Annotated in this window: 82 protein-coding genes and 1 other RNA gene; 34 read left to right on the top strand and 49 right to left on the bottom strand. The window is 67.5% G+C overall.

What is annotated here, in order from left to right:
* The first annotated feature begins 111 nt into the window (after positions 1-111).
* Positions 112-1182, top strand: coding sequence for a hypothetical protein (locus Aple_RS29925; RefSeq protein WP_155348057.1), 1071 nt, complete (start codon positions 112-114; stop codon positions 1180-1182).
* A 246-nt stretch (positions 1183-1428) separates the two neighbouring features.
* Here Aple_RS29925 and Aple_RS29920 read toward each other — a convergent pair whose 3' ends face one another.
* The 5 genes from Aple_RS29920 to Aple_RS29900 all read right to left on the bottom strand — a co-directional run bounded on the left by Aple_RS29920 (position 1429) and on the right by Aple_RS29900 (position 10905).
* A complete protein-coding gene (locus tag Aple_RS29920) occupies positions 1429-5742 on the bottom strand; it encodes a CHAT domain-containing protein (RefSeq protein WP_170321732.1) in 4314 nt (1437 codons plus the stop codon).
* A 349-nt stretch (positions 5743-6091) separates the two neighbouring features.
* Complete coding sequence (locus Aple_RS56395) at positions 6092-6244, bottom strand: type II toxin-antitoxin system PemK/MazF family toxin (RefSeq protein ID WP_155348055.1); 153 nt, start codon at positions 6242-6244, stop codon at positions 6092-6094.
* Entirely contained in the window at positions 6231-6374 is a 144-nt protein-coding gene (locus Aple_RS29910) for a hypothetical protein (RefSeq protein WP_155348054.1), read from the bottom strand. Before Aple_RS29910 ends, Aple_RS56395 begins: the two co-directional genes overlap by 14 nt.
* Before the next feature lie 9 nt (positions 6375-6383).
* Positions 6384-10157 (bottom strand): DUF4153 domain-containing protein, encoded by a 3774-nt coding sequence (locus Aple_RS29905; protein ID WP_155348053.1) that lies wholly within the window; start codon positions 10155-10157, stop codon positions 6384-6386.
* 58 nt (positions 10158-10215) lie between these two features.
* Positions 10216-10905, bottom strand: a complete 690-nt coding sequence (locus Aple_RS29900; RefSeq protein ID WP_155348052.1) for a response regulator transcription factor — start codon at positions 10903-10905, stop codon at positions 10216-10218.
* Positions 10906-11070: 165 nt separating this feature from the next.
* Here Aple_RS29900 and Aple_RS29895 point away from each other — a divergent pair, with 165 nt between their 5' ends.
* Positions 11071-11916: an arylamine N-acetyltransferase family protein gene (locus Aple_RS29895; RefSeq protein WP_218038561.1), complete on the top strand. Its 846-nt coding sequence runs from the start codon at positions 11071-11073 to the stop codon at positions 11914-11916.
* Positions 11917-12036: 120 nt separating this feature from the next.
* Here the strand turns inward: Aple_RS29895 and Aple_RS29890 are convergent, their stop codons facing one another.
* Positions 12037-12768, bottom strand: a complete 732-nt coding sequence (locus Aple_RS29890) for a neutral zinc metallopeptidase (protein WP_155348050.1) — start codon at positions 12766-12768, stop codon at positions 12037-12039.
* 119 nt (positions 12769-12887) lie between these two features.
* Complete coding sequence (locus Aple_RS29885) at positions 12888-14273, bottom strand: helix-turn-helix domain-containing protein (RefSeq protein ID WP_170321730.1); 1386 nt, start codon at positions 14271-14273, stop codon at positions 12888-12890.
* A 206-nt stretch (positions 14274-14479) separates the two neighbouring features.
* Between Aple_RS29885 and Aple_RS29880 the strand changes: the two genes are divergently transcribed.
* From Aple_RS29880 to Aple_RS29870, 3 genes are all read left to right on the top strand, one after another.
* Entirely contained in the window at positions 14480-15076 is a 597-nt protein-coding gene (locus tag Aple_RS29880; RefSeq protein ID WP_155348048.1) for a MazG C-terminal domain-containing protein, read from the top strand.
* A gap of 146 nt (positions 15077-15222) precedes the next feature.
* The gene (locus tag Aple_RS29875) at positions 15223-16275 is read left to right on the top strand and encodes a nucleotide kinase domain-containing protein (RefSeq protein ID WP_218038560.1); all 1053 of its coding nucleotides are present in this window, start codon (positions 15223-15225) and stop codon (positions 16273-16275) included.
* A 60-nt stretch (positions 16276-16335) separates the two neighbouring features.
* Positions 16336-16548, top strand: coding sequence for a hypothetical protein (locus Aple_RS29870; protein WP_155348047.1), 213 nt, complete (start codon positions 16336-16338; stop codon positions 16546-16548).
* A gap of 11 nt (positions 16549-16559) precedes the next feature.
* Here Aple_RS29870 and Aple_RS29865 read toward each other — a convergent pair whose 3' ends face one another.
* The 4 genes from Aple_RS29865 to Aple_RS29850 are packed head-to-tail and all read right to left on the bottom strand — an operon-like array spanning position 16560 to position 18901.
* Positions 16560-17342, bottom strand: a complete 783-nt coding sequence (locus Aple_RS29865; RefSeq protein WP_155348046.1) for a thymidylate synthase family protein — start codon at positions 17340-17342, stop codon at positions 16560-16562.
* Between the two features lie 25 nt (positions 17343-17367).
* Positions 17368-18258 (bottom strand): ImmA/IrrE family metallo-endopeptidase, encoded by an 891-nt coding sequence (locus Aple_RS29860; RefSeq protein WP_155348045.1) that lies wholly within the window; start codon positions 18256-18258, stop codon positions 17368-17370.
* Positions 18255-18617: a helix-turn-helix domain-containing protein gene (locus tag Aple_RS29855; RefSeq protein ID WP_155348044.1), complete on the bottom strand. Its 363-nt coding sequence runs from the start codon at positions 18615-18617 to the stop codon at positions 18255-18257. The genes Aple_RS29860 and Aple_RS29855 overlap by 4 nt, the downstream gene beginning before the upstream one ends.
* Positions 18614-18901, bottom strand: a complete 288-nt coding sequence (locus Aple_RS29850) for an acyl carrier protein (RefSeq protein WP_170321728.1) — start codon at positions 18899-18901, stop codon at positions 18614-18616. Before Aple_RS29850 ends, Aple_RS29855 begins: the two co-directional genes overlap by 4 nt.
* A 122-nt stretch (positions 18902-19023) precedes the next feature.
* Between Aple_RS29850 and Aple_RS29845 the strand changes: the two genes are divergently transcribed.
* A complete protein-coding gene (locus Aple_RS29845; protein WP_155348042.1) occupies positions 19024-19899 on the top strand; it encodes a nucleoside triphosphate pyrophosphohydrolase family protein in 876 nt (291 codons plus the stop codon).
* Positions 19900-19993: 94 nt separating this feature from the next.
* Here Aple_RS29845 and Aple_RS29840 read toward each other — a convergent pair whose 3' ends face one another.
* A complete protein-coding gene (locus tag Aple_RS29840) occupies positions 19994-23767 on the bottom strand; it encodes a CHAT domain-containing tetratricopeptide repeat protein (RefSeq protein WP_155348041.1) in 3774 nt (1257 codons plus the stop codon).
* A gap of 56 nt (positions 23768-23823) precedes the next feature.
* Between Aple_RS29840 and Aple_RS29835 the strand changes: the two genes are divergently transcribed.
* Positions 23824-24729, top strand: coding sequence for a hypothetical protein (locus Aple_RS29835; protein ID WP_155348040.1), 906 nt, complete (start codon positions 23824-23826; stop codon positions 24727-24729).
* On the opposite strand, the gene Aple_RS29830 is transcribed toward Aple_RS29835, so the two are convergent.
* The 7 genes from Aple_RS29830 to Aple_RS29800 are packed head-to-tail and all read right to left on the bottom strand — an operon-like array spanning position 24711 to position 32706.
* Positions 24711-25766 carry an arginase family protein gene (locus Aple_RS29830; RefSeq protein ID WP_170321727.1) on the bottom strand — a complete coding sequence of 352 codons (1056 nt, stop codon included), beginning with the start codon at positions 25764-25766 and terminating at the stop codon, positions 24711-24713. The two genes, Aple_RS29835 and Aple_RS29830, sit on opposite strands and share 19 nt — an antisense overlap.
* Before the next feature lie 12 nt (positions 25767-25778).
* The gene (locus Aple_RS29825; protein ID WP_155348038.1) at positions 25779-27059 is read right to left on the bottom strand and encodes a M20/M25/M40 family metallo-hydrolase; all 1281 of its coding nucleotides are present in this window, start codon (positions 27057-27059) and stop codon (positions 25779-25781) included.
* On the bottom strand, positions 27056-28003 hold the full coding sequence (locus Aple_RS29820) for an ABC transporter ATP-binding protein (RefSeq protein ID WP_155348060.1): 948 nt from the start codon (positions 28001-28003) through the stop codon (positions 27056-27058). Before Aple_RS29820 ends, Aple_RS29825 begins: the two co-directional genes overlap by 4 nt.
* A gap of 20 nt (positions 28004-28023) precedes the next feature.
* Entirely contained in the window at positions 28024-29022 is a 999-nt protein-coding gene (locus Aple_RS29815) for an ABC transporter ATP-binding protein (protein ID WP_155348037.1), read from the bottom strand.
* A complete protein-coding gene (locus tag Aple_RS29810; protein WP_155348036.1) occupies positions 29019-29909 on the bottom strand; it encodes an ABC transporter permease in 891 nt (296 codons plus the stop codon). The genes Aple_RS29815 and Aple_RS29810 overlap by 4 nt, the downstream gene beginning before the upstream one ends.
* A complete protein-coding gene (locus Aple_RS29805) occupies positions 29906-30859 on the bottom strand; it encodes an ABC transporter permease (protein WP_155348035.1) in 954 nt (317 codons plus the stop codon). Before Aple_RS29805 ends, Aple_RS29810 begins: the two co-directional genes overlap by 4 nt.
* The gene (locus tag Aple_RS29800) at positions 30856-32706 is read right to left on the bottom strand and encodes an ABC transporter substrate-binding protein (protein ID WP_155348034.1); all 1851 of its coding nucleotides are present in this window, start codon (positions 32704-32706) and stop codon (positions 30856-30858) included. The genes Aple_RS29805 and Aple_RS29800 overlap by 4 nt, the downstream gene beginning before the upstream one ends.
* 71 nt (positions 32707-32777) lie before the next feature.
* Here Aple_RS29800 and Aple_RS29795 point away from each other — a divergent pair, with 71 nt between their 5' ends.
* On the top strand, positions 32778-34733 hold the full coding sequence (locus Aple_RS29795) for a S9 family peptidase (protein ID WP_155348033.1): 1956 nt from the start codon (positions 32778-32780) through the stop codon (positions 34731-34733).
* Here the strand turns inward: Aple_RS29795 and Aple_RS29790 are convergent.
* Positions 34722-36350 carry a class I adenylate-forming enzyme family protein gene (locus Aple_RS29790; RefSeq protein ID WP_155348032.1) on the bottom strand — a complete coding sequence of 543 codons (1629 nt, stop codon included), beginning with the start codon at positions 36348-36350 and terminating at the stop codon, positions 34722-34724. The genes Aple_RS29795 and Aple_RS29790 overlap by 12 nt on opposite strands.
* A gap of 81 nt (positions 36351-36431) precedes the next feature.
* Complete coding sequence (locus Aple_RS29785; protein WP_170321726.1) at positions 36432-37352, bottom strand: winged helix-turn-helix transcriptional regulator; 921 nt, start codon at positions 37350-37352, stop codon at positions 36432-36434.
* 90 nt (positions 37353-37442) lie between these two features.
* On the opposite strand from Aple_RS29785, the gene Aple_RS29780 reads away from it, so the two are divergent.
* From Aple_RS29780 to Aple_RS29770, 3 genes are all read left to right on the top strand, one after another.
* Positions 37443-39056 carry a carotenoid oxygenase family protein gene (locus Aple_RS29780; protein ID WP_155348030.1) on the top strand — a complete coding sequence of 538 codons (1614 nt, stop codon included), beginning with the start codon at positions 37443-37445 and terminating at the stop codon, positions 39054-39056.
* Positions 39053-39997, top strand: a complete 945-nt coding sequence (locus Aple_RS29775) for an LLM class F420-dependent oxidoreductase (RefSeq protein ID WP_155348029.1) — start codon at positions 39053-39055, stop codon at positions 39995-39997. The genes Aple_RS29780 and Aple_RS29775 overlap by 4 nt, the downstream gene beginning before the upstream one ends.
* Positions 39998-40238: 241 nt before the next feature.
* Complete coding sequence (locus tag Aple_RS29770) at positions 40239-40430, top strand: tail-anchor membrane protein (protein WP_155348028.1); 192 nt, start codon at positions 40239-40241, stop codon at positions 40428-40430.
* Between the two features lie 224 nt (positions 40431-40654).
* On the opposite strand, the gene Aple_RS29765 is transcribed toward Aple_RS29770, so the two are convergent.
* Positions 40655-40969, bottom strand: a complete 315-nt coding sequence (locus tag Aple_RS29765) for a DUF3817 domain-containing protein (protein ID WP_155348027.1) — start codon at positions 40967-40969, stop codon at positions 40655-40657.
* 5 nt (positions 40970-40974) lie between these two features.
* Positions 40975-41814: an SURF1 family protein gene (locus Aple_RS29760; RefSeq protein WP_155348026.1), complete on the bottom strand. Its 840-nt coding sequence runs from the start codon at positions 41812-41814 to the stop codon at positions 40975-40977.
* A 180-nt stretch (positions 41815-41994) separates the two neighbouring features.
* Between Aple_RS29760 and Aple_RS52290 the strand changes: the two genes are divergently transcribed.
* Positions 41995-42168, top strand: coding sequence for a hypothetical protein (locus Aple_RS52290; RefSeq protein ID WP_170321725.1), 174 nt, complete (start codon positions 41995-41997; stop codon positions 42166-42168).
* Positions 42169-42493: 325 nt separating this feature from the next.
* Complete coding sequence (locus tag Aple_RS29755) at positions 42494-43942, top strand: flavin-containing monooxygenase (protein WP_281361623.1); 1449 nt, start codon at positions 42494-42496, stop codon at positions 43940-43942.
* Between the two features lie 202 nt (positions 43943-44144).
* On the opposite strand, the gene ggt is transcribed toward Aple_RS29755, so the two are convergent.
* Entirely contained in the window at positions 44145-45929 is a 1785-nt protein-coding gene (gene ggt, locus Aple_RS29750) for a gamma-glutamyltransferase (RefSeq protein WP_155348025.1), read from the bottom strand.
* Positions 45930-46148: 219 nt separating this feature from the next.
* On the opposite strand from ggt, the gene Aple_RS29745 reads away from it, so the two are divergent.
* The gene (locus tag Aple_RS29745; protein ID WP_155348024.1) at positions 46149-47549 is read left to right on the top strand and encodes a tetratricopeptide repeat protein; all 1401 of its coding nucleotides are present in this window, start codon (positions 46149-46151) and stop codon (positions 47547-47549) included.
* On the opposite strand, the gene ald is transcribed toward Aple_RS29745, so the two are convergent.
* Both ald and Aple_RS29735 read right to left on the bottom strand, forming a co-directional pair.
* Positions 47546-48661: an alanine dehydrogenase gene (gene ald, locus Aple_RS29740; protein WP_155348023.1), complete on the bottom strand. Its 1116-nt coding sequence runs from the start codon at positions 48659-48661 to the stop codon at positions 47546-47548. The two genes, Aple_RS29745 and ald, sit on opposite strands and share 4 nt — an antisense overlap.
* Before the next feature lie 58 nt (positions 48662-48719).
* Positions 48720-50099: an aspartate aminotransferase family protein gene (locus tag Aple_RS29735; RefSeq protein ID WP_155348022.1), complete on the bottom strand. Its 1380-nt coding sequence runs from the start codon at positions 50097-50099 to the stop codon at positions 48720-48722.
* A 221-nt stretch (positions 50100-50320) separates the two neighbouring features.
* Here Aple_RS29735 and Aple_RS29730 point away from each other — a divergent pair, with 221 nt between their 5' ends.
* The gene (locus Aple_RS29730) at positions 50321-51661 is read left to right on the top strand and encodes a M20/M25/M40 family metallo-hydrolase (protein WP_155348021.1); all 1341 of its coding nucleotides are present in this window, start codon (positions 50321-50323) and stop codon (positions 51659-51661) included.
* Positions 51662-51730: 69 nt separating this feature from the next.
* Positions 51731-53461 carry a substrate-binding and VWA domain-containing protein gene (locus Aple_RS29725; RefSeq protein WP_246264868.1) on the top strand — a complete coding sequence of 577 codons (1731 nt, stop codon included), beginning with the start codon at positions 51731-51733 and terminating at the stop codon, positions 53459-53461.
* Here the strand turns inward: Aple_RS29725 and Aple_RS29720 are convergent.
* On the bottom strand, positions 53458-54402 hold the full coding sequence (locus Aple_RS29720) for a threonine ammonia-lyase (RefSeq protein WP_155348019.1): 945 nt from the start codon (positions 54400-54402) through the stop codon (positions 53458-53460). The genes Aple_RS29725 and Aple_RS29720 overlap by 4 nt on opposite strands.
* A gap of 158 nt (positions 54403-54560) precedes the next feature.
* Between Aple_RS29720 and Aple_RS29715 the strand changes: the two genes are divergently transcribed.
* Positions 54561-55010 carry a hypothetical protein gene (locus Aple_RS29715; RefSeq protein WP_155348018.1) on the top strand — a complete coding sequence of 150 codons (450 nt, stop codon included), beginning with the start codon at positions 54561-54563 and terminating at the stop codon, positions 55008-55010.
* Between the two features lie 427 nt (positions 55011-55437).
* Positions 55438-56070: a LysE family translocator gene (locus Aple_RS29710; protein WP_155348017.1), complete on the top strand. Its 633-nt coding sequence runs from the start codon at positions 55438-55440 to the stop codon at positions 56068-56070.
* Here Aple_RS29710 and Aple_RS29705 read toward each other — a convergent pair whose 3' ends face one another.
* The 5 genes from Aple_RS29705 to Aple_RS29685 all read right to left on the bottom strand — a co-directional run bounded on the left by Aple_RS29705 (position 56071) and on the right by Aple_RS29685 (position 62381).
* On the bottom strand, positions 56071-57660 hold the full coding sequence (locus Aple_RS29705) for an acyl-CoA synthetase (protein ID WP_155348016.1): 1590 nt from the start codon (positions 57658-57660) through the stop codon (positions 56071-56073).
* 9 nt (positions 57661-57669) lie between these two features.
* The gene (locus tag Aple_RS29700) at positions 57670-58818 is read right to left on the bottom strand and encodes a thiolase family protein (RefSeq protein WP_155348015.1); all 1149 of its coding nucleotides are present in this window, start codon (positions 58816-58818) and stop codon (positions 57670-57672) included.
* A complete protein-coding gene (locus Aple_RS29695; RefSeq protein ID WP_155348014.1) occupies positions 58818-59819 on the bottom strand; it encodes a thiolase family protein in 1002 nt (333 codons plus the stop codon). The genes Aple_RS29700 and Aple_RS29695 overlap by 1 nt, the downstream gene beginning before the upstream one ends.
* Positions 59819-60724: a Zn-ribbon domain-containing OB-fold protein gene (locus tag Aple_RS29690; protein ID WP_155348013.1), complete on the bottom strand. Its 906-nt coding sequence runs from the start codon at positions 60722-60724 to the stop codon at positions 59819-59821. Before Aple_RS29690 ends, Aple_RS29695 begins: the two co-directional genes overlap by 1 nt.
* Before the next feature lie 112 nt (positions 60725-60836).
* Entirely contained in the window at positions 60837-62381 is a 1545-nt protein-coding gene (locus tag Aple_RS29685; protein ID WP_155348012.1) for an acyl-CoA synthetase, read from the bottom strand.
* 230 nt (positions 62382-62611) lie between these two features.
* On the opposite strand from Aple_RS29685, the gene Aple_RS29680 reads away from it, so the two are divergent.
* Positions 62612-63421: a crotonase/enoyl-CoA hydratase family protein gene (locus Aple_RS29680; protein ID WP_155348011.1), complete on the top strand. Its 810-nt coding sequence runs from the start codon at positions 62612-62614 to the stop codon at positions 63419-63421.
* A 51-nt stretch (positions 63422-63472) separates the two neighbouring features.
* Here Aple_RS29680 and Aple_RS29675 read toward each other — a convergent pair whose 3' ends face one another.
* The 3 genes from Aple_RS29675 to Aple_RS29665 all read right to left on the bottom strand — a co-directional run bounded on the left by Aple_RS29675 (position 63473) and on the right by Aple_RS29665 (position 67795).
* A complete protein-coding gene (locus tag Aple_RS29675; protein WP_155348010.1) occupies positions 63473-64585 on the bottom strand; it encodes an NAD(P)H-dependent flavin oxidoreductase in 1113 nt (370 codons plus the stop codon).
* A gap of 61 nt (positions 64586-64646) precedes the next feature.
* Positions 64647-66842: an acyl-CoA dehydrogenase family protein gene (locus tag Aple_RS29670; RefSeq protein WP_155348009.1), complete on the bottom strand. Its 2196-nt coding sequence runs from the start codon at positions 66840-66842 to the stop codon at positions 64647-64649.
* Between the two features lie 98 nt (positions 66843-66940).
* Entirely contained in the window at positions 66941-67795 is an 855-nt protein-coding gene (locus Aple_RS29665) for a hypothetical protein (RefSeq protein ID WP_155348008.1), read from the bottom strand.
* 104 nt (positions 67796-67899) lie between these two features.
* On the opposite strand from Aple_RS29665, the gene Aple_RS29660 reads away from it, so the two are divergent.
* Both Aple_RS29660 and Aple_RS29655 read left to right on the top strand, forming a co-directional pair.
* A complete protein-coding gene (locus Aple_RS29660; protein ID WP_155348007.1) occupies positions 67900-69009 on the top strand; it encodes a S1C family serine protease in 1110 nt (369 codons plus the stop codon).
* Positions 69010-69063: 54 nt separating this feature from the next.
* On the top strand, positions 69064-70095 hold the full coding sequence (locus Aple_RS29655; protein WP_155348006.1) for an adenosine deaminase: 1032 nt from the start codon (positions 69064-69066) through the stop codon (positions 70093-70095).
* Positions 70096-70102: 7 nt separating this feature from the next.
* Here the strand turns inward: Aple_RS29655 and Aple_RS29650 are convergent, their stop codons facing one another.
* Positions 70103-71206, bottom strand: coding sequence for a DNA glycosylase AlkZ-like family protein (locus Aple_RS29650; protein ID WP_155348005.1), 1104 nt, complete (start codon positions 71204-71206; stop codon positions 70103-70105).
* 218 nt (positions 71207-71424) lie between these two features.
* Between Aple_RS29650 and Aple_RS29645 the strand changes: the two genes are divergently transcribed.
* From Aple_RS29645 to Aple_RS29635, 3 genes are all read left to right on the top strand, one after another.
* Positions 71425-71832, top strand: coding sequence for a Clp protease N-terminal domain-containing protein (locus Aple_RS29645; RefSeq protein ID WP_155348004.1), 408 nt, complete (start codon positions 71425-71427; stop codon positions 71830-71832).
* Between the two features lie 99 nt (positions 71833-71931).
* Positions 71932-72144 carry a DUF397 domain-containing protein gene (locus Aple_RS29640; protein WP_155348003.1) on the top strand — a complete coding sequence of 71 codons (213 nt, stop codon included), beginning with the start codon at positions 71932-71934 and terminating at the stop codon, positions 72142-72144.
* Between the two features lie 87 nt (positions 72145-72231).
* The gene (locus Aple_RS29635) at positions 72232-72537 is read left to right on the top strand and encodes a hypothetical protein (RefSeq protein WP_155348002.1); all 306 of its coding nucleotides are present in this window, start codon (positions 72232-72234) and stop codon (positions 72535-72537) included.
* 58 nt (positions 72538-72595) lie between these two features.
* On the opposite strand, the gene Aple_RS29630 is transcribed toward Aple_RS29635, so the two are convergent.
* Entirely contained in the window at positions 72596-74509 is a 1914-nt protein-coding gene (locus Aple_RS29630; protein WP_155348001.1) for an APC family permease, read from the bottom strand.
* 371 nt (positions 74510-74880) lie between these two features.
* Here Aple_RS29630 and Aple_RS52860 point away from each other — a divergent pair, with 371 nt between their 5' ends.
* The 4 genes from Aple_RS52860 to Aple_RS29610 all read left to right on the top strand — a co-directional run bounded on the left by Aple_RS52860 (position 74881) and on the right by Aple_RS29610 (position 78300).
* Complete coding sequence (locus Aple_RS52860; protein ID WP_155348000.1) at positions 74881-75942, top strand: hypothetical protein; 1062 nt, start codon at positions 74881-74883, stop codon at positions 75940-75942.
* Between the two features lie 10 nt (positions 75943-75952).
* Positions 75953-76237 carry a hypothetical protein gene (locus tag Aple_RS29620; protein WP_155347999.1) on the top strand — a complete coding sequence of 95 codons (285 nt, stop codon included), beginning with the start codon at positions 75953-75955 and terminating at the stop codon, positions 76235-76237.
* Positions 76234-76479, top strand: coding sequence for a hypothetical protein (locus tag Aple_RS29615; protein ID WP_155347998.1), 246 nt, complete (start codon positions 76234-76236; stop codon positions 76477-76479). Before Aple_RS29620 ends, Aple_RS29615 begins: the two co-directional genes overlap by 4 nt.
* Before the next feature lie 108 nt (positions 76480-76587).
* Positions 76588-78300, top strand: a complete 1713-nt coding sequence (locus tag Aple_RS29610) for a S8 family serine peptidase (RefSeq protein WP_170321722.1) — start codon at positions 76588-76590, stop codon at positions 78298-78300.
* Positions 78301-78303: 3 nt separating this feature from the next.
* Here Aple_RS29610 and Aple_RS29605 read toward each other — a convergent pair whose 3' ends face one another.
* Positions 78304-79254 (bottom strand): bile acid:sodium symporter family protein, encoded by a 951-nt coding sequence (locus Aple_RS29605; protein ID WP_344317962.1) that lies wholly within the window; start codon positions 79252-79254, stop codon positions 78304-78306.
* A gap of 87 nt (positions 79255-79341) precedes the next feature.
* Between Aple_RS29605 and Aple_RS29600 the strand changes: the two genes are divergently transcribed.
* From Aple_RS29600 to Aple_RS29590, 3 genes are read left to right on the top strand one after another with little or no spacing between them, the layout of a single operon-like run.
* Positions 79342-81225, top strand: coding sequence for a serine/threonine protein kinase (locus tag Aple_RS29600; RefSeq protein WP_155347995.1), 1884 nt, complete (start codon positions 79342-79344; stop codon positions 81223-81225).
* 6 nt (positions 81226-81231) lie between these two features.
* A complete protein-coding gene (locus Aple_RS29595; protein ID WP_155347994.1) occupies positions 81232-83133 on the top strand; it encodes a protein kinase family protein in 1902 nt (633 codons plus the stop codon).
* Positions 83134-83138: 5 nt separating this feature from the next.
* Complete coding sequence (locus tag Aple_RS29590) at positions 83139-84944, top strand: serine/threonine-protein kinase (RefSeq protein ID WP_155347993.1); 1806 nt, start codon at positions 83139-83141, stop codon at positions 84942-84944.
* A gap of 204 nt (positions 84945-85148) precedes the next feature.
* Here Aple_RS29590 and Aple_RS29585 read toward each other — a convergent pair whose 3' ends face one another.
* Genes Aple_RS29585 through Aple_RS29570 form a run of 4 tightly spaced genes read right to left on the bottom strand, consistent with a single transcriptional unit; the run spans position 85149 to position 89945 of the window.
* A complete protein-coding gene (locus Aple_RS29585) occupies positions 85149-86543 on the bottom strand; it encodes a lanthionine synthetase LanC family protein (RefSeq protein WP_155347992.1) in 1395 nt (464 codons plus the stop codon).
* On the bottom strand, positions 86540-87424 hold the full coding sequence (locus tag Aple_RS29580) for a T3SS effector HopA1 family protein (protein WP_155347991.1): 885 nt from the start codon (positions 87422-87424) through the stop codon (positions 86540-86542). The genes Aple_RS29585 and Aple_RS29580 overlap by 4 nt, the downstream gene beginning before the upstream one ends.
* The gene (locus tag Aple_RS29575; protein ID WP_155347990.1) at positions 87421-88353 is read right to left on the bottom strand and encodes a phosphotransferase family protein; all 933 of its coding nucleotides are present in this window, start codon (positions 88351-88353) and stop codon (positions 87421-87423) included. The genes Aple_RS29580 and Aple_RS29575 overlap by 4 nt, the downstream gene beginning before the upstream one ends.
* Before the next feature lie 5 nt (positions 88354-88358).
* On the bottom strand, positions 88359-89945 hold the full coding sequence (locus Aple_RS29570; protein ID WP_155347989.1) for a S8 family serine peptidase: 1587 nt from the start codon (positions 89943-89945) through the stop codon (positions 88359-88361).
* Positions 89946-90176: 231 nt separating this feature from the next.
* Here Aple_RS29570 and Aple_RS29565 point away from each other — a divergent pair, with 231 nt between their 5' ends.
* Complete coding sequence (locus Aple_RS29565; protein WP_246264867.1) at positions 90177-91016, top strand: aldo/keto reductase; 840 nt, start codon at positions 90177-90179, stop codon at positions 91014-91016.
* An 804-nt stretch (positions 91017-91820) separates the two neighbouring features.
* Here the strand turns inward: Aple_RS29565 and Aple_RS55695 are convergent.
* From Aple_RS55695 to Aple_RS29550, 3 genes are all read right to left on the bottom strand, one after another.
* Entirely contained in the window at positions 91821-99275 is a 7455-nt protein-coding gene (locus Aple_RS55695) for an RHS repeat-associated core domain-containing protein (RefSeq protein WP_281361625.1), read from the bottom strand.
* 272 nt (positions 99276-99547) lie between these two features.
* Complete coding sequence (locus tag Aple_RS29555; protein ID WP_155347987.1) at positions 99548-101422, bottom strand: tetratricopeptide repeat protein; 1875 nt, start codon at positions 101420-101422, stop codon at positions 99548-99550.
* Positions 101419-102150: an SIR2 family NAD-dependent protein deacylase gene (locus tag Aple_RS29550; RefSeq protein ID WP_246264870.1), complete on the bottom strand. Its 732-nt coding sequence runs from the start codon at positions 102148-102150 to the stop codon at positions 101419-101421. Before Aple_RS29550 ends, Aple_RS29555 begins: the two co-directional genes overlap by 4 nt.
* Before the next feature lie 428 nt (positions 102151-102578).
* Here Aple_RS29550 and fxsT point away from each other — a divergent pair, with 428 nt between their 5' ends.
* Positions 102579-105122, top strand: a complete 2544-nt coding sequence (fxsT, locus tag Aple_RS29545; protein ID WP_155347985.1) for an FxSxx-COOH system tetratricopeptide repeat protein — start codon at positions 102579-102581, stop codon at positions 105120-105122.
* Here the strand turns inward: fxsT and Aple_RS29540 are convergent.
* Positions 105091-106134 (bottom strand): aKG-HExxH-type peptide beta-hydroxylase, encoded by a 1044-nt coding sequence (locus tag Aple_RS29540; RefSeq protein ID WP_155347984.1) that lies wholly within the window; start codon positions 106132-106134, stop codon positions 105091-105093. The two genes, fxsT and Aple_RS29540, sit on opposite strands and share 32 nt — an antisense overlap.
* Positions 106131-106298: a hypothetical protein gene (locus Aple_RS29535; protein ID WP_155347983.1), complete on the bottom strand. Its 168-nt coding sequence runs from the start codon at positions 106296-106298 to the stop codon at positions 106131-106133. The genes Aple_RS29540 and Aple_RS29535 overlap by 4 nt, the downstream gene beginning before the upstream one ends.
* A 516-nt stretch (positions 106299-106814) precedes the next feature.
* On the opposite strand from Aple_RS29535, the gene Aple_RS29530 reads away from it, so the two are divergent.
* Complete coding sequence (locus Aple_RS29530; RefSeq protein WP_155347982.1) at positions 106815-107555, top strand: coiled-coil domain-containing protein; 741 nt, start codon at positions 106815-106817, stop codon at positions 107553-107555.
* Positions 107556-107664: 109 nt separating this feature from the next.
* Here Aple_RS29530 and Aple_RS29525 read toward each other — a convergent pair whose 3' ends face one another.
* Both Aple_RS29525 and ssrA read right to left on the bottom strand, forming a co-directional pair.
* Entirely contained in the window at positions 107665-109131 is a 1467-nt protein-coding gene (locus Aple_RS29525) for a DUF1996 domain-containing protein (RefSeq protein ID WP_155347981.1), read from the bottom strand.
* 942 nt (positions 109132-110073) lie between these two features.
* Positions 110074-110462, bottom strand: a transfer-messenger RNA (tmRNA) gene (gene ssrA / locus Aple_RS29520).
* Positions 110463-110571 lie beyond the last annotated feature (109 nt).

The raw sequence follows: 110571 nt of genomic DNA, 5'->3' as shown, positions 1-110571 counted from the left end.
CTGACAGAACGTCATGCCCGCCCATCCCCTACGTCGATGAATTGGGGCGAGTGGTTCCTTCAAGATTGAATCTGAGCCACGATGATCCGGACATCGTGGCGTTGGAGGGCAATGACTGAGTTCGCATGTGCGGAATGTGGTGCCGTACTGACCGTGCAGTTGTCACAGGTCGCGCTCCCCGCCCACGCTCATCAGAGGTACGGCCATGATCTGCTTCCCGTGCTCCTGGAGTCGGGGACGTACGCGGTGGAGCCGGAACCCGACGGGCCACCGTGGCGGCCGTGGGATGAGGTCGGTGCGGAGGAAGCGGAAGCCCGCGGCGTGTACGCGCCGGTGTGCTCCCTGTCGTACGGAGCGTCGGGAAGGGTTGGGGTCGCGCCGGGTGACGTCCGCGGAACCGTTCTGATTCCAGAGCGATGCGACGGCTACTGCTGCGGCTTGGACGGCGGGGACGGCCCGAACCTCGCGTGCGCGCGGTGTGGGCGCGCCGTGGCCACCCGCATCGACGACTGCTCGTACTGGCAGGTGGTGTGGCTGGACCCGCGCGCCGTGCGTCCTGTCACCGTCGATGGGCCTGCTCGTCGGGTGCTCAGCTGGGAGGCTCTGCTGGAGGAGCAGCCGGAAACACCGCCCGTTCAGCCGATCAGAGAATGGAAGCCGATGTGGACGTGGAGCCCGGTGTGGGAGGCGGCGGTCGCCGTTACGCTGGCCCACCTGCTGGCGGCGTCCGGCGGTGTGCGAGTGGTCGTCCCCAACGGCCCCGTCGCCGACGCGTTCCGCCCGGTGCTGGACATCCTTCTTCCGCCAGGCCCGCCAGCAAAGAGCCTGGCCCTGGCCGGGCCGGGCTTGCCCGCTCCGACCACCGACATCGCCCTGGTCCCGCGGCACCCGCAGACCGGCGAGGCATGGCCGTCCAGCGCAACGGTAGCGGTCCCCTTGGAGGCCAACGTGTGGATGCATCTGGCCTTCAACCGCAACCGGCCGCTCATTCCTGCGACGGGCGGACTACCCGACGGCGTTTACCGCGACGACCCCCCACCACCGCTGCCGGTCGGTTCATTCGGGCCTGACCGGGACATATTCCTCACCACGCTTGCACGCCTACCAGAGGTTCGCCAGCCGTGGCTGCGTACGATCTACGACCAGGTGGATGCCGACCGATGCTTTCGTCTGTTCGGGTGACAACCTTGACGCTGCCAGCCTGAGTGAGGCTGGTAGGCGTGGATACGATCGCGACCATTAGGCCGCCTGGCACCTGAATATCCATGGCAACCCCGTAGGTGAGACCCGCCCTTTCCCCGACGACCTGACAGGCGGCACTCTTCACCGGGATACGCGGATCCGGCACGCGGGTGACCACTGCGCCCAAACCTTCCGGAATGCGCGCAATGATCCGCGAGTCGGATAATCACTCTGCTCACTGCTCGATTAAGCGCCGACGTGAAGGTAGGCGGCCCACAGGGACGGGCTGAGCGGCAGCTGGCGGCGCAGGTCCTGGACGGCGTGATTCAGGGCATGGGCGGCGCGGCTGGTGTCCAGGATCGCCTCGCTTGTGGCCAGATTGCCGTAGAAGGTGTCGGCGATGGCCGGAGCGCAGTCATCGGAAATCGCCCAGAGAGTGCCAATGACATGGGGGAATCCGGCCATCTGGAAGGCCGAGGTCAAGTGGATGGCCTCGTCCAACAGCCGGACCTCCCAGTTGAGCGCGGTAGAGCACGCCGAGAGGTAGGCCAGGCGGGCATGTTCCAAGTTGATGGGGGCCAAACTGGCCACCGTCAAGGGGTTGTGCCGATGGTCCTGGAGCAGAAGCCGACTGTTGGACGGGTCGGCCGGATCGCTTACACCGTGGCAGGCGAAATGCGCGATCGCGCAGACCGGCAGCTGGGCCAGGACGTTGGCCCTGGTCGGTAACGCCTGAGCCGAACCGTCGGCGGCAGGAGACACGGTTGCCACCGAGAGGGTGCCCGACCCGTCGTCCGGGGTGCCGGTGGGAGAAGTGCCGGTGGGAGGGGCGTTAGTGCCGACTGACTGCCGGGTGAGTTGTATCGCGCCGGGCAGGTGGGCGGCCACCAGGGCGGCTTCTCGGCGTACTTGGGGCAAATAGCGCAGTCCCGGCGTGACGGGCATGGCCACGATCAACGCCCGCTCAACCACACCACTGGACTGCCGCCCTTCGACATCCTGGCTGGCTTCCCGATCAGCGTCCTGGCCCACGTCCCGACGGTCGCCGTACTGGCTGACATCCTGACGGTCGGCGTGCCGACGATCGACCTCCTGGCGCTGAGCACCCCGGCGATCGACGCCCTGCCGGTCAGCGTCCCGGCGATCAACGCCCTGCCGGTCGGCGTCCTGGCGGTCGGTGTGCTGGCGGGTGTGACGCAGGGCGGTGATTGTGGGGATGTAGGAGGACACCACTCGATCCATCACCGTGCGATGTTCTGGATCCGGGTCAAGGGTGTGGTGGCCAGCGGCGTGGATTGGCAGGAGGCCCAGCAATCCGCCGGTCGCCCACCAAACCCGCGGCCATCCCATCGGATCCATGCTCGGGGGCGGTGGCTGGTGGTATCCGAGCGCCGTGAGGACCGGGCCGGCCGCGACATCCCACAGCCACGCCAGCACCTCACACACCCGATTCTGCGCGGCCTCCACGTCCTGGCCGGAGTCGGCGCTGTCGGCCAGGGATTGGTGAAAGACGGTGATCTGATCGATCAGCATCTCCTGGTTCAGGCCCGGCAGATTCAGGGAGGTGACACCCTCCGAGGTGAGCAGCAGCGCGTCGCTGCGCAGATCGCTGATGTTGAAGGTGGCCACCGGCCCGGCGTCGGCCTGAGCGCGGAGCTGGTCGAGGGTGGGCGGCAGCGCAAAGGAGTCGAACCCTTCCAGAGCCCGGATCTGCCGCAGCAACGCGGCCAGGTCGGCCGCCACCCGGTGACGATCATGCTCCTCCTGCCAAGGGGTGGCCTCGACGGCACTTGCCTGCTGTGGGGTTCCATCGCCTGCCTGCCGTAAATCTTCAGTTCGCGAAGGGACTGACACGGGCACTGCCGACGGCACCCCTGATGTGCTCGACTCGGCGAGAGCAGGCTGGTCCAGGAAGTCACGCGAGGCAATTGCGTGCTGCGGGATGCCATCGCGCGCACTTGCCTGCCGTGGATCTTCGGTTAGTGAAGGGACTGCCACGGGCGCCGCCAACGCCGATTCGGCAAGAGCGGGCTGGCCTAAGAGGTCGCGCAAGGCGATGAACTGGTCGGCGAGTTGTGGATGCTGGGCGCGTAGGTCGGTCAGATCGCTACGCGTGTGCAGGGTTTGGCTGAGCAGTACCGCCCGGCCAGCTTCGAGCAGACGTAAGGCCCGGCCCGCCCGATCCCCGGCCGCGACGCTGAGGTCGTTGAGGGCGAGGGCGGCGGCCTCGGAGGCGAGACCGGCGAACTGGCCGATCATGTGCTGCTGGTCGGGGCGTTCCAGCTGGCGCGGGCTGACCTCCGGCAACAGCAGGACCGCCGCCTCCAGCAACCCGGCCGCCCCGGTCGGATCTGAGTCGTCCGACAATCGTGCTGCCTTTCGTGCCGCGCGGATCCGCCATGACGGCGGAGCGGCCGCGATGCCCACCGCCTGCGCGTACGCCTCCACTGCCGCCTCTAGATCGGCCTGATCGCCAGTCCGCTTGAATCGGCCGCTCAGCGCGTTCCCCAGGTTGTTGAGGCGTCCGGCCCGTTCGGGGTGGTCAGCAAGGGTGGCCTGGATCGCCTGCCGTCCGACGGAGATCGCCTCATCCAGATCAGCCACATTCCCGACCCGCCCAAATCTGACGCTGAGCGCAGTCCCCAGATTGCTGAGCATTGCGGCCTGGTCGGGGTGATCGGCGGGACTGACCTGGATCGCCTGCCGCCCGGCAGAGATCGCCTCGTCCAGATCAGCCAGGTTCCCGCTCTGCTCGAACCGGTAGCTCAGCGCGATCCCCAGATTGTTGTGGATTACGCGCTGATCGGGGTGGTCAGCAGGACTGACCTGGATCGCTCGCCGCCCAGCGGAGATCGCCTCATCCAGATCAGCCACATTCCCGACCCGCTCAAACCGGGCGCGCAATGCGATCCCCAGATTGCCGAGACGCCCAGCCAGGTCGGGGTGGTCGACGGCGGTCGCCTGCACCGCTTGGCGCCCAATGGCAATCGCCTCCTCCAGATCGGCCAGGCCCCCACTTCGCCTAAACCGGGTCCGCAGCGCAGCCCCCAGATTGCTGAGGATTACGGCGTGGTCAGGGTGATCGGCAGAGCTGACCTGGATCGCTTGCCGCCCGGCAGAGATCGCCTCATCCAGATCAGCCAGTTTCCCGCTCCGCCCAAACCGCGTGAGCAGCGCGATCCCCAGATTGGTGAGGCGCTTGACTTGGTCGGCGGGACTGGCCTGGATCGCTTGCCGTCCAGCGGTGATTGCCTCATCCAGATCAACCACGTTCCCGACCCGCCCGAATCGGGTGCTCAGCGCGGCTCCCAGATTGTTGAGACGTCCAGCCAGGTCGGGATGATCGGCGGGGGTGTCCTGAATCGCCTGGCGTACGGCGGAGATCGCCTCATCCAGATCCGCCAGGTTTCCAGTCCGCCCAAACCGCGTGAGCAGTACTGTCCCCAGATTGCCGAGGCGCCTCAGCCACTCGGGGTGATCGGCGGGGGTAGCCTCCACCGCCCGCCGTCCAACGGCAATCGCCTCATCCAGATCGGCCACGTTCCCGGTCCGCTCAAACCGAACGCTCAGCGCGTTCCCCAGATTGCCGAGGATCGCTGCCTGGTCAGGGTGATCGGCGGGGGTCATCTGGATCGCTTGCCGTCCAGCGGTGATCGCCTCCTCCAGATCGGCCAGGTCCCCGCTCCGCTCGTAACGGGCGCGCAGCGCAATCCCCAGGTTGGCGAGGCGTCCGGCCAGGTCGGGGTGGCCAGCAGGGGTCGCCTGCACCGCTTGCCGTCCGGCGGCGATCGCCTCCTCCAGATCGGCCAAGCTCCCGGTCCGCCCAAATCGTGCGCTCAGCGCAGTCCCCAGATTGCCCAGGATCACGGTGTGGTCGGGGTGGCCAGGAGGGGTCACCTGGATCGCTTCCCGCCCGGCGGCGATCGCGCCCTCCAGATCGGCCAAGTCCCCGCCCTGCTCAAACCGGGCGCTCAGCGCGTTCCCCAGATTGGCGAGGCGTCCGCCCAGGTCGGGGTGGTCAGAGGAGGTCATCTGGATCGCTTGGCGCCCAGCGGCGACCGCCTCCTCCAGGTCCGCCAGGTTCCCGGTCCGCTCAAATCGGACCCGCAGGGCGACCCCCAGGTTGCCGAGGTATACGGCCGGATCGGGGTGGTCGGCAGAGGTCGCCTGCACCGCTTGGCGCCCAATGACAATCGCCTCCTCCAGATCGGCCAAGTCCCCGGTCCGCTCAAACCGGACGCGCAACGCGATCCCCAGATTGCCGAGACGTCCAGCCAGGTCGGGATGATCGGCAGGGGTGGCCTGGATCGCTTGCCGTCCGGCGGCGATTGACTCTTCCAGATCGGCCAGGTTCCCGCTCCGCCCAAACCGGACGCTGAGCGCGACCCCCAGATTGCTGAGAAACCCCACCAGGTCGGGGTGATCGGCGGGAATGGTGGCCACGATCCGCTGCCACAACCGGACGGCAACCTCAAGCAGATCCGGATCGGCGGACCCTAACGCCCTCTGCAGCAAAGCGATGCCATCGGTGGCAGCCTGTTCAGCCGCAACGGGCAACATCGGTTCAGGAAAACCGTCATCGGGAAAGCCGGCGACAAAGCAACGCGTGAACATCGCGACCGCGACAGTCAGATCCTGCCGATTCTCCCCCGCAGGAACAACGTGGTAACGAAACCAATGCCACCAGCCCAGCACATACCAGGCCTCCGTATCCCCCTCAGCGGGCCCACCACCCCCAGCGGTGCCGACTAACTCGGCCAGACGCCGCGCTTCGGCAGGCCCATCCGGGGCCAACAGCGGCGACCGATCTCCTTCCCCGGCCCGCGACATTCGTTCCTGCAGGGCGGCCAGCAGCTCATCCCGTTCCGTCAACGGTCCCTCCCCGCGACGCTATGCCGCGAAAACGACATTAACCACTTCCCCACGGAAGGAAAGGCGATTGAACAGACGACCACCCCACCCCGTCACCTGTTCTGCTGACGATGACAGCTGGACGAGTCCCGTGAGCTTCCGTGCCTCGTACGGGTTCGAAGTCCACCCAGGAGAGATCACCTCTCCGCATCGCTCAACCCATCCCCCGCGGCACTGTCCCAAAGAAGAGTGTCTTCACTGGAGTCCCACTCCTCGAACGCGACCGTGTACGCCTCCTCAAGATGAGCCTCTCCCAGCAGGTTCAACGCCTCGTGGATCACGGCTGGAATCTAGTCGCTTCGGGTTGGAGTGTCAGGGCATTGGGGGTTGGGAAGGACGGGATGGGCGGCGAGGGTGGTACGGGCCTGGGTGCGTGCCCAGTTCCAGCCGTTCCAGGGGTCGGGCCGGTCGAGGGCGTGGCCGCGGACGATTCTGTCGAGGACACAGCTGCGGATGGGTTCGGGGAGGCGGTCCAGCGCGGGAACGGCTTCTACGCCGAGGCTGCTGAGGTAGTGGTGGTCGAGGCGGTCGATACCGCGGACGGCGTGCTGGGTTTCGACGATGCGGGCGTCGGGGTTCCAGAGTGCGAAGATCAGCAGCGTGACGCCGGTGAGCAGGACGAAGGTGCGCGGGAGCCAGGTGGTGGAGCGCCGGTTCAGGCGTACTGCTCCGGCTGCCAACACCAGGACGAAGACCGCGGCCAGCCACCAGATCGTGACACCGACCGTGGCGCGCAACCGGGTCAGGCCGTACGCGTCGAGGTAGAGGTCCAGGCGGTGCAGGGCCGAGGCGAGGATGACCAGCGTGAAGGCGCAGAGCAGGCCGAGCAGGCCGGCGAGCAGCCAGCGATGGGTGGCGGGATCCAGCAGCGCCCAGCAGAGCGCCACGATGCCCAGCACGATGAAACTCACCGTGACCAGCTCGAAGAACCCGGACCGGGCGTATTCGGCGTAGGTCAACCCGGCGGTTTCGAGCACCCGATCGTTGCCACCAAAAAGCACCGTGATCTGAACCGCGACGAAGGCTGCGAAGAGCAGGTTGAGGCCTGCCAACGGGATCACCCACAGCGTGCGAGCGAGCGGCACCCGCGGCAACGGGATCTCGGTCTCGGCGACCGGACGCAACGCCACCAGCACCGCGGCCGCCACCACCACACCGAAGACCACGAACAAGAAGATCCGGTAGGGCAGCTGGTCCGCCCACCCCGGCGCTTCCAGCAGGTCACGGGCGAACTGCGAGAACACGGCGTCCGCGGCCATGAACAGCAACCCGAAGACCACCAGTAAAAGCGCCGTGACACCCAGACTCACCAGAATCGGCAACAACCGCCGCCGCTTCATGAACGACTTCATCGGAGCGGACAGGAACCACGGCATCGGGAACACGGCCAGCCCGACGGACACGCCTCCGCGGATCGTACTGAACCACCCCCGGCCACTCCCCGACAGCCCCAGCGAGGCGACGAACACCGCCGCCAGCAGAACCGGCTGCAACACCCACTCCGCGTCCCGAACCAGCGTCACCCCCACCAGCGCGTAGGCCAGCACCGCGAACCCCACCGACCAGAGCGTCACCCTCCGCCGCGCCGCGGGCAGCACCGCCAGCCCCATCACGACAGCGGTCAGCACCAACCCCAACCCCTTCGGCGCGTACGGCAACAGCACCGCCGCCACGACCCCGACAGCAGCGGCGGCAGGCAGCACCCAGGGCGGCGTACCCGGCAAATCAGGCCGAGGAAAGATCGGCGGCGGAACATACACGGGCGGCGGCCCACCAGGCGGACCATATACGGGCGCGGATGGATAAAGTACGGGGGTCACCAGACCACCCGACGGGTTATGTATGGGCGGCGCGCCCCTACCGGACGGGTTGTGTACTGGCGGCACCCCACCACCGGAGGGGATATGCGAGGGCGACAGGCCACCACTAGGCGGACCCGAATCGGAGCCGACCCCTTCCCCATGCGGCGTCTCCTCCGGCACCCGGCCAGTTCCGACTGAAGTGTCGTCTTCCGAAGAAGCATGCGGAGACGGAGTCGCCCCGGCATCGGCCGGAACATGATCCGTCGATGGCGCGCTTTCCTCCTTCTTCGTTTCAGTGGAAGCGTGGCCCGCGACGGGGTCGGCGACCTCACTCGCCCGAGTCGGATGCACGATCCCGCCGGGAGGCGGCCCCCAAGGCTGATGCACGAATGGCCCCACGTTCGGGTACGTCTGACGGCCGCTGCTGGAACCGATCGCGGCACCGGCCACGGCCCCGCCCCCACTGAACGTGAGCAGCAGAGCCGCCCCCGTCACGTCGCTCAGGACGTCGCTCGCGAGGATCACCACGAACATGCCGACGATGAACCCGGCCAGCATGCCAATCCCCGCGCCGAGCCCGGCCCGCCCACTGTTCGATGAACGGGGGCCGACCGGCGGGCCCGGGTAGTGGGGGCCCCCCGGAGGCAGCCACCCGTAGGGAGGTCCACCCGGACCATACGGCGGACCAGCAGGCGACTGACGCGGCGTCGGCGTGACCGCCACGACCGGAGGTGCCTCCAGCGACTCCCCGTCCGCCGCTTCTTCCGCCCCTTGGCTGTCAGATTCGAGCACCGGACCAGCCGACTCAGCGGAACCGATCGACGACTGCGCGGGTATCGGCTCGTTCAAAGCCGAGGACTCCGTACCCCCCACCGCAGCAGTCGACGCCGATCGCACTAGCGCCGGGTCGGCCGACTCAACCGAACCGGCCAACGGCCCCGCAAGCATTGGCTCGTTCAAAGCCGAGAACTCCATGCGCCCCGCCGGGACGGTCGGCGCCGACCGGACTAGCGCCGGACCGGCCGACTCAGCCGAACCGGCCAACGGATTCGTAAGTATCGGCTCGTTCAAGGCCGAGGACTCAGTGCGCCCTGCTGGGGCCGTCGGTGCCGTATGGGCTGCTGAAGTCGGTGTTGTGCGGGCCGGTGAAGGGGGCAAAGCCGGGCGAGTCGCGATCGGAACGTCAGCTGCACTCGCCGCCGGCTGCGCGATGGTCAGCTCGGTCTTCTCCGCCGGAGGCGCTTCGGGATCGACCGGGATACCGGACATGTGGATTCTCCCTGGAAGTCGGACGAGCATGTGGCACCCACGCGGATGATCGATCACGCGAATGGTGCCCTGATGGAGTTCGACGATCTCCTTGGCGATGGCCAGGCCGAGACCCGCTCCGCCTGCGTCGGCCGCGCGACCGGCGTCGAGACGGGAGAACCGTTCGAAGACCCGGGTACGTTCGCTCGCGGGAATGCCAGGGCCCTCGTCGTGGACGATGAGTTGCACACCGGATCCCGCCGCCCGGCCTTCGAGGCGTACGGTGCCGCCGGGCGGGCTGTGCCGTACCGCGTTGTCGAGGAGGTTGGCGAGGACCTGGGCGAGCAGGGCGGGGTCGGCTTTGAGGTGCAGGCCGGCGGTGACGTCGCTGTGGACGGTGACGGTGTCGGTGGCCAGACCGGCTTCGCGGGCGGCCTGCCCGCAGAGGGAGCCGAGATCGAACGGTTCCGCCTCGATCAGCCGCGAGCCCGAGTCAAGGCGGGACAGGTCGAGCAGCTGGGCGACCAGGCGGCCGAGGCGCTGGGTCTGGGCCAGGGCGGTGCCGAGAGTCTCGCGGTCGGGCGGGGAGACCCCGTCGACAACGTTCTCCAGCACCGCCTGCAGGCCGGTGATCGGCGTACGCAGCTCGTGGCTCACGTTCGCGACCAGTTCACGGCGTTGCCGGTCGACTTCGGCGAGGTCGGCGGCCATCGCGTTGAAGGCACGGGCGAGCTCGCCGACCTCGTCGCGGGAGGTGGCGGAGACGCGCAGGCCGTACCGGCCTTTGGCGATGGTCTGGGCGGCGGCGGCCATTTCGCGGAGCGGCTTCGTCATGCCCCAGGCCAGGAACTGCACCATGATCACCGCAAGGACGACGGCGATCGCGATGCGCAGATTGCCAGGCAGGTCCGCGCTCAGACCAAGCTCATTGACGACAAAGGCGGTCACCACGGCCAGCACGATCACCAGCCCCAGCTTGATCTTGATCCGCCCAAGAAAATCCAGCGGTCTCATAGGCGAACCAGAGTCTGATCGACCGCTTGGACCCCGATCCGTCCGAGAAAGAGCGATTTCATGGGCGTACCAGGGCGTAGCCGATGCCGTGGACGGTTCTGACGACCTCGGAGCCGAGCTTGCGGCGTAACGCCCGGACGTGGCTGTCCACGGTCCGGGTGGCCGCCGCCTCGGAGAATCCCCAGATGTCCGACAGCAGGCGCTCCCGCTCGAACACCTGGCCAGGCCGCTCGGCCAGGCGTCTAAGGAGATCGAACTCGGTGCGGGTGAGCTGAGCTTCGACGCCGCTGACGAAGACCCGGCGCTCAGCGGTGTTGATCTCAACGGTACCGACCCTGATCACCGTGTCCTCGGCCGCGAGCTGGCTGGCCCGCTCAACCCGCCGCAGCAGCGCGTGGATCCTGGCGACCAGCTCCCGCATGCTGAACGGCTTGGTGATGTAGTCGTCCGCGCCGACCCCGAGCCCCACCAGCACGTCGGTCTCCTCACCGAGCGCGGTCAGCATCAGCACCGGCACCGGCCTGGCCGCCTGCATCCTCCGGCAGACCTCCAGGCCGTCCAGCCCCGGCAGCAGCCGATCGAGAACCACCAGATCAGGCTCCGATTTCGCGTAGGCCGCGAGCGCACCCTCGCCATCGCTCGCGACCCGCACGTCGAACCCCTCGGCGACCAACCGGGTCTGTACGGCCCTGGCGATCGTCGCGTCATCCTCGACCAGGAGAATTTGCCGCTGCTGGGGAGATGCCATGACCCGCAGCGTAGAGGCCCAACGTGCAGACGAGTTACCTCTCAATGTGCAGAAATCGTGCATCCACCCACCAGGACACGCTCGCCCCACCTCATCCACGCGTGCATCCACGCGATGGGGCAGGTGGCATCAGAGAATGTCGGTGGCAGAGGCTACGGTGTGCGTGTGATCGATGTTGAGGGCTATTTGCGACGGCTGCGGCTCCTGCACGACGGTCCGCCGAGCGTGGCCGGGTTGTTCCTGCTGCAGCAGACCCATGTCGAACGTGTGGCATACGAGAACCTGGCCATCTGGCTCGACCAGCCCACGACCGTGGACCCGGTGGAGTCCGCCGCGCGCATCATCGCCGGTCGCGGCGGCTACTGCTTCCACCTCAACGGCGCCTTCTGGGCGTTGCTGACCGCCCTCGGCTACCAGGTCACCCGCCATTACGGCAGCGTCCAGGGCACCCCGGACTCACCCTCCGGCTCGATCGGCAACCACTTGGTCCTCACCGTCTCCGGCCTGCCCAGCGCGGAGAATCCGACCGGCGAGTGGCTGGTCGACGCGGGCCTCGGCGACGCCATCCACGACCCCATCCCGCTGATCGCCGGCACCTACCACCAAGGCCCGTTCGTCTACGGCTTACGCCCCTCCGAAGCCGAACCCGGCGGCTGGCGCTTCGACCACGACCCGCGCGGCAGCTTCGCCGGCATGGACCTACGCCCCGGCCCCGTCGGCATGGACGCCTTCGAAAACATGCACCAATACCTCAGCACCTCCCCCGACTCCCACTTCGTCCGCACCTCCGCCATCCAACGCCGCGACGCCCACGGCGTGGACACCCTCACCGGCCTCGCCCTCCGCCGCCTCGGCCACAGCGACACCACCACCGTCCTCGACCGCGAGGAAGACTTCGCCGAAGCCCTGGCCGACGTCTTCGGCCTCACCCTCACCTACCAAGAACGCACCCAACTCTGGCCCCGCCTCTGGACCGCCCACGAAAAATGGCTCACCACGAAGACATCGTGATCGGTTTCGTGACGCCCGCATCGAACGCAGACGAACTACAGATCCTGACCACCTCTGGTGCCGCGATCAGAGGCCATGCCGCTATGTGATCACTGAAATCCGCGTTATTCAGCAGAATTCCTAGGCGACCTTCGCCGAACTCGCCGTCCACGTGTTGCAGGCGCCGGGACGACCGGCCTGGTAGCCCTTCTTGGTCCAGTACAGCCGGTTGGTGGGCTTGCCGTTCCACTTGTACCCGGCGTACTCGCGCGGCTCCATGCCGGCGATCAGCGGCTTGAAGTCCTTGACCTTGCGGCCCAAACTCTTGGCGGACGCCCCAGCCAGGCAGTCGGCCTGCAGGTAGAAGCGGCGCGTCTGCTCATCCACCTCGTCCCCGGACCTGTCGTGTTCCAGCGCCCACCACGCCTGCCCGATACCCGTCTGCCCCTGGACCACGCCACTCCACACTCGGGTGACAGCCGCGAACGCATTCATGTCGCTCTTCGCCTTGACCCAGTCACTGGCCAGCCGCACCTGGATGGTCTGCCCGCAGATCTCGGCAAAGGAGCCGGCGATGTCCATCCCGCTGGCACAGGACTCCTTGTCCGTCTTGAACACGACCCGCACCGGCTGGAAGCCGTCGATCACGCCCTTCCAGGCGGAATTCAGGCAGGAAACAAGCTTCTTGACGTATTTCTCGGTCGAGGACTTCGTCGTGCCCTTGGCCGGTTTACACGAAACCTTGGGCAGCGCACCTTCCTTGTACAGCTTGTTGTGGGTCAGCGTGGGCGCGCCCTTGACGGGATATGCGTGGGCCGCACCGGAGACCAACACGAGGCTTGCCGCGGTGGCACCCAGTAATCGAATTATCATGAGGCCGGACAATAGCGTGCGGGTGGCCAGTCCCGCTCCGGGGTGACTTCTCGCTTTGATCGCCCATTCGCCGCCGTCCCTGCGGAGGTCCAGCGGAACAGGCCTACGGGCGGTCTGGTTCAGGTGATGCCATTGCGCACGGCCAGGGCACGCAGCTCCGCGGTCGTGGGACCTGGCCCGTAAAGCATGCCGGAGATCATTGCCGCCACCGAAGGCCGGGTGATCTCCTGCGGAGCGGTGCGTTCAGCGGTCAGCAGGGCTTGGACGGCCTGGTTGGGCCGGCCGTACTGCGCCCAGGCACGGGCGGTGTCGATACGGTAGCGGGCCTGCCGTTCGGGTGTGGGCAGCAGTTGATGATTCACCCTGCGAGCGTGGTCGAGGGCGACGCCCGGCTCACCGAGTGCGGTATGGATGCCGATGCGGTAGACCCCGACGTTGGCAGGAGTGGGCAGCCGACCTCGCCGGTCGGTGTCGGGCAGCCGATCGGCGGCCTGCTCGGCTTCGCCGATCAACTCGATCGCCTGAGTACGCCGGCCGTTCTGCGCGCAGGAGTAGGCGGCGGTGCACAGCAGCGCGGCATACGTCGCGAGCACCTCCGGATCAGGTTCGCCGGTGTCGGCGCCGAGCCCCAGCGCAGCATGCGTGAGCAGCGCGACCGCACCCTCGTGACGGCCCTGCCGCCGCATGGCGATCGCCACCGAACGGGAGGCTCCGCCGACAGAGACGGGGTCACCCGATCGGTTCGCGGCGGCAAGCGCCCGGTCAGCCGCGACCCAGGCCATGCCGTCCTGATTGAGCTTGACCGCGAGTTCCGAAGCAAGCGCGTAAGCGTCGGATAGTTGGATGAGTGCCTGGTCGCGGTTCTGCCCGCTGAGGCGATCAACCGTGCTGTGCGCCGCGGTGACGATTCGAGGAAGAATCAGAGAGAGTTCGTCATAGCGACTGGCATCGAAGACCACCTTCGCTGTGACCAGCGACCGGCGCAGTTCGACGACGCTAACGGCAGGGGCGGCCTCAGACCCAGCCGTGCCCATCAGCAGCGATTCCAGACGACGCGCCACCGTCGCGGCGTCGGCGGACTGTTCTCCCGTGAGCAGCGTCGTCGTGGTGATGCTGGCGAGCCCGGCGAGAAACTGGCGTCGCTGCACGGCTTCCTCCTCCGCTGCCACAAGGGACTCAACCCTAATGGGCATCCCCTCGGGTAGGGCAGGCATACGCCGATCGTGGACTGTGTCGTACGGTGCAAGCGGAGACAGCCCGAGCCAAGATGCAGGGATCTCCAGACCTCGGGCGAGGAGGCGCAGGGTTTCCACGTCGTGCAGGACTTGCCGACCGGTCTCGAACCTGGAGATCGTCGCCGCCGAGTAACCGATCTGTGCACCTAGTTGGTCCTGAGTCAGGCCACGTTCGCAGCGGGCGAGTCGGATGACGGTCGCGTAGTCGCCGACGGCGACGGCGGCCCGCAGTCGGGCGGAGAATGCCGGGGAATGTCGCGTGTCTGCCACGTCGGCTCCTGGCAGTGATGCCGGGGCCTTCATGGTAGGCGGTTGGCCCCTCGCGTTATCTGCGTGATCCGGTGACAGCACGGTTACCGAACACAGGACTTGCAGGATCTGCAAAGGATCTTGCACGTTATGGAAGCAACCTGTCCTCTCGGCGGCTACGGCGATCTCATTCAAATGCGACAAGTTCACATTCGAGCGAGGTAGCCATGAACGGTTTGTTCGACGATGACTTCCCATCCGGCGAGCAGATTCCCCGTCAGATCGAAGCCCACTTCACTACCTACCCCACGCCATTCGGCCCTGGTGTCCGCCTGATCGTCAACGGGTCACGGGTCGGCGATCCTCTCACCGACAACGGGTGGAGCGAGACCGGCTACCGTTGGCACGACGCCCTGCACCTGGCTCACGCCATGTGCCTGGGCTGGTCGCCCGTTCTGCGCGGCCTTGCCGACCTCAAGCGCCGCAGTGACCCGCAGGTCGACCACATCGAGGACGGCGGCCGCGCGGTCGTGGCAGACGAGGCGATCGCCTGGGCCGTGTTCTGCCGAGCCCGGCGCCGTGACTGGTTCGAGCGCCGCCCCGTGGACAGTGAACTGATCGGCTTCGTGCAGGCCATGACATACGGCCTGGAGGTCGGGCGATGCTCCCGTGCCGAGATCGCACACGCCATCCGCACCGGCGTTTCCTGTATGCGTTCGCTGTGGTGGCACCACGGTGGAATCCTGCTGGGCGACCTGCGCCAGCGGTCGCTTGAATGGCGGCCCGCCGCGAACGCACCAGTGAGCTCTCGGCGGCAGCAGTGAGCCGTCGGTGTTGAAGGAATGATCATAGAAACTCCTTCATGTCGCTCCGGCACCTGAGCCACACCTGTATCTTTGCTGGGACAGCGATCACTACCCTCTGTTACTGGGAGGCCTGGATGCCCACGTCAAGGGCCTCGACAACTACCGTGAACTTGCCTGATCAGCAACTTGTGATCCCGGATTTCACGGAGGCCGTGGATAAGGCGGTAGAGCCGGTTGGCCCGGTCGTTGTCAGCGGGCGACGTCTTACGCCAACGCCGGTTTTCGATACATATTGGCGGTTTGCTGCGGCTAGGCAGGAATTGTACGAAGCCCGGCTACGCGGGACATCGCCGCCCTGGACCAACGATCCCATCCTGCTACGGCATCGTTTCACCAACTGCTATCGCGCGGCTGATCGAGTAAGCCAGTTTCTGATCAGCCAGGTCTCCTATGCGGGCTCGCAGAAGCCTGTGGACGTCGTCTTCCGTACGCTGATATTCAAGGTATTCAATCGCATATCGACCTGGCGGCACCTTGAGGTCGAGTTTGGTGAGCCGAACTGGCGGGAGTTTGACTTCGAACGCTACAACAAAGCTCTGAACAAGCTATTCGACAACGGTGAGCGGCTCTACTCCGCAGCCTATGTGATACCCCCGCCCGCGTTGGGGGAGAAGCGCAAGCACGCGAATCATCTACGTTTGATGGACATGATGATAACGAGCGGGGGCGTCGACCGGATTGTTTCCGCAGGCTCGTTGCACGGCGTCTTCGAAGTGCTGCGATCCTATCCTGCGATAGGCGATTTTCTTGCCTATCAGTATACCATCGACTTGAACTACTCCACAGTTCTGGACCACGACGAGATGGAGTTCGTGGTGCCCGGTCCAGGAGCACGTGATGGTATTCGTAAATGTTTCGGCCGTAGCGCCCAGGGCATCGAGGGCGACATCATCCGGTATATGGCGGATCACCAGGAGCAACATTTCTCGCGGCTGGGACTGCGCTTTGCCGGGTTGCGTGGGCGACGGTTGCAGCTGATCGACTGCCAGAATCTTTTCTGCGAGGTCGACAAGTATGCCCGGGTCGCGCATCCAGATATCAAGGGTATCAGCGGGCGGACGCGTATCAAGCAGTTGTTCCAGCCGGTATCAGAACCCGTGCCCGCCTGGTTTCCGCCCAAATGGGGAATCAACGGCGACGCCGTTCCGGCGAAATGACATGGGCCGGTGTAATTCCATTTCCACGAGGGATTCAGAGTGACGTCTTCAAATGAGTCGGTGGACGACATCGTGATGGCCCTGGCCACGACGCTGGAACGGCTCGGCATTCGAATCAGGCGCGATCTGGATGTCGACGCCGGGGAAGGGGTTCCACCCGATGATCCCGTTTGGGCGGAGACCATCGCTGGTGTGGCCGGTTATGCCCGAGAATGCATGCGGATAATCGATGACCCCAGGGTCGCGGCGATCCTGACGGCCAGGGCGAAGTAGCGCGGGATCTTTCAATCGGTCCGGGCGGCTCGGCTGACCAGTTCCGCGATCTTGTACCTGGCCGGCTCCACCGACGCGACGCCGGCCACGACCGTCAGTTGTCCCAAGCGCAGGCGGGTGGCCGCGCAGACGTACTCGAGGAGCCGCCCAAGCCCCAGATAGTTGCCGTATCCCCGTTCGATGAGATGCTGCCGACGGTAGTGCGCCACCAGGTGCAAGGAGTCGTGGTCGAGCTGGAACGAGCAGAAGGACAGGCAGGGGAATCCCATGGCCGAGTTGTCCCGGCCGACGCTGTAGACGTGGATCGCCTCGGCCGACGGTTCCGCGTCGCCGGGCGAGGAAATGCTCATCTCGTATCGCGCGGACTTGGGGCCGGGCGTCTTGAGTTCTGTGTTCAGCCGCCGGATCAGCTCAGCAAGCTGATTGTTGTCGCCCTTGGGCGTGGGATGCGCCACGATGCGCCCGAAGTAAGTGCCGTAGCGGTTGTTGCGGTGGAGTCGCCGGAGAGTCGGGTACATGCTGGTGTACCGCTCGACCAACTCGACGTGGTCGCTGGATGTGCTGGCGATGGCGGCGGGGAAGATCGTGTTCGCAACCGTGTCGACCGGAGGGTAGTCATCGTTGCCGAGCAGCCAGTCGATCGCTGCCCTGATCTCGTCTACCTCCTCAACCGGCCTCTCGATACGCGTGACCAGGTGGTAAAGCGTTCGCGCGGGAGCTTCATCGACTGCTCTCACCGTGTTCAGCCACGCATCGGAGAGCGTCGTACCGTGAATCATTTGAGTGGCCAGCATTTCTACTCCTTCCGTGGTCTAGTGCTTAAGGGAGCCACCGACGAGCCAGGCCGCCCGGCGATCCGTCGACCTGGATATCGAATGCCCACCGAATCGGAGAGCCGACCGTGATCCGGCCGCCCTCCCTCCCATGCACTTCCAGTAGAACCGCCGAATGCCCGGCCGCAGGCGGCAGAACCGTGTGTCCGGGGGGACAGCCGACGGCCGGTTCCACGCCGTCCGGGATGACGATCACCAGCCGATCATCCTGACGGACCGGCAGCCGCAGGCCGGCGAAGCCGCTGTCGACCAGCCATACCTCAGGAAGCCGGGACGCCGGTGGAGCGAAAGCGCGGTCCAGTTTCGCCTTGATCCGATTCGGCGGCACTCCGGCCCACTCCCGTGCGCGGCTCCGGTCCGCGAGCCGCAGGTTGGGCAGGTGCCTGACGGTCGATCGGTAGGACGTCCCCAGCAGCAGCGATAGGCGGTAGACATCCTCAGGTGTGCGCGGTCGTTCCACCCCGAGCATGACGAGCGCGGCGGCGACCGCCTTTCGCGGCATGAGAAACCACGCCGAAAATGCCTCCGCCGCCTTCTCCTCCGGACCCCACACCTTCCGCCCGAACTCCGGCGGATCGAGTTCGCTATCCGCCCGGCTGGCATGCCCGAGCCGATGATGGCCGAGCTCGTGCGCGGCGGTATGCCGTTGCGCCGCGGGCGGCAGGCCGTTGTTCACCAGGATCCCGGGCCTCGATCCCGGCTCGTTGAGGTACGCCCCGAATTGGCTGGGCAGCCGACGCCACATCAGTACAACTCCCGCGTCACCGATTGCCTGATAGACATCGATGGGGGGCGAGGAGGTGTCGATATCGAGATCACCATGGGCCTGCGCCGCGGCCAGATTGGCCAGTTGGTTGGCTTCGATCCAGCTCGTCACCTTCGCTGCTTTCGCTGTTCCGCTTCCGCCGAGAAGCGGAGAAATTGCGCAAAACGCACCACCTCGGCACGATCACCATCCGTGAGGTCGGTGACAGCACGTGCGAGAGCGCGAACGTCGTCACCGGTGTCCTCCTCGCCGAGGAAGTAGCCCACCGGATGCATGTACAGCCGGGACAGTTTCTTCAACTCCAGACTGTCCACCTTGCGCTGGCCTCGTTCGATGTCGGAGACCGCTGACCGCGGAATGCCCGTCTTGTCTGCGACGTACTGCTGGGAGAGATTCAGGTACTCACGCACCTCGCGCAGGCGCGCACCCAACTGCGCCTGCTCAACGTCTTCCGCGTCGGCCCCGCTCATGCCCCCTCCCTGACCCGCTGGTCACGCGCGGCCGCCGTGATGAGGTCGAGGACGATCGCCGCGAAATCACGCACCGACCGCAGCGCCCGTGCGGTTTCGGCCGTGGTGGGCAGCTTGACCCCGCACTGCGCTTCCAGGCGCGCGACCACCTCAGCCGCGAGCAGCGAGTCGATGGGCAACTCGTCCCCCGTCTGCTCCAGCCGATCGCGCAGTGACTCCGGGTCGGTCCGGATATCCCTGGCGACCAGCTCAATGATCAGATCTTCGATCGTTCGTTGATCCACAAAACTCTCCATTGCCGTAATTTCCGACAACCAGTGTCCCACTACAGAACAGTCGATGTAAGATTACCAGACCAGACTCGTCGGATAACCCGACGAGATCACCCCCCCCCCCGGAGACGATCATGAGATTCCGCGAGTACCAGATCGCCGCCCTACAGACCGACCAACGGCGTGGGACCGACATTTCCGACATGGCCGTGCATCTCCTGGGCATGCTCGGGGAGGCTGGCTCGGTCGCCACCGAATACAAGAAACTTCTCCGCGACGGAGCCGCCCACACCACCTGGAAGGCCCGCATCCGCGAGGAACTCGGCGATGTCCTGTGGTACGTCTCCGCCCTCACCAGCAAACTCGACCTGGACCTGGAGGACGTCGCCCGCGCCAACCTGGAGAAGACCATGGACCGCTGGCTGCGCACCAGCTCCGAGCCCCTCGACGACGGTTACCCCGAGCACGAGCGCCTGCCCCGCGTGGGCAGGTTCGAGTTCGTCCCGTCCGTCAACATGGTTGGACGGCCGACCGTCCGAGTCCGCCACGACGGCCGCTGGGCGGGCGACCCGCTGACCGACTCCTCCCAAGTCGACGACGGCTACCGATTCCACGACGTCTTCCATCTGGCCTACGCCACCGTGCTCGGCTGGTCACCGGTGACCCGCAAGCTCCTGGACCGCAAACGCCGCTCGAACCCGAGGATCGACGAAGCCGAGGATGGCGGCCGTGCCATCGTCATCGAGGAAGGCATCTCGGCCATGGTCTTCGCCTACGCCGCCAACCACAACTACCTCGACGAGGTCACCCGCCTCGACTTTCCGCTCCTGGACGCCATCAAGAACCTGACGGCTCCGCTGGAGGTCGGCATCCGGACCGCAGCGGAATGGGAGCAGGCCATCCTGCTCGGCTTCGCCGCCTGGCGACAGCTCCGCGACCGCAACGGCGGCACGGTGACCCTGGCGGCGAGCGTCCCATCCCTCACGGTCACGCCGCCAAAGAGCTCTTGAACGCCCCCTCCAGCGGCAGCCAGGCCGCCGAGCGTTTCGGCTAGGAGGGCGCTAGGGATGACATCGGGTTGGTGTGACATGAGCTTGATGAGTGTCACGCGCCTGCGTGGAGGTGTGCGGCCCACTGTGATGGGGTGAGCGGGTTTTGGTGGCGGAGGGACTGAACGGACTGGTGCAGGGCGTAGGGGGTGTGGCGGGTGTCTGCTTTGCCGTCGTCCGTGGTCAGTGTGGAATAGAAGGTGTCGGCGATCTGTACGGCGGAATTGTCGGCGATCTCCCACAGGGTGCCGATGACGTGGGGGAATCCGGCCATCTGGAAGGCGGAGGTCAGGTGGATGGACTCGTCCAGCAGGTCCGTGTGGCTGGTGAGTGCGGTGGAGCAGGCTGACAGGTAGGCCAGGCGGGCGTGGCTGAGGGTGATCGGGGCCAGGCTGGCGACGGTGAGCGGGTCGTGCTGGTGGTCGTGGAGCAGGAGTCTGCTGGCCGATGGGTCGGTGGGGTCGCTGAGGCCGTGGCAGGCGAAGTGGGCGATCGCGCAGGTCGTCAGGTGGGTCAGGACGCGGGCCTTGGTCGGTGTCGTTTCCGCTGGAGGGGTGGCTGCGCGACCTGGGGGTTCGGTGAGCGTGACGGCGCCGGGCAGGTGGTCGGCGACCAGGCGAGCCTCTCGGGTGACCTGGGGTAACGGGCCCCGGTAGAGGAGACCGGGTGTCGTGGGCATGGCCACGATCAGGGCCCGCTCCGCGCCGGTGGGTGGGGTGCGGGCGGTGGGGTGCTGGCGGGCGTGGCGCAGGGCGGTGATGGTCGGGGTGTAGGAGGACACGACCCGGTCCAACACAGAGCGACGGTGTGGGTCAGGGTCGGCGCTGTGGTGTCCGGCGGCGTGGATCGGCAGGAGCGTGAGCAGCCCGCCCGGGGCCCACCACACCCTGGGCCATCGCGTGATGTCGCCCGGAGGCGGGGCGTCGAGGCCGAGTTCGTGCAGGACCGGGGCTGCGGCGACGTCCCACAACCAGGCGAGCACGTCCAGGATGACCGCATCGTCCCGGCTGCTCAGAGCTTGGCGGAACCGGTCGATCCGGTCGGCCAGGCTCGCCTGATCGAGGCCGGGCAGTTCCACTGCGCTGATGCCGGTACGGGTGAGTATGAGGGCGTCACTACGAAGAGAGCTGACGTTGAAGGTGACCACCGGTCCCGCGGTCGCCTGTTCGGTCAGTTCTTCGATGCTCGGCGGGAGGGCAAAAGACGCGAATCCGTCCAGGGACCGGATCCGTTCCATCACGTCGGCCAATTCAGCGGCCATCCGGTGGCGGTCATCCATCGGTGGTACGGCCGACCCGACGGCCTGCCAATCCATCGGTAGCACGGCCTGCCCGGTGGCCTGTCGATCCATCGTTGCTACGGCCGACCCGGTGGCCTGCCAGTCCATCGGCACTACGGCCTGCCCGGCGCCCTCCCGTAGGACAGGCTGGTCGAGCCGGTCACGCAGGGCCATGAACCGGTCGGCCAGGTCCGGGTGGTGCTCGCGAAGGTCGCTGAGGTCGCTTCGGGTATGCAGGGTCTGGCTGAGCAGAACGGCCCGTCCCGCTTCGAGCAGGCGTAGAGCCTTCTGGCCGCGGATGCCGGGAGGTGTGGTGGTGTCGGCCAAGGCATAGGCGGCCGCGTCGGCGGCCAGGCCGGGGAATTGGCCGATCATGTGTTGCTGGTCGGAGCGTTCGAGTTGCCGGGGGCTCACCTCCGGCAGCAGCCGGACCGCGGTTTCCAGGAGTTCGGCGGCTCGCGTGGAGTCCGCCACGATCAGCCTGGCGGCTTGGTGCGCCGCACGGATCCGCTGGGATGGAGCTCCCATCGCACTCCGAGCCGCCTCTTCATAGGCGTCCACCGCTTCATCTCGGTCCGCCGCATGCCCGCTCTGTTCAAACCGGATCTGCACCGCGGTGCCGAGGTTCGTGAGACGCGCGGCCCGTGCGGGGTGATCGGGCGGAGTGGCCTGCACGGCCTTCCCGAGGGCGCTGATCGCCCGGTCCAGATCTGCCGGGCTACCACTGTGCGTGTGTCGCGTTTGCAGAGCGATGCCGAGGTTGGTCAGCCGGGAGGCAAGCGCGGGATGGTCGGGTGGCGTGCTGTCCACGGCGAGTTGCTGGGTAGTGAGGGCTTCTTCCAGATCTGAACCGATGCCGCTGCGCTCGTACCAGGTCTGAAGGGCGTTGCCGAGGTTGTTCAAGATCATCGTGCGGTCGAGGTGGTCGGGTGGGATGACCTCCGCTGCCTGCCGCAGGTGGGTGATGGCTTCTTCCAGGTCGTTTGGACCGGCGCCGCGCTCGTACATTGTCAGGAGTGCGGTGCCGAGGTTGTTCACGATCGTGATGCGGCGATCGAGTGGAGTGATCTCCATGGCCTGTCGCAGACTGGTGATCGCCTCTTGCAGGTCCATCAAGGCTTGGCCGCGGTCGTACCGTGCCTGGAGCGCGTTGGCGAGGTTGGACAGGCGGATGGCACGGTCGGGGTGGTCGCGTGGAGTGGCTTCCACCGCCTGTCGTTCGACGGTGATGGCCTGTTCCAGATCTGCCGCGTCCCCGGTGCGGATGAATCGTGTCATAAGCGCGTTGCCGAGGTTGCTCCGGTGCATGGCACGGCCGGGGTGGTCATGGAGGATCGTTCCGGCCGCCTGGCGCAGGCTGGTGATCGCTTCATCCAGGTCCGCCAAGGCGCCGGTGTGGACGAAGCGTGTCAGCAGCAGGTTGCCGAGGTTGTTCGAGATCATCGCCGGTTCCGCGTGGTCACGCGAAGTCACTTCGACCGCCTGACGCACGCTGGTGATGGCCTCTTCCAGGTCGGCCAGGTCGCCGGTGCGTGCGAACCTTTCTTGCAGGGCGTTCCCGAGGCCGCTCAGGCGTGCGGCGCGGGCAGGGTTCCCACGTGGGGCACTTTCCACCGCGAGGCGCATGCCGTTGATGGCCTGCTCCAGGTCCGCGACCGCTCCGCTGCGGGCGAACCGCGCCTGTAACGCGCCGGCGAGATTGCCCAAGATCGTCGTATGGTCACGCGGGGTGGAGTCCAGCGCCTGGTTCAGGTACGAGATGGCGAGGTCCAGATCTGCCAGGTCACCGGTACGGGCAAAGCGTACCTGGAGCGCGTTGCCCAGATTGGTCAGGCGACTGGCGCTGCCGGGGTGGTCGGGTGGGGTGATCTCCACTGCCTGCCGCAGGCAGGTGATGGCCTCTTCCAGATCGGCCAGGTTGTCACCATGCTCGAATCGCGCCCGCAACGCGCTACCGAGGCTACTGAGCATCGCCGCATGGTCGGGGTGATCGATTTCCACGGCCTCGCGCAAACTGGTGATGGCCAGTTCCAGATCCGCCGGATCGCCGCCGCGCTCGAACCGTTCCTGCAACGCGATACCGAGGTTGGCCAGGAATCCACCGCGGGCGGGGTGATCGGCCGGAGTGAGCTCGACGATGCGCTGCCACAGCCGGACGCCGCGTTCCAGCAGATCCGGATCAGCCGAGTTCAACGCCTGGTTGAGCAACGTGATCACATGCGGCACCGCTTGACCGGCCAGGATCGGTAACAACGGCTCTGGAAGATCCTCATCAGCGATCTCGGCCAGGAAGCACACGCCGAACATCTCGGCCGCAGCGACCAGATCGTCCTGATCCTCCCCCTCGGGAAGCGCCTGATAGCGGTACCAGTGCCACCAGCCGAGCACACGCCGCGTCTCAAGATGGGACTCCTGGCCGGTCAGGCCCGCGGCCAGGTGCCGAGCATCGGCAATCGCGGCAGCCTCCAGCAACAGTGACGGGTCACCGGTCGCCATCACCTGCCTGAGCCGCGCCCGCACCGTATCAAGCAGGTCGTCCCGTTCGCTCACGGTTTCTCCCGCGACCACACCAAGACACCTTGTCGCGAACGACAATAACCACTCTTATGCGCGTCGAAGTGAACGCCGTCGGCCGATGGGGGCGGCCCTCCGTGTTCCTTGGGCAGGTCGCGGTCTTCGGATCGGCCGTCTGTCTCCTCGATCTCGCCTCCGCCCGCTCGGCCGATGCCCGGCTTGCCGTGATCTTCTTCGCAGTCGCCGCGATCCTTTTCGCGTCCATGGCCGCCCTGATGCGGTACGGGTCGCGCCGGGCCGTCGCCGCCGCCCTGTTCGGCATGGGGTTCCTGGCACCCGCGTACCTGGGTGGGCTGGCCGCAGTGCACTTCACCGGGGCCGGTCCTTCGGATCCGGGCTGGTACCCGGTCGCCCGGGCCGTGACACTGGCCGCGGCGGCGGTGGCGTACCTGACCAGCCTGTGCCTGCTCGGCGCGCGCCGGACGCCCAGCCCGGCGCCCAGGACGGCGCTGCTGCTCATGCGCCACCTGCCGCTGGTCGCCGTCAGCGTCACGCTGCTCAACTTCGTCGCGATCGGCCAGGCGGATCTCCTCGCGGCGGAGGCGGTGCGGGCGAACCCGGGAGAGTACGCGAATGGCGACTTCTACCTGGATGGAGTCCCGGCGGCCGCCTGGACGCACGGGGCGATTCTCGGCGTCGCCGGAGTCGTCGCCCTGGTGCTGGCCGGAATCGCGCGGCGGCGCGGAGTGTCCGCCCCGCTCCTGGTCGGGGTGGGGGTCGCCGGGCCTGTCTACCTGTTCCTGCTGCTGGCGGCGGCCATGGCCTCACCCTTCGTCCTCAGCGGGGCCAGCGGCGAGCCCGTTCCCCAGGTGCTCGCTGACGGCCCGGGCTGGTACCTGCCCGCGATCGCCACCCAAGTCTCGCTCGCGGGCCTCGCGTACGCGGTGATCATGGCGCTGATGGTCAACGCGGGGAGCTGTCAGCCGGCTAGGCCGTGAAGGGTTTCGGCTACCAGGGTGCCCAAGGACGGGAGGTGGTAGCCGCCCTCCTGGACGGCGACGACGGGGACGCCGAGGGAGGCGATGATCGTCCCGGTTTCGCGGTAGCCGGAGGTGGTGACGCGGAGCGGGCTTTCCGGGTCGTCGGCTGCGGCGTCGACGCCGAGGGAGACGACAACGGCTTCCGTGCCGAACATTTCGGCGGCGTCGCGGAGGCGGGTGAGGGCGGAGAGCCAGGCCGCGTCGCCGGATTCGGGGGTGATCGGGATGTTGAGGGTGGTGCCCTGGCCGGAGCCTGTGCCGGTTTCGTCGGCGAAACCGACGTAGTGGGGGAACCAGCCGGCGCCGGGGTCGACGTGGGCGGAACCGTAGAAGACGTCCGGGCGCTCCCAGAAGATCGCCTGGGTGCCGTTGCCGTGGTGGGCGTCCACGTCGATGATCGCCACTTTGGCGAAGCCGTGGTCGCGGAGGGCTTGTGCGGCGACGGCGGCGTTGTTCAGGTAGCACGAACCGCCGTAGCCGGCGGGGGTGGCGTGATGTCCAGGCGGGCGGCAAAGGGCGTAGGCCACCCGTTTCCCCGCTGCGGCCAGGTCGGCGGCGGTCTGGGCCGCGTCCACAGCGGCTCGTGCCGCCTGCCAGGTGCCCGGCCCGACCAAGGTCATCGTGTCGTAGCAGTACAGCCCCGCGCGGGCGTGCGTCGCCACCGGATGATGCGCGGGCATTCCGGCGAGCATGGCCTCAGTCGGGAAAACATACGGCACCACCCGATCCTGACCGTAGTCCGGCGGATAGCCGCCGTCCTCCCACTGCTGCCACACCTCCCGCAGATGGTCCACGAACGCGGGCTCATGCACCGCCCGCAGCACCTCGTCCTCGTGCGGCGCTGCCTCGACAAGCGGAAACCCACCCGCGACCAGCTCATCCCGGATGACCGTGACGCGCTCCGCGACCTCGGTCCCCGGCGTCCGCACCCCGATCCAGATCTCGGCCCCAGGCGCGTGCGCCAGCGTCTCAGCCGACCAGACCACTGTGGTCACGACAACCACCTCTCACTGCTGGCGGAAGAAGCGGTTGAGGACGCGGACGCCGAATTCGAGGGCCGCGACGGGGACGCGTTCGTTGACGCCATGGAACATGGCGTTGTAGTCGAAGTCGGGAGGGAGGGCGAGGGGCGCGAAGCCGTAGGTGACGATGCCTCGTTCGTTGAAGGCTTTGGCGTCGGTGCCGCCGCTCATGACGTATGGAACGGGAAGGGCGACGGGATCTTCGGCGATGAGGGAGGCGCAGAGGGCGTCGAAGGTGGGGCCGCCGGGGTCGGCTTCTGGGGCATCCTCGAAACAGATGAATTCGCGGGTGATCCTGGGGCCGAGGAGGGTGTCGATGGTGGCGAGGAAGTCGTCGCCGGAGCCGGGGAGGAAGCGGCCGTCGATCTGGGCTTCGGCGGAGCCGGGGATGACGTTGACCTTGTAGCCGGCGTTGAGCATGGTGACGTTGGCGGAGTTGCGGAGAACGTGTCTGAAGAGTTCGCCGACTTTGCCGAGGCGGTCGGCTTCGGCGTCCAGGTCCGTGAGGTCCAGGGGGCGCCCGAAGGCGGTGACGATGCCGTCGAGCATGCCGCGGACGCCCGGCGTGAGCTGAAGCGGCCACTCGTAAGCGGCGAGGCGGGACATGGCGTGGCAGATCTCGGCGACCGCGTTGTCGCTCGCGCGCAGGGAGCCGTGCTGGGCTGTGCCGTGCGCGCGTACGCGCATCCAGGCCATGCCCTGTTCCCCGACGGCGACCGGATAGATCCGCCTGCCGTCGTGGACGACACTGTAGCCGCCGTCCTCGCTGATCGCCTCGCGGACTCCGTCGAAGAGGTCGGGGTGTTCGCGGGCCAGGTAGTAGGAGCCGTACTCGCCGGTGGCCTCCTCGTCGGCGGTGAAGGCGAGCACGAGGTCACGGTCGGGGCGTACGCCTGATTGGGCCCACTCGGCGACCATGGCGAGGGTCATCGCGCAGGTGCCCTTCATGTCGACGGCACCGCGTCCCCAGACGACCCCGTCGACGATCTCGCCAGAGAAGGGATGTAACGCCCAGTCCTCGGCGGCGGCGGGGACCACGTCCAGGTGCCCGTGGATCAGGAAGGGATCGCCAGAACCCGCCCCCGGGATCCGCGCGACCACGTTGGAGCGGCCCTTCGAGGTCTCCAGGATCTGGGCTTCGACGCCGCGGTCGGCGAGGAACGTGGCGACGTACTCGGCGGCGGCGCGCTCGCCCCGCCCCCGGTTGTCGCCCTCGTTGGTGGTGTCGATCCTGATCAGATCGGAGCAGATGGCGCCGACGTTCATGGGAGTACGCAGGCGGCATGGTGGCCGCGGTCCGAAGGCAGCACGGGCTGGGACTCCTTTTCGCAGCGGGTGGCGAGCTCGGCGGGCAACCCGGCGGCGTACGCGGGACAGCGCGGCCGGAAGCGGCAACCCTCGGGAATTCTGGACGGATCGGGCGTCTCCCCGACCAGGACGATCGGCTCCTGCCTGGCCACTTCGGGTACGACCGACAGCAGCGCCTTCGTGTACGGATGGCGGGGATTCATCAGCACCTCGGCGGTGTCGCCGGTCTCCACGATCCGGCCGAGGTACATGACGGCCACCCGGTCGGCGATGTTCCAGGCCAGCCCGAGGTCGTGGGTGACGACCAGGACCGACAGGCCGAGTTCCTCTCGCAGGCGCAGCAGCAACGCCAGGATCTCACCGCGTACCGAAGCGTCGAGGGAGGAGACGGGCTCGTCGGCGACGAGCACGTCGGGGTCGAGCACGAGCGCGCCCGCGATGACGACCCGCTGCCGCTGCCCCCCGGACAACTCATGCGGATATTTCATGAAAAATCGGTCAGGTGGGCGGAGGCCGGCCTTCGACAACGCCGTAGCCACCCGGACTTCCTCGTCGCCCGAGACGCCGTGAATCCGCAACCCCTCCGCCACCGCTTCATACACGGTGTGCCGAGGATTCAGCGACCCGCTCGGATCCTGCAACACCAGCTGCACATGCCGCCGGAACTCCTTCAGATCCCCCCGCGAATACCCCAGCGGCCGAGCACCGTACTCGACCTTCCCCGAAGCGGGTTTCACCAGCCCGAGCAGGCTCCGCGCCAGCGTCGTCTTCCCGCACCCCGACTCCCCGACCAGCGCCACGATCTCCCCGGCGCCGATCTCCAGATCCACCCCGTCCACAGCCCGCGCCGCCCCGAACCGCACGCACACCCCACGCGCCGCCAGCGCCACCACATCCGACATTTCCGAAATATCCGCCGAGCTCATCGAGCACCTCGCAGATCCAGGCCGGTCTCCCCGGCACGCAAGCAGGCGGCACTCCGCCCATCATCAGACCCGGACGGCGAGGAGAGCGCGGTCAACGCCTCCTCAGAACTCGAGCACCTATCCAAAGCGACCGGACACCGCGGATGAAAATCGCACCCACCCGGCAAATCCCCCGGAAACGGCGGATCCCCCGGCAGCCCACGCGGCGCATACCTAAACCGCTCATCCCCCACCCGCGGAAACGCCCCAGCCAGCGCCGCACTATACGGATGCCGCGAATCATCAAACACCGCGGAAGCCGGCCCCTGCTCCACGACCTTTCCCGCGTACATGACCGCGACCCGATCACACGTAGTCCCCAGCACCGACAGATCATGCGAGATCAGCACCAACGCCAACCCCAGATCCCGTACCAACCCAGACAGCAGCTCCAGCACCTGCGCCTGCACCATCACATCCAGCGCGGTCGTCGGCTCATCCGCGATCACCAGCCGCGGCCGGCACGCCAGCGCCAACGCGATCATCACCCGCTGCCGCTGCCCACCCGACAGCTGATGCGGATAATCCCTGGCCCGCCGTGCCGGCAACCCCACCTGCTCGAGCAGCTCCCCCACCCGCCGATCCGCCTCCCGCTTGGAGGTCTTCGGCTCGTGCAGCAGAATCGGCTCAGCGATCTGCCGCCCGATGTTCTGCACCGCGTTCAGCGAATGCAACGCCCCCTGGAACACAATCGACGCCTCGGCCCACCGAATCGCCCGAAGCCGCCCGAACGACATGCCGTACACATCCTCGCCGTCGAGCAGCACCTGCCCGTCGACCTTCGCCGAGCGCGGCAGCAGCCGCAGAGCGGCGTTGGTGATCGTGGACTTGCCACACCCGGACTCCCCCGCCACCCCCAGCACCTCACCCGGCGACACCACCAGATCCACCCCGCGCACGGCGGGCACATCCCCGGCATAGGTGACCCGCAGGTCCTTCAGCTCAAGAAGGCTCATCGACCCTCCTTCAGTCGCGGGTTGAGCACGACCTCAAGCGCCCGCCCGACCAGGGTGAACGCCAGCACGACCAGCACCACGCAGATCCCGGGCGGCAACACGAACCACCACTCGCCGTTGGACATCGCCCCCGTGCCGTACGCGCTGTCGAGGATGTTCCCCCACGACTGCGCGGTCGGATCGCCGAGCCCGAGGAACGACAGCGTGGTCTCCGACAGGATCGCGATCGACACGGTCAGCACGACATGCGCCAGCACGACCGGCATGACGTTCGGCAGCACGTGCCGCGTCATCTGATGCCAGTCGCCCGCCCCGAGCGCTTTCGCCCTTTCCATGTACGGCCGGGACCGCACGCTCAACGTCTGCGCGCACACCAGCCGTGCCGTCCCAGGCCAGGAGGTCACGCCGATCACGATGATGATGTTGAACAGGGACACGCCCAGCACGGTCGCCAGCACGATGGCCAGCGGCAGGAACGGGATCACCAGGAACCAGTCGGTGAAGCCCATCAGCAGCGAGCGCGCCCAGCCGCCGTAGAACCCGGCCATGATGCCGACCAGGGTGCCGATCACGATGGCGATCGCGGTCGCGGACAGGCCGACGATCAGCGAGACCCGGGTGCCGTGCACGAGCAGGGTCAGGATGGACAGGCCGTTCTGGTCGGTGCCGAGCCAGTAGTCGGCCGACGGTGGCTGGTGGCTCCTGGCGGTGGCTTTGGCCACGTTGAGCCCGTCCGGGTCGGCCAGCAGCGGCGCGAAGATCGCGACCAGGGCGAAGACGACCAGGATGGCGAGCCCGGCCAGGGCGGAGTTGTGGGAGCGGAAGTCCCGCCAGAACCGGGCGAGCGTGGTCCGGCGGCGGGCCCAGGTGATCGACCGGGCCGTCATTGGGTGCTCACCCTCGGGTCGAGCACCGCGTAGAGCAGGTCGGCGAGCAGCGTGAACACGACCACCCCGATGGAGAACAGCAGGAACACGGCCTGGAGCAGCGGGATGTCCGGCCCGCGCAACGCCTCGTACGACAGCAGCCCGAGCCCGGGCCAGGAATACACGGTCTCCACGGTGATCGCTCCCCCGATCACGAAGCCGAGGTTGAGGAAGATCAGCGTCATCGTGGGCAGCAGCGCGTTGGGCACCGCGTGCCGCCGCCTGACCAGGTCCTCCCGCAGGCCCTTGGCCCTGGCCAGCTGCAGGTAGTCCTGCCGCAGCTCGTCCACCAGCGAGGCGCGCATGATCGAGGTGTATTCGGCCAGGTAGACGATGGCCAGCGCGGTCACCGGCAGCACCATGTGCCAGGCCGTGTCCAGGACGGTGTCCAGGAACCCGGTCACGCCCGGTGTGGAGATGCCGCCGCTCGGGAAGAATGGGAGCGCGATCAGCAGCACCATGCCGACCCAGAACTCGGGCATGGCGTAGAGCGTGTTGGTGACGCCGGTGGTCACCCGGTCGAAGGTGCCGCCGCGCCGCCAGCCGCTGCGGATGCCCAGCCACACCCCGGCCACCGAGGCGATCAGGATCGCGGTGCCGACCAGCAGCACGGTCGGCCAGACCCGCTCGGCGACCAGCTCCCAGACCGGGCGGTTGAACCGGACCGAGTTGATCGTGCTGGCGAACGGGTTGGACAGGTATTCCAGGAACTGCGCGCCGATCGGCCGGTTGAGCTCGGCGCGCAGCTTGATCAGCTGCTCGGGGGCCATGTTGCGGCCCCGCGAGTAGAGGCCGATCGGGTCGCCCGGCAGCAGCCGGAACAGGAAGAAGTTGAACACCACCACGAACAGCAGCGTGCCCAGCGACCAGCCGATCTTCCTGATCACATAACCGCGGGTCCCGGTGGTCATTCCCGCTCGTCCGCGTCCGCCGTACGGCGCCTGCGGGCAGCCAGCACGCCGCCCACCGCCAGCACGGCGACGGCTCCGACGAGGGCGCCGATCAGGGCGGAGCTCATGCCGCCGGAGTCCTCGGCCGCCGCGGCGGCCGAGGCCGGGGAGGTGGCCTTGACCGGTTCGATGGTGAGGTAGGAGTGGATGCCGTACTGGAACAGCAGCGAGCCATCCGGGTCGGGCTGCGGGACGAAGCCGGTCCACTTGTCGCTGCGGTAGGCGACCAGGTCGTCGTAGTAATAGGTGATCGCGTACGCGGCGTCGTCGTAGACCATCTGCTGCATGCGCTTGGCCAGCTCGGCGCGTTTGGCGGGGTCGGTCTCGCCAGCCTGCTCCTCGTAGAGCTTGTCGTATTCCGGGTTGCAGTAGAACGAGTCGGACAGGTCGGCGAAGATCGAGTCGCCGTCCTTGTAGCTGCGCTTGCCGCAGGTGAAGACCGACATCTGGTAGTCGGGGTCGGGTTCGACCACCCAGCCCCACTCGAACATGTCGTACTCGCCCTGGCCGATGATCTCGGTGAGCGCGTCCTCGGACATCACCTTGACGGTGACCTCGATGCCGATGTCCTTGAGCCAGGTTTTCACGAACTCGCCGGTGGCCTGGGACTCCTCGCTGCTGTCCCGGACGAACAGGCGCAGCGCCAGCTTCTTGCCGTCCTTCTCGCGTACGCCGTCGGCACCCTTCGGATATCCGGCCGCGTCCAGGATCTGGTTGGCCTTGGCCGGGTCGAAGTTCTGCTTGTTGGCGGGGTCGAGGTGCAGTGCCGGATACACCGGCGGGATGAAGGTATCGGCGGGCGAGCCGTTGCCGCCCAGCACCCGGTTGACCAGGACGTCGCGGTCGATGGCGTGCGAGATGGCGACGCGGACCTGCTTGTCCTTGAGCGCGGGGTGGCCGTCGCCGATCGCGGTGCCGTCGGCGAGGGCCGCGCCGGTGTTGAAGGCGATCTCGTTGAAGCCCGAGTAGGCGGAGCCCCTGGTGGTGATGCCGGGCTTGTTCTTCAGCGATTCGAGGACGTTGCTCTGCAGGTCGTACGCGAAGTCGATCTCGCCCCGGGTGAGCGCCTGCGCTTCGGCGTCGGCGTTGAGAAAGACCCGGAAGACCAGCTCGTCGATCTTGGGCGCCCCGCGCCAGTACTCCTTGTTCGCCTCGAACCGGATGAACTGCCCCTTGCGCCGCTCGATCAGCCGGAACGGCCCGGACCCGACGATCGCCTCGCCGTTCTCCGGCTCGTTGGCGAACGATTTGACCTCGGTGCCGTCGATGTCCTTCCAGATGTGCTCCGGCAGGATCGGGACGGCCAGCCGTTCCATGATCGGTGTCGGCTTCTTCACGTGCAGCACCAGCGTCGTGTCATCGGTGGCCTCGGCCCGCTCGATGTTGGTGACGTAGTTGCCGTAGTTGGTCTGCTCGAAATCGCCGTTGATGATCCGGTTGAAGGTGTAGGCGGCGTCCCTGGCCGTCAGCGGCTGCCCGTCCGACCATTTGACCCCGGCCCGGATCTTGTAGCTCCAGCTCTTCTTGTCCGGCGCCTCCTGGTACGACTCCGCCAGGCTGGGCATCGCCGACACGTCCTTGGGGCTGGACGTGACCAGGTAGTCGTACATCAGGGCGTAAGCCTCGTATGCCTCGACCACGATGCCGGTGAACGGGTTCGTGGAGTCCACGTCGGACAGGATGCCGACGGTGAAGGTGACCTTCCCCTGCGACGGGGCGGGCGTCTGGGCGAGCGCGGTCGCGGCGGGCGCCGTCAGCAGCCCGGCGGCGAGCGCGACGCTCAGAGCTCTTCTGACGAGGTGGTGCATATCGTCCTCCGGGGGCGGGAGTCGATCCGAGATCTTGACTGGTCAATCAGTCGGTTGGGTACTGTCCTGCCATGACACAGCCCCCCATCGCCCCCCGTATACCGGTGGTGCACCGGCTGCACGGGATCGAGCGAATCGACGACTACGACTGGATGCGCGACCCGGAGGCGGCGCGCGAGATCTTGCTCGCCGAGCGGCGGCACTATGCGGCGGAGACCGCCCATCTGGCCCCCTTTCAGCGGGTTCTCGCGGCCAAAATGGCTGGACGGACGCCCGAGACTGAGTCTTCAGTCAGTTGGCGTCATGGGGCTTTTGTCTACTACACCCAGATTGAAACTGGAAGGGAGTTCGGTGACTTCTGTCGAAAGCGTGATGCTTCTGATGGCGGTTCTGTGCTGCTGAATCTCGACGAGCTGGCAGCGGCGGGTTACGTGGAGTTGGGCGTCCGAGAGGTGAGCCCGTGCGGGCGGTTTCTGGCGTATTCGGTGGATACGAGCGGGGATGAGGTGTACGAGCTCCGGTTCCGCGATCTGGACGCGGGGGTGGATCTTCCCGATCGGGTGGCGGGGACGTATTACACGGGCGCGTGGTCGGCGGATTCGTCGAGTTTCTTCTACACGGCGGTGGATGAGTGTTATCGGCCTTATGAGGTGCGGCGTCATGTTCTGGGGGGTGATGAGGCCGTTGTGCTGACTGAACCGGATCGGCGGTTCGAGGTGACGATCGAGGCGACGCGGTCAGGGGCGTACATCACGATTACCGCGGCCAATCGGGACACCACCGAGGTGTGGCTGATCCCCGCCGCGACCCCGGAGGCGGAGCCGCGCTCGGTGCGGGGGCGGACGCCGCAGGTCGAATACCGGGTGGATCACGACGCGACGAACGATCGCCTGGTCGTCACGACCGATGACGGCTGGCCGGAGTTCCGGGTGGACCATGAGCTGGTCACTCCCGATCCGGCCGAACGCGTCTACCGGACCGACTGTTTCGCCGGATATATCGTCGTATCTCTGCGCAGGGGTGGGGAGCCGTTGCTCCGGGTCGTCCCGATGGACGGAACCGAGCCCTGGGAGATCCACCCGGAGACCACCGCGGGCCGGATCGCGCTCGTGCACAACCACGACTACGACACGACCGAGATCCTGATCGAGACCGGCTCCTACAGCGAGCCCACCCGCTGGTCCACCGTCAACCTCGCCACCCGCGAGCGCACGGTGCTCAAAACCGCCGAAACCACCGGCTACGACCCCGCTGACTACGTCAGCGAACGCCACTGGGCCCCCGCCCCCGACGGCGTCATGATCCCCGTCACCGTCGTCCGCCGCCGCGACGTCCCGCTCGACGGCACCGCGCCCTGCCTGCTGTACGGCTACGGCGCCTACGAAGCCGTCTTCGACTTCACCTGGGAAGCCCCGCTTTCCGTGCTCCTGGACGAAGGCGTGATCTTCGCCCACGCCCACATCCGCGGCGGCGGCGAACTGGGCCGCGGCTGGTGGCAAACCGGACGCCTCGCCCGCAAACCCACCACCTTCTCCGACCACGTCGCCGTGGCGGCCTGGCTGGAGGACAAGGTCACCGCCATCGCCACCCGCGGCCTCTCCGCCGGCGGCCTCCTCATGGCCGCCGTGTACGGCAAACGCCCCTGGGCCGCCGTCATCGCCGAGGTCCCCTTCGTCGACGTGGTCACCACCATGCTCGACGACACGATCCCGCTCACAGTCAACGAATGGGAGGAATGGGGTGACCCCCGCGAACCCCAAGATTTCGCCTCCATGCTCGCCTACTCCCCCTACGACAACATCCCGGACACCGACACGCCGCTGCTGGTCACCGGAGCCGTCAACGACCCCCGCGTCCTGGTCCGCGAACCCGCCAAATGGGTCGCCAAACTCCGCGCCCACGGCGCGAACGTGCTCTTCCGGGTCGAGGTAGAAGACGGCGGGCACACCGGACCGAGCGGCCGGTATGCCCACCTGGACTACGAAGCGGAGATCTACGCCTTCATCCTGCAGGCGCTACAGCAGTGACTCGCGAAGCTCCCGCTTGAGGATCTTGCCGACGGCGTTCCGGGGGAGAGCGTCCACGATCTCCAGGCGCTCCGGCAGCTTGTAGGAGGCGATGCCGGTGGCCCGCAGGAACTCGGTCACGGACTCCAGCGTGATCTCGGTGTCCGGTTTGGTGACCACGAGCGCGCAGACCCGCTCGCCCAGCACCTCGTCGGGGTAGCCGACCACGGCGGATTCGGCCACGGCGGGATGCCCGGCCAGCAGGGCCTCCAGCTCGGCGGGGGCGATGTTCATGCCACCCCGAATGACCAGGTCCCTGGTCCGGTCCACGTACCGCAGGTAGCGGTCGCCCGCGAGCTCGAAGACGTCTCCGGTGATCAGGTAGCCGTCGTCGTCGAAGGGGTCGGCTTCCGCCGTACCGGCCAGGTAGCCGGCGAAGACGGTCGGGCCGGACAGGCGCAGTTCGCCGGGCACGCCCTCGCCCGCGACCTCGGTGCCGTCGGCGGCGACCAGCTTGACCTTGGTGCCGCCGAGGGTGCCCGGCCAGGTGGTGCCGGGGGCGTCGGGGCGGGGGAAGAAACGGGCGCGGTCGTCCGGGTCGGGCATGGTGTCGGGGTCGGAGAGCAGCGCGATGCCCTCGTTGGAGCCGAAGAAGTTGATGATCGCGATGCCGTGCTTCTCCTGCCAGCCGCGCACCATCGGCGGCGGCAGCGGTGCCGAACCCGAGCCGATCCTGGTCAGCGAGGAGATGTCGAACTGGGCCAGCACTTCCGGCTTGTGCAGCAGCAGGGTGAGCAGCGCGGGCGGCGCGAGCGTGTAGGTGACCCGCTCGGTGGCGATCTGGGTGAGGTAGACGGGCAGCTCGAAGGGGTGGTGCTGGACCAGCGTGCAGCCGGTGCGCAGCCACGGCAGCATGACGCCGCCGATCCCGGCCATGTTGACCATGGGGAACGGGTTCAGCACGACGTCGTCGGCGGTGAGACCGGCCGCGTCTGCGCAGGTCCAGGCGACCGCGAGCCAGTCGTAGTGGCAGCGCGGCACGCCCTTCGGGGTGGCCTCGGTGCCGGAGGTCCAGCAGATCGTGACGCAGTCGTTCGGGTCCCGCTCGAAGCTCTTGAGGTGCGCGTCCAGCGTCGCCGGATCCGCGGTCGCGGTCTCCAGCTCGCCGCCCCAGGCCAGCACCTCCCGCATCGACGGTACGGCCAGCGCGCCGATGCCCTCCGCCCGATCGGCAGCGGTGACGAAGACGCTGACGTTGGCGAGCACGCCGAGCTGGGTGAGCTCGTATTGCCGGTACTGCACCGGGAACGGGGCGACGATCGCGCCGATCCGGATTCCGGCCAGCATGGTCACGGCGAGCTCGACGCTGTTGGGCAGCTGGACCGCCACCACGTCGTCCACGCCGACGCCGTGCCCGAGCAGCACTCCGGCCACACGATCCACTTCGGCGTCCAGGTCAGCCCAGGTCAGCCGCTTGGGCACGCCGCCCATCAGGGCGGGTTTGTTGGGCGGGTCGACCACCGCGAGCCCTCCGGGCCGCTCGGCCGCCCGCGCCCGTAAGAGCCGGTCGATTGTGTCGTCGGTCCACCAGCCTTCACCGGTGTAACGCTCCACATGGTCTTTCGGGTGCAGCCTCATCGCGACTCCCGCGCTCGATGTTCCCGAGACCCTACGAAAGCGAATCGCCTCGGTCAACATATGTCGGGCTATATCGAGAAATCACGTGATGAAGTGGACTTCGCGGCGTTCGAGGGTGCCGCCGCATTCCGTACAAAGCAGGACCGGGGTGAGGGCGGAGCCGCAGGTGTGGTGGGTGATGGTGAGCTCAGAGCCCGGCGGGGCCGGGAGTTCGCGCTGCGCCCAGGTGACCAGGAACGCGAAGACCTGGAAGAACGCCAGGCCGCGTTCGGTGAGGCGGTAGTGGCCGCCGATCAGCTGGAAGACGCCCAGCTCGACGAAACGGCGCAGCCGGTCGGTGAGCACCGAGGGCGCGATGCCCAGTTCGGCCTGGAAATCGCCGAACCGGCGCGAGCCGAGGAAGGCGGCGGCGAGCACGCTGGTGCTCCAGCGGTCGCCGAGGATCTCCATCGAGTCCGGGCAGTAGCCGCTGAAGTCGGTCCGGGAGGCGAGCGTGCGGCGATGCTGCCGGGGCAGCCCGACCCGGGCGAAGGTGGCCAGCGGCCCGCGCACGGTCCGGGTGTCGCGCGCGGTCATGCCCTCCCGGCAGACGCCACAGGCCAGGTACGCCCGCGTCTCGTTGCCGCAGATGTCGTGAATGAGCGGCGGCAGCGGCCGATCCGTCCAGGCGCGTTCCCAGGAGTAGATGGCGACCAGCAGCGACCACAGGTCGAGGCCGCGGTCGGTGAGCCGGTATTCGTAGCGGGTGCGGCCGTCGCGGTAGGCGGCGGTGGTGAAGATCCCGTGCGCGAGGAGTTCCTTCAGCCGGGAGGCGAGCACGGATTCGGAGATGCGCAGCTCATCCCGCCAGCCCGCGAAGGTGCGGACCCGCAGCAGGAAGGCCCGCTGCAGAATCAGGAGCACCCAACGGTCGCCGAGGATGGCCAGGCCCTGCCCGATCGCGCTGAGTTCTATCGCGGTGTCACGCTCTACTGTCGCCGTCGGGGTTTGCACACCCGGCATGGGAACTCCGGTCTTTCTGAACACCATTGGAAAGAGACCACTCTAAGGGGCACATTGACTAGCTGACTTTTGTTATCATAGTGTCCCACTATGGCACAACCCCCTTCGGTGATCATGGACGAGTCCGGCGAGCCGAATCCCTACCTGCTCGGTGTGTACGCCCCGGTCCAGGATGAGATCACCACGGCCGACCTCAAGGTCATCGGCGAGATCCCGGCCGACCTGAACGGCGTCTACCTGCGCAACGGGCCGAACGCGCGGTTTCCCATGCGGGGGCGTTATCACTGGTTCGACGGCGACGGCATGGTGCACGCGATGCACTTCGAGGACGGCCGGGCGCGTTACCGGAACCGGTATGTCCGGACCAAGGCGTACCAGGCCGAGACCGATCGGTCGTTGTGGACTGGGGTGATGGAGAACCCCAAGGGGAATCCGTTCGGGAACACGCGGGGGTTGAACCTCAAGGATTCCGCCAATACCGATCTGATCTATCACCGGGGGAAGGTGCTGGCGACCTGGTATCTGTGCGGGTCGCCGTACCAGTTGGATCCGTTGTCGCTGGAGACGCTCGGGGTCGAGACCTTTCTGGACACGCTGACCGGGGACTTCATGGCGCATCCGAAGGTGGATGAGCGGACTGGGGAGCTGTTCTGGTTCGATTACGGGCCGCGGCCGCCGTACCTGCGGTATGGGGTTGTTGGCGCGGGTGGCGCGGTTGAGCACTGCGTGGAGTTGGACCTGCCGGGTGCGCGGCTGCCGCATGACATGTCCATCACCGAGAACTACGCCATCCTCATGGATCTCCCGCTTTATCAGGACATGGAGGCCGCGCGGCAGGGGCGCTACAAGCTGACCTTCAACCGGGAGCTGCCGTCCCGATTCGGAGTGATCCCCCGGCGCGGGACCGCCGACCAGATCCGCTGGTTCGAGGCCCGGCCGTGCTACATCTACCACGTCATCAACTCGTGGGAGACCGGCGACGAGATCATCCTGGACGTCTGCCGGGTCAGCCGCCCCGCGCCCAAGGGCGACGGCGGCCCGCTGGCCCGCATGATCTCCTACCTGAAGCTGGACGCCCGGCTCTACCGTTACCGCTTCAATCTGGTCACCGGCCAGACCAGCGAAGGTTACGTGGACGGCGACCATAACACCGAGTTCCCCAGCATCGACGCCCGCCTCACCGGGCAGCGGAGCCGGTACTCGTATAACGTCTCCGTCATGGACGCCGACACCAACCTTTTCAACGGTCTGGTGAAATACGACAACCTGACCGGCGCCAAGCAGGAGTACTACTACGGCGACCACCGCTACGGCAGCGAGGCCCCCTTCGCTCCCCGCGACGGCTCCACCGCCGAAGACGACGGCTACCTGGTCACCTTCGTCACCGACGAACGCGAAGGCACCTCCGAAGTCCAAATCCTGAACGCCACAGACATCACCCAAGGCCCCCTTGCTCGCGTCCTGCTGCCCCAGCGGGTCCCACTCGGCTTCCACGCCACATGGGTACGCGCCGACCAGTACCGCAACGCCGAGCACGCCGGCGGCCAGCACCCTGATGGCCGATACCGCACCACCCAGGACCCCGCTGGTCCCCGGAACGCTGCCGCTGGCGGCCAAAACCGCACCGCGCACTCCGCCGGTCAGAATCCTGCCGTCGAGAACCCTGGCGGTCACGGCAATGGTCGCTCCGGGGAGTCCGCGTGAAGCTGACGGTTTCGCTTGGGTTCTGGCAAGATCGCCCGGCGGAAGAGGCGCTGCGCACCGCCCAGGCGGCCGACGAACTCGGCTACCCCGAGGTCTGGGTCGGCGAGATGGCCACCTATGACGCGTTCGCGCTGGCGACCGCGATCGGCTTGACCACCTCCAGGATCGCCCTGACCATCGGCCCGCTGGCGGTCGCGGTCCGCGACCCCATGATGATCGCCATGGGCGCCGCCTCCGTTGCCGACCTCACCGGACGCCCGGTCCGGGTCGCGCTCGGCACCTCCAGCCCTCTCGTGGTGGAACGCTGGCACGGCCGCCCCCACGCCGGCTCCACCAAGGCCCTCGCCGAAGCCGTCGACGCCCTCCGCCCCCTCCTGGACGGCGCGAAATCCGACCACCTCCGCAGCCAGGGCTACCGGCTCCGCCTCCCCGCACCACACTCCGGCCTCACCGTCGCCGCCTTCGGCCCCGCCGCCGTCCGCATCGCCTCCCGCGCCGACCGCATGGTCCTCAACCTGATCACCCCCGCCTCCGCCGCCCGCCTGATCACCGACCTACGCGCCCGCACCAGCACCACCCGCGTAGCCGCCTGGGTCACCGCCGCAGCCGACCCCGACCAAGCCGCCATCGAACAATTCCGCCGCGCCATCGTCGGCTACCTCGCCGCCCCCGGCTACGGCGAAATGTTCGCCGAAGCAGGCTTCCCCGACGTGGTCGACTACGCCCGAACCCACCCCCACCCCCGCGACCTCCTCACCGCAATCCCCGACAAACTGCTCGAATCAGTCGCCCTCCTCGGCGACTCCATCGAATCCCGCCTGGCCGAGTACGCGGCAGCGGGCGTAGACGAGGTAGCCATCGTCCCCGTCAGCACGGAAAAAGACCCCGGCGGCGCCAGAACACTCCGCGCCCTAGCAGCACTCAACGCCGAATCCGTTTGAGCAGGCACAGAACGCCCAACAGAATGCCGCACTCGTACCGGGTGAAGGGAACGAGACACAGTCGGTGCATGATGTCCGGTTTCGTTCCTGGTCTCGAGTTGTCGAGGGCGTCGTATCGCGTGCTAGATCACCCGCAGGAACATGGGAGAGACTGGTCGCGGACGCGTTCCTGAACTTGCGAAGCGCGGCGAGAGCATCCATGGGGCAGTATTGAGATGTATCGCGAAACGAAGGGGCCGACATGTCGCCACTCGGGAAGTACTACATCGGTGCGGGCGTGGGCTCGCTGCTCGCCATCTGGCTGTTGCCTGGCCTGATCTCCTGGCTCGTCGTGATCGGCCTGCTGGCCGCGCCCGCCGTGGCCTACTTCATGCTGGACGAATCCCAGCGCAGGCGGCTGCGGAGAATCCGCCGCCGGGGCATCGGGAGCTGACACTCGACCACTACCTGGCCGCGTACCAAGCGGGAACCTGAGCCGCGCATCCGGTCACACGGTCGCGCTCCAAGCGGGAACCTGAGCGGCGCATCCGGTCGTGCCACACGGCCGCACTCCATGCGGTGACTGAGCGGCGCACCCGGTTTGCGCCGCCGGTCCCGCGTCTTATTCCGGCGTTCCTTTACGGCCTTCGTTACGCGACGTTTGTTACGCGGCGTTCGTTACGCGGCAGGCTGGACGGCGAGTTCACGGTGCACGCGGTCGGTGACGCGGCGCTCGAAGACGAACGACAGGAACGGGATCGTGCCGGCCAGCATCACGCCCAGGATGTACGCCCACGACCAGCGGGCCTTCATACCCAGGTTGACGGCGGCAACCAGATAGACCATGTAAAGGAAGCCGTGGATCGGTGACACGATCTTGGACGGGCCCTCGATGTCGAAGCCGTAGCGCAGGATGATGCAGGTGGTCAGCACCAGCAGCATGACGCCAACGACATAGGCCATGACACGGAACGGTTTGAGGGCGGAGTCCACGATTACTACCTGCTCACGGGTTCGGGGTGGGAGTCGGATTCCGGATCGGGTTCGCGACCGGGTTCCGGGGTGGATTCGGGGTTAGTCAAAGATATCCGCGGCCTTCTGGCGCTTCGGACGGCGTCGCGGACGAAATGCCACCACATGAAGACGGCGAACAGGGCGAAGATCCACCATTGGGCCGCGTAGGCGAGGTTGCGCCAGGTCAGGGCTGCACCTTGGGTGGGTGGAGGAACGGCCACGGGGGTCGCGGTCAGCGACGGTTCCTGGGCGGCGGCGATGAGGAAGCCATCGTGTAGAGGTCCGTCCCAAAGGTTGATGAGTTGTGCGGTGGAGACGGTCGCGACCTGGCCTTCGGGCAGAGCGCCACTGCGTTGCACCGCATCGCTTTGATCCGGAGGACGCAATCGCCCGGTCACCTTCACCGCCCCGGCCGGTACGGCTACCGCCGGATCCTGCGACGTCCCAACCCAGCCCCGGACGACAGCGAATGTGCTTCCATCGCTGAGCCGCAACGGCGTGAGCAACCAGAATCCCGCGCCACTGGCGGCCCTGCCTCCAACCGCATCCACATCCGGTCGGCGGTCGGCAACCAGCAGTTGCCCAGCGGCGTCGTAGACACCTGCGGCGATCACCTGCCGCCCCGCCAACTCACTGGTAAGCCGCTGCCCGACCCGACTCAGCGACTCCACGGCCACCGGGGCCGGATCTGCGGCCGCCGCCGGGCGCCCGGATTCCTCGAACACGGCCAACTGCCAGCGCCCAAGCAGAGTAAATGCCACCAGAACCCCGATCACCAGCAGGTGAAGAACCACCAGCCGGGGCAAGAACAGGGTACGCAGCATGGCTAACACGGTATCCGGCCCCACCGACAGTCCGCCCACAGGCACCGGGATGAGCACCCACGCGTGCTGGGGTGGGTCAGTCCACGTCCCGAAGAACTACCGGCGCTTCACCCAGCAGTGGTGTCGCAATTCCGACAAACAGGTGTCATGTGCGCAGGGTGTGTCGCTAGAGTTTCTTTCATGTCCGACCCTCAGGTTGACCCAGCCGGGAACACGCAGCAGTTCAAGGCATTCGCCCGCCAGCAGGAGACGGCGTCCGCCCAGGAACCGCCGTCCCGGCTTCCGATCTGGATCGCCGCCGGCGTCGCGCTTCTTGTCGTGATCGCCGTCGTCGCGTACCTCGCGATCGGCTGACAACCTCATAAGCAACCGCCGACGACCGCGCCCGTCGGCGGTTTTGTCATGCTCGGCAGCGGATCGTAACCGACCATCGCCCTGCCCCCGGTCGGTTGCGCGGTTCTGGCTCGAGCGAGTGGGCATCATCGTCGCCATTGAGCGCTTCACCGCGCGCTCGGGGATACCGGGCCTCTGGACGAAGTCGGGGTGGGCGTGGTCATGATGGACTTACTGCGCTGACACGGCTGCGGCCCGGGTTCCGTCCTCGGGACGAGGGTGATTTCCGGCGAGCCCTCCGCTGCATCGGGGTATCGGCCGTGCATCGGGACTTCCGGGAGGGCCAGTGGGGATAACGATCATCGGCTCGGGCTTCGCTGGAATCGGCATGGCGATCAAGCTCAAGGCGGCGGGATACCACGACTTCGTCATCCTGGAGAAGGCCGCGGAACTGGGCGGAACCTGGCGGGACAACACCTACCCCGGATGCACCTGCGATGTACCGTCCCACTTCTACTCGTACTCATTCGAGCTCAACCCCGGTTGGACCCGGATGTTCTCCCCACAAGAGGAAATCTGGGCCTACCTACGACGATGCGTCGAAAAATACGGCCTTGAGGAGCACTTTCGGTTTGGTACGGAAGTCACTGGCCTGGAGTACAACGACACGGCCAACCAATGGCGGGTCGCCACGGGAACCGGAACGGCGTTCCGTACCAACGCGGTGATCTCCGGAATCGGTGCGCTTCACATCCCGTCGTATCCCGAAATTTCGGGACGTGAGTTGTTCGGGGGGCCTGCCTTCCACTCCGCCGAATGGGATCACTCCGTCGATCTCACCGGCAAGCGGGTCGCCGTCATCGGGACCGGCGCCTCCGCGATCCAGTTCATCCCCAAGATTGCCCAACAGGCCACCAGCCTGCATATTTTTCAGCGCACCGCCCCCTGGGTCCAACCCAAACCCGACATCCCCGTCCCCACTCGCCTCCGCCAGGCCCTGCACCTCCCGGGCGCCACCCGCGCCTTCCGCAACACGATCTACTGGCTCCTCGAAACCCGCGCTCTCGGCTTCGCCCTGGACCCCAAGCTCATGAAAGTCCACCGAATCCTTGCCGAACGCCACCTGGCCAACCAGATCCAGGACCCGGCCCTGCGCGCCCGGCTCACCCCCGACTACACCATCGGCTGCAAGCGCATCCTGCTCTCCAACGACTACTACCCGACCTTGACCAGGCCAAATGTCGAACTGATCACCAACGCCATCACCGAGATCCGCGACCACACGATCGTCGCGGGCCCTCGCGAAGTCCCCGTCGACGTGATCATCTACGGCACCGGCTTCAAGGTCGTCGACGCCCTCCAGGAGCAGCGCATCATCGGCAGGAACGGCCTGAAGATCCAGGAAGCCTGGCGGCACGGCATCGAGGCGTACCACGGCATCACCACCCCCGGCTTCCCGAACCTTTTCTTCCTGCTCGGCCCCAACACCGGCCTCGGCCACACCTCGGTCATCTTCATGATCGAAGCCCAGGTCCGCTACATCATGAGCTGCCTGCGCCTGCTCTCCCGCACCAAAGCCGCCGCGATGGACGTAACCCCCAAGGCCTCCCGCGCCTACAACGACCGCCTACAAGAACGCCTAGAACGCCTCGTCTGGTCCAGTGGCGGCTGCCACAGCTGGTACCTGGACGAGCACGGCAAGAACCGCACGCTCTGGCCCGGCTTCACCTTCGAATACTGGGCCAAAACCCGCAAAGCAAACCCAAACGCCTACGAACTAATCAAGCCTCCCTGAAACCAAAAGGCCCCACTCACTCAGTCCGTCGTCTGCCCTCGGGCTCCGCCCGCCCCGCCGTCCCCACGAACGCGGGAAACAACGACACCAACTCACGACCAGCCAAGGCCGTGCCGCCGTCCCCACGAACGCAGGGAACAACGGCACGAACTCGCGTGGCAATCGAGGATGTATCGCCATCCTCATGAGCCCCGAGGCCAGATCAACCGTTCCTGACGACCAGGGCGCTCCCACCACCCCTACGTACTGGCTCGGCGACGGCCTGGACCTTGCCTCGGCTGAGGAATTCCAGGCCCGTTGCCGCGCCGATTTCCGGTGTCGACGCGAAAACGTGTCCGCGTGCCTGCAGGTCAGGGCCGTACTGGGCGATGAAGGCCGGTTCCGCCTGGGTGGCGGCGATGTTGCGCTGGGACGCGCGTGGGGCGGCGAGGGCCTCCGGGAGGGGCATGCCGAAGTCGAAGCGGTTGACCAGGATCTGCAGGACTGTGGTGATGATGGTCGCGCCGCCGGGTGAACCCACGGCCAGGAGTGGTTTGCCGTGCTTGAGGACGATCGTTGGGGCCATCGATGAGCGTGGGCGTTTGCCGGGGGCGGGCAGGTTGGGGTCGCCGGGGGCGGGGCCGAAGGTGAAGTCGGTCAGTTCGTTGTTGAGGAGGATGCCGCGGCCGGGGACGACGATTCCGCTGCCGCCGGTCTGCTCGATCGTGATGTTGTACGCGGCGACGTTGCCCCACTGATCGGACACCACCAGATGGGTGGTTTCCGGGCCTTCTGGCTGCTGTTTGGGGTCGGCGGCGGTGACCGGCGGCGGGCAGGGGCCGTACGAGCCGTCGGGGGAACCGGGGGCGGCCGGATGCGGGAGGGCGGTGTCGGTGAGCAGGCAGGCGCGCTCCTTGCCGAACTGGGCGGACAGCAGCTCGTTCAGCGGGACGTTCACGAATGCCGGGTCGCCCACGTAGGCGTTGCGGTCGGCGAAGGCGAGACGGGAGGCGTCCAGGTATTCGTGCAGGCCGACGTGGCCGGCGGCGGAGAGGATGTTGAGGGCTTCGCCGACCGTGGAGCCGCCGGAGGAGGGTGGGGCCATGCCGTACACGTCGAGGCCGTGGTAGCGGACGTGGGTGGGGGCGGGGGTGAGGGCGCGGTAGGCGCGCAGGTCGGCGAGTTCCATCAGGCCGGGGCGTACGACCCGGGGCGAGCCGGGGGTGACGGGAGGGTTCTTGACGGTGGCGACGATGTCCTGGCCGAGCTTGCCGCCGTACAGCCAGGAGGGGCCGCGGTCACCGAGTTCGCGGTAGGTGCGGGCCAGGTCGGGGTTGCGGAAGACCGAGCCGACGGCGGGTGGCTGGCCGCCGGGCAGGTAGAGGGCGGCGGTGGAGGTGAAGTCGGCGAATCTGGCCGCGTTGGCGGCGGTCTGGTCGACGAAGGTCTGATCGACGACGAAGCCCTTGGTGGCCACGTCGATCGCGGGTTTCAGCGCCTGCCGCAGGGATAACGTGCCGTAGCGGCGCAGGGCTAGGTCCCATTGGGCGACGCTGCCGGGCACGCCCACGGACAGGCCGCTGGTGACGGCGTCCGCGAACGGGATGCCCTCGAAGGTGGTGGCGGTCATCGCGGCGGGCGCGGTCTCCCGGCCGTCGATCGTCACGACCCGCCCACGTTTGGCCTCGTAGTAGACGAGGAAACCGCCACCGGCGAGCCCGGCGGAATAGGGTTCGGTCACGCCGAGGGTGGCCGCGCCCGCAATGGCTGCGTCCATGGCGTTTCCGCCCTGTTTGAGCACGCTGAGCGCGGCCTTGCTGGCGTCCAGGTCGACGGTGGCAACCGCCCCGCCATAGCCCTCCGCCACGGGTTTCTTAGCCTGACCGGCATGCGGAGCGACCAAACCCGCAAGACCGGCAGCCAAGCTGGTCTGATCGGCGTGTACGGGGGTCGCGACCAAGCCCACGGTCACGATGGTGCCGAGCAGGGTTCCGGAGATTCGTCCCATTTGCCACCTCCACCACATAGGCGATCACCAAGCATGACTCAGCCAGTCAAGCACGTCCAGCCAACAGTAAATTGTTACTGGCGGGCACTCGATGACTACGTTAAGTTACTCACGACACCTGCGCCACGTACGGATTCATTCACATTCACCGACCCCCTCCGCGTAAGGAACTCGCAATTACGTTCCGTAACAACGCGATCACGTGCCACCCTGTCCGGCATGACAATCTGGCCAGAGGTGGCGACCGCCCCGCCGCCACCCATCCCCCGGCAGCACCGCGCCGGGGAGGGCGAGGCCGACCTGCTCGCCGACGCGCAGGCGGGGGACGCCCTGGCTGCCCACCGGCTCGGCCGCCTCTACGCGCAGCGCGGCGACCGCGCCGCCGCCCGCCACTGGTGGGAACGCGCGGCGGGGGCCGGCAACGTGGACAGCGCGTTCAACCTCGGCATGTGGCACGAGAAACACGGCACCCTGGACGAGGCGATCAGCTGGTACGAGCTCGCCGCCGGCACCGGGGACGCCGAAGCCGCGGTCAACCTGGCCACCCTGCTGCTGGAGCAGAAGGGCGACGCGCCGGGCGCCCGGCGGTGGTACGAGACGGCCGCCAAGGCCGGTTCCCGCCGGGCCGCCCGCCGCCTGGCGCTGCTCTGCGAGGACGCGGGCGAGCTCGGCAAAGCGCGCGACTGGTTCCGCCGCGCCGCCCTCGACGGCGACCTCGCCTCCGCCCACGACCTGGGCTTCCTCGGATACGCGGCGGGCGAGGAAGGCGAAGCCCGGCACTGGTGGGAGTTCGCCGCGCGCGGCGGCCACGCCGAGGCCGCCCACCATCTGGGCCTGCTGCTGCACGCGCTCCGCGACCCGCAGAGCGCCGAGGTGCTCTACCGGCTGGCCGCCCAGCACGACCATCCGGGTTCGGCGTCCCAGCTGGGCGCGATCGCGCTGGCCCGCCGCGATCTGCGGACGGCCAGGGCCTGGTTCGAGCGGGCGGCCCGCGCCGGGCGGGTGGACGACCAGCGGATGGCCGGGTTCGTCTGCGTCGAGCTGGAGGATTCGGCCGCGGCCAGCCACTGGTTCGGGCGGGCGGCGGCCAGCGGGGACGCCGAGTCGGCGTACAACTTCGGGCTGCTGCTGATCGCCGAGCACGCCGATCTGAACGGCGGCGAGCACTGGTTCCGGCAGGCCGCGGCGGCGGGGCACTACCGGGCGGCGCTGGAGCTGGGCACGCTGCTGTCGGTCACCGGCAAGCCCGCCGAGGCCGAGCAGTGGCTGTCGGCCCCGCCGAAACCCTGCTGGGACCGGAACGCGGAACCGGAGCTGGCGGCCAGGGCGGAGCTGGCCGTGGCCGCGTCCGGGCGGCGGGGCGGCAGCACGCTCACCGTGCCCGAGCTGACCGAGATCCTCGGCACCTGGGACCTGCTGACCCGGCGGCTGCGCGAGCCCCTCGACCCGGTCACCTGGCTGACCGAGAAGTCCGGCCTGCACGCCTCCGCCGTGGAGCACCTGAGCTCGGTGCGGGCCACGCTGATCCGGCCGGGCACGGCCCCGTGGCCGACCCCGACCGAGATCGAACGTGTCCTGGCCACCGCCCGCGACCTGCGCAAACGGCTCGGCCTAAGTTAAGCGGCGAGCAGCTCGGCGACCGGCGTGTACGGCAGCGCGTGCGCCACCGCCACCGGCTCGTAGGTGAGCGCGCCCTCATGCGCGTTGAGCCCGAGCGCGAGCCCGGCGTCCCCCAGCAGGGCGGCCCGCCAGCCGAGGTTGGCCAGCTTCACCGCGTACGGCAGAGTGGCGTTGGTCAGCGCGTAGGTGGAGGTGTTGGCCACCGAACCGGGCATGTTCGCGACGCAGTAGAAGATCGAGTTGTGCACCGGGAAGGTCGGCTCCGCGTGCGTGGTCGGCCGCGAGTCCTCGAAGCAGCCGCCCTGGTCGATGGCGATGTCCACCAGCACGGAACCCGGCTTCATCCGGGAGACGAGCTCGTTGGAGACCAGGGTGGGGGCCTTCGCGCCGGGGATCAGCACCGCGCCGATGACCAGGTCGGCGTCGAGCACGGCCTGCTCGATCGCGTACGCGGTGGAGACCAGCGTCTTCAGCCGCCCCTGGTAGATGGCGTCGATGAAGCGCAGCCGGTCGATGTTGACGTCCAGGATCGTGACCTCGGCGCCCATGCCGACCGCGATCTGCGCCGCGTGCAGCCCGGAGACGCCGCCGCCGATCACCACGATCTTCGCGGGCGCCACCCCGGGCACGCCGCCGGGCAGCACCCCGCGCCCGCCGTTGAACCGCATCAGGTTGTAGGCCCCGACCTGCGGCGCGAGCCGTCCGGCCACCTCCGACATGGGGGCGAGCAGCGGCAGCGTGTTGCCCACCTGCACGGTCTCGTACGCGATGGCGGTGGTTCCGCTGTCCAGCAGCGCGTCCGTGCACCGCCGGGACGCGGCCAGGTGCAGGTAGGTGAACAGGATCTGGCCCTTGCGGAGCCGGTGGTACTCCTCGGCGACGGGCTCCTTGACCTTGAGCACCATCTCGGACTCGCCCCAGACCTCGTCGGCGGTGTCCAGGATCTTCGCCCCCGCCGCGAGATACTCCTCGTCGCCGATGTGCGATCCAAGCCCCGCCCCGCGCTGGACGTGCACGTCATGACCATGCTTGACCAGTTCGTGCACACCCGACGGGGTGGCCGCGACGCGGTACTCGTGGTTCTTGACCTCGGCAGGCACGCCGATCTTCATTGGTAGGTCCTTTGCTGTGATATGGCCGGTCGCCTTCAGCCAGCCAGTGTGATTTGGGCTAGAGCCGGGCCCACGCCTCGGTCAGGACGGAACGCAGGATCGACTCGATCTCGTCGAACTCCTTGGGCCCGGCAATCAGCGGGGGGGCGAGCTGGATGACGGGGTCGCCGCGGTCGTCGGCACGGCAGTAGAGACCGGCTTCGAACAGGGCCTTGGAGAGGAAGCCGCGGAGCAGCCGCTCGGACTCGTCCGCCGAGAACGTCTCCTTGGTGTTCTTGTCCTTGACCAGTTCAATGCCCCAAAAGTACCCGGACCCGCGCACATCTCCAACTATGGGCAGGTCAAGGAGGCGTTCGAGGGTGCTGCGGAAGATCGATTCGTTGCGGGTCACGTGGCCCAGCAGGTCTTCCCGCTCGAACAGGTCCAGGTTGGCCAGCGCCACCGCCGACGACACGGGATGCCCGCCGAAGGTAAAGCCGTGGCCGAACATCTCGGTTCCGGTGGCGAAAGGCTCGAACAGCCTGTCGCTGCAGATCATCGCGCCGAGTGGGGAGTATCCGCTGGTCAGGCCCTTAGCCGAGGTGATGATGTCGGGTACGTAGCCGAACTTCTGGCCGCCGAACATGGTGCCGAGCCGGCCGTACGCGCAGATGACCTCGTCGGAGACGAGGAGCACGTCGTAGCGGTCGCAGATCTCGCGCAGGCGCTGGAAGTAGCCGGGCGGCGGCGGGAAGCAGCCGCCGGCGTTCTGCACCGGCTCGACGAAGACGGCGGCCACCGTGTCGGGGCCCTCCATCTCGATGGCGGCCGCGACCCGGTCGGCGGCCCACCGGCCGTACTGCTCGGGGGTCAGGCCGGGGAAACCGCTGATCTCCTCGGCGCGGTAGTAGTTGGTGTTGGGGACTCGGACCGAGCCGGGCACGAGCGGCTCGAAGGCCTGCTTGAACGGCGGGATGCCGGTGATCGAGAGGGCGCCGTGCGGAGTGCCGTGGTAGGCGATCTGGCGGCTGATCACCTTGTGCTTGAGGGGCTTGCCGACCAGCTTGAAATACTGCTTGGCCAGCTTCCACGCGGTTTCGACGGCCTCGCCGCCGCCGGTGGTGAAGAAGACCCGGTTCAGGTCGCCGGGGGCGGCTTCGGCCAGCCGCGCGGCCAGCTCGACGGCTTTGGGATGCGCGTACGACCAGAGGGGGAAGAACGCGAGCTCCTGCGCCTGCTTCGCGGCGGCTTCGGCCAGTTCGGACCGGCCGTGCCCGGCCTGCACCACGAACAGCCCGGCGAGGCCGTCCAGGTACCGCTTGCCGTGGACGTCGTAGATGTAGGCGCCTTCGCCCCGAACGATCATCGGCACTTCGCCGCCGGCGTAGGAGCCGTGCCGGGTGAAGTGCATCCAGAGGTGGTCCTGAGCGGCCTTCTGCAGGTCTTCGGCGTTGGTCATCTCATACTTCCCTCGGGTGGCCTGAGTCCCCCACAGTGTGCATCGCCCGTTCGGCATTTGCCAAGCGATTGCGTGGCGTCAATCTGGCAAGACTTCGGATTCCGCTACATCGACATGTAACAGCAACGAAATCCGTCAGGAGATTCTTGGGCATCCCCGACCCTCGGCGCGCGTTGTGGTGCAATGGGCGGACCGAATGCTGAGATAGTGAGGGATTTGACGTGGCACCAGAGGAAATCGAGAACGCCGTCCGCGCGGGCATGCCGCAGGCGGTAGAGGACCTCAAACGGCTCGTATCCATCCCGTCCGTGGCGTTTCCCGGACATCCCGAGGAGCCCGTGCGCGCGGCCGCCGCCCTCGCGGAGGAGCTGCTGCGCTCGGCCGGGCTCCCCGACGTGCGGCAGATCCCGGTGGCCGGCAGCTTCCCCGCCGTCTACGCCGAAGCCCCCGCGCCACCCGGCGCCCCCACCGTCCTGCTGTACGCGCACTACGACGTGCAGCCCCCCGGCGACCCGGCGCTGTGGCGCACCCCCGCCTTCGAGCCGACCGAGATCGACGGCGCGCTCTACGGGCGGGGCGCCGCCGACGACAAATCCGGCATCATCCTCCACGTCGCCGCCCTGCGCGCCTTCAACGGCCGCTTCCCGGTGGGTGTCCGCGTCATCCTGGAGGGCCAGGAGGAGTACGCGGGCGAGCGCCTGGAAGCGTTCGTCGAGCACAACCCCGACCTGATCAGGGCCGACGCGATCGTGGTCGCCGACGCCGGCAACCCGCGCGTGGGCGACCCCGCGGTGACCACCACGCTGCGCGGCATGGCGGCGTTCACCGTCGAGGTGCGCACGCTCCGCGAGGCCGTGCACAGCGGCTCCTTCGGCGGGGCCGCGCCGGACGCGCTGGCCGCGCTGATGCGCATGCTCACCGCGCTGCACGACGACAGCGGCGACCTGCGGGTGCCGGGGCTGCCGCGCGGGTCCTTCCGCGGCCAGGCCTCCTCGGAAGAGGAGTTCCGAGTCACCGCCGGGGTGCTGGACGGCGTGTCGCTGGCCGGTTCGGGTTCGCTGGCCGACCGGCTCTGGGCGTCGTACGCGGTGACGGTGACCGGGCTCGACGTGCCGACCGTGTCCGGGGCGATCAACGCGGTGCAGGCGGTGGCGCGGGCCCGGGTGACGATCCGCACCCCTCCGACGGGGGATCCGAAGACGGCGCTCAACGATGTCACGGACTACCTGCGGCAGGTCGCGCCGTGGGGGGCGCAGGTGTCGTTCTCCGATCATGTGATGGGGGCCGGGTATCTGGCCGAGTCCGGCGGGCGGGCGCGGGCCGCGCTGAACGGGGCCATGGAGCGCGCCTTCGGGCGGGCGCCCAGAGAGGTTGGACAGGGCGGGTCGATCCCGCTCGTGTCGACGCTGGCCCGGCAGTTCCCGGCCGCCGAGATCATGCTGTACGGCGCGGAGGACGATAACGCCTCGATTCACGCGCCGAACGAGCGGGTGGATCTGGAGGAGCTGCGCCGGGTGGCCACAGCCGAGGCGCTTTTCCTGGCCGCGTACGGGGAGCTGTGATCTGCAACTAACGCAGGTCCTTATTCGTCGGAAATCTCAGAGGCAAGGCTGAGATTTCCGGGAGGCCTGTTGAACCAGCAGCGGCGTCGGCGGGGGTTCGCGCCGGTCATCGTGGCGGTCATTCTCGTGGGCGCGGTCGTGGTGGTTGTCCGTACCGTGTTCGGGGCTTGTGACGCGACGAAGCTCGTGGTGGCGGCGTCCAGCGAGAAGGCGGAGCTGCTGCGCCAGATCGCGGCCGGGTATCGCGGGAACTGTGTCGAGGTCGTGGTGCAGGCCAAGGCGTCCGGGGGTGCGATGCAGGCGCTCGCGCGCGGGTGGGACGAGCGGGTGGACGGGCCGCGGCCGGATGTGTGGTCGCCCGCGGGATCGGGGTGGATCACGCTGCTGGCGCAGCGGGTCAAGGGGCGCGGGCCGGTGGGGAAGGACAATCCTTCGATCGCCAGCACGCCGCTGGTGATCGCCATGCCGGAGCCGATGGCGGAGGCGATGGGGTGGCCGCGGAAGAAGCTGGGCTGGTCGGACATCCTGGAGCTCGGGGATGATCCGGAAGGATGGGCGAGGTACGGCCATCCGGAGTGGGGCGCGTTCCGGCTCGGCAAGACAAATCCCAATTTTTCCACGTCTGGGTTGAATGCGACGATTGGGGCGTATTTCGCGGCTACCGGGTTGTCGGGGGATCTGGTGAAGGCGAATGTGAACGAGGGGAAGACGCGGGAGTTCGTGCGGGGGGTGGAGCGGTCGATCGTGCACTACGGGGATACGACGCTGACCTTCCTGTCGAACCTGCAGCGGGCGGATGACGCGGGGGCGGCGATGTCGTATATATCCGCTGTTACGGTCGAGGAGAAGTCGGTCTGGGACTACAACCAGGGCAATCCGACGGGGGATCCGAAGACGCTGGGGCAGCATCGCAAGCCGAAGGTTCCGCTGGTGGCGATCTATCCGAAGGAGGGCACGCTCTTCTCCGACAATCCCTACGCGGTGCTCTCCTGGGCCGACAAGACCAAGCGCGCCGCCGCGGCCGATTTCCTGAAATATCTCCATGAGGACGCCCAGCAGGCCGAGTTCGCGTCCTTCGCCTTCCGGTCCTACCAGGGCAGGCCCGGGAAACTGATCACCGCGGCCAACGGCCTGGACCCGAAGCAACCCAAAACCCGGCTGAACGTGCCGCTACCCGGCGTGCTCGACCAGATCCTGACCAGCTGGGCCACCCTCCGCAAACCCGCCAACGTCCTCATGGTCATGGACGTCTCCGGCTCGATGTCCGCCGAGGTCAGCGGCACCGGCAAGACCAAACTCGAACTCGCCAAGCAGGCCGCGGTCAACGCCCTCCCCCAGTTCGGCCCCAACGACCGCGTCGGCCTCTGGATCTTCTCCACCAAGCAGCGAGGCACCCGCGACTACCGCGAACTCGTCCCCATGAACCGCGGCACCGCACCCGCCCTCAAGGCCCGCATCAAATCCCTGATCCCCAACGGCGGCACCGGCCTGTACGACACCGCCCTCGCCTCCTACCGCCACGTCCTCACCCACCACACCGACGACGCGATCAACGCCGTCGTCTTCCTCACCGACGGCAGAAACGAGGACCAGGCCTCCATCGCCCTCGACGACCTCCTCCCCGACCTCCGCAAGGAACCCGGCCAGGAATCCGTCCGCATGTTCACCATCGCCTACGGCGAGGACGCCGACCTCACCGTCCTCCAGCAAATCTCCCAATCCACCAACGCCGCCGCCTACGACTCCCGCGAATCCAACAGCATCGACCAGATCTTCACCGCGGTCATCTCCAACTTCTAACCACCACTCAGCTGCGCGATATCCGCTGGGCCGGCGTTGCCGCCGCTGCAGACGATGGCGACCTTCTTGCCCGCGAAATCGGCGGGCCGGGCGAGCAGCACGGCCAGCGCGGCGGCTCCCGCGCCCTCCGCGAGGGTGTGCACGTCATTGGCCAGCACCCGCTGGGCGGCGCGGCAGTCGTCATCGGAGACCAGGATGAAATCGCTCAATCCCCCGCGCATGATGCGCTGCGGCAGGGCGAACGCCGATCCTGTGGCCAGCCCGTCAACCGTTGTCTTCATCGGCCGCCGGACGAGCTCTCCCAGCCGCCATGAATCATGGGCCGCTGGGGCTTGCGCCGACTGCACCGCGATCACCTGGCAGCGCGGTGCCAGGGCCCGTGCGACCACGCAGGCCGCAGCAGCCCCCGTCCCGCTGCCCACGGGCACGACGATGACATCCAGATCAGGTTGCCGGGTAAGCATCTCGTAGTAGAGCGTCCCCACACCCGCGATGATGTCCGGTTCATCCGCCGGACTCACCAGCCGCCGCCCCTCCTCGTCGGCCAGCGCCCGCGCGTTCTCCCCCGCCTCGACCATCGTGGCCCCCGCCACCACCACACTCGCCCCAAGCGCCTCAACCGCCGCGACCTTGGCCGGATTCGGATTCTCCGGCATCACGATCGAACAGGGCACCCCGAACACCCGCGCCGCATAGGCCACCGACTGCGCGTGATTCCCCGTCGAGTACGCCACCACCCCGCGCTCCCGATCAGCCATCCCCGCCAGCAGCGTGATCCCACCCCGGACCTTGAACGCCCCGGTCGGCTGCACGTTCTCATGCTTGACATGCACCTCGGCACCGACAAGCGCGTTCAGCACGGGATAGGACCACATCGGCGTCTCAGGCAGATACCCAGCCAGAACCTGCCGAGCTTTGAGCACGTCTCGCATTTCCGTCATAGGCACACCTTGATGCCCACGCCACAATCCGGCAACCACGGAGATCCCGGCGTAGCCGCACCCGCAGTGGGCGGGACGAGCGCGACTCGGCACCGCACGAATGCGACCGAGAGCCATAGTGTTGCATTAGTGATGCACTAGATGAGTACTATGGGAGCATGAAGTCCTTCCCGTTCAGCGCCCTAGCCCGCGAGCGCAACGACGTTTTTCCCGAACTGGAAGCCGCCGACGTCCTTCTTGAGCGCAGAGACGCCGAGAACGTCTGGCTGGTCCGCGATGAGCGCTACCAGGCTGCCCGCAACGCCCTGCTGACTCTGGCCCGGTCTATGACGATCGTGGCCCGGGCCAACCGGGCGCTCGCCGAGGAGGCGCTGGCCGAAGACCTGCCCTGGCTGACCTGGCTGCCGGAGAACGAGCGCCCCCAGTGCGTCCGCGAACTCCTCGCCCACCTTCTCGCCGGAGCCGACACCGGCGAACTGATGCCCTACGCCCGGGCGCGCCGGTCCTGGACCTCCACCGCCCTTGCCTGGAGCAACCCCGAGATCGCCCGCGACCTCCTCGATCCTTTCGACGGGACAGGCGGACAAAGCATCGACGGCGAGAAATGAGCGGCCGAGGTGAAGAAATCCGCCGGCCAACCGGGTGGGTGGTCCGCGCGGCCAACGCCAAGGCATGGCGCGCTTGGCGGGAACTCCGAGCGCAGGTCCCAGGCAACTGCGACCGGTGCTGGCTCGACCTCACCGGCGACCCTCGCCGCGTCGACGACCGCCAGCATCCCCTCAGTGGAGCGCTGGGCACGGTAAAGCATGACGGCCGTGACCTCGAGCAATGGCAGTACGAAATCACCGCCGGAGGTCGGATCTGGTATGTCATCGACGATACCGATAAGACCATCTGGCTCACGAAAGTCGCGGCGGGTCACCCGAAGGAGTCCGAGCGACGGAACCGCTGGTGATCATCTGGGCGCGTTGTTGATCTATCGTCGTTGACAAATCAGGTGCTATTGGGAGCCGTTTCTCCGTATCGTCTGGGGTTATGCCGGATATCGCCGCTCTTGCCGTTTTCTCGATGGCCACGTTGGCTCTCCTAATCGTTCCTGGGCCCGCTGTGGTCTACATCGTGACGCGGAGTGTGGCGCAGGGGCGTACCGCGGGGTTGGTGTCTGTGCTTGGGGTGCATGCGGGGTCCGTTGTGCATGTGGTTGCGGCGGCGTTGGGGCTCAGTGCGCTGTTGGCGACGTCGGCCCCGGCGTTCATGGTGGTCAAATACCTTGGGGCGGCCTATCTGGTCTGGCTTGGTGTTCGTAAGTTGCTGGGTCGGCCGGGGGCGGAGGTGGGCGAGCCCGATGTGGCGTCCTCGTCGCGGTTGTTCGGGGAGGGGTTCGTGGTGAACGTGCTCAATCCGAAGACGGCGATCTTCTTTCTGGCCTTTCTGCCGCAGTTCGCCGATCCGGCGGCTGGGGCGCTCGCGCCGCAGATCGTGCTGTTGGGGGCGATCTGGATCGTGCTTGGAATGGCGAGTGACGGGACTTATGTCCTCATCGCCGCATCGCTGGCCGGGCGGATACGGCGGTCGGCCACGGCGCGCCGCCGCCTCGACATCGGCAGTGGCGTGATCTACCTGGGGCTCGGCGCGGTGGCGGCCCTCACGGGTGAGGGCCGCAAGTAGCTACGTGCCCTGGGCGGCTTGTGCGGTTTCCTTGGCCCAGCGGTAGTCGGCCTTGCCGGCGGGAGAGCGCACCATTTCGTCGACGAAGGCGTAGGTGCGGGGGACCTTGTAGCCCGATAGTTTCGCGCGGCAGTGGGCGTCCAGGGTTTCGGCTGTGGGGGTTGTTCCGGCGCGAGGTTCGATTACGGCGGCCACGCTGAAGCCCCAGCGGTCGTCGGGGATACCGGTGACGACGGCGTCGAAGACGTCGGGGTGGCCTTTGAGGACGGCTTCTACCTCTTCGGGGAAGACCTTTTCGCCGCCGGTGTTGATGCACTGGGAGCCGCGGCCGAAGACGCGCATCGTGCCGTCCTCCTCGACCACCGCGAGGTCTCCGGTCAGCAGCCACTTCACGCCGTCGGCGTCGGTGACGAAGGTCTGTTCGGTCTTCTCGGGGTCGTTGTAGTACGCGAAGGCGATCCGGCCGGTTTTCGCCACGGTGCCCATCTCGCCCGTACCAGGCTGGACGGGTTTGAGGTCGGCGTCCAGGACGGCCATGTTCGAGTTGGCGTTGGGCTGGTATTTGAGGCCGGTTTCGGGGGACGAGCCGGACACGGCGGAGGCGGTGTAGCCGGATTCGGTGGAGCCGAAACTGTCCATGATCATCTTGTTCGGGAGCAGGGCCTGTAAACGGTCGCGGACGGAGCCGGTCAGGATCGCGCCGGTCGAGCTGACCACGAGCAGGGAGGACAGGTCGTATTCGCCGGTCGCGATCGCGTCGGCCAGCGGCTGGGCCATCGCGTCGCCGGTGATGTTGATGGTGAAGACCTTCTCGCGGTCGACCGCGGCGAGGACCGCGCGGGCGTCGAACTTCGGGACGTACACCATCGTCGCGCCCATCCACCAGGCGATGAACGTCCCCATCTGAGCGGCTCCGTGCATCAGCGGCGCGGCGGCCATCATGATCATCGGCCCGGAGTTACGGGCCTGCTCGATCACCGCATCGGGCGAGGACAGCGGAGCGCCATAGGGGTTCCCACCCCCGAACGCCATGAACAGATCCTCGACGTGCCACATCACCCCCTTCGGCATCCCCGTCGTGCCGCCGGTGTAAATGATGTAAATGTCCTGCCCAGACCGGCTCTCGAACCCCCGCGCGTCCGACGATTCGACCAGCGCCGTCCGGTACGGCACCGCCCCCGGAACCCGCGACTCCCCACCCACCGCGATCAGGTGACGAAGCAACGGCACCCCCGGCGCGACCGCCGCCACCCGCTCGTCGAACTCCACGTCATAAATGAGCGCCACCATGTCCGAGTCGTTGTACAGATAGAGCAACTCCGCCTCGACATAGCGGTAGTTCACGTTCACCGCCACCGCCCGGATTTTCAGCGCGGCCAGGATCGCGGTGATGTACTCGATCCCGTTGTACAGATGAATCCCGACATGTTGCCCCGCCCGCACCCCCTGCGCGGCCAGATGGTGCGCGAGCCGGTTCGCCAGCGCGTCCAGCTCGGCATATGTCACCCGCTCGTCCCCGCAGATGACGGCTACACGGTCCCCGATCGTGTCCGCGAGTCCTTCGAACAGGTCGGCATGGTTGAACTCCATGGGACTCCTTCAGGGCTTGTCGGCTCCGACGATCCACATGGCGAAGAACTGCGCGCCTCCGCCGTACGCGTGTCCGAGGGCCTTCCTGGCGCCCTCGACCTGGTGTTCTCCGGCCATGCCGCGCACCTGGAGCGCCGCCTCGGCGAACCGGATCAGCCCGGAGGCCCCGATCGGGTTGCTGCTGAGCACGCCGCCGGAGGCGTTCCACGGGGTGTCGCCGTCCAGGGCCGTACATCCGGCTTCGGTCAGCTTCCAGCCCTCGTTCTCGGCGGCGAAACCCAGGTTCTCCAGCCACATCGGCTCATACCAGGAGAACGGCACATACACCTCGGCGACGTCGATCTCGCGGCGCGGGTCGGTGATGCCGGCCTGCCGGTAGACGTCGGCGGCGCAGTCCTTGCCGCCCTGCGGGTTCACCGTGTCCCGGCCTGCCCGGAATATCGGTTCCGAACGCATCGCCGTACCGTGCACCCAGGCCGGGCGGCCGGTCACCGCGTGTTCGGCGGCGAGCACCATCGCGCAGGCGCCGTCCGAGGACGGGCAGGTCTCCAGGTAGCGGATCGGCTCCCAGAGCATGGGCGTGGACTCGACCATGGCCCGGTCGATGCCGGGGATCTTCAGGTGCGCGTAGGGGTTCTTCAGCGCGTTCTGCCGGTCCTTGACCGCGACCAGCGTGCCGATGTGGCCGGGCGCGCCGGAGCGGCGCATGTACTCGCGGATGTGCGGCGCGAAATAGCCGCCCGCGCCGACCACCAGCGAGGCGTTGTACGGCAGATGCGTGGAAAGCGCCCAGGTCGCATTGGACTCCGACTGCTTCTCGTACGCGACGACCAGCACCCTTTCGTGCACTCCGCCCTGAATCAGCGACGCCCCCACCAGCGCGGTCGACCCGCCCACGGAACCGGCGGTGTGCACCCGCGTCATCGGCTTGCCCGCCGCCCCGAGCGCGTCCGCCAGATACGCCTCCGGCATCATCACGCCCTCGAACAGGTCGGGCGCCTTGCCGATCACGACGGCGTCGATGTCCTTGAAGGTGAGCCCGGCGTCCGCCAGCGCGCGCAGCGCGGCCTCCCGGACCAGACCGGCCATGGAGACGTCGCGGCGTTTGGTCGTGTAGTGGGTCTGGCCGATTCCGATGATCGCGCAACGGTTGCCCATCAGACCTCGCTCGAAAGGACGGCGACCAGGTTGTGCTGGAGGCAGGGGCCGCTGGTGGCGTGCGCGACGGCGCGGCGGGCGGTTCCGTCGAGGACGCGCTGGGCGGCTTCGCCGATGCGGATCAGGCCGGTGGCCATGACGGGGTTGGCGGCGAGTGGACCGCCGGAGGGGTTGATCACGGTGTCCGCGGGGAGCCCGAGGGCTTCGCGGAGGATTGGCTCTTCGTGGCTGAATTGGGTGTGCAGTTCGGCGACGTCGACAGGGCCCTTGCCGACTCCCGCGGCTGTCGCGGCGTCGGCGGTGGAGGTCGATTGGGCGAGGTTGCGCATGCCCAGGTAGTGGGGCTCGATGCGGTGGGCGATGCCGGTGATGTAGGCGGGGCGGGGATATTTCGTGATTTGCTCGCCCGCGACGAGGACGACAGCTGCGGCTCCGTCGGTGATCGGCGCGACGTGGCCGTCGTCTTCCTCGGTGGGGTCGGGGAGGTTGAGCGCGTATGGGTTGGTTCGTCCGTCGGCTCTGCTGCGGCGGACGATCGCGTCCAGCTCGGCGCGATCGGTGCCTCGGGCGCTGGCCTGGAGCCCGGCGAAGGAGATCTGATCCAATCCCAGTGGGGCTAAATAGTATGGATCAAGCTGCAATGTCATGATTTCTCGGAGATCGCTCATGGAGGTCTTGCCGAAGCCGTACACGAGGGCGGAGTCGACGTCGCCGTGCTGGAGGCGGACCCATGCCTCGTACAGGGCGAAAGCGCCGTCCATCTCGACGTGGCTTTCCGAGATCGGCGGCCAGGCGCCCAGCGAGTCCAGCGCGGACACGAACGAGAACGGGGCTCCGGCCAGGTAGTCGCAGCTGCCCGAGCAGGTGAAGCCGAACCTTCTCAGGCCCGACTTGACCCGTACCTCCTCGATCACCGGCAGCAGGAGCTCCGGTTCGGTCAGGCCGGCGTCGTGGTCGGTGTGCACGGTCTGGGCGAACGCGACGATCGCCACCTCACGCATCAGTTCTCCAGCTCGGCGTCGGGCTCTCCGGTGGGAGCGAACCATTTGATGTTGGTCATCGCGAGGGTGCGTTCGGACTCGGGGAGCCAGACCGCGCGGACGCGCATGCCTTGCCGTACCTCGTGGGCGGGGACGTCGCCGACCAGGGCGATCATCGGGGTGTCGGCGCCGTCCAGCAGGATGTACGCGGAGACGAAGGGCACCTGGGGGGCGCGGGGGTCGGGCAGGTTGTTGATGGCGAATGTGGTGATCGTCCCGGTGTCGGAGACCTGGCGTTCCTCCGCGATCAGGGAGCCGCATTCGGGGCAGGAGATGCGGTAGGGGACGTAGACCTTGTCGCAGGTCGCACAGTGTCCCGCCAGAAAGACGCCGTCGCGCACGCCTTCGAGGAAGCGGGTGAGGGCCCGGCCGGGTTTGAGCGTGTATTCGGCGCGGACCGGGGAGACGATCATCGTGACTTCGGGGACGAAGCATTCGATGTCGGTGATCTGGCCGATTCGTTCGGCGCGCCAGCGGGGGCGCACGCGGAGCCCTGGGCGCATCGCCTTCACGTGGCCCGCGTCCACCGCGTGCACCAGGGTGGTGTCGGCACCGTCGAGTTTGATCAATGCCCAGGCGAAGGGGTGGTCGAGGGGGTGGTTCTTTCGCGGCGCGTGCACCCAGACCCATTCGGCGACCGTTCCCGCCGGGCCGACCTGGACGAATTCATCGGTTACCGGGTCGCCGGTGTGGGGGTCGTATTCCAGCGGGGGGACGAGAGTGCGCTGGTCGGCGGTTCGTACGCCCACGATCCGGGCGTCGCGTAATTCGGTCAGGAAACGGCCGATCACCGGTCCCGTGGTCCTGGTGTAGCCGCCGGGGAACTCCAGGACGTGGGTCGCTGACAGTTCAGATTCCGCGGTCATATTGGAGCGCCTCCACGTTGGCGTCAGGATCCGAGGTCACGCCAGGCCTAGATTCACGCCAGATGCCGCGTTCGCGCAAGGATCCGCGTTCACCTTGAATGGCGTGGGCACGTCAGATGGCACTGTCCCGGCCTTCCCAGTAGGGGGCCCGGAGTTTGCGTTTCAGCAGCTTGCCGTTGGGTTCGCGGGGCATCTCGTCGATGAAGTCGATGGTCTTGGGCCATTTCATCCTGGACAGGCGTCCTTGCAAAGAGCCCAAGATTTCGTCGGCGAGTTCGGGGCCGGGGGTCGCGCCGGGAGCGGCCTCGATGATGGCCTTGATCTGCTCGCCCCATTCGTCATCCGGAATGCCGAAAACGGCGACATCGGCGACTTTGGGGTGAATGAGTATTTCGTTCTCGATCTCGGCGGGGTAGATGTTGGTCCCACCCGAGATGATCATGTCGGCTTTACGGTCACAGAGGAACAGGAAGCCGTCCTGGTCCAGGTAGCCGATGTCGCCGACGGTGAAGTAGTCACGCAGGCGGTTCGCCTCGGTTTTGGCGGGGTCGCCTTTGTACTCGAAGCGGAGGCCCATCATCTTCATGTAGATCGTGCCGGGTGTGCCGGTGGGGGCCTCTTCGAGTTCATCGTCCACGATGAGGAGTTCGCTGATCGGCCAGGCTTTGCCTACAGTTCCCGGGTGTTTCTTCCAGTCCTGCGGGGTGGCGATGGTTCCACCGCCTTCGGTGGCCGCGTAGTACTCGTACACGACATCGCCCCACCAATCGAGCATCTGCTGCTTGACCGGGACAGGGCAGGGCGCGGCGGCGTGGATCATCCAGCGCAGCGAGGAGAGGTCGTAGCGGCGCCTGACCTCTTCGGGGAGGGAAAGCAGCCGTTTGAAGTGGGTTGGGACCATGTGGGAGTTGCTGACCCGGTAACGCTCGCAGAGGCGCAGGGTCTCTTCGGCGTCCCACTTGTCCATGTAGACGAGGGTGTGGCCCATGTGCAGGGCGGTGCCGCCGAACTGGGTGACGGCGGTGTGATAGTTCGGAGAGGTGACCAGGTGGGCGTTGGGCCTGCCGGGGGTCATGCCGAACAGGGTGAGCAGGAAGGTCATCAGCTCCGCGCCCTCATCCGGATCCAGACCGCTGAGCGGACGACGTACACCCTTTGGTTTGCCGGTCGTTCCGGACGTGTAGTGCATGCTCGCGCCTGCCGTACGATCCGGCGGGAGCGTGTCCGGGCGGCCCTCGGTCAGGTCCGCGACCGGGCGGAAACCGTCAACGGCGCCGAAAGCGAATCGGCGTTCCGGCGCCAGGTCCCCCGCCCCGCGCGTGCCCTCCTCGGCGTAACGTTCATGCACGAAGTACGCCTTCGCCTCGCTGTCGGCCACGATGTAAGCGATCTCCGGACCGGTGAGATGCCAGTTGATCGGCGTGTAGTACCACCCCGCCTGCAGCGCCGCCAGATACAGGATGAGACCGTCCACCCCGTTCGGCACCAGCCCGCAGATGCCATCCCCCGGCCGCAGCCCGAACTCGCGCAGCCCGTGCACGAGACGATTGGCCCGGGACAGCAGCTCACCCGCCGAATGCTCCGTCCCATCCGGATCGACGGCCGCGATCCACTCGGGATCGGCCTGTGCGAGCCTCCAGAATCCGAGCGAACCCATCCGGAACTCCCTTGTCCGCGCGGGAAACACAAACGAGAATCTGTTCTACCTTGCGGCAGATTAACCCGGTCGAGCATGACTGAACAAGCGCTTGTGTCGCGAGCACGGCCACGTGCACGGACGAAGGCGCCTGCCGCAGGACGCACGCCTCACGGCGACCATCGCCGCAAGGAGACAGAACGGGTTCTACTAACAGTACGGCCGGACGCTTGGTTGCCTGAGGAGACTTCGTGGAACTTCTGCCCATCAGCACACCCCACTGCCGGGTCGAACGCGACGGCCATCTCGTCATCGTCACCATGGACCGCCCCGAAGCCAGGAACGCCCTCTCCACCGACATGCTCATCGGCATGGCCGAAGCCTGGGCCTACATCTCCGCCGAACCCGGCGTCCGCGTCGGCATCCTCACCGGCGCGAACAACACCTTCTGCGCGGGCGCCGACCTCAAAGCCATGGGCGCCCCCTCCACCGACGACCGCGTCCGCCAGCGCGCCGCCGAAATCCCCAATTTCCACTGGAAGGGCCTCCTCCGCGAGGACATGCCCACCAAACCCATCATCAGCGCCATCGAAGGCTACGCCGTAGCCGGCGGCACCGAGCTCCTCGTCGGCACCGACCTCCGCGTCGTCGCCGAATCCGCCACCCTCGGCCTCTTCGAGGCCAAACGCGCCCTCTTCCCCATGGGCGGCAGCGCCGTCCGCCTCCCCCGCCAGATCCCGTACGCCTTCGCCATGGACCTCCTCCTCACCGGCCGCGCCATCACCGCCCCCGAGGCCTACCGCATGGGCTTGATCAACCAGATCGTCCCCGACGGCCAAGCCCTCCCCAAAGCCATCGAACTAGCCGAAGACATAGCCTCCTCCGGCCCTCTCGCCGTCCAAGCCATCCTCCGCACCTACCGCGAAACCCTCGCCCTCCCCGAAGACGAAGCCCTCAAAATCTCCGACAACCTCGGCTGGCCGGTAATCGCCTCAGAAGACGCCAAGGAGGGCTCCCGCGCCTTCCGCGAAAAACGCCCCCCACGCTACGAAGGCTCCTAACGCCGGGTGATCGATGTACAGATCCGCAGGTACGCAGCCGTGTTTGTGCGACTAATCCTCTGTTATCCGGCCGAGGCGGTCCATCGCCTCTACATAGCCTTCGACCATCTCGAATACGACCTGGCGGGCGGACTTGACCTGGTTCATCGTGCCGATGATCTGGCCGGCCGGGAAGGTTGCCAGTTCGGCCGCGTCGGAGCGGCCGATGCGGCGTAAAGCGTCGGAGACGAGCATGAACTGTAGGGGCATGGGGAGGGTTCCTGGGGAGTCGGTGGACTCCCAGGCGTCGGTCCACTCGTTCTTGAGGAGGCGGGCGGGTTTGCCGGTCCAGGAGCGGGAGCGGACGGTGTCGCGGGAGGTGGCGGCGAGGATGCGTTGTCTGGCCATTTCGGGGGTGTCGGCTTCTTCGACGGTGAGCCAGATTGAGCCGGTCCAGACGCCCTCGGCGCCGAGGGCCATGCCTGCTGCCATCTGACGGCCGTCGCCGATGCCGCCGGCGGCCAGCACCGGCACATCTACCGCGTCCACGACCTGCGGGATCAGCACCATGGTAGAGATTTCACCGGTGTGACCACCCGCCTCGGTTCCTTGGGCGACGACCACGTCTACCCCGACTTCGACCTGTTTGATCGCGTGCCGGGGCGTGGACGCGAGGGCGGCCACCTTGACGCCTTTGGCATGCGCCTGCTCGACCACATCGGCCGGAGGTGGGCCGAGCGCGTTGGCCAGCAGGGCGATCGGATGCCGCAGAGCCACCTCTACCTGCGGCCGCGCGGTCGCGTCGGTCCACCCGAGTAGCGCCCGCCCGGCGTCGTCCCCGCTCAAAGCAGGGACGCCGTGCTTCTCCAGCAGGTCATCCACAAACGCCCGATGCCCGGCGGGAATCATCCCCTGCAGCCGCCCCAGCAGATCCTCAGGCGAGTCCACCCCAAGATCCGCCCCTTCGTACGACGCGGGCATGACCACGTCAACCCCGTAGGGCATGCCCCCGACGTTCTCGTCGATCCACTTCAGCTCGGTTTCGAGTTCCTCCGGCGTGAAGTAGAGCGCCCCGAGCACCCCCATTCCCCCCGCCCGGCTGACCGCCGCGACGACATCCCGGCAATGGCTGAAGGCGAAAATCGGAAACTCGATCCCGAACATGTCCGTGACCCGCGTTCGCATGCCCTAACCGTACGAGGCAAACCACGAAAACTGCAACGCGTTCTACTCTAGAACCTTTGCTCTACTTGCCCGGCTCCGGATCGCGGGGAAGGCCGAGCATACGTTCGGCGATGATGTTGAGCTGGACTTCCGTGGTGCCCCCGTAGATCGTCATCGCGCGGGTGGCGAGGACGGCGCGGTTCCAGTACCCGGCGTCGCCCAGCTTCCAGTCGGCGGCCGTCACGCCGGCGGAACCGACCAGGTCCACCGCGCATTCCGCGACATGCTGGGCGTGCGAAGTGGACAGCAACTTGCGCACCGAGGCGTCCGCGCCGGGTTCGGTGCCCGCCAACTGCTTGAGCGTCACACGCAGCGACAAAGCGTTGATGGAATGACCTTCGGCGACCACATGGGCCAGAGTCTGCCGTTCCGCCGGGTTCAGATCGCGGCCGAGCCGACCGGCGAGCCCGAGCAGATCGGGCACAGAAGAACCGGTTCCACCCGCGCCGGAGGACAGGGACACGCGCTCATTGGAGAGGGTGTTCCTGGCCACCTTCCACCCCTGGTTGACCTCCCCGACCACGAGATCGTCCTCGATGAAGACGTCGTCCAGGAAAACCTCGTTGAACAGGTTCTCCCCGGTCATCTCCGTCAGCGGCCGCACGGTCACCCCGGGCGCTTTCATGTCGACGAGAAAATAGGTGATGCCGTCGTGCTTGGGCCCTTCATTGGACGACCGCGCGATACAGATCCCCCACTCGGCGACATGCGCCACCGACGTCCAGATCTTCTGCCCGTTGAGCCGCCAGCCCCCTTCGACCCGTTCGGCTTTCATCTGTACGGACGCGAGATCCGACCCCGCCCCCGGCTCCGAGAACAGCTGGCACCACATGATCTCCCCGCTGAGCGTCTTGGGGAGGAATCGTTCCTGCTGCTCGGCGGTGCCGTACGTGGTGATGGACGGCACCACCCACGCACCGATGATCATCACAGGCAGTTTGATGCCCGCCGCCTTGAGCTCCTGCTGGATGATGATCTGCTCCAGCGGCTTGGCGTCGCGCCCCCACGGCCTGCCCAGATGCGGCATCACGAATCCGGCGGCGGCCAGCGCGCGCTTCTGCTCGACGCCGTCAAGCGTCCCGATCTCAGCGAGTTCGCCCCGAATGCGCTCCCGCAGCGGTTCGGCGTCCTCGGGCAACTCCAGCCGCATCTCCCGCGAAACGCCGGACAAAGCCAGCGAAGCCACCCGCTCAGCCCACTCCGCGGAGACACCGAGCAGTGCCCGGATTGTCAGCGCCCGGCGGAGGTAGAGATGCGCGTCATGCTCGAACGTGTACCCAATACCGCCAAAAGTCTGGATCGCGTCCTTGGCGCACTGAACGGCCGCGTCCGGGGCGATCTGCCCGGCGATCGCCGCCGCGAAGGCACGCTCCTCCCCATCGGCCCGGGTCACGTCCCACACGGTCGCCCGCGCCTGCTCCAACGCGACCAGCATCCGGGACAATTTATGCTTGATCCCCTGGAACTGCCCGATCGGGCGCCCGAACTGCACGCGCACCTTCGCGTACTCCGCCGCCGCCCGCACGCACCACTGCGCGACCCCGGCCGCGTCCGCCCCGAGCAGCACCGCGGCCAGCTCCCGCACCGCCGCCAGATCCAGCCCGTCCAGCACCCTTTCGCCCGGTACGGCTACCGCCGCCAACTCCACCCGGGCCACCCCGCGGGTCAGGTCGAGCGCCTTGATCGGCGTGACCGTGGCGAGCGTGGCGTCGATCGCCACCCACTCCTGCCCCCGCTCCGTGGCCACCGGCAACACCAGCACGTCGGCCAGCGTCCCGCCCAGCACGGGCTCAGCCGACCCGGACACGGTCAGCACGCCATCGGCCCACACGCCGCTGAGCTCCCCGTCGAGGGCGACCGCGCCGGTCAGGGTGCCATCCGCGAGACCGGGTAGCAGCTCGGCCCGCGCTTTCCCGTCCGCCGCCAAGATAGACGCGCTGGCCAGAATGGTCGGGACGATGGGCCCGGGCACGATCCGCTCGGACAGGGCTTCGATGGCGACGGCGGCCTCCAACAGGCCGTACCCGGAACCGCCGTGTTCCTCCGGCACGTGCAGGCCGAGCAGTCCCTGGTCGGCGAGGGCCGGCCAGAACGCGGGACGCTCCTCCGCCTCGGCGCCGACAGCGTGACGGACGACGTCGGCGGGGGCGAAACGCTCCGCCCAGCCGGCCACCGACTCCCGGAGTGCCTCGTGCTCCTCGCTCAGCCCGATCGCCATCTGACCCTCCACATTCATACGATGCGCAGAATCATATTCTAGAAGAAGCTTCGTGAATGGCTAGGTCTCGGCCGCGCCTGTGTCTGGGCGCGGCCATGTCACAACGGACGGAGGGTCCACGAGAGCATGTTCAGGTCGTGGCGGAGTTCGGGCATGGTGCTGGGGACCGAGGCGAACAGCATCGCGGGCTTGTTTCCATCGGTCTCCACCAGCGCGACGATCGCGTCCGACGTGCGCTTCTCGCCTTCGACCTGGTAGGTCACGCGGTAGCCGAGCAGCCAGCCGTTGCCGTACCGGACGGGTTGGGAGGCGGTCCAGCGGAGTGTGCTGCCCTCGGGCTGGTAGCGCAGGGTCCAGCGGGCGGCGCGGGTGGCGACCTTGCGGAAGTCGGCCTGGTCGCGGAGAGGGCCGGGGTCGGCGCCGGGGAGCGGGCCCGAGGCGATGATGGCCTCGCCCGCCTTCTGCCGGTACTGGAACGGGTCGGGCTTCGCCGACCGCCAGGGCGCGGCGAACTTGGCGTAGGAGATGCCGGACTTCTCGTCGGTGACGAGCGAGGCGATCGTGGTGCCGGAGCCGGGGAACACGGTCATGCTGCGGGACGCCGGAACCCGGGGCAGCGTGATCGGGGTGGCGCTCGGCGACGGGCTGGCAGTGGCGGACGCGGACGGGGACGGGGTGGCCTGGGCGGCGCGCTGGACCTCGACCGTGCCGGGGGGCCGGTCGTCGGCGCCCAGGGCGTGCACGAACACGACCACGGCGATGCCGATACTGACCGCGCAGACGACATAGACGATTCGCATGGGAATGTCGCCGAAACTGCGGCGCGGGGGCGGTGGCCGCTCCGGGAACGCGAGCCGCCGCAACTCCTCCGGGCTGACCTTCGGTAGTGGCGTCGTCGGCGCGTCGTAGGAACGGATGAACGGCCGGCGCGGGCTGCCCTGTTCGTCCGTCATGTCCGCAGATTACGCCAGAAGTCATGATCGTGCCCTCACGTTGTCACGCTCCATCACGACGTGGTTCCTGGCATCCCTGGACGCACCTGGATAGACAGTCCGACATGAGAATCTCACCGGAGATCACCCAGGTGACGGCCAGATCGGCGGGGCCCCTGGCGCTGGTCCTGGTGGTCGCCACGGCAGCCTGCACCGCTCCGTCGCATACCACCGGGGCGACCCCCGCGACCCCTGCCGTCAGTGCCCCGAGTCAGAACCACAGTCAGGGCATCCGCCCGCCCGCCGCCGCGGTGGCGATGGAATCCGCGTACGAACAGGTCATCAAGCGGGTCCTACCGTCCATTGTCCAGATCACCACCGGAACCGGCCTCGGCTCCGGCGTGGTCTTCGACACCCAGGGTCATATCGTGACAAATGCCCATGTAGTGGGAGGTGCCCGCGAGTTTCAGGTGACGCTTGCCACCGGCGGGCAGCCCAGGTCCGCGACGCTGGTCGGCGCGTTCGCGGCCGGAGACCTCGCGGTGATCAAGGTCGCCGACGATCACGGGCTGGCGCCGGCCGCGTTCGGCGACTCGGCGAATCTGCGGGTCGGCCAGATGGTGCTGGCCATGGGCAACCCGCTGGGCTTCTCCGGGACGGTGACGCAGGGCATCGTGTCGGCCCTGGGCCGTACCGTATCGGGGCAGGACGACGACGGTGCGCCGGGCGCGACGATCGCGGACGCGATCCAGACCTCGGCGGCGATCAACCGGGGGAACAGCGGCGGCGCGCTGGTGGACCTGTCCGGCCGGGTGGTCGGCATCCCGACCCTGGCCGCCACCGACCCGAAGCTCGGCGCCGCCAACGGCATCGGCTTCGCCATCCCGAGCGCCACCGCGAGCGACATCGCCAACCAGCTCATCAGGCAGGGCAAGGTGGTCAACACCCACCGCGCCGCCCTCGGCGTCCGGGTCGGTACGGCAATCGGCGAGGACGGCGAACCCATCGGCGTCGCGGTCGGCGCGATCACGCCCGGCGGCGGCGCGGCGAAGGCCGGAATCAGGCCGGGTGACGTGATACTCAGCGTCAACGGCTCCCCGACTCCCACCACGACCGCGCTCGCCCAGGTGCTCGCCACCCTCAATCCGGGCAAGCAGGTCAAGGTGGAATACCTGGGCGAGACCGGCGAGAGAACGGTGACAGTGACCCTGAGCGAGCTACCCGGCGGAAGCTAACACATTCGTGTCAGAAATTAGCCGGTACGCCGTGCTGATTGTTACCGTCATGCGATGACCACGATCGACCTCACGGAGTTCATCGCCGGACTCCCGAAAGCCGAGCTGCACGTGCACCACGTCGGCTCGGCCTCCCCCCGCATCGTCGCCGAACTGGCCGCCCGCCACGAGGGCTCCACCATCGTCCCGGCCGACCCGGACCAGCTCGCCGCTTTCTTCGACTTCCGCGACTTCGCGCACTTCATCGAGGTGTACACCGCGGTGGTGCATCTGGTCAGGGATCCCGAGGATCTCTGGACTCTGATCCACGGGGTGGGCGTCGACCTGGCCGCCCAGAATGTGCGCTACGCCGAGCTCACCGTCACGCCGTACATCCATCTGCTCAACGGCATCCCCGACGCGCAGTTCTGCGAGGTCATCGAGGACGCCCGCCGTCGCGTCGAAGCCGATCACGGTACGGTCCTGCGCTGGTGTTTCGACATTCCCGGCGAGATCGGGATCTCCGGGGAGCGCACCCTGCGCATCGCCCTTGACCAGCGCCCTGACGGCCTGGTCAGCTTCGGCCTGGGCGGCCCGGAAACGGGCATCTCCCGAGCCCAGTTCGCCCCGTTCTTCGACCAGGCCCGCGCCGCCGGATTGCACTCCGTCCCGCACGCCGGCGAGACCACCGGCCCGGACACGATCTGGGACGCCATCAACCACCTCGGCGCGGAACGCATCGGCCACGGCATTTCCAGCGCCCAGGACCCGAAACTCCTCGCCTACCTCGCGGAACACGCCATCCCCCTGGAGATCTGCCCAACCTCCAACGTCTGCACCAAGGCCGTCCCTTCCCTCGCCGAACACCCACTCCCGACCATCGTCGCGGCCGGGGTCCCTGTGACGATCAACTCCGACGACCCACCCATGTTCGGCACCACCCTCAACCAGGAGTACGCCGTCGCCGCCCAACTCCTCCACCTCGACCCCACGGGCATCGCGGCCTTGGCCAAAAGCGCAGTCCACGCCTCCTTCCTCGACCCCCAGGGCAAATCGACCCTGCTCCACGAAATCGACACCTACACCAACCAGTGGCTCTCCCTTTGAGACGCGCTCAGCGGGGCAGCGTGAGGTCCAGTTCGAGCCAGTGAGACAGATCCTTGATCTCGCGATCGATGGCCGCGGTCATGGTCTTGGTGAAGGGGATGTCCTGGTGGATCGCGTCGATCCGCAGTACTCCGGCCTTTCGGTCGGCGGTGGCGTCGAGTTTGCCCACCAGTTGGTCGGCGTACAGGATCGGCAGGGCGAAGTAGCCCCAGCGGCGCTTGGCAGCGGGCTTGTACATCTCCAGTTGGTAGTCGAAGCCGAAGAGTTCAAGGGTGCGCTTGCGGTCGTGGATGAGCCGGTCGAAAGGTGACAACAATGCCGCGCGCCCGGAGAACGGCTGGCCCAACAGGGTTGGATCGACTCGCCACGTGCCCTTGACCCCCTCGACCACGGCCGGTTCGCCGGCCTCGCTCACGTCCATGGGTTCGACCGGACATTCCGGCCCTCGGGCGCGGGCGATGCCCAGCGCGCGCAGTCGTCGTTCGTCGCGGGTTCGGACCGCCTCGTCGACGGGAACTACCTGGTCATCGGGGTAGACGCGGGTCGCCAGGTCCCACAGCCGGTCGCGGCCGCCGCGTCCAGCGATCGCGACCTCGCCTCGCACCACCATGAACTCCAACATCTGCGTGACGTTGCGGTTGTTGGTCCACCCGGTCGATTTCCACGGCACCTCGCACGTGTCCGGAAGATCGCGCGACGGCAGCGGCCCCGCGGAACCGAGCCGATCGAGAATGTCCAGACGGCACGCGTCGTTGGCGCGCACCCAGTCACGGCGGTACTCCTGCCAAGGAAGCAGTTGCCCGGATCCCGGCCACTCGGCCATCTCGGCGCGGTACAGAGCGAGATCCTCGCTGGGCCGGATCATCGCCCGAAGCTCCAGCAACGTCCGGTTCTCCAGCGCCCTGCTTAAGTCAGCCGGTGCGTACGACGACCCGAGACGACTCCACGCCACAAGGTCCGCACTCGGCGCGATGGCGGCGATCGGGTCGATCTGCAACAGCGTCAGACGGCGCACAACATCAAGCAGCTCAACCGGCCGCGAACTGTCCAACAGCTGCGCGCGCACAGCGATGCGGCGCGCGTCGGTGGGAGAAAGCTCGTGAACGACCACGACACGAGGCTAGGGGAGCAATCCGGCCGGGATCCACCCACCAGAGGGCAATCTCCCCGGGATCGGTGCACAGCGACACTAGCGGCGGCCAACGTCCGCGCCGCGAAGAGCTCCCGCAGCGGGCAGTATCGACGGTGTTATGTTGCGAGCATGGTGGGAGGTCGACGTGGCCACCTGGATGGGCCGCGACCGAGGGCAACGCCGACAACGGAGGCGCCATGCTGAGGAAGACCACTCTTCATCAACCACTGGAGCGCCTTCTGACGGCTCGTGCTCAACGGGCGCTGGACCTGGCCGAGCAGGAGGCAAGGGCTCGGGGCCATGACCGTGTTACCGCCGACCACCTGCTGATGGGCCTTGCCCGCCTGGACGAGGGCGTAGCCGTCATGACACTCAACAGCCTCGGCGTCGACCTCGGCCACACGCGCACCCGAGCGACAAGCGCAGACCTCGCCCACCTCACGGAGCTGGCCCGCCGTGAGGCCTTCCGGCTCGGCCACCGGTATATCGGCACCGAGCATCTCCTGCTCGGCCTCCTACATATGGATGGAACAGAGACTCTGGGTGTCGGCCTGCAACAGGTCCGCGATCAGGTCATCAAGGTCCTCCACGGCAACCCACTCTGAACTCGCTCCAGATGATGGAATTCATCCCTTCTGATGGCACTCCGAGGCGCTTCCCGCAAGCGCGTCGCTAGAGTTAATTAAAGAGAAGATGGTGACCCTGTGGACCTGAGAGACGAACTCGCTAACGCGGCCTGGCGCAAAGCATCCTTCTCCGGCTCGAATGGCGGAAACTGTATCGAGGTCGCCCCTCTATCCAACGGCCGAGTAGGCATCCGTGACACGGAATCCCCTGACCAACCCCCATTCGTCGTCACCGCCGGCGTTTGGACCGCATTCGTCAACGGCGCCAAAGCCGGTGAATTCGACTTCTAACGAAATCCAAAACAAGCGCAACCACCAGCGCGTTTATCGAGTGGATCTGAAGGACGAACTCGCGAACGTGGAAATGCCACCGCACAGATGAGCACCAGAGACGCGATCAAACGAGCGTTCGATGAGTATTTCACGGGCTACCGAATGTCTCTCCCCGATGAGTGTCTGAACGAATCCGCCGGAGAATTCGAGCAGAACGGCTGGGACGTCCAGTACAAGTTCGGGAGCGACTACCTGGAGTGTTACGCCACGCATCGAATGACCAACGACCGGCTCTACCGGATTTACGCCGACGGGCGAGTAGAACTAATGGATTCGACCACGGACGGCGTGCTCCCCGATCATGACCGGAACTTCTCCGACGAGGTACGGCGGCGAGGTTACCGGGGGTAGACGCCCTCGACGAGGTGGCCCTCGCCGAATCCCGCATGGTCAACGGCAATGAAGGGTGTCAGCCGACATGCACGAGGGGGCGGCGGGCCGCGTCGGGTTCGGCCTGGCGTAGGACCTCGCGGGTGAGCGGGGGGATGTCGCCGCCGCCGAAAACGAGGTAGCGGAGGAGTGCGCCGATGGGGTTGCCCTCGGCGGCCCAGTGGAAGTAGACGTGCGGGATCATGCCGGTCTCGTCGCGCAGATGCAGGAGCAGGGCGGCGATGGAGTTGGCGACCGTGGGGCTTTCCATGCGCAGGATGCGGAACCCGTGGCGTTCCTCGCCTGTGACGTGCAGCTCGCCCGCGAACTCGGAGGCGTCAGGGACGGTCACCTCCAGGAAGAGCAGGCTTTCTGCGCTGCGCAGGCGATGTAATTCCCAGGCCTCGCGTGCCTTGTCGACGTATTCCTTCTGGTCGCGGGCGTGGGGTTCGTTGGCGATCAGGCGGATCTCGCCGCCGTGCTGGACGAAGCGCAGGGCCTGGTCATCCAAGGTGATGCGGGTGACCCTCAGTTCGGTGGAGCGAGTGGCGCGGGAGATCAGTGAAGTAACCACGATGGCCAGGACGAAAAGCAGGGCGATGACCAGGCCGTCAGGGCGTTCGATGATGTTGGCGACAGTGGCGTACCCGAGGATCAGGGACACCGTCCCGAAGAATGCGGCGGCTCGGGTACGGCGGCTGATCCAGGCGGAGAGGGTGACCGCGACCGCCGCTGAAAGGATCAGCGCGAGAACCCCCGTTGCGTACGCGCCGCCCTGAGATTCCACATCGGCGCCGAAGACGATGGTGATGAGAAAGGAGACCCCGGTGAATACAAGGACCATCGGGCGGGCCGCGCGGGTCCAATCCGGCGCCATGCCATATCGGGGCAGGTAGCGCGGCACGATGTTGAGCAGCCCTGCCAGCGCCGAAGCGCCCGCGAACCACAGAATGGCGATCGTGCTCACGTCGTAAGCGGTGCCGAACCAGTCGCCCAGATATTCGTGCGCCAGATAGGCCAGGGCGCGCCCGTTGGCGGACCCGCCCTCGGCGAATTCCCCGGCGGGAATGAGCACGGTCGTGACGAAACTCGACGCGATCAGGAAGACGCTCATAATGAGCGCGGCGGTCGTCAAGAGTTTGCGAGCACCCTTGACCCGTTCCGCCAGATCACCCTTGACCAGCGGCATCACCGCGACACCCGTCTCGAACCCGGACAGGCCAAGGGCGAGTTTGGGCATGACATACAGCGAGACCGCGATCATCGCGATCGGACTGGAATAGTCACTCGCCAGCAGATCCTGCCAGTCGCCGACCTTGACCGGCTCAGCCAGCACATGCTGTACGCCGGTCACCAGCACCACCACATTCAGCAGCAGATAAACCGCGACCAGCACCACCGCGATCGAGATCGCCTCACTGAACCCCGCCAGGAACACCCCGCCCAGCGCGGCGACCAGCACCAGCGTGACCGGGACCTGCCACCCCTCCAGGAACGCCGGAACAAATGGATTGTGCAGGATGTGCGCGGTGGCGTCAGCCGCCGACAAGGTGATGGTCACGATGAAAGCCGTGGCCACGAACCCGAGCAGGAACAGCACCAGCAACTTGCCGCTCCACCCCGGCATCAGCCGCTCCAGCATGGCCAGCGACCCGAGCCCGTGCGGGCTCTCCCCCGCCACCGCCCGATAGGTCGGCAACGCCCCGAACAGCGTCAACGCCACCAGCAGCAACGTCGCCACCGGACTGAGCGCGCCCGCGGCCAGCGCCGCGATCCCCGGCTGATACCCCAACGTGGAGAAGTAGTCCACGCCCGTCAGGCACATGACCTGCCACCAGGAATGCTGATGCTCAGGCGTCTCCTCGTGGTACGGAGAGTCGCTCCCGCCCTCACTCCGCTTCAGCCCTTTGAGCAGCCACTCCCGCACCCGGTCCGGCGCCGATGCACCACCCACAACGTCACCCCACCGAAGCCGGTTCTCCCGGCTGCTCATGCTGCCCCAAGATCCCCCGATTACCAACGGCCGTGGTTCGGGTTAGCCGGCAAACCGGGTGGGACTGGCAAATGCCGGGCTCCCGGAGCCGAATGCCCGGCGGCTGCACCAGCGCGATGGAGGCCGCGACCCTGCATCGGGAACGGCGTTCCCTGACAGCAAAAGCGGGTTATCGGTTCTTCGCGATCCACATGGTGGCGAAGTCCACGAGTGGGCGCTGGGGCCCAGAATCTTAGGCCAATCATTGCTTTGGTGACAATTAGTACACCTTCGATAGCGGTATGTAATTGGTCGGAGTCGCGCCGCGACGGAGCCTTCCAGGGAGAGACGCAATGACGTTCACCACGCCGCAGATGAACGCGCAGATGATGCAAGGACAGATGCCGCCGCAATACGGCCAGGCCATGTACGGCCAGCCTCTCTCACCACAGCAGGGCGTGTCTCCGATGGGAATCGGCGGCGGCATGGCCGGAGGCTTCGCCGGTCACGAGATCGGCAGGGCGATCGGCGGCGAGGAAGGCGGGGCGATCGGAACCGTCCTCGGCTCCATCCTCGGCGCCATTCTCCCGCTGCAAGCGCAGCAGCAGATGCCACAACAGCAGCAGCGTTACCCGTGGGACCAGATGATGCCGCCCGCCATGACCAACCCACTGCAGACATTCCAATCACAGCAGCAGCCCATGCCGATGGGCGGAATCCTCGGGCCGACCCCACTGCCAGGCACGTTCTCCGGGATCGACCCCGAACTGCTACGCAGATGGCAAGCCTTCCTGAACCAGATGGGCATCGCCTCGCAGCAAGGCCAGCAGGGCGTGGCACCGATGGGCTTCGTCGGCAGCCAGCTCGGCCGCGCCGCCGGTCGCGAGGTCGGCCAGGCGTTCGGAGGCAGCTCGGGCGCGTCGATCGGAGAGGCGCTCGGCGACCTCCTGGGCAAGCTGATCCCCCTCGGCATGCAAACCCCGAGCCCGCAGGACACCGCCGCCGCCTACTTCGCTCAACGCGGCATCCCCTTCGACCCGGTCCAGCCGCAGCAGTACGGCCAGCAGGGCGTTTCCCCAATGAGCCTCATGTTCCCCATGATGCCCCCCGGCATCCGGGAGGCCATCGAGAAGATGACGTCGGGGCAGCCGTCGCTATCCACCTTCCAAGCTGGGCAGATCGCTCCGATGGAGCACGCGGTCAGTCCAGCGAGCTTCTGGAGCAAGGTGGCCCAGCACGGCATGCAGTATGGCCTCCCCATAGTCCGCCAGATCCTCGCCAACATCCCGGACCAGCCCATGCCCATGCCGATGCCGCAACCAATGCCCATGCCCATGCCCATGCCGATGCCCATGCCGCAGCCGATGCAGCCCATGCCCATGCAGCCCGGCCAGGCGCCCACCGGGGTCAGGTAGGAGCGACGACATGGGACCGACGCTCGGCCAGTGGCCGGACATGAGAACCACCCCAGGCATGGGCTCCCCGCCGGCGGGACCGGCGCAGACGCAGTGCGCGGCGGCTCTGCAACGGCTGTACGGATGGCTGCAGGCGGTCCTCCCGCAAGCACCCCAGTACACCGGCGCCGTACCCCTGGCGGTCGAGGCCGTACGCCTGTACCGGAACGGCCACTACGACGCGTGCCTGGCACAGATCCAGCAGGTGGCCGACTTCATCGGCAGAGGCGGCCAGCCCTACCTGCCGCCGCAGTGACCGGGCCTTACGACCCCGGCCGCATGCCGTACATGATCGGCGGTCCGGACCCGTCGTTGCTCGCGGAGCTGGCGGGGAAGCTCCGTGACGACCCCGAGGTGACGATCCGGCGGATCGTGGGCCCGCCGGAGCGGCCGAGCCTGCTCGCCGTGGACATGCCCCCCGCCCGCGCCGGCGCCCTCCAGGCGCAGTACGGGACGCGCCTGACGATCGAGCCGGACGCCCCCGTCGAGCTGTACTGACCCACCAACAGGAATCGAGACGCCATGAGCGGCAACGGTAATGCCAGGAACGCGGACAAACAGCCACGACCTCGGTCGACCGGCCGTGCCAGGGCGAAGCAGGAGCCGGTGCGACAGCGGGCTCGGCGTTATATGGCGGCGGTGCTGCCCCAGCCGTACCTGCAGGCAAAAGGCATCACGGCGCCGAATCTGGACTCCGCGACCCTGCACGATCTGCTGGACCGTGACCCCAAGGTGGAGGTGCGCAGGCGGGTGGAGGCGCCGGAGCGGTTGGGCACGCTGGGCGTGGGCGGCATGTCGCTGGGCGGTGTGACGGTCGCCGACATGACCCAGGAGCACGCGGCGGCGCTCAGCCGGCAGCTGCCCCAGGTTCACATCGAGCGCGACCGCCTGCTCACCTACACCGCCGTGTCCCAGACGCCGCGCCGGGAGGCCCGCCACCAGCTGGTCCTGCCGGTCGGCGTGGACGCGAGTTTCACCTTCCTGGTCGTGGACACCGACGGCAAGCCCATCCCCGACGCCTCCATCCTGGTCAACGGCTACCTGTGGCCCGCCCAGGTGGTCACGGGACCGGACGGCCGGGGCACGGTCACGATGACCGGGGAGACGCCCGAGTCCATCGCCAGCGTGCAGGTGAAACCGGAGGGCGGGCACTGGAGCCAGCTGGTCGTCCGGCCCGCCCTGAAGAAGGACGGCGACAATCTCATCGTCCTGAAGAAGCTCTCGGACACCCTGCCCGACTTCCCCGACAAGCAGGTGTTCGGCTGGGGACAGCAGGCCATGCAGCTGCACCGGCTGCCTCCGAACTTCCGCGGCGCGGGCGCCAAGATCGCAATCGTCGACTCGGGGGCCGACGTCGACCACCCGGACCTGGTCGACCGGGTGAACACCGGACTCGACCTGTCCGCTCGTCAGGAAGGCGGGTGGAAGGTCGACACCGTCCATCACGGCTCCCACTGTGCCGGGATCGTCACCGGCGCCGACACGGGCCGGGGCATCGTCGGCTTCGCCGTCGAGGCGGAGGTGCACGCCTGCAAGATCTTCCCCGGCGGCCGGCTCAGCGATCTCATCGAGGCGCTGGACTACTGCATCGACAAGGAGATCGATGTCATCAACCTCAGCCTGGGCACGAAGGAGTTCTCCCCGCTCGTCGCGGCCAAACTCGAAGAAGCCCGCAACGCGGGCGTAGCGTGCATCGTCGCGGCCGGGAACGACGGCGGACCGGTCAACTTTCCCGGCAACATGCCCACGGTGCTCGCGGTGGCGGCGATCGGCAGGACCGACACGTTTCCCCCCGACAGCGCGCACGCCGACGTGATCCGCCCGCCGCAAACCGCCGAGGGATACTTCTCGCCCGCGTTCACCTGCTTCGGGCCCGAGATCGACCTGTGCGCCCCAGGCGTGGCGATCCTGTCGGCGATCCCCCCGGACGAGTACGCGGCCTGGGACGGCACCTCCATGGCCGCCCCCCACGTGACCGGCCTGGCCGCCCTGATCGTGGCCCATCACGGCGACTTCCATGGCCAGTACAGAACCAGGGACGCCCGGCGGGTGGAGCACCTGTTCGACATCCTCAAATCCAGCTGTACGTCCCTGAATCTCGGCGACCCGTACCGAACGGGAGCGGGCCTGCCCGACGCGATGCGCGCCCTCGCGCCCGCGCTCAACGGTGTCGCGGCGCAGTCGCCAATGGATCAACTCACCCAGGAGATGCTGGCGGCCGGCCTGCTGCAGGACACCACCGCCCAGGCCGCGCTGGCCCTGCTCTACGCGGAGATGGTCGCGGCCGGCCTCATCGGCGCCGGCATGCCCGTCCGGTGAAATCTACGACCGCTCCACCACCACCTCGCTGCCGCGGCGGACCGCATAGCCGAAAACCAGCGTGGTGAGGAACATCAGGACGCCGTAGACGGCGGCGGGGATGGCGATGGTGGAGTTGTTCAGCAGGGTGGGGCTGAGAGCGATGGTGATGGCCAGCGTGCTGTTGTGGATGCCGATCTCCATGCCGGAGGCGATGGCCTGGCGGCGTTCGACCCGGAACAGGCGCGGGAGCCAGTAGCCGATGGTGAGGCTGATGGCGCTGAACAGGACGGCGACCAGGCCGACGGAGGCGAGGTAGTCGAGGATGCGGTCGCGTTCCTGGATGATGGCGCCGACGATGACGGCGGCCAGCACGACGGCGGAGAGGATGCGGACGGGCTTCTCCATGCGGTCGGCGAACTCCAGGCGCCAGCGGCGGATGAGCATGCCGATGGCGACGGGGATGAGCACGATCGCGAAAACCTGCAGAACTTTCCCGGCTTGCAGGCCGATGTCCTGGGTCCCGCCCACGAAGTGGTCCAGAGACAGGTTGACCACGACCGGCAGAGTGAAGGCGGCGAGCACGGAGTTGACGGCGGTGAGGCTGATGTTGAGGGCCACGTCGCCGCCGAAGAGGTGGCTGTAGAGGTTGGCGGTGGTGCCGCCGGGGGAGGCCGCCAGCAGCATCATGCCGACGGCCAGCAGGGGGTCGAGGCCGAGCACGCTGACCAGCCCGAAGCAGATCGCGGGCAGCAGGATCACCTGGGCGAACAGGGCGATCGCCACGGCTTTGGGACGGGTCAGGACGTTGCTGAAGTCGGCCACGGCGAGGGATAAACCCAGGCCGAGCATGATGAGGCCGAGCGCGGCAGGAAGCAGAATGGTGGTAAGGACCGACTCTTGCATGGGGGAACCCTTCAGGAGCAGGGTAAGCAACCGCTGACTGTGTCTAACAGCTGAGACGGCACCGATCAAGGACGAAAGCCGGGGACACTGTCCTGAAATAACGGCATTCTTCCGACATACTTATCGGCCTACCGTGTGATCGGAGGACGTTCGGTAATGCCGGAACGTATAGGGGATTACTCGCTGACCAGCGTGCTCGCGGAAGACGACCACAGCACGGTGCACGCGGCGACCTCACCGGCCGGGGCACGGGTCGCCATCACCCTGTTCAAGACCAGGTTGCGCGACCCGGACGAGTTTCTCACCAGGATCGAGAACCTCCAGTCGGGCCCGGCCTACCACTCCGCCTCGATCGTCGACGCGGGCACCTCGGGCGGCATGCCGTACGTGGTGAGCGAGTTCGTCGAAGGCCCTTCGCTGGCCGCGCACGTCGCCGAGCACGGGCCGCTGACCGGGGCCGCGCTGCACCGGCTGGCCATCGCCACGATGACCGCGCTGGTTCCCGTCCATCAGGCGGGTGACGCGCACGGCGCGCTGCGACCGGCGGCGGTGCTGCTGGGGCCTGACGGTCCCCGGGTCACCGGGGCCGGGCTGGCCAGGGCGGTGGACGAGTCCGCGAAGGACGAGGAGTGGGTGCGGGCCTACACCACGCAGAAGGTGCGCTCGCCCGCGTTCGAGGCGCCCGAGCAGTTCCGCGGCGAACCGGCGGGCCAGGCGGCCGACATGTTCTCGTGGGCGGCCATGATGGCGTTCGCCGCGACGGGCAGGTCCCCGTTCGAGGGCGGATCCCCATCCGCGACGATGAACAAGGTCCTGCACGGCGAACCGGATTTATCCGGATTACCCGAGCCGCCCAGAGACGTGGTCGCCGACTGCCTGGCCAAGGAGCCGGGCGCCCGCCCGACCGCGAGCCAGGCGTTGATGCGCCTGGTCGGGCACGCGCCGCTCACCATCGAACGCGACGACATCCCGACGCCCCTCCCGGCGCCCGCGCCCCCGCCGCCGAAGCAGCCGCGCAGGTTCGGGCTGCTGATCGGCGCGGCGGCCGTGGCCATCGTGGTGCTGGCGGGCGGCGGCGGGCACGTGATCGCCCGCTCCACCACCCCCGTGACCACGCGCGTGGCGAGCACGGCCACCGCCCCCGGAGTGAGCACGGTCTCCGCCTCCGCGGAACCCACCCCGCCGCCCGAGCCGACCTCCCGCGTCAAGGTCCCCGGCGTGGACATGACGCTGCTGGAGCACCCGTCCGACGCGACCACGCTCACCGCCTACCGGAAGGGCGAGGACACCTACGTCAGAAACGGCGCTCTCGGCGAGTTCACCAAACTTCCCCTCAAGAACGCCGAACCGGTGCTCTCCCCCGACGGCCGCACGCTGGCCGTCTTCACCCCCGCCGTGGTCGGCTTCACCGGCGACCGGCCGTTCACCGTCTCGCTCGAACCGTACGGAACGACCGAACGCCCGACCTGGTCGAGGGACGGCAAGCAGCTCCTGCTCACCGCCGTGACCGACGGGAAGCCGTCCGGTTTCGTGCTGATCGACATGGCCACCCAGCGGGCCACCCTGGTGGACACCGACGACGAGAGCACCGGCGGCGAGGTCGGCTACGCCTGGCTGCCCGACGGCACCGGCGTGGCGGTCGGCTACCAGCCGGAACGCGACGGCAAGACCGGCCACGGAGTCCGGTTCCGCGGCCTGGACGGCGCCGAACAGAAGAGCATGCACTGGGTCGGCGAGATGTACGGCCGTCGCATGTTCGCCCCCTCCGGCCGGCACTTCGTGACGTACTGCCCCAGCGGCGGCACCTTCTGCGTGTGGGACAGCGCCACCGGCGTGCGCATGGCCTCCATCGGGATCTTCTACAACGACGCTTTCCTGAGCGGCTGGTACGACGACGCGCACCTGATCGTGGCCGACCCGCGCGAGAAGACACACAAGATCGTGGCCATGGACCTGCGTGGCCGTACTCCCCGTGTCCTGGCCGAGATCTCCGCCAAGGACGACACCGATGATCTGCTGCTGTACTACACCAGGAGCTGACCCACGATGTCCCCCGTTCTCCCGCTCGAACCGCAAGAACGGCTCGGGCCGTACAACCTGGTCGCCCGGCTGGCCGACGACCGCGTCTTCCTGGCCGAGTCCCCGACCGGCGAGCAGGTCGTGCTGCGGCGGCTGGCCAGGCCCCTGGACAGCAGGGCCAGGGACGCGGTGGCCCGGATCTGGGAAACCGCCGCCGTCGGCACCGCGCACATCCTCGACGTCGGCCGCGACTACGTGGTCACCGAATACGTCCAGGGCCCGACCCTGGAGGAGGAGATCACCGGCCGCGGCCCGTTGACCGGCACCGCCCTGCACCGCCTGGCCATCGCCACCGCGACCGCGCTGGCCTCCCTGCACCGCGCCTCCCTGTACCACGGCCGGGTACGGCCCAGCAAGGTCGTGCTCGGCTCCGACGGCCCCCGCCTGCTCAACCCCGACCGGACTCGCCCGGTCACCGCGTTCGACGAGGACCGGTGGCGACGCCCGGACGAGGAGGAAGGCCCCGCAGCGGACGTGTTCGCCTGGGCGGCCGTGGTCGTGTTCGCCGCCACCGGCAGCCCGCCCTTCGACGCGGACACCGACCGCCGCCGCTCGTACGGCGCGGCCGACCTCGGCCCGATGACCGGCCCGCTGCGCGACCTGGTGGCCGACTGCCTGGCCCAGGAGCCGGACGACCGGCCGACCGCCGAGGAGGCGCTGCTCCGCCTGCTCGGCCACTCCGGCACGCTGGACACGGCCATCCCGGACGGCACCCAGTCGCGGACCGCCCCATCCCCCGTCCGGCGGACCCGCTCCCGGCTGCCGCTGCTGATCGGCGGCGCGGTGGCGCTCGCGCTGGTGGCCGGGGCGACCGGCTACTTCGCCACCCCGCGCACCCCCCGGACGGTCACGGTCGCCGCCCCCGCTCCCACCTCCGCCTCGCCGGTGGCGGCGGTTCCCTCGGTCCGCCCGCCCACCCCGATCCCGACGACCGGCCTGACGGCGGTCAGCCTGCCCGACGACGTGGGCACCGTCTTCGAGCACCCCGACGACCCGATCCAGCTCTCGTCGTTCCAGATCACCACGGCGGACGACCAACGCATTCCGTACGCGAGAACCGGCCAGGGATACACCAAGACGGGCGACCACTACGACCTGTCGGTGGTCTCCCCCGACGGCCGCTGGCTGGCCACGATGAACGAGTTCTACCTGGCGCGGCAGAACCAGATGGACATCACGTTCACCGACCAGAAGAGCGGCGCCACCTTCAAACTGCCCACGGTGAACACCCCGGTCACCGCCCACTACCCCGTCTGGTCCCCCGACAGCCGCACGCTGCTGCTGACCCTCTGGTACACCGAAGACGGCGACAAGACCTACCCGACCGGCTTCATGAAGATCGACCCCGTGGCCCGCAAGACCACGGTGGTCGAGACGTTCAACCGCGACGACATCGCCCAGTTCCTCGCCCTGTCCGAGGACCTCCGCACCGCGTCCATGGCCGCCTACGCGTGGACCCCCGACGGGCAGGGCGTCGCCTCCGCCTACCTCACCCCCCTGGAGACGTACGGCCTGCGGCTGTTCGACACCGATGGACGGGTGCTGCGGAGCATGCACTGGGTGGGCAAGGTCTCGGGGCGGGACTGGTTCTCTCCCTCCGGAGACCTGCTGGTGACCACCGGCTGCGAGACGAAATTCGCCGCCTGCGTGTGGGACGCGCGCACCGGCGAGCGGCGCGGCAGCGTGCCCGCGCGTGAGGGCCAGAACCTGCTCGGCTGGTTCGACGAGACGCATCTGATCATCGCGCGGAAGGACGGTGACACCTACGTGGTCGAGGTGGTGGACATGACCGGGAAGTCGGTCCGGGTGCTGGCCGAGTTGCACAGCGACAAGGACGGGGTCACCCAGCTGTTCTTCACGCCGAAGTAGGCCGCGTGGAGCCGAGGGAGATCGGCGGCTACCCGATCGTGCGCACGCTCGGGGCCGGCGGCCAGGGGGTGGTCTACCTGGCGGACTCGCCGGCCGGGCGGCAGGTCGCGATCAAGGTGCTGCACTCGGTGTCCGACACGACGGCGGTGAGCCGGTTCCTGCGTGAGGCCGAGGTGCTGCCGGAGGTGGCGTCGTTCTGCACCGCGCAGGTGCTGGAGACGGGTACGGCGGACGGAGTGCCGTACATCGTCAGCGAGTATGTGGACGGGCCGACCCTGCACCAGGCGGTGCGGGAGCGGGGGCCGCTGCGCGGGGGCGAGTTGCGGCGGCTGGCGACGGGGACGATGACGGCGCTGGTCGCGATCCACAAGGCCGGGGTGGTGCATCGGGACTTCAAGCCGGGCAACGTGCTGCTGAGCCGGGACGGGCCGCGGGTGATCGACTTCGGGATCGCGTTCGCGGTGGGGGCGGAGGCGACGTCGGCGGGGCCGCTGGGGACTCCCTCGTACATGTCGCCCGAGCAGCTCGCCGATGAGCGGCCGGGACCTGCGGCGGATATGTTCGCGTGGGCGTCGACGATGGTGTTCGCCGCGTCGGGGTATCCGGCGTTCGGGGCGGACACCCTGCCTGCGGTGCTCAATCGGATCATGCACGCGGAGCCGGATCTGGGCGGGCTGGACGGTGATCTGCGGGAGTTGGTCGCCGAGTGTCTGGCCAAGGATCCTGGCGCGCGGCCCCGGGCGGAAGAGGTGTTGCTGCGGCTGCTCGGGGCAGCTCCGGTGGCGTCGCCGCCGCGGGTGCGGTGGTGGCGGGTGGCGGTGGCCGGGGGGATCGCGGTGGCGGCGGTGGCGACGACGGTGGCGGTGCTGCGGCTGAACGCGGCCCCGGCTCCGGGTGTCGTGGTGCCGCCACCGGTCGCGTTGCGGCTGTCGGGGGCGCCCGCGCGGGACACCAAGGAGATTCAGGTGCCGGAGCTGAAGGCGGTCTTTCACGAGCACCCGTCGGATCCCATCAAGCTGACGTCGTTCCTGGTCAAGGAGGGGTTGTTGCGGGAGCCCGCGTATGTGCGGACGCTGGGAAAGGAGACGTTCGAGCGGCTGGAGGAGTTTCGCGATCCGGTGGTTTCGCCGGACGGGCGGTTCGTGGCATCCATCTACCGGTACAACAACACCGTGGGGGCTGCGGCGAACGACGTGCAGTTCACTGATCGAGAGACGGGCGAGAGTTTCTCGGTGCCCACCGTCGCGAAGCCGATGCTGATCCGGCAGCCCGTCTGGGCGGACGACAATCGGCGGGTACTGCTGACCTTGCACCAGGCGGACAAGGCGCGCGGATTCGCGATCGTGGACATGCAGGCCAGAACGTCGACAGCCGTCACCCTCGATCTCGACGGCTACCACAGTTTCAGCTGGGCTCCCGGTAACACCGTGATGGCCCCCGCGGCGGACGGCCTCCACTTCCACCGCCTCGACGGCAGCGAATCACGCATGCTCGACATGCTCCGCGTGACCGATCCATCAGACGCCGGTTTCTCCCCATCTGGACGTCTCACCGCAGCGCTGTGCGCCAAGCCCGCCCGCTCGGTATGCGTAGTGGACACCACCACAGGCGAGGAACACTCCCGCTTCCCCCTACCCACAGGCGCACATCTCTGGACCTGGTTCAACGAGGACCATCTCGTCCTCTTCAACAAGGCCCCAGACCCATGGACCGTCACCATCGTCAACCTCACCGGCCAAACCATCCGCCCATTAGCCGAAATATCCGGCACAGACGACTCCTGGTGGCTCCTCCACTGGAGCCAGCGTTAGAACCCCCAGCCAATTGCCGCGCCCCTCGGCGCCGACACGGCAGAACCGCCGCCCGCACAAACGGCGCCAGACTACGACGAGTTACGCGATGACCCGCGCAACCTGTTTCGCGAACATAAAGCGCCGCAGCCGCTCTTGGCGCCGGTGCGGCGAGAACCATCACCCACGTAAACGGCGCCGGATAACGGCGAGCAACCCGGCGACTTAGTCCTGGGCGGTGTCGATGACGTCGCGTTCGGCGTATTCGACGTCTTCGATTTGGTTCAGGGTGGTCAAGGCTGAATCGACGTCGGTGTCCGTGGGGAGGCGGAGGAGGGCTCGGCCGTGGGGGGACACTCGTTCTACCTGGCAGCCGGGGACGGCGGCGCGGAGGCGGTCCACGCGGAGGCGTAGGTCCTCGGGGTCCGGAGAACGGCTGAGTTGCACGATCACTCGGGTTGTCATGGTTCTTCCAGCATAGGCGAGTGCGGTGGAGGGGATCTGGGGGTGCTGGGCTCGGAGTAGGGCGGTGCCGATTCCGGCCAGGCCCAGGAACAGGCTTGGGTTCTCGTCGCCGCCGGGGATTCCGCATGGCCACGAGCCGTCGCCTATGAGATCGACGGCGATGGCGGCGGCGTCGCGGGCCGCCTCGCGGAGTGCCGGCTGGCCGAAGGTGGTCGCGGCGTCGAGGAGGAGTTCGATCGCGCCGGACAGGCCGTGGCAGAGGGACAGGTCCGGTTTTCCGTTGGCCATGGCGGCGATCAGGCGGAGTGCCGCGTCCACCGCGACCCCGGCCTCGGCGGCGTAGATCTGGTGTCCTGTTACGTCGTACTGCCGGAGCCTGGCCTGGCCGATTCCGAGCGCGCCATGACACCAGTAGATCGACCAGGAGTGCTTTTCTCGCAGGTCGGGCCAGTTGCCTTGGTCGGCGGAGAACCAGGCGCGTTCGAAGTCCGCTGCTTCTGCGGCCAGGCGTAGGCCGTCTGGTTTGCCCCATTCGGTGAGGGCGAGGGCGACGCCGGAGGCACCGTGGGCGAGGCCGCAGAGTGGGGGTGTGTCGATGTCGGATGGCCAGCAGGTGCCGCGTACCGGGCCCGGGCGGGCGTCGTCGATCAAGCTCTGGGCGAGGGTGTCGGCGGTTGTCGCGGCGAGTTCGGCTTCGAGGCCGCTTCGGGACAGGTGGAGCAAGGCGAGCAGGGTTCCGGCCCTGCCGCAGATCAGGTCGACCGCCTGAGGGATCCGCTGGCAGGTCAGGCGGGTGAGGCGGGTTGCGGTTTCCATCAGGCGGTCGTCGGCCAGGAGTTCGGCGGCTTCGAGGGTGGCGGTGGCGACGCCTGCCGTACCGGACAGGAGTGCGCCGTCCGGGCGGGTGCGCCTGACCCAGTTGGCGGCGTGGGCCAGGGCGCCGCGGGCTGTGCGGGCTGCCTCGGTGTCACCGCTGATCGCCGCATATCGGGCCAGGTAGAGACCTATGCCCGCCGTGCCGCCGTAAAGGTCGCCGTCGACTGCGCGGTAGACGACCGTGCTCCCGCCGGAAGGTGACGGCACACATTCGTCGCCGAACCAGGTGGCATGCTCGCCATCCCAGAGTGCCTCTTTGACCAGTTTCTCCGCGATCACGAGGACGCCTCCAGCAAGTGCGGACGAACCGGGTCGATTCCAGCGGCTTTGAACCCGTTCACGATCGCCTGAGTGACGACCGTGGGATCACGACGCGCCTGAGGCGCCATTTCCCGCCATATCCGCTCAAGCACCTGACACCTCGCCGCACCAAAGCTGTCCCCGTCGAGCGACCCTTCCGCCTGCCCAACCCCCGGCGCGATCGCCGCGCAGAATCGCGGCCGCGCAGGTCGCAACACATCACACAATTCCCGGACAGCCGCCCGCAGCTCCCCATCCAGCGCCACCGCATCAGGCGCGCCCAAATACAACACGATCGCATCCGCCCGGCCCTCATGCTCCAGCGGCGTCTTGAGCTGGTACGAAACCCCACGATGCTTACGCAATAACCCCGTGAGAACCTCAACCGCCCGAGGCGCATCATCCGGGGCCACATTCAGATATGTCCGCATCAACCGATCGGCCCCCGGCGGCGGCCACTCCCCCTGCCGCGTGTACCAAAACCCATGCTCAGCGTCACACCAGGTCCAAGCCGCCCGCGCCAGCAGCGCATCCCCTTCCCGCGCCGCCAACCCAGGCCGAGCCGGTACGACATACGCCCCCCGCGCCAAATACCTCCTGAACTCCCCCTTACACGCGACGACTCCCCCCATATCAACCACCGATTCCACCCGCCACCCACCCACGAACCGGGTCGCGTCCGCATGCGCGGCATCAAGAACCCCAGCCAGGTTGACATCCACAGGCGTAGGCCCGCCGACCCTCACGGGAAGCGGCGTCATCGCCAGATACCAGGAGTAAAGCGCCTCCTCCACATCCGGCTTGTCGGGAGGGAAGCCCGCCAACAGCGCTCCCGCACGGGAAATGTCCGGATGAATCACGCAGCCGCCTCCTGTGTCAGGACCTCTCGGGCCAGTGCCCGGTGGCGGGCGACTTCGGTGGTGGCGTCGTCCAGCCAGGTGGTGAGTTGGAGCGCCCGTACCAGCAAGCGGCAAGCCACGAATGCGGCCAGGTGAGGGAGGTCAACTGGTCGGCTCGTGGCGTACCCGTCGAGGAAAGCGCGGACCGTGGTCGAAGGGGGGTGGAAGCCGGCGCCGGAGCTGAGGTACTCCTGGATTCCTCCGGCCACGTCCCAGCGGGAATCGCCCGCCCCGGCGGATTCCCAGTCGATCAGGACGGCGTCGCCGCCGGGGCGGATGAGGACGTTGCTGAATCGGATGTCGCCGTGGACGGTGGTGTCGCAGGCCCAGGCCGTACCGACGGTGGAGAGGGCGGTGCGGTGGGCGGGGTCGGCGAGGATGTCGGCGGTGAGGGAGCTGAGGCGTTCGTGGCGGTTCAGGACCGGGAGGCGGGCCGGGCCGTCGAGGTCGAGCAGCCAGGGGCGGGCGGGTTTCAGGGGCAGCCCGGCCGCCAGGTGATGCCAGGCGCCGAGCGTGCGGCCGAACACCGCGGCCCAGCGCGGGTCGAGCGGATCGTGCGGCGCGGCGAGCCGATCCAGCCGCCGCGCCGCGATCACGCCTTCCAGGACGAGCAGCCCCGCGTCGGGATCGTGCAGCTCCAGCCGGGGCAGCATGGCAGTGCCGCCCGCGACCTGATAGAGCGCGATCTCCCGTTCCGGCTCGCCCTGGCCGCCCTCCCGCGGCGTGCCCACGTCCTTGACGGCGAAGCCCTGGCCGTTGCCGAGTTCGACCAGAATGACACCGTTGGACTCGGAGACGTCACGCGCGCTGAGGCCGTACCGGTGCACGTCGGCGGCGCGCACCAGGCCGCTGTCGAGCAGCAGCCGTACGGCCCGGCGGGAGAGGCTCATCGGGGTCAGACCTCGTGGACTTCGCCGTCGTCGTCCACGTAGAACCAATCGCCTTGGCTCGCGGACGACTCGCCCGCCACGCGGCGCTCCAGTTCCTCCAACCGTCCCACGATCTCGTGCAGGACCGGATCGACCGGCGGACGAACGGGGATGTTCGGGTCGCACAGCTCCGACCTGCAGCCCAGGCTCGACTGGCAGCCGTCGACCACCGACGGACAGCGCAGGCCGCTGACGCACCCCGTGCTGAGCCGCGTGGTCTGGCACAGGATCGGCAGCCGCGACGGACGGCAGATGGTGAGCGTGGACGGCTCGCACAACACGATCCGGCTCCGGCACGGCCCGATCCTCGTGACCGGAATGATCAGATCACCGCAGGTCAGCGCCACCCGCGCGGCCACCCGCCCGTGACCCCAGCTGTTGTCGAACGCCGCCGCCCCCAGCTTGACCGCGCTGTCCTGCAAACACTGCTTGATCTTGGCGTTGGTGTGGCCCGGATGCCTGCTCCACATCAGCGCCGCCAGCCCCGTCACCAGCGGCGTCGCCATCGACGTGCCGCTCAGTGAGCCGTAGTTGAGCGGCAGCGTCGGGCTGACGCTGTAGGTCGGCAGCGTGGACAGAATGTTCCGCCCCGGCGCGACGACCGTCACCTCAGGCCCGACGTTGGAGAAGCTGGAGATCACGTCACCCGGATCGGTCGACCCGACGGCGACCACGCCCGGAATGCTCGTCGAGTACGCGGCCGGCCAGATCACCGGCCCTCCGTTGTCGTTCCCTGCGGCGGCGATCACGAGCATGCCGCGGTCGGAGGCGTACTGGCAGGCCTGCTGCTTGGTGTTGTTCGCCGGGCCGCCGCCCGAGTAGTTGATGACCGCCTTCAGTCCGCGCGCCACCGCGTAGTCGGTGATCTCCTCGACCGCGTCCGCGAAGTCCGCCGACCCGCCGTTCCCGCTCGCGTCCAGGGTCCGGCAGATGTAGACCGGCGAGCCCCAGTTCATCCCCGCGATCCCCGTCGCGTTGTTCCCCGCCGCCGCGGCGATCCCCGCCACATGCGTGCCATGCCCGTTCAGGTCCCGCGGCGTCCCCCCGTCCACGAAGTCCGTCCCGAGCGTGATCCTGGCCCCGTCTCGGAGATCGTCGTGGTCAAGCACGTCCGCGCTCATCGAGATCCCCGAATCGATGATCCCGATCAGCACGTTGCCCGCGCCCGTCTCCAGATCCCAGGCTCCCTCCGCACCCACCGCGGTCGGCCCCCACTGCTGCGCGAACCTCGGATCATTCGGCACGATCTGCGCCCGATCAACGACATCCGGTTCCACATACTCGATAGCGGACGTCGTCTCCGCGACCCCCACATTCGCCAGCACCGTGTCCGCCTCCGGCAACAACACCACGAGCCGCCCGGTCGCGCTGGGTCCCCGTACGACGGTGGTCCCCTCCGGCAGCGCCGCCAGCGCCTCCCCGACCGGATCCTCCCCCGCTCCCTCCGCCAACTGCACGATGAGCCGCCGCGCCACAAACCGCACCCCCTCATCCCTGAACTCCCCCGCCACCACCTCAAGCCCCGTGTTCTCCGCAGGATTCTCCTCCAGCACCGCTACCCCTCCTCCACCGCCAGGTCCACTTTCGACCGTAAGCAGAGCAATGCGAAGCGTCACCCCAGGAATATCCCTAGTCCCGCCTGTCCCCGACCCAGGGTTTCCAGCCTCTTATCGGGGTCAGAGCCAGCCGCGCCGGTGAAAGCGTGAAGTAGATTGCCGGGTTAGGGTGCGGATCCCTCGATTCCGGGTCGGCATCATTCCCGCCAGACAGCCGCAGGAGATCCCGTGACCATCGCCGCAGCGCCCACCGTCCGCCTGCTCCATGGCGCCGACATGCCGCAGCTCGGGCTGGGCACCTCCCCCATGGGCAACGCCCAAACCGAACGCGCCGTCGCCACCGCGATCGAGGCCGGCTACCGCCTGATCGACACCGCCGAGGCGTACGGCAACGAGCTCGGCGTCGGCCGCGGCATCAGAGCCTCCGGAATCGCCCGCGAGGAGCTGTTCATCACCACCAAGTTCGACCGCCACTGGCACGGCCGCGACCTGGCCGCCCAGGGCTACCAAGCCGGCCTGGACCGCCTCGGCCTGGACTACGCCGACCTGCTACTCATCCACTGGCCCAACCCACAGCTGGACCGCTACGTCCAAGCCTTCCAGGGCCTGGCCGACCTGCTGGACGCCGGACGCCTCAAAGCCATCGGCACCTCCAACTTCAAGCCCGCCCACCTGGACCGGATCATCACCGAAACCGGCGTAGTCCCCGACGTCAACCAGATCCAACTCAGCCCCGCCGTCACCCGCGACCAGTCCCGCGCCTACCACCACAAACACGGCATCGTGACCGAGTCATGGTCCCCCCTGGGCGGCCAGGGCGCCGCCGTCCTGAACCAGCCGGTCATCATCGACATCGCCAAAGAAATCGGCCGCACCCCAGCCCAAGTCATCCTGCGCTGGAACATCGAACTCGGCCTCGTCACAATCCCAAAGTCCTCCAACCCCCAACGAATCCACGAAAACATCAACATCTTCGACTTCACCCTCACCCCCCAACAAACCGCCGCCATCACCGCCCTCGACCACGGCGAGTCAACCGCCGTGGACTCCGACAAGTTCGGCCACTGAGCCCATAGGCTGCCTTGGCAGCTACCCGGATCGGACCCACACCGTACGAACCAGAGGCCAGCGAGATCTAGTTCAAGCCGCCGCAATCCGGCTCTCCGCACCTGAGCAGATTCCGTAGTCAACCGGTTACTCGACTTCGGTAGGTATCGGCTACGCACAGCGATGAGAGGCATCTGTGACCTGGTCAAACGTCAGACCAGACGAGGGTGTGCGACGGAAGGATCATCGCGGAACGTAGCAGGGTGAACACACTATCTGTTCGGGTGTGAAGAGCCCGCAATCCGGGCTCTGGTTACCGTGCGATGGCGTACCGGACGGCCGATTCTATGTCGCGATTATGTAGCAGAGCCGCCGTAGTCGAACGCAGCAAGCGGCCCGCCATTCGGAAGGACATGGCTGAAGACTCGAGCTCGTCATATACGCCTCGATCGACCACTAGTTCCCCCGCGGGTAGATCGTCAACAGGGAGCTCTTCCAGCAGCCCCACCATAAGGGGTTCTGCGAATTCCCTAGCCAATCCGGCACGTTTGATGGGATTTTCCAGATCGCAAACGACATCGGCCGAGAGATGGACTCTAATGTCAAGATTTTCACCCTCGCCTGGCGTGAACAAGCCACCGACTAGCGCGTACGGCAACCTTCCCCCAGTGAACAAGAACAATTCTACAATGATTCGAACGGGTCTGATTGCGGAGCAAAGCTCACGACTTGTTACCTGCGTCTGGCTTAGTATTCCAATCATATCGAATTTGGCCGAGGCGCGTTCAGAGTCGAGTTTAACTCGATACCCATTAGTTTCTATTGTTATCTCGGAGGAAGATCCCATGCACCCCTCCAGCGATTGTTGAATAGCTCATGATGTTGATCGATCACTTCGGGGTCGTAGTTCTTGAAGAGCGGGTGGGCCTTCATTGCCTCTTCATGTGCATCATCATACGACATGCCGCCATCCATTAGTTCACGTTCGGTCAATTCGTGCTTCATGAAGTTTTTCTCGCCTTCCGTCAGGGGGCGACCCTCTCGTATTGCATCACGAATTCTGTCGATCATACTATCGTTTGCGTCAGAATGATGCAGCTCCGGTCTGTTGAGATGCTCTTCGACATTGTCCACATCTTCCTCTGTGTAATTGGCCACATCGTCGTCGGCAGCATCGAGCACTCCGTCGCCGTCGTCATCGGCGTCAGCGGAATCAGGTACTCCATCGTTGTCGGTGTCGTAGTGGGTTCGGGTGCCATCGCAGCCATACAAGAGGACAAGAGGGCAGTCACCGTTGGAAAAGCCCCCGGGACCACCAATGCCCGGGGGGAACAGGATGCCTGGGCCGAATCCCCCGAATTCTCCGCCGCCGATGACGTACGGCGGCAAGTCTTCCGGGATTTCGGGGAGGGTGCCAGGACAGCCGAGACACCATTCACCTTGGTCTCGTGGGGCCGGGGGAAGGATCTCCTCGATCGGGCCGAGGGGTTCGGGGTTGGTGGTGCAGGCGAATGTGCCGGGATCGGTGCTCCAGACGCATTCGGGTCGGATGTCGTCGGGAACGTCGATGACGGGCGCTCGGTCATTGCCGCCTTTGTCGATATCCACGTTGACGGCCGCGCCGCACTGGTCCTGCGGCATGATGGTGCAGACGCCGTGCTGGTAGGGGTCCGGCGGGGGAATGTGGGTCTGCTTGTCGGACTCGCGGATAGCGGGGGGCTTACCGGAGTTCCCTCCGTTGCCGCCGCCTTTCCCGCCACCCTTGTTGCCGTTCCCGCCGCCGTTGCCGCCGCCTTTCCCGCCGCCCGCTGGGGCGCTTCTCTGTGTGGGCTCGGCGGAATTATTGCCGGTGTTTCCGTTGCCGCCACCGCCGATGGTTGAGGGGTCCTTGATTTCGCAAGGGTCGCTGGGGCTCGGGATCTTCTTGGAGGCGGTCTTCTTGGAGGCGGCGGCCTTGGCCTCGCTCAGGGTGAGCGGGACCTTAGGAGAGACCAGGCAACGGTCGCTCGGGCTCTGAGGCTCTGCACGGGGGCCGGGCGGCTCGGGGCGGTGGCCTGACGGATCGATCTGATTGAGCGGGTCGCCGTTGGCGTAGGCGTAGCGGTTAGCCGTGCCGGACGGGATCGGGGGGAGGTTCCAGGTGTCGCGGCTGAGGAAGCCGCCCAGGCCGGGCTGGTACCAGCGGGCGTGCATGTTGGTGGCGCCGGTGTCTGCGTCGGTCCATTCGCCCTGGTAACCGAGCTGGGGCTGGGAGCCGGAGGTAGTAAGGACCGTACCGAACGGGTCGAACGCGGAGGAGCCAATCAGCCCACTCGTGCTAAAGCTCGCGATGATGTCGCCGTGTCGGTCGGCCATCAGGAGGCGGGCGGCGGCAGCGCCGGTCTTGGCGGACAGCGCGTTCCCGAACGCGCCACGGCCGTAGCTCTCGATCACCGTGCCCACCGCGTCGGTGACCGCGGCCAGGTCGTTGCCGGTGGCGGAGTAGCGGAACCGGGTGGTGACGCCGAGCCGGGTGCGGCTGGCCAGTCGGTCCAGGGCGTCGTAGCCGTAGGCGGCGTCGCCGTCGGCGGTCATCCGGTCGAAGGCGTCGAAGGTGTAGGTCTTGGTGGTGGCGCCCGTGGTGGCGGTGGCGATGGTGCCGCGCGGGGCGTAGGTGTAGGAGGTGCCGCCGCCGCTGGTCAGCCGGTTGCGCTGGTCGTAGGTGAAGGTCTCGGCCCCCGCTCCGGTGCGGTTGCCGGACTTGTCCCAGTCGTAGACGGTGACCGCGCCACCGGGAGCCGTCCACGAACTGAGGCGTCCCGCCTGGTCGTAGGCGTATTCGTTGGTGCCGGAACCGGCGGTGCCGGTGGTGGTCTTGGAGGTGAGACGGTCTTCGTCGTCATAGCCGTACCCGATGGCGGCAAGCGTGGCTCCACCGCTGGTCTTCAGGGTGTCGGTGGCGAGACGGTTGAGCGCGTCCCAGGTGTAGGTGCGGACTGGCCCGCCGGCGCCGTGCGTGGCCGAGGTGAGCCGGTCGGCCTTGTCGTAACCGTAGGTGATGGTCAGGTTGGTGAGGGGATCCTTGGCGGTGGCGAGTCGGTCGTCGCCGTCCCAGGTGAAGTTGGCGGTCCCGGCTGCGTCGGTGCGCAGGTTGAGGCGGCCGTTGGCGTCATAGCCGAAGCTGGCCTGGCCGACGCCGCCTGCCGTGGTGGTAAGCAGGCGGCCTCGGTCGTTGAACGTGAACGCGAGGTTTCCTGCGCCGGTGGCGCGTCCGGCCAGGTCGTAGCTGTAGGCGCGGCTCACGTCAGCCGCTTCGGCGCCGGTGCCGTTCTCGGCGGTGAGGCGTCCTAGGTTGTCGAAGGTCCGATCGAGTTGCACTCCACCGGGTTCGACCAGCTTTACAGGGTTTCCGGCCGCGTCGTAGGAGGTGGTCCAGGTCCGGTCCGTCAGCGCGGGATGCTGGGTGGTGGACGGTTCGATCAGGGATTCACGTAATCCGAGCGTGTTGTAGGTGGTGAGGGTGAGGTTGCCGCGCCCGTCGGTGTAGCGGGTGCGGGCCCCGGCCGCGTCGTAGCCGAAGCTCGTGGTGATCGAGTCGGCCGTCTCGATCGGCTCGACCAGCTGGGTCAGCCTGCCTGCCGGGTCGAAGGCCCGGGTGGTGGTGTGCCCTTCCGCGTCGGTGCTCGCGGTCACGTTGCCGTCGGCGTCGAAGGTCATCGAGCGGGTCCGCAGAACCTGGCTGGCCGCATCGAGATCCTTGATCGCAGTGGGGCGTCCGGCCAGGTCGTAGTCGACCGCAGTGGCGTTGCCGAGCGGGTCGGTGATCTTCGTCTCGCGTCCGGCAAGGTCGTAGGCGAACAGCGTCTTGTCGGTCGACGGCTCGATCAGTTCGGTGAGTTCGCCCGCCGGGTTGACGGTCCTGGTCGTGGTGTCACCGGCGGGGCGTTGGGTGGTGAGCAGGTTTCCGGCGTCGTCGTAGGTGAGATTGCGGGTCAGGACGAGGTTGGACGGCTTGCGCTCGATGATTGTGGAGGTGATGGTTCGGCCGAGGTCGTCGTAGGTGGCCTCGCGGCGGGCGCCGGTGGGGTCGGTGGCCGAGGCGGTCTCGCCGTTGAGGGTGTAGGTGTAGTCCCAGTTGCCGCGGGTGGCGCCGGTGGTGGCGGGCGGGTCGGTGATCCGTACCAGACGGCCGAGCGCGTCGTAGACCTTGTTGGTGACCTGGCCGCGCGGGTCGGTCACGGTGGTCTGGCGGCCCGCGGTGTCGTATCCGTAGGAGATGGACGGTGTGAGCGCGGTGCCACCGGGCGGCGTGTACGGGGTTCCGGTGATCGATGTGAGGCGGCCGACCTTGTCATACACCGCTGTGGACGTGCGGCCTTCCGGCCCGCTGACGTGGGTGCGCCAGCCGCCCGAGTTGTACCCGAACCGGGTGGAGGGGCGTTCGGTGACCGGCGCGTTTCCGTCGCGCTCTACGGCCACGGGCGGTGTCTCCACTTCCACCAGCTGACCGGCGGGGTCGTAGCGGAACAGGGTGGTGTGGTCCAGGCGGGTGGCGCCGACTTCGTTGCCGCGCGGCGGGGTGACCTCCTCGACCAGGCCGCGATCGTCATAGGTCCACGTGGTGACCAGGTCGGTGGCGCCGTTCTCGACTGTCGACTTGGTTGGCTGGTCGGCGGCGTCGTACTCGAAGGACAGGCTCTCGGTGCGAGCGGTTCCGGTCGCGGTGCGGGTGGCGGTGGTGATGTTGGTGTTGGCGTCGTAGCCGTAGGTGGTCTTCCTGGCGAGTCCGGCCGGGTCGAGCGTGCTGGAGACGAGCCGTCCGGCGGCGTCGATCACGTAGTCGGTGCGGGTCTTGCCGCCGCCGATGGTCTGCCGGGTGAGGTGGGTGGCGGCGTCGTAGAGGTTGTCCTCCAGGACGACGTCGCGGGGAGTGGTGGAGCCGTTGAGCCGGGCCTGGGTGGCGATCTTCTGGGACAGCAGGCCGTCGGTGAAGTAGGTGTAGGTGGTCTTGCGTCCCATCACGTCGGTGTAGGTGGCCAGGCGGCCGCCCGGGTCGTAGGCGTAGGAGGCGGTGACGACGTCGACCGGCGGGGTCGGCGCGTTCGGGTTCCCGGTCCAGGCTTTCAGCGTGATCGTCGCCAGTTCGGCGCGGCTGGTGTAGCCATAGGTCGTGAGTGCGCCGGCGGGGTCGGTGTAGGAGGCCAGGGCGCCGCGCGTGTTGTGCGCGTAGTGCGCCACCGCAGACTCCGGTCCGGTGATCGTCTCCAGCCGTCCGTGCGTGTCGTAGGTGTATGACGTGGTGCGATCCGGGTCGCCGCCGGTGGTGTCGGCCAGCGTGAAGGTCGCCCGGTTTCCGTCGGCGTCGTAGGTCAGCCGGGCCTCAGCCGTGTGCGAAACGGACGAGAGTTCGTTGAGGAGGCCGGGGCCGGTCTGCCGGGTGAGCGCGCTTCTGCCGTCGTAGGCGAACGTTGTGGTCACCCCCGCCGGATACGCGTCGGAGACCACCGTCCGGGAGAGAACCCGGCCAAGGGGGTCATAGGTGAACCGGGTCACCAGACCGGAGGACTCGGTCAGCTCGGCGAGATCGCCCGAGGAATTGTAGGCGTAGGTTGTCTCATTGAGCTTGGGATCCTTGGCCACCTCGACCAGCCCGGCGGGCATGGTGCCGCCGCCGATCGCGACCTCGGTGCCGTCGGTGAAGGTCTGGCTGAACGCCCGGCCGCTGGGGAAGTCGGCCGTCGCCGGAGCGGTGACCGACGCCAGCTCACCCTGAGCCGTGTAGCCGACGGTGGTGGCGTAGGTGTTGTCCGTCGCGCTGGCCGAGCGGGCGTCGCGCACCACGGTGAGGCGGTCGTTGCGGGGGTCGAACTCGTTTCCGGCGGTGAGATGGTAAGTACGGTGTTCGGTCTGGCAGTTCCCGGCCGCCCGGCAGTACTTGACGCCGATCACGTTGCCGCGCGCGTCGTTGAACCACTCGGTCGGGTTGCCGTTGCGGTCGATCTTCTTGGTGACGAAGCCGCCCGTGTCGTAGCTGTAGCTGGTGATCTTGTTGAGCTGGTCGGTCTCGCTGACCAGGCGGTAGTTGCGCCAGGCGTCGTGCACATACTTCAGGGTGCCGCTGGCGGGGTCGGTCACGGCGACCGTGGACAGGCCCGTGACCTTGTCGTATGTGGGAACGCCGATCTGCCAGACCCCGCCGTCGGCGTCGGTGTGCGTCTTGAGGCGGTCGGTGGCCGTGTCGTACACGTTGGTGGCCCAGACCCGCCCGGACGGTAACGTGATCTTGCTCAGCTTGTTCGGCTGCGCCTGACCTGCCGCGAAGTGGCGCTGAACCTCCTGCGCGGTGAGCGGACGGTCGAAAACGGCGACCTCGTCCAGCTGGCCCTTGAACGGGAACGTGGCCGTCGACGATGTCGGCGCGGACGGCCAGAAGCTCGCCCACGAACCCATGATCCCGTTTCCGGCCGAGGCGAACGCAGGCCATGGGTCGAGTTTGCCGACACCGACGCCAGAGCCGACGGAGACGCCGTCCAGGTAGAGGGTCTCCACGCTGTCGTTCACGATCAGCACCGCGTGATGCCAGGCGCCGTTGTTCACGGTGCCGGAGGAGGTGATCGGGATGATCGGCGACGGGCCGCCGGTCTCCGGGCGCTCCAGGAACTGGGCGCGCAACTTCCCGTCGTTGCCGACGTAGATGACCGGCTGCCGGGGAACGTTGCTGGTGGCCGCGCTGGCCGCCGAGACCACGATGCCGTTCTGGGTGGTCTTGAACCACGCCTCGATCGAGAGTTGGGTGGACAATCGGGCGATGGTGTTCTGCGGGAGCCGTACCGAACCGGTGGTGGTCGAGATCGCGGTGTCGGTGCTGCCGCCGAGCGCGCCCGCCTGGCCGAGCGTCACACTCGTGTAGGTGGCCGAGGTTCCTCCAGAACCCAGGTCGGCCGCTGAGGTCCCCGACGCCTCGCCCAGCCGCCAGTACCCGACCGGGTCTGAGTCCAGCACCCGCGTTCGGTACTGCGAACCGCTGTCATAGGTGTACGCCGTGCAGTTCGGCGCGACGACAGGCGCGCAAACCTGTGTCAGGTTGTCGCCGGTGTAGGTGTAATTCCAGGTCAGCGGCGACCCGGACACCGGATCGGTGGCCACGGAGGTGACATGGTTGCCGGTCCAGGTGAAGGTCAGCTTCCGCCCGCCCACCCCGGTGACAGTCGACAGCTTGCCACCGCTGTAGGTGAGATCCTGAGCGCGCCCACGTGCGTCGGCGACCTTGGTGAGCTTGCCGGTCGAGTCGAAGGAGTAGGTGGTGGACGTCTTGTCCATCAGCTTCCAGCCTCCACCGGCGACGGTCGCCAGCGCGGCGTGCATGCCGGGCGGAGCCTCGTACGCTCCCCCGCCCTTGGACGCGAACCGGAACTGCCGGCCGTCCGGATAGGTCACCAGAAGGGTGTTGCCGCCGTTCTCGGAGACGACCTTCATGTCCCAGCGGGAGCTCCACCCGGCGCCGAACATGCCATCGGAGCGGGGATCGAGGCTGTTGTAGGAGCGCGTCAGCGACAACGCCGGCCCCACGGTCGCCACGGTGGCGTCGGTGAACGCGGTGGTGTAGTTCCCCACGAGCTGGTGGAATTCCTGGCCTTCGGTCATGCGGTTGGCCAGGTTGGAGGTGACGAGGGGCTCCCGTACGCCTGTCGTGAAGGACCGGACCGGCGACAGCGCCGTCTGGGTGGAAACCCGGTCGATCAGCGTGACCTGCCAGAAGTACTCCTTGTCCCAGGCCAGATTGCCCGCCGGGACCTTCCAGACGCCGTTGGTCAGGACGGACGACTGCCCACACCAGGTCGCCTGCGCGGGCGGTTTGTCGCAGACCAGGAACTGATAGTCGACCCCGCCCGCGGTACTCGTCGCGAACGCGATCAGTGTCGGCGTGGTGCTCCCGACCAGGGCCTTGTCAGCGGGAGCACCATCCACCCAGACCGGGGCGACCATCGTCACACCTCGCGAGGGAGCCAGCGGTGGCGCCCCGAACTCCCCACCCGGAGCCGCCGTCTCCCACTTCGACGGATCAACCCGCACCGCGACCGGCGCTGGATCGAAACGCCCTTCTACCGGCAAAGCGCTATTCGGACGCTTGATGTCCGCACGGGGTCCATCGACCTTGACCGCTGTCCGGGTGACCGACGGGTCGACCAGATGAGGCAGACCCGCCGCCGAACCGTCCAGCTGCACCGGAGTGGGGACGGCCTTCGGCGCTGCCACCGCCGGGCTGACGGCGGCGGGGGCCAATTGGACCAGCGCGGGCACGATGGTCAACGCGGTGATTAAAGCCAATCGGCTGTGAAACCGGACAGCGCGCACGCCAAATCGACCCATGAGTCATCCCCCGGGTTAGAGCGGGTCAACAGATCGCGAGACCCGCCTGACCACCCCGGTCAGTTGATCTCACAGGTGCCATTCAGAAAGTAACCCGGGGGTGATCGATCAACAAGCCTTGATTTGTGGTGATTTGCACCATCTGCGCCTGAACAACAAGGTGCAGGAAACCAGCGGTGACACGCGAAGGCGGCGGCACCAGATCACGCAGAGCCGCCACCGGCCCGGGGTCGGCGGGTTCGGGCTGCCCTTTCGCGGACGCGCGGACTGTCTGGGGCGAGTCGCTGGGCCTGTTCGATGGCGGTTCGGGCCTCGTCGGGGTGGCCCAGTTCGGTCAGGGCCACGGCGCGGGCCGAATGCACGTCGGCCTCGTCCTCGGATTCGAGGGGGTGGCCGAGTGCCTGATCTAGATCGAGGAGTGCTCGGTCGTAGAGCCGTAGGTCTACCCTGACCTGGCCGCGGCCGGCTAGGGCTCGGGCGGTGGAGCGGCCGGTGGTCAGGGCCTGGGTGAAGAAGGCTTCGGCGTCGGCGGGGGAACCCAGGTTCCACAAGGCTTGGGCGTAGCCGATGAGGGCCTCGGCGTCTGCGCGGTTGCGCTCTACTGCCTGCCGGTACAGGTCGGCCGCAGCCTGATGATCTCCGCTGCTGGCCAGTACGCTCGCCAGGGCGGACATCGATTTCGCGGTGGACACCTGATCGGCCAGGGACTCGAAGCCGTTGAGCGCCTCACGGAAGCTCTCTCCGGCGGTCCGCAGGTCACCTTCGATCAAGGCGATCTCGCCGTGCAGCGCCATCGCCTGGGCCTGCCTGCGGGTGTCGCCATCGGCCGCGAACCGGGACGCCGCGACGGACGCCAGCCGCCGTGCCCCGGGGAAGTCGCCCGCGCCGAAGGCGCTCTCGGCCGCGTCGGCGAAATCCGCCGGTCGGATCTCGTCGGGCTCGGCGGGGTGTGGGACCGCGAACCAGGCGGCGTTGGACTGGCGGACCGCGTCGATCATCAGGTCCTGGCTGAGCTGGTACCAGGTGCTCCGCAGGCGGGAGCGTGCCGTCAGCACGTGCCGTTCGGCCAGCGCGTCGGCAAGGGCGTTCGGCATGTCCGCGGTGCTGGCCAGGCCGCGGAGTTTGGTGCCGCGGGTGCCGTACTCGGTGATGAAGGCGGACTCGATCCACCGTCGTACGCTGTCCTCTGAGAGGCCGGTCTCCAGCGCGGCAGCGCGCACGGCCCGCTCGTAGAAGCGTGCGATCGCGTGGCGCACGTCGAGCGTGGTGGCCTGGTCGGGGTCGTCCCAGAGTTCGGAACAGACGATCTGTAGGTGCAACGGCTCGACCAGCGGAGTGGTGATGGTGGCGGTGTTGCCGAGCAGGTCGGTGTAGGTGCTGGCGCGCAGCCGACCGATGATCTCGCGTACGGTGTCCGGCGCCCATTCGTGGGATGTGCCCCTGGTCGGGCCCTGAATGGCTTCGGTCGCCGCCGGTTCGTCGAGCGCGTCCAGTCGCCGGTAGGTGAAGGGCATCCGGAACAGGCTCTCGCAGGCCGTCACCGAGGCCAGGTGATCGTCTCGGACCAGCAGCAGCAGGTTGAGCGCGGGAATCGCGCGGAGCGCGTCGGCCAGCTGGCTCAGTAGGCCGGTGCGCTCGGCCAGCCTGGTGGGAAAGGCGGCGAAAACCTCCTCGAACTGGTCGATCGCCCCGAGTAGCCGGCCGGCTGGTCCCAGGCCGTCCGCCCGGTCGGCGAGGAACTCCGACACCGTGCTGCCGGGCCGGGGCAGCATGCCACCCGCCCAGTCGCTCAGCACGGTGTAGACGTAGCCGTTGTGCGGCGGCGCCGCCAGCGGGCGGGCCGGCAGCGAGACCCGGCTGGGCGGCAGGGCGACCACCTGGAGTTCCTGCTCCATCGGCGGCAGCACACCGGCATTGAGCAGCGACGTCTTCCCCACCGCCGCGGAGCCGTGCAGAACGGTCACCCGATCGGCCAGCCAGTCGAACTGCACGCTGCGCGCCTCCGCCTCGCGCCCGAAAAAGAGCCGGGCTTCCGACCGGAGGAACGGCCGGGGACCGACGTACGGTGAACCGTTCATCTCTCCTCCGCGAGCCGCTCTTCGAGTTTGGTGGTGAATTGCTCCAGCGGCATCCAGAAGATCTGGATCTGCTGGCGCCCCAGCCGCCGCTCCAGATAGTCGCGGACGCTGGCTTTCCGCCGGATCGCCGGATCCAGTTGCAGGCACACATGGGTGCTGCGCTGGCCGTCGTGCAGGCCGAGCATGAGCGACTTGAACAGCGTCCAGAATGTGCTGTCCCGCAGGCTGTAGCCGACGAAAAGCAAGGGAGCCCGCCGCAGTCGCGCCCGCACGTACGACGGAATGATCGAGGAACGGTCGTCGGCGGGGGTCAGCCCTTTGCGCATGCCGTCGCGGACATGCTTGACATGGAAGTCGATGTAGTCGTCTTCGGTCAGCACCATCGAATGCGGGATGGTGTAGCGGCCATGGATGTGGAAAACCAAAGGCTGCTGACTCGTGGGTTCGCCCTCGGGAAGCGGCGGCCGGCGTTCGTCGTCATCGTCCACCCCGGAGGAGTACCACGGACTCACGTTCCAGGATGGGCTTTTCCCTTTACGCCGAAGCGCTTCCACCATGAACCCGTCATAATTGGTGGTCAGATAAAGCGGCAGGTCACAACGGGCCAGCAGGTGGTGGATATCCAGCTGATCCGTGGTCAGCGCGGCCTGCGCGAAAACGGTCCTGGCCAGCTCACGCTTGAGACGGTTCGCGTCATGCTGAAACTCCATCACCACCGCGTACTGCATCACCCCGGCCAGATTATGCACGTCCGGGTACGGATACCGGATACGTTCCGCCCAGTGCTTGGCCAGTGCCGTACCGGTGGGAAGGCCTTGGCTCACTCCCGCGCCGAGAAAAGGGACGCACACTTTGTCGGCTACGGAGTCGACCAAATTACGCCAATCCCTTTCGCTACGTCCGCCCAGGGATCTTGTATGGCCCACGCCCCGCACCGTCCCGCCCGCCCCATTATCCCGAATGATAGTCGTAGATATCGGCATATTGGGGGTTGCGTCAACAGCGCTAAAGTGAACCATCTCGCTCCGATGCCGTGCCTGGCCAGAGAGAACGTGTCCGCGGATACTATTGAAGCTTGGCGCGGCGAGTCGTTCAATGCGCCCAAAAAGCCGATTGCCGGACATATCAGACAGTCTGAATAAACAAGGCGGTTCGCGTGACGCACGCTACGTCCGACGATGGGGCGAAAGCCCACTTCACGGCATGGAGCAAGGAGATTCCATTCCGTAATCATCATTTCACCGGACGTGTCGCGGAGATGGAGCGGCTCCGTAGCGGCCTGTTCCGGGAAAGCGCGGCGGTGATCGACCAGCCCCCGCAAGCGCTGTTCGGCCTTGGCGGGGTGGGCAAGACCGAGATCGCCGCGGAGTACGCGCATCGTTATCGGACCGACTACGAACTCGTCTGGTGGATCCGGGCCGAGCAAGAGATGGCCGTGGTGAACGCGCTGATCGCGCTCGGCCGGCGGATGGGGCTGCCCGGGTTCCGAGCGGAGGAACGCGACTCGTCCGCACGTCTGGTGATCGAGGCTCTGGAGAACGGCAAGCCGTACCAGCACTGGCTTCTGATCTTCGACAACGCCAACAACGCGGGAATGATCTCGGACTACATCCCGCGCGGGCGCGGCCACGTGATCATCACGTCGCGGGACTCGCACTGGCGCAAGACGCTGGGCGTGGCCGGCATCGAGGTGGGGGAATTCTCTCCTGAGGAGACGCTGGAGTTCCTGGTCAAGCGGGTGCCCGCGTTCAGCCAGAACGCGGCGGTGGCCACGGAGCTCGCCAACGAGCTGGGCCATCTCCCGCTCGCCGCGGAACACGCCGCCGCTTACATGATCGAGACCGGCACCTCGCCCACCGAATACCTCTCCCGGCTCCGCGAGAACGCCCACGAGCTGCTGGCCAGCGAGGTGGACATCCCGTATCCACTCGCGGTCGCCGCCACCTGGGGCGTCTCCCGGCAAGCCATCTCCGCAGAGGCGGACGACCTCTTCCAGCTGCTGTCCTTCTTCGCGCCGGAGCCGGTGGCCGAGGAGCTCCTCTTCCAGCCGTCCCGCCTCCGCGAGCTCTCGCTGGACCTGGGACGCGCGATCAGGAACATCACCGAGTTCCGCACGGCCGTCCGCCAGCTGGCGCGTTTCTCGCTGGTGAAGATCGACGGCGTGCTCAACGTGGTGCAGATGCACCGCGTGGTGCAGGCGGTCACCCGAGGGCGGTTGCAGCGGGAACAACCCGAGCTGGCGCAGACCCTGGCACACGCCGTGCACGCGCTGCTCGCCGCCTCGGACCCGGGCGCTCCCGGCCGGGACGACAGCGACCCGCTGTACGAGCGCTCACGCGCGCACCTGGTGTCCGCGGGCGCGCTCGACTGCCCCGACTCCGAGGTCAGGCAGCTCATCATCAACCAGGTACGGCGCCTGCACCGGCGCGGCGGCTTCTCCGAGAGCCTGACGCTCGGCGAGCGCGCCCTGGAGACCTGGAAGGGGCAGTTCGGGCCGGACGACCGGCAAACCCTGGCACTCGCCATCGAAGTGGGCATCGCGATCCGCCTTACCGGTCAGTGGGAACGGGCGTACCACCTCAACTCCGACACTTTTCAACGTCTCAAGGCCTTCGGCGAGGACGACCAGATCTACCTGCTGTGCGCGCTCAGCCACGGCGTCGACCTCTGCGTCCTGGGTCGTTACCAGGAAGCCCTGGACAATGACCTGGCCCTGCTGCCCCGCTTCGAGCGGGTGTTCCGGCCAGAGCACGAGTCCACCATCCGGGTGCGCAACAACATCGCGATCAGCATGCGCTGCCTCGGCCGGTTCGCGGAAGCCATGGAACACGATCTGGAGGCCCTGCGGATCCGGGAGGGCACGCTCGGGCCCAACGAGGACCAGACCCTCACCTCACGCTTCGCCGTGGCCCGCGACCTGCGCAGAATGGGCCAGTACGATGACGCGCTCGACATGATTCGCGAGGTGGACGCGCTCCTGGTGCAACTCGGCGCTCCCTGGGACGCGCTGCGCGTATTCACCGCACTCGACCTGGCCGTCTCCCTGCGCCGATCTGGCTTCTTCCAGCAAGCCGCCGCGCAGGCGGAGGAGGCGCTGGAGAAACAGACGGCATCGGCCGGTTCGGAGCACCGCATGACGCTCCTGGTGGCCACAAACGTGATCAACGACCGGCGGCTCACCGACAATCTGGCCGGCGCGGAGGAACTCGGCGAGCAGACGGTCGCCGGGTGGGTCAAGGCCGCCGGGGACCGGCACCCCAACACCTTCGCCGCCAGGGCCAACCTCGCCATCGTGTTGCGTGCCCGCGGCAACCTGCGTGGCGCACGGGAGCTGAACGAGCAGGCCCTCGCCGGATTCCAGGAGCATTTCGGGGACGAGCATCCCAGCACGCTCATAGTCATGCTCAACCTGGCCAGCGATCTGGCGGGCATCGGCGAGGTCCGGCGCGCCCGCGAGCTGGGGGAAGCCGCCTACCACGGGAGCGGGCGGGTTCGGGGCGAACGGCATCCCTGCACGCTGGCGTCAGGCGCCAACCTCTCGGTCGACCGGCTGGCCGACGGCGACCCGCAAGGAGCGGCGGAACTCCGCGAATTCGTGCTCCAGGCCTACCGCGACGCGCGGTTCACCGAACATCCGGAGGCACGCCTGGCCCTCCAGCAAGGGCGGATCAACCTCGATATCGAACCGATGATGAACTGAGGACGCGGCTCGCCAGTTCCATCTCCGCACGCTCCCGGGCCCAGCCGGGCACGGCCTCCGCGAGCAGCGGGAAGATCCTCCCCCCGACGGCCTCCGCCAGCGCTCGCCCGGCGGGGGTGAGCGCGCCGGAGTCCAGGAGCATGGTGAGCACCTGTGCGGTGGCCTGCCGCCACAGGGCGTAGGCCGCCACGTTGGCGTTCGTGTCGGCGGTGGGCCCGTCCCGCCATTCGGTCCGATGGAACTCGCAGATCGCGGCATGCGCGTAGACCCCCTGCAGGGTCGCGGCTGCGTTCCTCGGGTCGTCGCGCCAAGGCACGGCGAACCGGGCTGGATGATCCGGTTCGGTGAGCGCGACGATCTCCTGGGTCGCGGCCAGGATGTGGTGCTGGAGTTCATGGCTAAAGGCGGCCGCCAGCTGGGCGGAACCGATCGGCGGCGACAGTGCCACCGCGCCGAAGGCCGCGCCCGAAGTGCCGCTGAACGCTGGAGCGGGCGAGTTGACCGGCACGATGGTGGTGATGAGCTCGGTGACTGACATGGCCGTGCGGCCGTGCCGGGCGGCGAGCAATTGGAGAGCCTCGCGGCACAGCGCCGCCCACCGCGCACTCGTCATCGTCTCGGCGATGTCGAAGCCGAAATGGCTGCGTAACGGCTCCCCCGTGTCCAGCCTGAACCCACCGGATGCCCGCCGACTGAGCGCCGCCACCAGCACCTCGGGATCGCCTCGGCCCTCGGCCCGGAGCGTGTCCTCCGCCCATGCGCCCACCTGCGGAGACACCAGCACCGCCAGACCTCGATCGGCACGCCGTTCCAGCTCCTGCCACAATGCGCCGATCATGCGACCGGTCGGACTGGCCGGGCCGGACAAACGACGAATTACTTCGAGGATGGCGATATTTCTACTCGCGATCACCCTTTTGAGGCTGGCGATGAGCGGACCCGGCAGAACACCCGAGCCGATAATCGCCAATTCGGCGGCCGACAGCGAGTGCCGAACCAAGCCGTCGGTCATTGATCGTCATAACCGGGTTCGGGACAGTCCGACTTGTTCCATCGATGCCCCGCCGGTCCGGTCGCCAAATGCCGCGCCAGCGACTCACGCAGCACTTCATCCGCTACCTCAACCACCTGGGAAAACGGCATCCGGCTAAGATCGACGAGCTTGGATTCGCCCATGGAACCCCCTGCGGCCATGTGGTATCCCCTTCTCGCGGTCGCAGTCCACCCCGTAAAGCACTGCGCCCATTCCAACCGCGCCCGAGAATAGGCACAACGGGCAACTGGGCGCATCAACGTATGCCCTGATGGTGTCATCGCCCTACGAAATCGTCCATAGAGCTCATATTTGCCGTGATTTCCCCCACCCGTCACGCTCGCACCGCCCGAAGATCAGACCGGCAGAAGCAAGCCAGCCTAAGGGGCACCTCGAAGTTAATCGGGGAGTCCGTCTCAACAGGCGCGGAGGGAATCGCCCGAGCTCGGCCCGTTGCGTCGTGAGCCGGCTCGCTCGCGGCACCGAGACCCTTCGCCGGTCAAGCTCGAGGAGCCCTTATGAACCGAGTCCTGGACGATCAACAGATGAGACGAGGGGTTCGAAGGCATCTTCCCCCAGGGCTCGCGAACAATGTCCTCAGGTGAAGATGAGTACAACAGCGGTGTCACGCACAGGACTGCTAGAAGATCATTTATCCCATGAAATGGTGGATTTTCCTTGTATCGCTGGCTTTCGCGACCTTTGCCGCTTGGCTGACCTTCCATACCGGAGTCGCTCCCAGCACTTTGCTGGCCGTTCTGGTCGGCGCAATCAGCCTGATCTGGCTGCTCGTCCTGTTGACCGTTCCGTGGAACCTCTACTTCTCCGCCCGGAGCGTGATCCACGAGGCCCACCTGTCCCGAGAGCGGGGCATCGAGGTCCCTCAGGCGCGCGAGAACGAGGCACGCGAGATCGCCCGCCGGATGTTCCGGTTCGCCATTGCCGGGCACATCGTCTCCGCGGCCGTCATCGCGGTGATCACCTTTTTCTCCGGCGCCCAGGTCGGCTACTACTTCGCGGGCTTCTACCTGCTCGCCACGGCTTTCCGCCCCGCCGGGTCGTACCTGTCCCACCTACGGGACCGTGTCACCAGCCTGATGGAGGAACTGCACTACCCCCGCCAGGACGTCGCCACGCTCCGCACCCAGGTCACCGACCTCACCGAGGCGCGCACCAAACTCGACGAGTCGGTCCGCGACCTCGACGAGAAGATCAACCAGCTCCGCGCGGAACTGGCCGCCCTCCAGGTCGCCACGGAAACCGGCGACCACGACCTGAACCGCCGCATCACCCAGATGACGCGCCGCTTCGACGAAACCGTCGACGGCCTCAGCGACAACCAGGAACTGATCACCGGACTGAAGGCATTCCTCCGCCTCGTCCGCTCCAACCCCACCTGACGAACGGCGGCGCAGCCGTTGATTTGTCACGGCCATGCGTACCGTGCCGGTAACCCCGCGAAACGCGGGATCACCGGCACGGCAGGTCATGCGGAGGCAGCGACGGGGATCAGCGGCCCCAGCCTGGCGTGATGCCGCACTTGGCCTTGGCGTTGATGCAGACCTTCACGAGCGCGCCGAGCTTCTCCGGCTTCCATGCGTTCATGAAGTCCCCGTGGATCGAGGACGCCATGCCCGACGACAGCGACAGGCCGTCACCGCCGAGGGAGTCGTAGCCGAGCATGAGCGAGATGTTGGGGACCGCGACCGGATAGGCGCCGGAGCACCGGCCGTCCTTGGCCGGCCCCATGTGCGACTTGTGGTCAGGCGAATCGATGTGCTTGCCGTCCCAGCAGTCCTGGAACGACAGTTGGTAGATCAGGTTGCCGCCTTGCGCGCAGACGGGCCAGTTACCGTCGGCGCTGCGTCCGATCTCCGCGCTGCCGGCGCACCAGAATTGGCCGCTGGCACCCTTCGGCGTCGCCACCTGCCGCTTCGCATCGCCCTGCACCACGCGCAGACCCGGCGGGAACGGCACGACCTCCGATGGGTCCTTGAGCCGGGAGCCGTAGTACACGCGGAAGTTCTTCATCGGGACCGGCTTACCGTCACGCAGCAGGGTCGGCGCCCAGTAGGCGCTGTTGTCCCCAGGCGCGTCGCAGGTCGTGGAACTCGCGAGCAGGTCTGCCGTCGTGGTGGCCGCGGTCACCTTCGGGCCGAAGAAGGTGTGCAGGTGGGAGGCGCCAGGCAGGCCGGGCAGCACGACCGGGTCGTCCTTGGCCTGGTTGGCCACTGTGCAGTTGGTGTGGAACTCAGGGACTCGCACGATTCCCGCAGGAACCGGTTCGGGTGCGACCTTGTTGTACGCGTCCAGGGCCTTCTTCCATTCAGCTTGGTTCACCGGCACCCAGCCGGCGGTGGGCGCGCCAGTGGTCGGGGTGGCGCTGGGCGTCGGCTGGGTCGGCTTGGTCGGCGTGGGGGTGGGGGTCGGGTTCGAAGTACCCGAGCCGGTGCCGAAGACCTGGAACTCCCACAGCGAGACGCCGTACTGGCTGGACCGCTTGGTCGCATACAGCCGCACGAACCGGCCAGTAACCGACAAATTGATGGTCTGGACGCCACCCTTGCCCGCCGCGGTGGTGTACACCGTCGTCCAGGGGCCGCTAGTGCCAGCGGCGGTCTGGATCTGGAACGCCGTGGCGTAGGCCCTCTCCCAGTTGATGACGATCTTCTTAATGGCGGTGGACTTGCCAAGGTCGACCGCGAGCCACTGCGGATCGCTGAACTTGCTGGACCAACGGGTGCCGGCCTTGCCGTCGAAAGCGGCCGCAGGCGACAGGTCACCGCGCTCCGCCGAGGAGGCAATGGCAGTACGGCCTTGCGAGAGGGGCACCTCGGCCGCGACGGCCGGGAAGGTGACGCTCACCACGGAGGTACCCAGGAGACCAGCGAGAACACCGGCCAGCGCCAGCCGACGGACCTGACCTACGGCGGACACGCGTCCGACTCGGATGCCGCGCGAGGCGGTTGTGCTCATGGTGAATGAAGTCCTTGTCCTGTTGAGGAGCCATGGAGGGGACGTTCAGCGGCGCCCACAAGCACCGCCACATAGGAGACCCCCAGGTCACCAGCGGATAACAAAAACTTCAGAGAAGCCGAAAAGATTCTGTTCGCCCATCCTGCTCCCGGCCCGCCGCCACCCGGCGGCCGGACAAGGACAACCACGCGCTGCTCGCCCTAGGGCGACTGGAGGAGACCGACGAGCTCGGCCGCGCCACCCCCGCTGGCGCCCCTCCACCTATCCGGGCGGCACACCGCAGTGCGGGTCCAACGCACGAAGAAACAGGTGCAGACGGCGCGGGTGATCGTCCGCGCCCTGAAGGGCGACTCCGGCTGCCCCGAACGGCGCACGCTGACCTGGAACTGGGACGGGTTGCCGAGCCCCCCTGTGGCGGAAGCGCTCGCCCGGCACATCCGCGGGTGCCCGATCTGCGAGCGGCGGGCGGCCGGGCTCCTCCCCATCGAACGGCTGCTCGGCGCCACCCATAAGTCCCCGAATAAAGCAGCTCATCACCTACGCCAGGCAGTTGTGGGCGCCATACAACTCCGTTCCCGACTTCCTCAGCTTCTTCAAGCAGCATGGCCGGTGGCAGCACTCACTAAAGCAAAGCTACGAGCGACCCCTGCTCGAACAACACCGCCTACTGCTGGAAGCCAAGGTGCGATTCGGCGTCAACCCCGAAATCCTGCAGAGAGCATTAAGGTCCCCTTTCAGGGGAAAGAAACCACGCTTCCAACCACCCAGAGCCAATCGTTCGTGGAGTTGCTACTCGCTTACTCGAACACGGCAACCGCGATAGCTCGGGGGGCGTGGGGGGCGTGGCCCCTCACACCGGGGGGCTCGGGGGGTCGTCCCCCCGTGTGGAAACCGAAACGACCCTGGGGAGGAAGCGCCAGCTTCCGACCAGGGTCGTCCCATTCGTGGAGGTGGCGGGAATCGAACCCGCGTCCTTCGGCACCGAGCCAGGGCTTCTCCGGGCGCAGCCTGTTGTGAGTTTCTCAGCCCCGGCGATCTCACAGGCGAGTCGCCGACGGGCTCAGTCGCTGTTTGGTTTCCCTATTGGCCCCGCGACCGGGTCAAGAGGTTTAGCCTCCTAGCGATGCCAGGTCCCGGGCCGGAGGCGGTCCCGGGCTGACACGGCTTAGCTCGGCTGCTTAGGCAGCGAGAGCCAGCGTACGCTGGCTAGCCGGAGTGCTCGTGTTATCGGCACTTATTGGTTTGCGGTCACAGTGTTAACGAGGTTATGTCCGCCGTCCTCGGCCCGCTTCCCCTGCCTTGAAATGTCGAAGTCGAAACCGGTCACCCCCCTGTGGAATTGTCAACCTCGGCCCCGCCGAAGCGGAGACGAGTAACGCAACCTTACAGCCGTCAACGCCGTCACGCGAACCGGTATTCCAGCGGCGCGCGAGCCCTCCT

The organism is Acrocarpospora pleiomorpha (assembly GCF_009687885.1).
GTDB lineage: Bacteria > Actinomycetota > Actinomycetes > Streptosporangiales > Streptosporangiaceae > Acrocarpospora > Acrocarpospora pleiomorpha.
This window is presented reverse-complemented; position numbering and strand designations above follow the sequence as displayed.

Excerpts from the sequence above, each read along its gene's own strand:
- Aple_RS29925 (WP_155348057.1), top strand. The coding sequence starts at position 112 with ATGACTGAGTTCGCATGTGCGGAATGTGGTGCCGTACTGACCGTGCAG.
- Aple_RS29920 (WP_170321732.1), bottom strand. The coding sequence starts at position 5,742 with ATGTTGCCCGTTGCGGCTGAACAGGCTGCCACCGATGGCATCGCTTTG.
- Aple_RS56395 (WP_155348055.1), bottom strand. The coding sequence starts at position 6,244 with ATGCGGAGAGGTGATCTCTCCTGGGTGGACTTCGAACCCGTACGAGGC.
- Aple_RS29905 (WP_155348053.1), bottom strand. The coding sequence starts at position 10,157 with ATGAGACCGCTGGATTTTCTTGGGCGGATCAAGATCAAGCTGGGGCTG.
- Aple_RS29900 (WP_155348052.1), bottom strand. The coding sequence starts at position 10,905 with ATGGCATCTCCCCAGCAGCGGCAAATTCTCCTGGTCGAGGATGACGCG.
- Aple_RS29890 (WP_155348050.1), bottom strand. The coding sequence starts at position 12,768 with ATGATAATTCGATTACTGGGTGCCACCGCGGCAAGCCTCGTGTTGGTC.
- Aple_RS29880 (WP_155348048.1), top strand. The coding sequence starts at position 14,480 with ATGAACGGTTTGTTCGACGATGACTTCCCATCCGGCGAGCAGATTCCC.
- Aple_RS29865 (WP_155348046.1), bottom strand. The coding sequence starts at position 17,342 with ATGCTGGCCACTCAAATGATTCACGGTACGACGCTCTCCGATGCGTGG.
- Aple_RS29855 (WP_155348044.1), bottom strand. The coding sequence starts at position 18,617 with ATGAGCGGGGCCGACGCGGAAGACGTTGAGCAGGCGCAGTTGGGTGCG.
- Aple_RS29845 (WP_155348042.1), top strand. The coding sequence starts at position 19,024 with ATGAGATTCCGCGAGTACCAGATCGCCGCCCTACAGACCGACCAACGG.
- Aple_RS29835 (WP_155348040.1), top strand. The coding sequence starts at position 23,824 with ATGCGCGTCGAAGTGAACGCCGTCGGCCGATGGGGGCGGCCCTCCGTG.
- Aple_RS29825 (WP_155348038.1), bottom strand. The coding sequence starts at position 27,059 with ATGAACGTCGGCGCCATCTGCTCCGATCTGATCAGGATCGACACCACC.
- Aple_RS29820 (WP_155348060.1), bottom strand. The coding sequence starts at position 28,003 with ATGTCGGATGTGGTGGCGCTGGCGGCGCGTGGGGTGTGCGTGCGGTTC.
- Aple_RS29815 (WP_155348037.1), bottom strand. The coding sequence starts at position 29,022 with ATGAGCCTTCTTGAGCTGAAGGACCTGCGGGTCACCTATGCCGGGGAT.
- Aple_RS29810 (WP_155348036.1), bottom strand. The coding sequence starts at position 29,909 with ATGACGGCCCGGTCGATCACCTGGGCCCGCCGCCGGACCACGCTCGCC.
- Aple_RS29805 (WP_155348035.1), bottom strand. The coding sequence starts at position 30,859 with ATGACCACCGGGACCCGCGGTTATGTGATCAGGAAGATCGGCTGGTCG.
- Aple_RS29800 (WP_155348034.1), bottom strand. The coding sequence starts at position 32,706 with ATGCACCACCTCGTCAGAAGAGCTCTGAGCGTCGCGCTCGCCGCCGGG.
- Aple_RS29795 (WP_155348033.1), top strand. The coding sequence starts at position 32,778 with ATGACACAGCCCCCCATCGCCCCCCGTATACCGGTGGTGCACCGGCTG.
- Aple_RS29790 (WP_155348032.1), bottom strand. The coding sequence starts at position 36,350 with ATGAGGCTGCACCCGAAAGACCATGTGGAGCGTTACACCGGTGAAGGC.
- Aple_RS29785 (WP_170321726.1), bottom strand. The coding sequence starts at position 37,352 with ATGCCGGGTGTGCAAACCCCGACGGCGACAGTAGAGCGTGACACCGCG.
- Aple_RS29780 (WP_155348030.1), top strand. The coding sequence starts at position 37,443 with ATGGCACAACCCCCTTCGGTGATCATGGACGAGTCCGGCGAGCCGAAT.
- Aple_RS29770 (WP_155348028.1), top strand. The coding sequence starts at position 40,239 with ATGTCGCCACTCGGGAAGTACTACATCGGTGCGGGCGTGGGCTCGCTG.
- Aple_RS29760 (WP_155348026.1), bottom strand. The coding sequence starts at position 41,814 with ATGCTGCGTACCCTGTTCTTGCCCCGGCTGGTGGTTCTTCACCTGCTG.
- Aple_RS52290 (WP_170321725.1), top strand. The coding sequence starts at position 41,995 with ATGTCCGACCCTCAGGTTGACCCAGCCGGGAACACGCAGCAGTTCAAG.
- ggt (WP_155348025.1), bottom strand. The coding sequence starts at position 45,929 with ATGGGACGAATCTCCGGAACCCTGCTCGGCACCATCGTGACCGTGGGC.
- Aple_RS29745 (WP_155348024.1), top strand. The coding sequence starts at position 46,149 with ATGACAATCTGGCCAGAGGTGGCGACCGCCCCGCCGCCACCCATCCCC.
- ald (WP_155348023.1), bottom strand. The coding sequence starts at position 48,661 with ATGAAGATCGGCGTGCCTGCCGAGGTCAAGAACCACGAGTACCGCGTC.
- Aple_RS29735 (WP_155348022.1), bottom strand. The coding sequence starts at position 50,099 with ATGACCAACGCCGAAGACCTGCAGAAGGCCGCTCAGGACCACCTCTGG.
- Aple_RS29720 (WP_155348019.1), bottom strand. The coding sequence starts at position 54,402 with ATGACGGAAATGCGAGACGTGCTCAAAGCTCGGCAGGTTCTGGCTGGG.
- Aple_RS29715 (WP_155348018.1), top strand. The coding sequence starts at position 54,561 with ATGAAGTCCTTCCCGTTCAGCGCCCTAGCCCGCGAGCGCAACGACGTT.
- Aple_RS29710 (WP_155348017.1), top strand. The coding sequence starts at position 55,438 with ATGCCGGATATCGCCGCTCTTGCCGTTTTCTCGATGGCCACGTTGGCT.
- Aple_RS29705 (WP_155348016.1), bottom strand. The coding sequence starts at position 57,660 with ATGGAGTTCAACCATGCCGACCTGTTCGAAGGACTCGCGGACACGATC.
- Aple_RS29700 (WP_155348015.1), bottom strand. The coding sequence starts at position 58,818 with ATGGGCAACCGTTGCGCGATCATCGGAATCGGCCAGACCCACTACACG.
- Aple_RS29695 (WP_155348014.1), bottom strand. The coding sequence starts at position 59,819 with ATGCGTGAGGTGGCGATCGTCGCGTTCGCCCAGACCGTGCACACCGAC.
- Aple_RS29690 (WP_155348013.1), bottom strand. The coding sequence starts at position 60,724 with ATGACCGCGGAATCTGAACTGTCAGCGACCCACGTCCTGGAGTTCCCC.
- Aple_RS29685 (WP_155348012.1), bottom strand. The coding sequence starts at position 62,381 with ATGGGTTCGCTCGGATTCTGGAGGCTCGCACAGGCCGATCCCGAGTGG.
- Aple_RS29675 (WP_155348010.1), bottom strand. The coding sequence starts at position 64,585 with ATGCGAACGCGGGTCACGGACATGTTCGGGATCGAGTTTCCGATTTTC.
- Aple_RS29670 (WP_155348009.1), bottom strand. The coding sequence starts at position 66,842 with ATGGCGATCGGGCTGAGCGAGGAGCACGAGGCACTCCGGGAGTCGGTG.
- Aple_RS29665 (WP_155348008.1), bottom strand. The coding sequence starts at position 67,795 with ATGACGGACGAACAGGGCAGCCCGCGCCGGCCGTTCATCCGTTCCTAC.
- Aple_RS29660 (WP_155348007.1), top strand. The coding sequence starts at position 67,900 with ATGAGAATCTCACCGGAGATCACCCAGGTGACGGCCAGATCGGCGGGG.
- Aple_RS29655 (WP_155348006.1), top strand. The coding sequence starts at position 69,064 with ATGACCACGATCGACCTCACGGAGTTCATCGCCGGACTCCCGAAAGCC.
- Aple_RS29645 (WP_155348004.1), top strand. The coding sequence starts at position 71,425 with ATGCTGAGGAAGACCACTCTTCATCAACCACTGGAGCGCCTTCTGACG.
- Aple_RS29635 (WP_155348002.1), top strand. The coding sequence starts at position 72,232 with ATGAGCACCAGAGACGCGATCAAACGAGCGTTCGATGAGTATTTCACG.
- Aple_RS52860 (WP_155348000.1), top strand. The coding sequence starts at position 74,881 with ATGACGTTCACCACGCCGCAGATGAACGCGCAGATGATGCAAGGACAG.
- Aple_RS29620 (WP_155347999.1), top strand. The coding sequence starts at position 75,953 with ATGGGACCGACGCTCGGCCAGTGGCCGGACATGAGAACCACCCCAGGC.
- Aple_RS29600 (WP_155347995.1), top strand. The coding sequence starts at position 79,342 with ATGCCGGAACGTATAGGGGATTACTCGCTGACCAGCGTGCTCGCGGAA.
- Aple_RS29595 (WP_155347994.1), top strand. The coding sequence starts at position 81,232 with ATGTCCCCCGTTCTCCCGCTCGAACCGCAAGAACGGCTCGGGCCGTAC.
- Aple_RS29575 (WP_155347990.1), bottom strand. The coding sequence starts at position 88,353 with ATGAGCCTCTCCCGCCGGGCCGTACGGCTGCTGCTCGACAGCGGCCTG.
- Aple_RS29555 (WP_155347987.1), bottom strand. The coding sequence starts at position 101,422 with ATGAACGGTTCACCGTACGTCGGTCCCCGGCCGTTCCTCCGGTCGGAA.
- Aple_RS29550 (WP_246264870.1), bottom strand. The coding sequence starts at position 102,150 with ATGCAGTACGCGGTGGTGATGGAGTTTCAGCATGACGCGAACCGTCTC.
- Aple_RS29540 (WP_155347984.1), bottom strand. The coding sequence starts at position 106,134 with ATGACCGACGGCTTGGTTCGGCACTCGCTGTCGGCCGCCGAATTGGCG.
- Aple_RS29535 (WP_155347983.1), bottom strand. The coding sequence starts at position 106,298 with ATGGGCGAATCCAAGCTCGTCGATCTTAGCCGGATGCCGTTTTCCCAG.
- Aple_RS29530 (WP_155347982.1), top strand. The coding sequence starts at position 106,815 with ATGAAATGGTGGATTTTCCTTGTATCGCTGGCTTTCGCGACCTTTGCC.
- Aple_RS29525 (WP_155347981.1), bottom strand. The coding sequence starts at position 109,131 with ATGAGCACAACCGCCTCGCGCGGCATCCGAGTCGGACGCGTGTCCGCC.